The sequence below is a fragment of the Micavibrio sp. TMED2 genome, from assembly GCA_002168225.1.
Classification (GTDB): Bacteria; Pseudomonadota; Alphaproteobacteria; order TMED2; family TMED2; genus TMED2.
The window spans coordinates 1896279-2011621 of record NHBH01000001.1 but is presented as its reverse complement, the minus strand read 5'-3'; the positions used below and the strand labels follow the sequence as shown (position 1 = coordinate 2011621).

Below are 115343 nucleotides of genomic sequence, written 5' to 3'. Positions count from 1 at the left end.
AACCAGCAGCACATTGCCGGTCAGCAGTTTTGTTGGCTGTTCCGGGTTGGCCGGGGCTGCCGGGTCTGGTGTGTTGTTCTGTTCCAATTCCTTGGCCCTCACGCGGGTGATATGCGGGTCGGGGATTGTCAGCAAAGCCTGAAATCCATCCTCATGGAAGCTGATATCCGACTTGCCCTGCAGTTCAAACGGTATCGACTGTTCAATGATCGTGCTGCCGAAGCCGCTGCGGGTCGGCGGCTTTACCGTCGGGCCGTCGATTTCCTGCCAATGTATATGAAAACCGCGTTTGCGGGCATCTTTCAGGCTGATTTTGACAACCCCGCTATCATTGGACAGCGCACCATATTTGGCGGCATTGGTGACGAGCTCATGGATGACCAGCGCCATGGTGGTGAATGCCTGGGGCGAGATCAGCACCCCGGTGCCGTCAATGCTGACGCGATCAGCCTGTTGGCCGAGAAATGCTCTGGTTTCCTTCTGGATCAGTTCCTCGATCGAGCTCGGTTCCCAGTTCTTTCTGGTGATCAGGTCATGGGCCTGCGCCAGTGCCTGTATGCGTCCGCCGACAATCCGGGTGAATTGTTCCACATCATCGATGCCGTCATTGCTCTGTACGACCAGATTACGGATCAGTTGCAGGATATTGCGTACCCGGTGGTTCAGCTCGGCAATCAGTATGTCCTGCTGTTTGCGGGCCGCTTCCTGATGTTGTGCCGCCTGATCCTTCATGCGCAGGACAACTTCAAGCATGGTCAGGCGCAGGGCCTCGGCGGCGCGCAGTTCCTGTGGTTGCCATGGCAGCGCCTTGTCATGGCTGTGCTCTTCCCAAGTGGAGAATTGCCCATACGGGGTGGCGGGCTGTTCTTCCCCGGCCATAGGGTTGCTTGCCCAGACGATGCTTCTCGGTACGGCCTTGCGGCAGAACAGCAGGTAATCATGGGATTGGCGTGACAGCGGCAGAACCAGAATCCCGGCAACGCGATCCGCATGTTCCACAGCGGTAGGGAGCAGGGTGCTCAACTGGCTGGTCGCGTAAATCTTGTCTGTCTTCAGCTTCTGGATAACGTCGAGCAGCGGCAGAAATTCATTCAGTGTCAGGCTCTCGCCAATGACGCTGTATTTGTTGCCAGCCCAGCAGATGACGGAATCAAAATCCAGTGCCGTCCGCGCAATATTGGCGATTGCATCGAGACTGTTCTCGATCTGCTCGCCCTTGGCGAGTTCGACCATGATCTTGTCATGGACCCATTTGCTCTGTTCCTGCTCCACCCGATCCCGGGCACGCTCAAGCTCGTTGATGCTGAGGCCGAGAAACTGACCGATCATCTTGGCGGCGGATCTGACTTCGGGGTTCACCAGCATGGGGCTGCGGTGCTGGCAGGCCAGCAAGCCCCAGAGCTGCCCCTCAACAATGATGGCCACGGACAGTTTGGCCGAAATGCCCATGCTGCGCAGATAGGCAAGATGCGCCGGGGAAGAGGCCATCAATTCGCTGACCCCCAGATCAATAGCCGGGCAGGCATCATTTGCCAGCGGCGTAACCGGGATGCTCTCATCATCGATATCGACAATGAAATGGACGAGGTTGCGGCAATAATGGTTTCTCGCCTGTTTCGTTATCGCCGTTGCCGGGTAATGCAGACCGAGAATGGAGGGCATGCCGTCAACCGCTGTCTCGGTAATCACCGAGCCACTGCCGTCATGGGTCAGGCGGTAGACGAGGATGCGGTCATAGCCGGTAATATCCGCCAGCGCCTTAACCGCCTGCTGGCATTTCATGTCGATTGTAGCTGCTTGCCGGATACTGTCGATGGCGGGCTGCAGGCTTTCGGAGACCACGATGCGCTGCTGAGGCATGTGGTGCTCGATATCAATGACAATATTGTCGCCGGACATGCGCGCGGCCATATCGAGCAACCGGCCACCATCGCACAGCTCAATGCCATAATGCCGTTGCGGCAGCTTGCTGTTGCGCAGCTTGTGGAGTGTCCGTTGCATGGTCGCCCATCCTGCGGGGGACAGGATCGCTGACAGATGTGTCCCCGGCTTTATCGGGTTTCGGCTGTCTATGAAGTCATGCAGATTGGCGGAATAATAACCGATGATTGAATCCGGGGTCAGCGCGATAACAGCGCCAAAAGACTGTACCCATCCGGAAGTGTGACTCAAGCCTTGCCCTGTGCTTGCCACGTCAACAGTGTTCTTTGCCGATCTGCATGGTTTCTGCAGGTCAACGGTCATCTTGTAAGGTTTTTGTTATAGCGATAACTGTACCATCATAATGCACAGGTTCGGCTGTTCTCGATAGTAGAAAATTTGGCTGCTGTAAGCATTCATACAAATGAGTGTCTGTTAATTGTATGTGTTCAAAGGATAGTCAGGTCTGGTGCAGATATTTTGCCTGCACAATATAATAAGTACTTAAGCGAATATGCATATTATATTAAGTACATAATAATCCGGTTTCCGCTCTGTCTCGCGGTCTCTCCCTTCCGATCGTGTCTGTACACAACCTCTCAACTGTCTGTGACAGGGGCTGGGTCGATTATGAAAATAGCCTAAACTGCGCGCCTCTGATGGAGGTCTCATGTCGGGCAAGTCGATTTCGGATTATATCCGCGTTCTGGTGGTTGAGGATGACAGCTATCTGCGCGAGGTCATCTGCGATGCCATCAGGCTTTTGGGTATTCGCCATATTCATGAGGCATCCGAGGGTACGGAAGCTCTGTCCATGACTGTTCGGATCAGGCCGGATGTGGTGTTCTGTGACGTACAGATGGACCCCATGGGTGGCTTGGAATATCTGACCAAGCTGCGGCAGGTGCTGGATAGCGAGGTTGCCGGTACGCCCGTTGTCTTCCTCACCGCAACCACAGATGTCACGACGGTTGAACAGGCCAAGAAGCTCAACGCCAGCGGCTTTATCGCCAAACCCCCGAGAGGTGAGGCTCTCAAGGCCGCCATCAACCGCGTGCTCGGCAAGGTGGTTGCCTGAGTTCGGGTGGTATCCTGATCGCTTGTGCTGAAATTAATGGTGGGCGCGACTGGGATTGAACCAGTGACCCCTGCCGTGTGAAGGCAGTGCTCTCCCGCTGAGCTACGCGCCCGGGCCGTGTATGGGCCGGAGCGCTGACTTAGGCTGTCGCTCGCTGCTTGTCAACAAAAGCCCGTCTGTGGAGCAGATGTATGGAACATTTGCCCCGCTTGCTCGTTACCTGAACGAGAGAATAACAAGCGCTCCAGCCATAAGGTGAATACCCATGTCAAACAACGAGGAAAAGCTCTGGCACCTGATCCGGGACATCCATAACTGCATGATGGTGACCAAGGAACCGAGCGGTGCCATGCGTGCCCGTCCGATGCATGCCTTTGTCGAGCCGGAGCGCAAGGAAATCTGGTTCTATACCCGTCTGGATAACGGCAAGAGCATCGAACTGCAGGAAAACGGCGATATCTGCCTGTGTTTCAGCAGCCCATCTGATTCAGACTACATTTCAATCAGCGGCCATGCCTCGCTTGATGATGATCGCCAGATGATTGACAAGCACTGGTCGCCATTCGTCGACGCCTGGTTCCCGGAAGGCAAGGACAGTCCGGTCGTCGGCATGATCCGTGTCGCCGTGGACAAGGGGGAATACTGGGACGGCAAGTCCGGCTCGATTGTCTCGGCAATCAGGATGTTGGTCGCTGCCGAAACCGATGAGATGCCCGATCTCGGCGATCATGGCAAAGTGGCCATCAGTCGGTGATGCCCGGGTATTGCTGCTTTTCTTGACCCCCTTGCTATCACTAACCCTGACGGCTTTGTGAAGCGCGCTACCTTGTGGCCGCAATGTCGTGGTATGTTTTTGACAGGTAATGAAACCGGTTAAACGAGGTCTTGCTTGAGCATTTCAGGGGCAACAATCAATGCGCATGGTGTTTCCGGCCTTTATCATGGTGTGCGCCGGGAAACCCTGAAGCAGGCTCGCGCTGACGATCAACAGGGTAAGTATTATCAGCAGGACCGCTCCATTGCCGCCTCTGCCGGGAATATTTCCCCCGACGTGCCGGTTGGTAAACAGCTGGGTGCTATCCTCATAGAACTGGCAGAAAAGAATGCGGATGCAGAGTCTTCAGCTGCTATTGCGCTCGCTCATGTCGATGTGCGTGATACGCCGGATGGGCGGAAGTTGACCATTGATGCCGCCTGCATGGGTGATTGCGATGTTTATCTGGCGATAAGCCCGGCCGATGGATCGGCACCATCAGTACAGCGGCTGTTTGATGATGTGGACTTTTCAGAACAATTTGACGGCGTTGCGCAGGCCACCAGAAAGCTGATTGCCGGTATCGGCTCTTTGTCTGAGCCTGAAGCCATGTATCAACGGTACAGCGTCAACCTCAAGCCGGGTGAAACAGCGACGGTATTTACCGCCAGTGACGGTTATTGGGACGGCCATGCGGTATTGGCGCACCCTAAGGCCGATGGCTTGAGCGATCAGCAGGCGCATGCGCGCATGACGGGGCAAATTGGCCGGGCTGTGATGCAGGGGCTCGCACATGGCGATGATTCGGCCATGTCTGCAGTTCTGACCGAGGATTTGCTGGAGAAATCCGAGCAGGCCGATATTCCCAATACCGACAACATATCGGCCACGGCAGCGGTCATCCGGCCTGATGGCAAGGCACCGGAAGCGTTCATCATCGGCTCGATTGACGGGGCGGGTGCGATTGGTCCGACCGAAGAAATGGTTGATGGGATGGTGGCCGACATACACGCAAAGCTGGGGCCGAGCCTGCTTGTGGGCAATGACAATCGGCATGATGCCAGCCTGACTGCCGGCCTGGATGATTGGCGTGAACGTCGCCAGCGTAGCGCTGGCTCAAAGCCCGCAGCAACCAGACCGGCATTGGGCAGGCCCTAGCAATATTGCCGCATCACAGCGGTCTGTAATGCACTGCAACAGTTTTTGATTTCCGATCAACCGGGCTGCGTGGCAGTAAGCAGGTCATATCTGTTGACCTGTTTTTCTAGTTCACTGACCGTCCGACCATGACCGATCTGCACATCATCATTCTTGCCGCCGGGCAGGGAACCCGGATGCGCTCCTCGATACCTAAGGTGCTGCACCCGGTTGCCAATCGCCCGATTGTCGATCATGTGCTGGCTGCTGCCGTGCAGGCCGGGGCGGTCTCGATAACCGGTGTTGTCGGCCCGGATATGTCCGAGGTTGCCGCTGCCTTTGACGGGCATAACCTGGCGGTGCAGCAGGTGGCGCAAGGCACCGGCGATGCGGTCAAGGCGGCACTGACTGAAATACCTGTCTCAACGGCTGGAATCGCTGTCGTACTCTATGCCGACACACCGCTGGTGCGGCAGGAAACCATTGATGCCCTGACGGCACCGATCATGGATCAGTCTGCAGCCGTTACCGTCTTCGGTATGGATCTGGCCGAACCCGCCGCCTATGGCCGTCTGGTGACCAATGATGCTGGTGACCTGTTGCGCATTACCGAGGCGCGGGAAGCGGATGAGGCAACGCTCGCGATCACGCTCTGTAATGGCGGTTATATGGCCTTTGACCTCGGTCGCTGCCGGGGGCTGGTCAACAAGATCGATAATCAGAACAACAAGGGCGAGTACTACCTCACCGATCTGGTCGAGCTCGCCAATGATGTGGGACACCGCGCGGTTGTGGTGCAGACCGAGCCGGAAGATGCGCTCGGCGTCAATGACCGTGCCGATCTGGCACTGGTCGAGGCCGTGATGCAGAAACGTCTGCGTGTCGGTCACATGGCCGCTGGCATCACCCTGACAGCGCCGGAAACAGTATTCTTCACCCACGACACGGCACTGGCCGCTGACACGGTGGTTGAACCCCATGTGGTGTTCGGCCCGGGCGTCACAGTCACCGGTCCGGCCACGATCCGAGCGTTTTCCCATCTGGAGGGCTGCGAGATTGCCGAGGGTGTTACTATCGGTCCCTATGCCCGCATCCGTCCGGGCAGCCGGATCGGCAAGGGGGCCCGCATCGGCAATTTTGTCGAGACCAAGAATGTGGAGATGGGCGAGGGGGCCAAGGCCAACCATCTGACCTATCTCGGCGATGCCACGGTCGGGGCCGGGTCCAATATCGGGGCCGGGACGATTACCTGCAATTATGACGGCTATATCAAATCCCGGACAAAAATTGGCGACAATGCCTTTATAGGCTCCAACTCCGCCCTCGTGGCGCCGGTCAGTATCGGTGACGGCGCGATTGTCGGGGCGGGCAGTGTGATTACCAAGGATGTGACGGGCGATGCGATTGCCATTGCCCGCGGTGAACAGGTTGAGAAGACCGGGCGCGCCCCGGCCTTCCGCGAACAGCGCGCGGCTCAGAAAGCCAAGGCGAAGAAGGGTTAGAAACCATGTGCGGTATTATCGGTATTCTGGGGCAGGGCGATGTTGCGCCATCCGTGCTTGAGGGTCTCCGCCGTCTCGAGTATCGCGGCTATGACAGTGCCGGGATCGCGACCCTTGCCAATGGTCATATCCAGCGTTGCCGCGCCTCGGGTAAGATCGTCAATCTGGCTGGCAAGCTGGATGCCGAACCGCTCAAGGGTGATGTCGGCATCGGCCATACCCGTTGGGCGACCCATGGTGCGCCGACCGAGAACAATGCTCACCCGCACGCGACCGATCGTGTGGCCATTGTCCATAACGGCATCATCGAGAATTATCAGGAGTTGAAGGCCGAGCTGGAGCAAAAGCAGCATCGCTTCGACACCGAAACCGATACCGAGATTGTCGCCCATCTGGTCACCGACTACCTGCAGCAGGGGCTTGATCCCGTGGCGGCGGCGAAGGCCAGTTTTGCCCGGCTCGAGGGTGCCTATGCGCTCGTCCTGATCTTTGCCGGTGAGCATGAGCTGATGATTGGCGCACGTCAGGGTACGCCGATGACCATCGGTTATGGCGAGGGCGAGAACGCAGGCTCGATGTATCTGGCATCCGACGCCGTCGCACTCGCTGCCTATACCAACAAGGTCTGTTACCTTGAGGATGGCGACTGGACCGTGATCCGCCGCAGCGGTGCTGAAATCTTCCGCCGCGATGGTGCGAAGGTGGAACGGCCGGTGCGTCAGTCATCCGTAACCGGTGCCATGACCGGCAAGGGCGATTACCGTCACTTCATGCTCAAGGAAATCCACGAGCAGCCGGAGGTGATCGGCAATACCGTCAATGCCCATCTGCATCCCTCGACCGGGGCGGCGGCATTCGAGGATTTCGAGTTCGATTTTGCCAATCTGAACCGCCTGCACATCACCGCCTGTGGCACCGCCTTCTATGCCGGTCTCGTCGCACGCTACTGGTTCGAGGAAATCGCCGGACTGCCGACCGAGGTAGATATCGCCTCGGAATACCGTTACCGCAACCTGCCGGCGACCGAAGGCTCGGCGACGCTGGTGATCTCGCAATCGGGTGAGACGCTGGATACGCTGGAAGCATTGCGTTTTGCCAAGGGGCAGGGGCAAAAGACCCTCGCCGTGGTCAATGTGCCGGAAAGCACCATGGCACGGGAAGCGGACCAGACCGTCTATACCCTTGCCGGGCCGGAGATCGGCGTTGCCTCGACCAAGGCGTTCACCACCCAGCTGGCCACGCTTGCGTGTCTCGCCATGTATGCCGCACGCAAACGGGGCCGGATCACCGAGGCGCAGGAACGCTCGCTCTCTGCCGCCTTGCGCGAAATTCCGGCGCGGATTTCCGATGTGCTGCACCATGATGATGCAATCAAGGACATTGCCGCCGACCTGATCTCGGCCCATTCGGTACTCTATCTTGGCCGTGGCCGCTCCTATCCGATTGCCATGGAAGGCGCGCTCAAGCTCAAGGAAATCTCCTATATCCATGCCGAGGGCTATGCCGCTGGCGAGATGAAGCACGGACCGATTGCGCTGCTCGATGAGAGTGTGCCCGTGGTTGTCGTGGCCCCATCTGACCGCTGGCTGGAAAAGACCCTGTCAAATGTGCGTGAGGCCACCGCCCGCGGTGCCCGCCTGCTGCTGATCGGTGATGAGAAATCGGTCAAGGCACTGGAAGATGTTACCACCTGGTCAATCCCCATGCCGAGCATTCCCTCCGAGGCGGCGTCCTATATGGCGCCCATCCTCTACACCGTGCCGGTCCAGCTCCTCGCCTACCACGCCGCCGTCCTCAAGGGCACCGACGTCGACCAACCCCGCAACCTCGCCAAAGCGGTGACGGTGGAGTGATAATCGCGCTGTGCGTGGAGACCTTTTCGGTTTCTTGCTTCGTATGGCCGCACAGGCCTCTGGCGAATACGGCTTTGCATGCCATATAAGAATGACTGATCTTTTCACCGGCCACGGCGTTTATCGGCTGTGGTCGGCATTTAGCCATAAAAACAAATTCCGGGAGCACCCCCATGGACACCATCGATACCACCCATATGCGTCTGAAACTCAATGACCCGGACCTGTTCCGGTTCAAGGCCTTTGTCGGTGGTGACTGGGTTGAGGCCGATAGCGGCAAGACCTTTGAGGTGACCAACCCCGCGACCGGTGAGGTGATCGGCACCGTGCCGGATATGGGCGAGGCGGAGACCCTGCGTGCGATTGATGCCGCTGACAAGGCATGGCCTGCCTGGCGCAAGAAGACCGCCAAGGAGCGTGCAGCCATCCTGCGCAAATGGAATGATCTGATGCTGGAGAATGCGGAAGATCTGGCCCGGCTCATGACCCTCGAGCAGGGTAAACCTTTGGCCGAGGCGCGGGGCGAGGTTGGTTATGCCGCGAGCTTCATCGAATGGTTTGCCGAGGAAGGTAAGCGCGCCTATGGCGATACCATTCCGACCCATAATCCCGGTGCCCGCATTCTGGTGACCAAGGAGCCGATCGGGGTGACGGCGGCGATCACGCCGTGGAACTTCCCCGCCGCGATGATTACCCGCAAGGCCGCACCGGCCTTTGCCGCCGGGTGCCCGATGGTGGTGAAGCCCGCCGAGGCCACGCCGTTCTCGGCGCTGGCACTGGCCGTGCTTGCCGAACGTGCCGGTATCCCTGCCGGTATCTTCTCGGTCATTACTGGTGATGCGAAAGCCATCGGCAAGGCCATGACCGACAGCCCGATTGTCCGCAAGCTGAGCTTTACCGGCTCGACCGAGGTTGGCCGTATCCTGATGCGCCAATCCGCCGACACGATCAAGAAGGTGTCGTTCGAGCTCGGCGGCAATGCGCCGTTCATCGTATTTGACGATGCCGATCTCGATGCCGCGGTTCAGGGGGCGATTGCCTGTAAATACCGTAATGCCGGTCAGACCTGTGTTTGCGCCAACCGCCTCTATGTACAGGCCGGTGTCTATGACCGCTTTGCCGAGAAATATGCCGAAGCTGTCAAGAACCTGAAGGTTGGTGACGGCTTCGATGACGGTATCGATGTTGGCCCGCTGATCGAGAAGTCGGCGATTGCGAAGGTTGAGGATCATATTGCCGATGCGACCGGCAAGGGTGCCAAGGTGGTAGTTGGCGGTGCGCGGAGTGAGGCAGGTGATCTGTTCTTCCAGCCAACCGTGCTGACCGGTGTGACCAACGACATGAAGGTCGCGAAGGAAGAGACCTTCGGCCCGCTGGCACCGCTGTTCAAATTCGAGACCGAGGAAGAGGTGATCCAGCGCGCCAATGATACCGAGTTCGGTCTGGCGTCATACTTCTACACCCGCGACATGGGCCGTATCTTCCGTGTTTCCGAGGGGCTGGAATACGGCATGGTTGCCGTCAATACCGGCATCCTCTCAACCGAGGTCGCACCGTTCGGTGGGGTCAAGCAGTCCGGTATCGGGCGCGAAGGTTCCCATTACGGTCTCGATGAGTACATGGAAATCAAATACACGCTGATCGCCGGGGTTTGATAGCTCGGGCAGGGATGCCCGACAGGGGAACTGACTAATGGCTTACGATTTTGATTATTTCGTCATCGGCGGTGGTTCCGGTGGGGTTCGTTCCGCACGCATTGCCGCCAAGAACGGTGCCAAAGTGGCTGTGGCGGAGGATCACGACATGGGCGGCACCTGCGTCAATCGCGGCTGTGTGCCCAAGAAGTTCATGGTCTTCGCCGGTCAGTTCCGCCGAATGTTTCAGGATGCCGCCGATTATGGCTGGAAGCACTCTGGCAAGTCCCCCGGCTTCGACTGGCCAAGCTTGCGGGACAAGGTTGCAGCCGAAACCCAGCGCCTAAGCGGGCTGTATCAGAAGGGCCTCGACGGTGTTGAGGCAACGGTGTTCCATGCCCATGCCAAGATCACCGGCCCCCATGAGGTTGAGGTGGATGGCAAGACGGTTACCGCCAAACACATCCTGATCGCCGTTGGCGGCGAGCCGTTCATGCCGGAAATACCGGGGATCGACCATGCCATCAGCTCGGATGAGATATTCCATCTGAAGGAGTTTCCGAAACGTCTCGTGGTTAATGGTGCCGGTTATATCGGTCTTGAGTTTGCCAGCATATTCAATGCGCTGGGCAGCGAGGTTACGGTTGTCTATCGCGGATCGGAGGTGCTGCGCGGCTTCGATCACGACTTACGCCATCAACTTTGCACGGACCTTGCGGAAGCGGGCATAAGCTTCAGATTCAATGAGAATATCACCGAACTTGAGGAACAGAAAAACGGCCTCAAGGTGCATCTGACCGACGGCAAGAGTCTTGAGGCAGATCAGGTGCTGTTTGCCATCGGTCGCCGACCACGGGTTGAGGGGCTTGGCCTCGATACGGCTGGGGTTATGACCGACGACAAGGGCGCGATCATTGTCAATGAGGGCTATCAGACCAGCGTGCCGTCGATTTACGCGGTTGGTGATGTGACCAACCGGGCCAATCTGACCCCGGTGGCGATCCGTGAAGGTCACTGGCTGGCTGATCAGTTGTTCGGTGAGGGCGGCAATAACCGTCTCGACTACGCCATGGTCACCACCGCCGTTTTCACGACGCCGGAGTTGGGCACGGTTGGATTGAGCGAAGAGGACGCGATTACAGCGGCTTATGAACTGGACATCTACCGGACAAAATTCCGGTCAATGCGCTACGCTTTCTCCGATAACAAGCCGTATACAATGATGAAACTGGTGGTCGATAAAGCCAGCCGCCGGGTGCTCGGGGCTCATATGCTGGGCGAGAACGCCGGCGAGATCATTCAGACGCTGGCGGTCGCCATTACCATGGACGCTACGAAGGAGCAGGTGGATGCGACCGTTGCGTTGCATCCGACCGTTGCGGAGGAGTTTGTCACGATGCGTGAACCCGCCGCCTCAACATTGAGTGCCAAACAGGCGGCGGAATAGGTTTGTTTCCGTATCAGGTGATCAGTGAATCACGCCGGGATTATGCAGAACATTGACAATGCCGAGATAGGCAGTCTCGAGTTGTTGCAGTCGGAACTTCTCGGTGCGGTTCATGCGTTCCTTGCGTTCATCGAGGTCGACGAGCACGCGTGAAGCCTTGGTAAGATCGCCTTGAACCAGTGCCTGTTCCAGATCACTAAAATGGTTGCCGTACATGGGGTTAGCCACTCCCTGCTAATGTGTTCCACAAACTTATCCCCAAATAAGCCCGGGTTATTTTTGTGCCTTGCCTAGCCCTGGAATCACTGACTTCGCCGCAAGATTTGCGACGAAGTCAGAATGATAACAGATAACTATCTGTAAAGGCACGCGAATTTACCCGCGCCCAACTCTCCTACCCACGAAGAATGATTGGAGTATGAATCACTCGGCGAATCGTGACTAGAGTCGGCGAATCGAAACGCCAAACTTATCCACATGATCATGGCATTCCGGCAACAGAGCCGATAAGCTGGGGTGCAACAGATGGCTGTAATGCAGTGCAAGCGCTGGACTTGGCGGCGATGACGGCTAATATGCGCCGCCCGCTTTGATGATCAGCGCGCGAACAGAATTCAGATAAAAACGAGACCAACAGATGACGAACAAGACCTGGAGCCCATCAAGCTGGCGTACCCATGAGGCAAAACAGATGCCCAGCTATCCCGATGCCGCCGCATTGGAAGCTGTTGAGGGCAAGCTTGCCAAACAGCCGCCGCTGGTCTTTGCCGGGGAAACCCGCCGCCTGCGCTCACAGCTCGCCCGCGTTGCCAAGGGTGAGGCGTTCCTGCTTCAGGGCGGTGATTGCGCCGAGAGCTTTGCCGAGTTCAGCGCTAACAATATTCGCGATACCTTCCGCGTCCTGCTGCAGATGGCGGTCGTGATGACCTTTGCCGGTTCCATGCCGGTCGTGAAGGTTGGTCGTCTGGCCGGGCAGTTCGCCAAGCCGCGTTCATCGGATGACGAGACCATCGGCGATACCACGCTCCCGAGCTATCGCGGTGACATCATCAACGGTTTCGAGTTCACCGAGGAAGCCCGCATTCCCGATCCCGAGCGGATGCTGAATGCCTATCATCAGTCGGCCTCGACCCTGAACCTGCTCCGTGCCTTCGCACAGGGCGGTTATGCCGATCTGCATCAGGTGCATCAGTGGAACCTCGGATTCGTGTCTGAGAGCCCCGCCGGTGACCGCTACCGCGATCTCGCCAACCGTCTGGACGAAACCCTGCGCTTCATGGCGGCCTGTGGCATTACCTCCGAGACCACGGCACCGATCCGTGAGACCGATTTCTATACCTCGCATGAGGCGCTGCTGCTGCCTTATGAAGAGGCGCTGACCCGTGTGGATAGCACCAGCGGCCATTGGTACGACGTTTCCGCCCACTTCCTGTGGATCGGTGAGCGTACCCGCCAGCTTGACGGTGCCCATGTGGAATTCCTGCGTGGTGTGCGTAATCCGATCGGTCTGAAGGTCGGCCCGACCATGACCCCGGATGAGCTGATGCGCATGATTGATGCGCTGAACCCGCTCGACGATCCGGGCCGTCTGACCCTGATCACCCGTATGGGCCATGACACCCTTGCCGGTGAACTGCCGAAGCTGGTTGAGCGCGTGAAGGCTGAGGGCCGTTCCATCGTCTGGTCCTGTGATCCGATGCATGGCAACACGATCAAGGCGGCATCTGGCTACAAGACCCGTCCGTTCGACCGGATTATGACCGAAATCAAAGCATTCTTCGCGGTTCACCGTGATCTTGGCACCCATCCGGGCGGTATCCATATCGAACTGACCGGTCAGGACGTGACCGAATGTACCGGTGGGGCACAGGAGATTACCGATGACGGTCTCTCCATGCGTTACCACACCCATTGCGATCCGCGTCTGAACGCCAATCAGGCTCTGGAAATTGCCTTCCAGGTGGCTGAGGATCTGGCGGCCCTGCGTCAACCGGTGGCCGATCAGGTTCCCAACGTTGCTGCGCAATAAGCATTTCCGCTGAGGATTAAGGAGAGCGGCCATGGCGGATGATGGAGTTATGGCAATCGGCCCGACCACACAGCAGGCCGGTCTGGGGCACAGCACCCAGAGCGAGGTCAATCGCTGGACTGACGCCTATTTCCGCCGCACGCGGGAAATTGTCCGCCGGTTTGGTGATACGGCGGTCACCTATGCCGTCTTCATGCGTCGCCCGGTTGTCAGCGCGCCACGACTGGCGATCAATTGGCTCGAGGCGGCCATGGCCGATCGCGGTGCCGAGATCGACATCGAGCTGCGCTACGGTGAGGGGCGCTGGGTCGGTGCCGGTGATCCGATCCTCTATATCACCGGCTCGTTCGAGGCGCTGGTGGATTGCGAAACCCAGTTCCTGATGCAACTCGGCCCGCCCTGTGTGGCGGCGGCCAATGCCTTCACCATGTGTGCCGATCTGCCCAATATCGACTTCCTCGCCATGGATGCCCGCCACTGTGCCGGTACCGAGATGGCCGAGCTGATGGCCTATGCCGCCAGCGTCGGTTCCGACCGGGCACGGCGCAAGACCGGTGCCAAGGGCTTTATCGGCAATGCCTCCGATGCCACCGCGCATTATTTCGGCCAGCCCAAGGGCATGGGCACCATGCCGCATGCCCTGATCGGCTATGCCGGGTCAACCGTGCGCGCAGCCGAAATGTTCCACGAAACCCATCCCGAGCAACTGCTGACCGTGCTGGTCGATTACTTCGGTCATGAGGTGACGGACAGCCTTGCGGTCTGTGAGCGGTTCCCGGAACTGGCCCGTGCGGGCAAGCTGGCGGTGCGTCTTGATACCCTCGGCGGTCGCTTTGTCGAGGGTCTGGACCCGCCGGGCTCCTATGCCGTGCTGGAACGCAATGTGCCGGAAGCGCTGCGGGGTTATCACCCGGAGAGCGAGATCAGACACCTAATCGGCACCGGCGTTAGTGCAGCGGCGATCTGGTATCTGCGTGAGAAGCTGGATGCGGCGGGCTATGACAAGGTCAGGATCGTTGCCTCATCCGGTTTCAGCCCGGAAAAATGCCGCCTGATGAAGGATGCCCGCGCGCCGATTGATGTTATCGGTACCGGTTCCTATCTGCCGGATAAATGGTCGGAAACCTATGCCACCGCGGACATCATCTCCTATGGTGGTACGCGCCGGGTCAAGCAGGGCCGTGAGTTCCTGCTGCCGCGTGAGCATGGCATGACCGATACTGCCGAGGACAAGCCGGAAACTCCATGACAGACAGCCTCACCATTGCCCTTGCCCAGCTGAACCCGACCGTGGGTGATCTGCCGGGCAATCTGGAAAAACTGCGTCAGGCGCGCCGTGATGCGGGTGAGGTCGATCTGGTCATCACACCGGAGCTGTCGATTGCCGGATATTTTCCGGAAGACCTGATCGATCGCCCCGGTTTTACCCGTGACTGCATGATTGCGGTGCAGAAACTGGCGGCTGAAACCGCACAGGGCGGCCCGGCAATCATTGTCGGCAGCCCGTGGTTCGATGACGGTGTAATCTACAACGCTGCCCTGCTGCTTGATGGCGGTGAGGTCAAGGCCAAGCGCTACAAGCATTTCCTGCCCAATTACGGGGTCTTTGATGACCAGCGGAACTTCCGCCCCGGCCCGTTGCAGGGACCGATTGAGTTCCGTGGCGTGCCCATCGGTCTGACCATCTGTGAGGACATCTGGTTCCCTGATCTGGTGGAAACCGTGCAGGAGAGCGGGGCCGAGATCATTATCGCGATCAATGGCAGCCCCTATGAAGATGGCAAATCCATTCGCCGGATCGAACAAGTTGCGGTACCGCGGGTGGTTGAGAGCGGCCTGCCGATGATTTTCGTCAATCAGGTCGGCGGGCAGGATGAGGTGGTCTATGATGGCGCATCCTTTGTGCTCGGTCATGACCGAAGCCTGCGGCTGCAACTGCCATCCTTTGTTGAGGCATCGGCGGTAACCCGTTGGCAACGCACGGATAAGGGCTGGGTTTGCGAGCAGGGCGAGATGACCGAGCCGCCAAGCGGCATTGCCGCGACTTATCAGGCGGTGACCCTCGGTTTGCGTGACTATATCGCCAAGAATGGCTTTCCGGGCGTGGTGCTGGGGCTGTCTGGCGGCATCGACAGTGCGGTCAGTGCCGCCATTGCCGTTGATGCGCTGGGGTCGGAGCGAGTGCATGGCGTCTTGCTGCCATCGCCATATTCATCCGAGGGCAGTGTCTCCGATGCGGTGGCACTGGTTGAGGCGCTCGGCATCCGCCATGACACAATCGAGATCGGCCCCGGTATGCAGGCGGTCGACCAGATGCTCGGCAAGTTGTTTGAGGGCACCGAGCCGGGTGTTACCGAAGAGAATATCCAGTCGCGCCTGCGCGGGCTGGCCCTGATGGCAATTTCCAACAAGTTCGGTGCCATGGTGCTGACCACTGGCAACAAGTCGGAAATGGCGGTCGGTTATGCCACGCTCTATGGCGACATGTCCGGCGGCTTCAATACCCTGAAGGATATCTACAAGGTCCGGGTCTACGAAATGGCGCGCTGGCGCAATACTGCCAAACCTGCCGATGCCCTCGGCCCCGACGGTATTGTGATCCCGGTCAATACCATCGAGAAACCGCCGAGTGCCGAATTGCGCCCGGATCAGACCGATCAGGACAGCCTGCCGGAATATGATGACCTTGATGCGATCCTGACCGGCATTATCGAGGATCAGCTGTCGATCAGCGATATTGTCGCCAGGGGCTTTGACCGCGAGACGGTGATTCGGGTCTGGCGGCTGGTCGAACGCTCGGAATACAAGCGGCGGCAGTCCGCACCCGGCGTCAAGGTGTCGCCCCGTGCCTTTGGCCGTGAACGGCGTTATCCGATCACCAATGGCTATCGCGCCGATACCATCACCCGCACGGAAGCGGAGTGGGACAGTGCCCGACAGGTGGAAAAGCCCACGGCTGCAGAATAGCTGCCATTCTTTCCCTTGCGTCACCGCGCAATCGGAGTAGTCTCCGGCGCTCAGAGTTTTGCTAGCACTACATAAGCAGCACCCCGTGGTTCGCGACCACCTGTGCTGCACTTCGAGGTTTTAACGATGTCACGACCTGTTGCCGTCCGTTTTGCGCCAAGCCCGACCGGAAATATCCATGTGGGCAATGTGCGTCCGGCCCTTATCAACTGGCTGTTTGCCCGCAGCCATGATGGCGAGTTCCTGTTCCGTCTCGACGATACCGACCCGGAGCGCTCTAAACAGGAATATGCTGACAACATCGCCCGCGATCTCGAATGGCTTGGCCTCAAATGGGACCGTTTTGCCCGTCAGAGCGACCGCATGGACCGCTATGAGTTGGCCAAGCAGTTCCTGATTGAAAGCGGTCGTCTGTATCCGTGCTACGAGACCCCGGAAGAGCTGTCGCTGAAGCGGAAAAGCCTGCTGTCACGCGGCAAGCCACCGATCTATGACCGCGCTGCACTGCGTCTGAGCGACGAGGACAAGGCGAAGTATGAGGCCGAGGGACGGGTGCCGCATTGGCGTTTCAAACTCGAGGATGCGCCGATTGTCTGGAACGATCTCGGCCATGGCGAGCTGAGCTTCAAGGGCCGCGATCTGACCGATCCCGTGCTGTACCGTGAGGATGGTCGCCCGATCTATACCATCAGCTCGGTTGTCGACGATCTTGAGCTGAACATCACCCATGTGATCCGCGGCGATGATCATATCGCCAATACCGCCGTGCAAATCCAGTTGATGGAAGCACTGGTGCCCCATTGTGGTGGCGCGGTGCCTGTATTCGGCCACCTGCCACTGCTCGCGGCTGCCAATGGCGACAAGCTGTCCAAGCGTAATGGCGCGCTCAGCGTTGCCGATATGCGGGCGGATTCCGGCATTGAGCCGATGGCGGTGCTGAGCCTGCTGGCCAAGATCGGTACCTCCGATCCGATTGAGGCACGCTCAAGCCTCGATCAGCTGATTGCCGAATTCGACATGACCAAATTCTCCAAGGCCACCCCGCGCTTTGATCCCGAAGAGGTGCGCCGTCTGACGGTGAAACTGATTCAGGACATGCCGTTCGCGGCGGTGAAGGAGAAGCTGGCGGCCCGCGACGGCATGCCGGAAATCGACGAGGCATTCTGGGAAGCGGTGCGACCGAACCTCAACTCCCTCGACGACATTGCCGATTGGCACCGGGTTGCCAATGGCCCGGTCGAGCCGATAATCGAGGATGCCGACTTTATCCGTCAGGCAGCCGAGGTGGCCCCGGAAGGGCCATGGTCGGAAACCACATGGTCGGAATGGATCGGCAAGGTCAAGGATGCGACCGGTCGCAAGGGCAAGGCCTTGTTCATGCCGCTGCGTCAGGCGCTGACCGGCATGGATCACGGACCAGAACTGAAGGATCTGTTGCCACTGATCGGGCGTGAACGCGCTCTGGCACGAATGAATGGTGAAGCGCGCTGAACCCTGATGGCGCGGTCAGGCAAGTACAATGACGATTAAACTCCACAACTCCATGACCCGGGCGAAGGAAGACTTCACGCCCATCGACCCTGACCATGTCCGCATGTATGTCTGTGGTCCCACGGTCTATGACTTTGCCCATATCGGCAATGCCCGTCCGGTTGTGGTGTTCGATGTGCTGTATCGCCTGCTGCGCCTTGAGTATCCGAAGGTCACCTATGTCCGGAACATCACGGATATTGAAGACAAGATCATGGATGCGGCCAAGGTCAATGGCGAGAGCATTGAGGCACTGACCCAGCGCACTGCTGACCAGTTCCATGAAGACGTGGAAGCGCTCGGCACGATGATCCCGGATCAGGAGCCGCGGGCAACGGCGTTTGTTGGCGAGATGCTGGCGCTAATTGACCGGCTGGTTGCCGATGGCCATGCCTATGAGGCCGATGGCCATGTGCTGTTCAATGTGCCGTCGATGCCGAATTACGGTCGCCTGTCCAAGCTCGACCGCGATGCCCAGATTGCCGGTGCCCGGGTTGAGGTTGCACCGTACAAGCGCGATCCCGCCGATTTCGTGTTGTGGAAACCATCCCGAGACGACCAGCCGGGCTGGGACAGCAATTACGGTCGTGGCCGTCCGGGCTGGCATATCGAGTGCTCGGCCATGTCAGAGGCGATCCTCGGCCTGCCATTCGATATTCATGGCGGCGGTCAGGACCTGATCTTCCCGCACCATGAGAACGAAATCGCCCAGAGCTGCTGCGCCCACAAGGTCGAGACCATGGCCAATTACTGGCTGCACAATGGCTACCTGATGGTCGATGGCGAGAAGATGTCGAAATCGCTCGGCAATTTCTACACCGTACGGGAGCTGCTGGATGATTTCCGGGGTGAGGAAATCCGCTTCACGCTGCTCTCGACCCATTACCGCTCGCCGCTTGACTTCACCAAGGACGGGCTGAAACAGTCACGCAGCGCGCTGGATCGCCTCTATGGTGCCTTGCGGTCGACGCAGGACCTCAGCATTGACCGGATACCGGAACCGCCAGCCGATCTGGTTGCGGCCCTGCGGGATGATCTGAATACGCCGCTTGCGATCAGCAAGCTGCATGGCCTCGCTGCCATCATCAACAAATCCGACGATCCTGCCGAACGGGCAAAGGCGAAAGGTGAGTTGCTGGCAGCCGGTGATCTGCTCGGCCTGCTGCAACAGGATGCCGAGGCGTGGTACAAATGGCAGCCATCCGCCCGAGCCAGCCTCGATGAACAGGTCATCAATGATCTGATCGAGGAGCGGCAAACGGCGAAGCAGGATCGGGATTTTGCCCGTGCCGACGAAATCCGCGACCAGCTCAAGGATCAGGGCGTGCTGCTTGAGGATGGCCCGACCGGGACAACCTGGAGGCGCACCGGATGACCAGCGCGGCTGATGGCGATTACGTGACGCTTTACGACACCACGCTGCGCGACGGTGCGCAGACGCAGGGTGTCGATTTCAGCGTGTCCGACAAGATAGCGATCGCTGAAGCGCTGGATGCTCTAGGTATTGATTATGTCGAGGGCGGTTGGCCCGGTGCCAATCCGACTGATGATGCGTTTTTCGGTGATAAGCCTGCGTTGAAACGGGCGCGTTTGACACCGTTCGGCATGACCCGTCGGGACGGGCGTTCTGCCTCCAATGATCCGGGGCTGAACGCGGTGCTTGATGCGGCGGCTGGTTCGGTCTGTCTCGTGGGCAAGACATGGGATTTTCATGTGGATGTGGCGCTCGGCATTGCCCGTGACGATAATCTGCGGCTGATCCGCGAGAGCTTTGAGGAAGTTGCGGGCAGGGGGCTTGAGGGCATCTTTGACGCCGAGCACTTCTTCGACGGGTTCAAGGCCAATCGCGACTATGCGCTCGACTGCCTTAAGGCCGCTGCCGAAGGCGGGGCTGAATGGCTGGTGCTCTGTGATACCAATGGCGGTACGCTGCCCCATGAGATTGAGGAAATCGTCCTCGCGGTTCGGGCTACGCTGCCGGATGTGAAGCTCGGCATCCATGCCCATGACGATACCGACAACGCCGTTGCCAATTCAATTGCGGCGGTCCGTGCCGGTGCCCGGATGGTGCAAGGCACGCTGAACGGTCTCGGCGAGCGATGCGGCAATGCCAACCTGATCTCCCTGATCCCGACCCTGACCGCCAAGATGGGCTATCGTTGCGGGGTATCGCAGGACCAGATGGCGCAGCTGGTGAAAACCAGCCGGTTGCTCGATGAGCGCCTGAATGCGGTGCCAAGCCGCAATGCCGCCTATGTCGGTACCGGTGCCTTTGCCCACAAGGGCGGGCTGCACGTCTCGGCAATCGCCAAAGATCCCAGCTCCTACGAACATATCGACCCTGCTGTGGTCGGTAACAGCCGTGAGGTTGTGGTTTCCGATCAGGCAGGGCGCTCGAATATCCTGCAGCGGCTTGCGGCTCTCGGCATCGAGATTGACCGTAAGGATCCGGCGGTCACCGCATTGGTGGATGCGGTGAAGGAGCGGGAGTTTCAGGGCTATGCCTATGATACGGCGGAAGCGAGCTTCGAGTTGCTGGCGCGTCGTGCCCTCGGACAGGTGCCGGAGTTCTTCAAGCTGCATTCGTTCCGGGTGATCGATGAGCGCCGGCATAATGCTCGCGGCAAGCTGGTCACGGTGTCGGAAGCAACGATCAAGATCGATGTGGATGGTGAGCGTCGGATGACCGTCGCCGAGGGGAACGGTCCTGTAAACGCGCTCGACCATGCCCTGCGGCAGGTTCTGGTGACCCATTACCCGGTTCTGGAAGGTGTGCAGCTGGTTGATTTCCGTGTGCGGATCATCAACAGCAGCGGCACCGACGCCGTTACGAGGGTGTTAATCGAAAGCATGGATAATCAGGGGCATCGCTGGCGCACCGTGGGTGTGTCGGCAAACATCATTGATGCTTCCTACATCGCCTTGCATGATAGCCTTAACTATTATCTTGGAAGACGTGGAAGTGACGACAGAACGACGTCCGAGACAACGTCGCATGAGGCTGTATGAATGACCCTGCACCCGCGCAAGAGCTGCTGAAACCGGTAATTATTCTTGTTGGTCCCCAGATGGGGGAGAATATCGGCGCCTGTGCCCGCGCCATGCTCAACTGTGATGTCACTGAATTGCGTCTGGTCCGGCCACGGGATGGCTGGCCCAATCCTGCCGCCACGGCCATGGCCGCCGGGGCTGATCATATCCTTGAGCAGGCGATAGTATTCAACTCAACCCGTGAGGCGCTGGCTGATCTGCACCGGGTCTATGCCACCACCGTCCGCCCGCGCGATATGATCAAGCCGGTACTGACCCCGCGCGAGGCGGCGGCCAGGGCCGTCGAGGCCGGGACAGCAGGCACGCGGGTCGGGTTCCTGTTCGGGCCGGAGAATGCCGGGCTTGAAAATGCTGATGTGGCGTTGGCCGATGCGGTTGTGACTGCACCGCTGAATCCTAATTTCGGTTCACTCAATCTGGCACAGGCTGTCTTGCTCGTCACGTATGAGTGGTATCAGATTATTCATGAGCAGTGCCCGTGTAAGGCAGATGCGCCGTGTCCCAAGGACCTGCCACCGCAGCGTGAAGCGCTCGACATGCTGTTTGACAAGCTGGTGCTGCTGTTGGATGAGCGCGGGTATTTCCGATCTCCCGATATGCGCGACAAGCTGATCCTCAGCATCCGCAATATGATCCAGCGGATGGAGCCGACGGCACAGGATGTTCAGAGCCTGCACGGCCTGATTGTCGGGCTGTCGCGGCCAAAGTCGGCGCAGGGTAGCGAGACTGTTTGACTTCCCGGTCGAGATCGCTATATTCCGCCGCATTCCTGAGAAAGTTTGATGTGGAAGGGCCGCTTTGGCCTGCTGCGTCACGCCGCCGGATGACCGGGTCGGACTATCGGGACAACAAACGCAGCCGCCAACAGATGTCCGGCTGCTCAGAACGAGAGTACATGATATGAACCGTCGTCAGACGCCAAAGCATAAGATTGACCGCCGTTTGGGTGTGAACCTCTGGGGTCGCCCGAAAAGCCCGCTGAACAAGCGTGAATACGCACCAGGCCAACACGGCCAGCGTCGCAAGAAGCCATCCGATTACGGCACCCAGCTGATGGCCAAGCAGAAGCTGAAAGGCTACTACGGCAACATCGGTGAGAAACAGTTCCGCCGCTACTATCAGGACGCCACCCGTCGTAAGGGTGATACCGCTGAAAACCTCATCAGCCTGCTCGAGCGCCGTCTGGACATGGTCGTCTATCGCATGAAATTCGTGCCGACCATCTTCGCCGCTCGTCAGTTCGTCAACCACGGCCACATCCGTGTCAACGGCCAGAAGGTCAATATTCCTTCTTACATGGTCAAAGACGGCGATGTGATCGAGGTCAAGGAAAAGTCCCGCGAGCTGCCAGTCGTTCTCGACGCACAGGCGCTGCAGGAGCGTGACGTTCCCGAGTACATGGACGTTGATTTCAAAACCATGAAGGGCACCTATGTTCGCAGCCCAGCCATGGCTGACGTTCCTTACCCGGTCGTCATGGAACCAAACCTGGTTATCGAATTCTACTCACGCTAAGCGTGAGCCGAACACAGAGAAAAAGGCCGGTGGCGATTGCCCCGGCCTTTTTTCATGGCTGAATTTACGGTGTGACCGGCGGTTTCGGTTTGCGCCGGGCGTGGAAGCTGTCGGTGGTATAGATCGCCAATCCGATCCAGATCAGGCCAAAGGTGATCATGGTATCGGTGGTGAATGCCTCACCATAGAGCGCGACACCAACCAGCAGTTGCAGGCTCGGCGCGATATAGGATAGCAGCCCCATGGTCTTGAGCGGCAGGTGTCTCGCACCTTGCATGTAACAGATCAGGGGAATGGCGGTGACGATCCCGGCGAGGAACAGCAGGACATGGGTGCCGATGCCGGTATTCATGATCGCGCCCACGCCCTCTAGCTCACGATAGGCGATATAGGCGACGGCGACGGGCACCAGCAGCAGGGTTTCCACGAACAGCCCGATGAACGGGTCCAGTCCCTCACGCTTGCGGATCACGGCATAGGTCGAGAAGCTGAAGGCGAGGCAGAGGGTGACGAGCGGAATATTGCCGACCTGCCAGACACTGTATCCGACCCCGGCAATGGCAAAGACCACAGAGATTGCCTGCAATCGCCGCAGTCGTTCGCCGAGGAAGATCATGGCGAGAGCCACCACAACCAGCGGGTTGATGTAATAGCCGAGGCTGACCTGCACAATCCGCTGGTCATTGATGGCCCAGATGAAGACACCCCAGTTGGTGGCGATTAGGATAGTGGTGGCAGTATAGGCGATCAGCTTGCGTTTCGAGCCGATCTCGGCACGCACGGCTGGCCACAGTCCGCGTATCTGAAACAGTATCGCGAGCATGATAACGGTCCAGACAACCCGGTGGGCGAGTATCTCCAGCGGTGCCACATGGCCAAGCTGTTTGAAGAAGACCGGTGAGACGCCCCAGATGATGAAGGCGGTTAGGGCTGCTGCCAGTGCGCGCAGAACCGACCGGGCCTCATCCAGATCTGTCTGGTGAGGGGATTGCTGAATATCAGCCATAGGTTTGACTTTTTGCTCAGAAAAAAATCGGCCCGCATGGGGCCGATTTCAACTAGTGCTCTCGGTCGTCAGATGACGATCAGGCATCGGCCGCTTGTACATTGATGCCCTTGGTCTTGAGCATATCGATCAGTTCACCGGTCTCGAACATCTCACGGATGATATCGCAGCCGCCAATGAACTCACCCTTCACATAGAATTGCGGGATGGTTGGCCAGTCGCTGAATTCCTTGATGCCGTTGCGGATACCCGGATCGTCGAGAACATTTATGCTGTGATAGTCAACGCCGAGATGGTTGAGCACCTGAACCACGGCGGCGGAGAAACCGCACATCGGGAAGGTCGGGGTGCCCTTCATGAACAGCACCACGTCGTTGTCGGTGATCTCGCGTTTGATCTGTTCGTGGACAGGATTTTCCAAGGTCATTGAATTTTTCCAAAACTGGTTTCGAGAAACGTTACCGCTAAATTAGGACCTGACGGGTCCGTAATCAAGGATAACACTCGGATGTGATCTTTTGACGTGATCCGATGCGACGCGTCCTGCGCCACGGGCGATGGGTCAGATATCAGTCTGGCGCGCTGGTTTGCAGGGCGAGAGCATGGAGTTCATTGCCCATACGGCCCTGCAGCGCCTTATAGACGAGCTGGTGTTGCTGAACCCGGCTCTTGCCGCGGAATGCCTCGGATTTGACATGGGCGGCATAGTGATCGCCATCACCACGCAGGTCATTGATGGTGATCGTGGCGTCGGGGAAGGCTTCCTTGATCATCGCTTCGATCGTGGCGGCATCCATTGGCATGGCGGTTATTCTCTTTCGTGCAAAGCGGTATGTCTGATGAACGCAATATAAGCGTTATCACTTGCCATTCATATAGCTCGGCAACCAGTTTTCGTGGATGGATTTGAAGCTGTCGAGATCGACGCTGTCATCACCAAGCACGAGGTCGGTACCGGATACGGTTGCGAGCTTGACCAGTGGCACATCGCCAGCCGCAGCCTCGAGTGCTGCCGCATCGCTGGTGGCCAGCAGATAACGGCCCTGATCCTCACCGAACCAGAACCCGGCATCCTTGGTTGCCAGATCCGCCTCGACAGTAGCGCCGACCTTGCCAGCCATGAGCATGTCGAGCAGGGCAACTGCCAGACCACCATCGGAGAGATCATGGACAGCCGAAACCTTGCCATCACCGATCAGCTTGCGCACCAGTTCGCCATGCTTGCGCTCGGCGATCAGGTCGACCGGTGGTGGTGGACCTGCTTCCTGACCGAGGATTTCACGCAGGTAAAGCGATTGGCCGAGATGACCCTTGGTCTCACCGAGCAGATAGATGGTGTCGCCATCACCCGGCGCCATATGGGCGGTTTTTTCAATGTCGGCAATAACACCGACGCCGCCGATTGCCGGGGTCGGCAGGATCGCTTCGCCGTTGGTCTCGTTATAAAGGCTGACATTGCCGGAGACGACCGGGAATTCAAGTACGGTACAGGCCTCGGCCATGCCATCAACGGCACCGACAAACTGGCCCATGATCCGTGGCTTTTCCGGGTTGCCGAAATTCATATTGTCGGTCACCGCCAATGGCTTGCCGCCAACCGCTGAGATGTTGCGATAGGCTTCCGCCACCGCCTGTTTACCGCCCTCGACCGGATCTGCGAGGACATAGCGCGGGGTGCAGTCAGTGGTAACGGCAATCGCCTTGGTGGTGCCGGGCAGGCGGACAACGGCGGCATCACCACCGGGGCCTTGCAGGGTATCGCCACCGATGAAGCTGTCATACTGCTCCCAGATCCAGCGACGGGATGCGAGGTCGGGTGAGCCGATCAGGGTCTTGAGCGCACCGAGGACCGGTGGGCTGTTGACTGCCACATCGGCAGGCAGTGCTGGCTGTGCCGGGGTCGGCTCATGCGGGCGTTCGTATTTCGGTGAGTTCTCGACCAGTGGTGAGACCTCGATATCAGCATAGCAATCGCCATGCATGAACAGCTGCAGGCGACCGGTATCGGTCAGCTCGCCAATAACCGAGAAGTCGAGTTCCCATTTGTCGAAGATGGCCTTGGCCTGTTCCTCGGCACCGGGTTTCAGGACGATCAGCATCCGTTCCTGACTCTCGGAGAGCATGATCTCGTATGGCGTCATGCCGGTTTCGCGCAGCGGCACCTTGTCCAGATCAAGGCGCATACCGAGGCCGCCCTTGTCTGACATCTCGACGGCGGAGGAGGTGAGGCCGGCAGCCCCCATATCCTGAATGGCGATGATGGTATCGGTTGCCATCAGTTCGAGGCAGGCTTCCATCACCAGTTTTTCGGTGAAGGGGTCGCCAACCTGAACGGTTGGGCGCTTGGCTTCGCTCTCGTCGTCGAACTCGGCCGAGGACATGGTGGCACCGTGGATGCCGTCGCGACCGGTCTTGGAACCAACATAGACGACCGGATTACCGACGCCGGACGCCTTGGAATAGAAGATGCGGTCAGCGTCAGCGAGGCCAACGGTCATGGCGTTGACGAGGATATTGCCGTTATAGGCTGCGTGGAAATTGGTCTCACCGGCGACGGTCGGAATGCCGACGCAGTTACCGTATCCACCGATACCGGCAACGACACCGCCGATTAGGTGGCGGGTTTTCGGATGGTCGGGAGAACCGAAACGCAGGGCGTTCAGATTGGCAATCGGGCGGGCACCCATGGTGAAGACATCACGCATGATGCCGCCAACACCGGTTGCAGCGCCCTGATATGGCTCGATGAAGGAGGGGTGGTTGTGGCTCTCCATCTTGAAGACGATCGCCTGATTGTCACCCACATCGATAACCCCGGCATTCTCGCCCGGTCCCTGAATGACCCATGGTGCCTTGGTCGGCAGGCGTGCGAGGAAGGCGCGCGAGGATTTGTACGAGCAGTGCTCGGACCACATGGCGGAGAAGATGCCAAGCTCGGTCAGGGTCGGGTTACGACCCATAATGCCGAGCATCATGGCGTATTCCATCTGGGTCAGGCCATGTTCCTTGGCCAGTTCCAGCGTGATCTCCGGTTCACCGGGCCGCGGCTTGGCGGTTGGCTTGACGGCTGATTTTGCGGCTTCGGCTGATTGCGTACTCATGCGGCGAGTTTCTCGGCAATAGAGGTGAAGAGTGGCAGACCATCAATGCCACCATGCAGGATATCGGTTGCGTTTTCCGGGTGTGGCATCATGCCGAGCACGCGCTGGTTAGCGCTCAGGATACCAGCAATATTGCGGGCGGCACCGTTCGGGTTGCCGGCAGGGGTAGCCTCGCCATTCGGCTCGACATAGCGGAAGGCAACCCGGCCTTCGCCCTCAAGCTGGTCGAGGGTGGCGTCATCGGCGAAATAGGCGCCCTCGTTATGGGCAACCGGTACATGGATTGTCTGCCCAACCTTGAAGTGCTGGGTGAACGGGCTATCGGTTTGCTCAACCCGCAGATGTACCTTGCGGGCGATGAAGCGCAGGCTGCTGTTTTGCAGCATGACACCGGGGAGCAGGTGACTCTCGGTCAGGATCTGGAAACCGTTGCAGATGCCGATCACGGCACCGCCCTTGTCGGCATATTCCTTGACCGCGCGCATGATCGGCGACTGGGATGCCATGGCACCGCAACGCAGATAATCGCCATAGGAGAAGCCGCCGGGCAGGACGACCAGATCACATTTCGGCAGTTCCGAATCCCGATGCCACAGCATGACCGGCTTGTTGCCGCTGGCGCGTTCCAGGGCGAGGGCAACATCGCGCTCGCGGTTGGAACCGGGGAAAACCACGATGGCGGCCTTCAGGCCGGTATTAAGGGCAGCAGGCATGGGCGTCTCGCACCTGTTTTACGATGTTGGCTGAACCTGTGCGGAAACTACGGCCACACGCGCCCGAAAACAAGCCGTTAGATGGCAAAATGATCGGAAAAACTCAGGCCGGATGAAACTGCCGGTCAGCACGATGGATGGTGACTGCGGATAGTCACCGCGAAGCGTTACTTCGACTCATCCATGATCTGTTTTTCAGCGACATTCCACAGCTCTTCGATCTTCGTGCGCTGGCGGTGGTCGCTGACATCGGCGCCCTTGGCATCGAAATCGGCCTGTACCTTGCGCAGAATATCCTCATAGCCGGGCTCATCCATATCGGCGGCAACGACTTCCTTGGCATAGGCGGCTGCCTCGTCTCCCTCATAGCCGAGCTGTTCTGCAGCCCAGAGACCGAACAGTTTTGCCCGGCGGGAATTGATCTTGAACTTTACAGCCTCGTCATGGGCGTAACGGGAATCATCGTTTGGGTTGGTACGCTGATTGTCGCTCATCGGTTCCTCAAGGAAAATGGGCCTGCGCATCACGATGCTTGCGAGCCCGTTATCGATCGGTAATCTGACATGCACCTTGTAAGGGAACAGGTGGCGGGTGCCAAGCCGAACTCACATCTATTTCCGGTATTTTCTCGCTTCATGATCACGAGGTTGAAATTATAGCCCGATGTGTTCTGTCATTATCGCCCGAAACCTGCATCCGGACTGGCCAATCATGATTGCCGCCAACCGGGACGAGATGCTCGACCGTCCATGGCAACCACCGGCACGACACTGGCCGGAGCGGGCCGATGTCATTGCCGGTCTCGACGAACTCGCGGGTGGCACATGGCTCGGGATCAATGATAACGGCGTCATTGCGACCGTTCTGAACCGCAAGCACACCCTTGGCCCCGCTGCCGGTAAGCGCTCACGCGGTGAGTTGGTGCTGGAAGCGCTCGACCATGCCGATGCCGCCGATGCGGTCGAGGCATTGCGTCATCTGGAGGCTGCTGCCTATCGACCCTTTAACATGGTGATCGCAGACAACCGGACCGCTGTCGTGCTGATCGGGCGTGGCGAGGGCGAGATTGACGCCCAGCCGATTCCCGACGGTGTCTCGATGATTACCCATGCCGATCTGAATGAAGCGGGCAGCGCCAGAATAGGGCGCTATCTGCCGGCATTCCGCACGGCACCGGTGCCCGACCCGGCGGCTGAAAACTGGCAAAGCTGGATTGATATTCTGGGCGAGCGTGACGGGGATGCCCCGACTGATGCGCTGAATATTGTTACCGAGACCGGTTTTGGTACCAGCTCCAGTGCTCTGATGGCGCTCCCTTCTGTGGAACTTGTTGATACTAAACCGATATTTCTTTTTGCGCCGGGGCGTCCCGATGTCACGGAATTCCGCCCGGTTGGCGATTTGCGCAGTTTGAAAGACATTGCGACGCAGCAATTTATTGTCTGAATCCACACAGCTTGGTATAGGGACGTCAATGGCCGGGATTGCCGGGGGTGGGACTAACTGACTGCCGGCCGCGAACCCTGGCGTATAACTGCTGAAATAAGCGCGGTGTCCTGACTATGGCCCGCGACTTATCGGAAAGCATAAAGCTTATGAACCGACGTCGCGTTATTTATGAAGGTAAGGCAAAAGTTCTGTTTGAAGGACCGGAGCCAGGCCTGCTGATCCAGTATTTCAAGGACGATGCCACCGCATTCAATGCCAAGAAGCTCGAGGTATTGAACGGCAAGGGCGTCCTGAACAACCGCATTTCAGCCTATCTCATGACCCGGCTGAGTGAAATCGGTGTCCCGAACCACTTTGTCCGCCCGCTCAACATGCGTGAGCAGCTGATCCGTGAGGTTGAGATCATCCCGGTCGAGGTCGTGGTACGCAATATCGCTGCCGGCAGCTTTGCCGAGCGTTTTGCCGTGCCGGAAGGGACCGTGCTGCCACGGTCGATCATCGAGCATTTCTACAAGAGCGATCAACTCAACGACCCGATGGTGTCGGAAGAGCATATTACGGCTTTCGGCTGGGCATCGCCACAGGAACTCGACGACATGCTGGCGCTCACCCTGCGGGTGAATGACTATCTGAGCGGTCTGTTCCTCGGTGTCGGCATGAAGCTGGTCGACTTCAAGATCGAGTTCGGTCGTCTCTATGGTTCCGATGACATGCGCATTGTTCTGGCTGACGAGATCAGCCCGGATAACTGCCGCCTCTGGGATATCGAGACCGACGAGAAGATGGATAAGGACCGGTTCCGTCGCGATATGGGCGGCGTGATCGAGGCCTATCAGGAAGTCGCGCGTCGTCTCGGCATTCTGCCCGAGAATGGCATAACAGAGAGTGGTGAGCCGAAAGAGGCCACCATGGTGGAATTCCCAACACAGAAGAAGGACGGCACCCGCAATGAAGGCTAGGGTCCATGTCACGCTGAAAACCGGTGTTCTCGATCCCCAGGGCAAGGCGATTGAACAGGCGCTGCACGGTCTTGGTTTCGATGAGGTCGGTGAGGTCCGTCAGGGCAAATTCATCGAGGTCGAACTGCCGAAAGCCAGCGATGCCGCTGCGGCTGAGGAAGCTGTCAAATCCATGTGTGACAAGCTGCTCGCCAATCCGGTGATCGAAGACTACCGGATTGACCTGACGGATTGATCCGTCGGCGCTATCTGTGTCCGATACCCTTCATGATCCAGTTGCGGTTGCCCGGTCGATTGACCGGGTAATTGCTGTTGAGCCTGCGCTTGCACTCGGCCCCGATGAGCGCGATCCAAAGGCGTTCTTCAACAGCCGTGAGCCGGGTTTTGCCGGACTGATCCAGATTATCCTCGAACAACAGGTCTCGGTGAAGGCCGGGCAGGCGATGTGGCGCAAGCTCACCGTGGCCTGTCCTGACTTCAGCCATAAGGCATTTCTCGAGCTTGATGATGATGTACTGAAGAGCTGTGGCTTCAGTCGGCAGAAGATGGTCTATGCCCGCGGGGCGGCCACGGCACTCGATGATGGCTCACTGAAGCTGACGGAGCTTGAGAATGCACCCGAGGCCGAGGCCATGGCGGCGCTGATGGCGCTGAAAGGCATCGGGCGTTGGACGGCAGAGGTTTACCTGCTGTCCTGTCTCGGGCGCATGGACATCTGGCCCGCCGGTGATCTGGCCTTGGTGCTGGCGGTGCAGCATCTGGAAGGCATGGCCGAAAAGCCGACGCTTCGGGAAATGGATGTCTATGGTGAGCGCTTTGCCGGTGATCGCAGCGTCGCCAGCCTGCTCACATGGCACTACTACCGCCGCCATCTGCGACCCAATGCCTTCTGAGGCTTAAAGAAAACCCTCGGAGCGGAAGCTGATATGCCCGGTTCGTGAAATGATCACATGGTCGTGCACGACAATGCCGATCGGGCGAGCGGCATCAACGATCTGACGGGTCATTTCCCGATCGGCCTGGCTCGGTTTCGGATCGCCGGATGGGTGGTTATGAACCAGAATGATGGCCGTGGCCGCCAGTTCCAGTGCCCGTTTGACGATCTCGCGCGGATAGGCGGGGGTGTGGTCCACGGTTCCTTCCTGCTGTACCTCATCGGCAATCAGGCGGTTCTTCTTGTCCAGAAACAGGATGCGGAACTGCTCACGTGCCTCCCGTGCCATATGGGCATGGAGATAGTTGATCAGCTGGCTCCATGCCGTGATTACCGGACGGTCGATAATTTCCTCACGGGTCAGGCGCAGCCCGGCCTCACGCACGGAGCGCAGGAATATCGCTGTCGTCTCGCCCAGTCCTGGATGTTTGGCAAGCTGGCTGACCGGCGTACTCAGGACACTCGCCAGTGATCCGAACCGGTCGATCAGGCTTTTGGCCAGCGGTTTCACATCACGGCGCGGAATGGCGGTGAACAGCAGAAGTTCCAGCAGCTCATAATCCGGCAACTCATCACCGCTGGTTACAAAACGCGCGCGCAGACGGTCACGATGCCCGTGATAATGCGGTTTGGATTTACTGACCGGCTCTATCGCCTCGTCATCTGTCAGGGAATGCTTGTCCGACAGTATCCGTTCCTGCCCTATATCAAAGGCGAAACCGGGTGCTGTTTCGGAGGCTTCAGGTGGTTGTTCGGTGGACTTGCTTTTTCGCGCCACGTCCGGGCTTTCCTATCCGCTGTATGGAGGTTGGGTGTAACCTGCGGGAGAAAGAGTGAATATCTCGTAGCCAGTTTCTGTCACGGCAATGGAGTGCTCAAACTGTGCGGAAAGTGAACGGTCACGGGTCACAGCAGTCCACCCATCGGACAGGATCTTAACCCGGTAATCACCGGCATTGACCATCGGCTCGATGGTGAAGAACATGCCGGGCTCCAGCACCAGCCCTTCGCCGGGACGACCGAAATGCAGCACCGATGGCGGGGCGTGAAAAACTTGTCCCAGCCCGTGGCCACAGAAATCGCGCACGACAGAGAAGCGCTCGCTTTCAACATAGCTCTGGATGGTATGGCCGATATCGCCCAGCGTGGCGCCGGGTTTGACCACTTCAATCGCCTTCATCAGGGATTGATAGGTCACATCGACCAGCCGCTTGGCCTTCACACTGATCTTGTCGCCACAGAAATACATCCGGCTGGTATCACCGTACCAGCCATCAAGGATGACCGTGACATCGATATTCAGAATATCGCCATTCAGCAGTTTCTTGTCGCCCGGTATGCCGTGACACACCACGTGATTGACCGAGATACAGGTGGCCTTGGTAAAGCCCTTGTAATTCAGCGGGGCCGGGATCGCGCCATTGTCGAGTGTGAACTCGTGCAAAATCTTGTCGAGCTCGCCGGTGGTGACGCCGGGCTTGACGTATGGGGTGATCATGTCGAGGGCTTCGGCGGCTAACCGGCCAGCGGCGCGCATACCGGCAAACCCGGCTTCGCCGTGGCGTGGAATATCGTTGGTTCGGGCGGCGTCTGAGGCTTGTTCCATGATCAGCTATGTATGTCGTTCTTCGTAATTCAGGCGTTCTGCCGTGGGTGATAGCCCAAAAGCCTAGTCCACAACAGGCATAACAGCCAGTCTCTTTCCAAGGATTGTTCCGGTAAGATCAATGTCACACTGATAGGCCAGCATCTCAACCCCTGCGTTTCGGGCGCGGGTGAAGGCCGTGGCGTAATCGGGATCGATGTCGGCTGCCAGCCCAAACCGGTCGCAATCCATACGCTGAATGACATAGAGCATGACAGCGCGATGTCCCGCTGTGACCTGATTGGCCAGTTCGTCCAGATGTTTCGCGCCGCGTTTTGTGACAGAATCCGGAAACTCGGCAATCCTGCCATCAGCGACTTCCGGGCGGCGCAGGTGAACATTCTTGATCTCAATGAAGGTCATGGGCTTGTCACGGTCATGATCTGTCACCGGCTCAAACAACAGATCGATGCGGCTGTTCTCGCCGTACTTCACCTCCCGGCGCAGACTATAGTCCGGGCCGGGCTGCAGTTCCGGCACCAGTCCTGCACTGATGGCGGCTTCGGCGATCCTGTTCGGGCGGTTGGTGTTGATGCCGACAAGCCCACCACCGGTCTCGATCAGCTCCAGCGTATAGCGCAGCTTGCGCTTGGGATTGCCGCTGTCGAGAATCCAGACGGTTGAGCCCGGGTCCTTCAACCCGGTCATGGCACCGGGATTGGGGCAATGCACGGTGATCTCGCTGCCATCGGCCAGTGTGACATCGGCGAGAAAGCGCTTGTAGCGCTGGATCAGCGTCGCCTTGATAAGGGGCTGTTCAAAAGGGATATGTCCGGCTTGTTTCAGCATGGGAAGGCGCTAGGTTAAGGCGTGGATCAAGTAACCGCATAGCAGGGGTAGGACACATGACCAAGCGTGTCGAGGCGGCATTCATCATTATCGGCAATGAAATCCTGAGCGGTCGCACGCAGGATGCCAATCTCGCCTGGCTGGCAGCCCGGTTGAACGGGATCGGTATCGCGGTCGCCGAATGCCGGATCATTCCCGATATCGAAACCCGCATCATCGATACGGTCCGGGAGATGAGCGAGCGGTTTGACTACGTCTTCACCTCCGGCGGCATCGGCCCGACCCATGACGACATTACCGCCGCCGCAATCGCCAAGGCGTTTGATACGGTGCTTGAGCGTAATGCCGAGGCGGTCAGCCGCCTTGAGGTTCATTATGGCGATCCCGCTGAGCTGACAGCGCCAAGATTAAAAATGGCCGAGATACCGGTTGGAGCGACGCTGATAGACAATCCAGTCAGTGCCGCACCGGGATTCCGGATCGCTAATGTGCATGTGCTCGCCGGGGTACCGAAAATCTTTCAGGCCATGATCGACGGCATCCTGCCGGCCCTTACCGGTGGTGCGCCGGTGATCAGCAGAACCGTGGTCAGCGATCTACCGGAAAGCGCGATTGCCGAATTGCTGGGCCGGATCGAACGCGCCCATAACGGTGTCGAGGTTGGTTCCTATCCGTATTTCAAGCTGGGGCAGGGCGGTGTCAGTGTTGTGGTTCGCAGTACCGAACAGTCTGCGGTTGATGCTGCTGCACGCGCTGTCTTCGAGGGTATTGAAGCGCTGGGTGGCAAGCCTGCCTATCTCGATCCCGGCCTCAAGCAACCGGCCTAGATATCATCGCCATCGGCTGATGGACGCACGGGCATCCGGCTTGGCTGTTCTTCCGGTTGTCCGGTTTGCTGTTCTGGCTGCTGCGGGGCGGTTTGTGAGCCGCTGTAATGGCGCTGGCGTTCCTGCACCATGCGGTCAAACCGTGTGTCTTCCGGCGCAAAAATCTGGTAGCCCCAGCTGATCGCGGTAAAGATCAGCAGCCAGATAGCCACATATTTCAGGCGGTTGCCACGGGATGTGGCCCAGACGGCGGGACCGATCAGGAGCAGCAGCAGTACCGCGTGAATGATATGAATTAGCGTCGGGCTCATGATGATAAGATGCGCATTGCTGTGGCCGGAACAAGGGGCAATTACGCCTGATCCAGAAATTCGAGGCTGCGGTTGAAAAAGGCTTCGGGCTGTTCCGCATGAAGCCAGTGCCCGGCATCGGCAATCTCGTCATATTCGGCATTAGGGAACAGGCGCTGTGCGACCGGCATCATATCCGGGGTCATGTAGTCGGATTTTGCCCCGGCCAGAAATAGCGCCGGGCCGTCATATCGGGCACCATCCATATCCGGCCAGCCGATAATCTGGTCGATATCGGCTGCGATTGCCTCACGATTGACCAGCCACTGCCAGCCATTGCTGCCATCGCGGGTCAGATTGGTGCCGAGGAAGGCACGCACGCCCACATCGTCAATATGTGCCGCCATGATGCTGTCGGCATCCTGTCGGCTTTTCAGGTTGGCGAGGTCGATGGCATCCATCGCCGCCAGTTGACGGTCGAAATTGTGGTTGTAGGCAACTGGTGCAATATCAGCGAAAATCGCGCGCTCAAACCGTGTCGGCTGGTCGAGGCAGGCCAGCATACTGACCTTGCCGCCCATTGAGTGGCCGATGATCCGGGCCTGACCGATACCTTGCGCATCCATATAGGCGAGCACATCGCCGGCCATTTCCTGATAGCTCATGCCGTCGGTATGGGGCGATTGCCCATGATTGCGCAGATCGAGCGCATGGATAGTGAAATGCTCGCCAAACTTTCGGGCAAGCGCGGTCCAGTTCTTGGCCTGACCGAACAGGCCGTGGAGGATAATCAGGGGCGGACCGTCACCGGAAATGACGGAGCGCAGCTGTATGGTATCGGGCATGAGGCGTGTCGCCTGTTGCGGAATGCGGCCTAGTCGTTAGCGCGGACCAGTGCACGGCTCAACAGGTTGTGAGCCTCGCTGATGCTTGCAAAAGTCCGGTTGTGCCAAGACTGCAGCCGGTTATCGGTGGCATCAAACACATAACCCTGTTTTTGCGGGATCAGCAATCCCACAGCATCGTCATTGATTTCGAGGACGACCGTATCGCGTTGATCCGAACGGTTGTCGATTGTACGTGCAAAATTGCCAGTCATGGGGGGCCTGTTATGCTACGGTGTGGCTGTGGCTGCTCGAAAGCGGGATCACTCATACCCGTTAATCGTGAAGGATGTGTGAACAGCTTATGACCATATGACAACATTTTTGTTTCGGGTCGCCTGATTGCAAGGGCATTAAACCGGTAAAATGTTTTCGCGGTTTTATTGCCCATACCATGTTGTGTATTTGCCGGTAAGAACTTGCGTTGGCAAAAGAAGCTCCTAATATTAGCATTCGATACTGTTACCCCGTGTTTATTCTCTGATTGCGTAAAGGATTTCCAGTCATGGCCAATTCGCGCCAGAGGGCCGTTGTGCAGCAAGTTTCTGAACATTTTCCAGAATCAGGGCAATGCCAGCGGCTGGGTATGGCGCTGGAGGAAACATCGGGATCGGATCAGCGGTTTTCCAGGATATCGGCCGAGCATGTTCTCTGGCCGCCTTCGGTCGGGATCAATATGGGTGCGCCCGAACAGTTTTTGCTGATCATGCATTGGGGAACGAGGCGGCGCTTTACCCTGCACAGGGCTGGAAAACTGGTCGGCTATTTCGATGCCCAACCGGGGGACTGGACTCTGCTGCAACCCGGTCTCGCAGACAACGTCATGCCAAATGATAATGGTCCGGCTTTGTTGATCAGATTTACCACGTCAGACAGTGATGATCAGGATGCCGAGCCTGCACTGCCAAGTGTTCAGGGCGATGTGCATGACTTCACCAGTCTCCCCAAAGAGAGCGGCTTACGCCTGAATGGCGGGCATCACTGCCTTATTGAGGACAAGTGCCTGGCACTGGTGCGCCGCCTGCACAGCGGTAATCTTGCCGATGCCGGAGAGGTTTCTGTCGAGGTGCTGCATGAGATTATGGAGCGACGTGGTGCCGGTATTGCAGCCGGGCAAAATCCGTTGAGCGAACAGGCCATTGATCTCGGTTATACCGTATCGCCGGGCGGTCTGCCCGCCAGCAATCTGCGCGGTGGACTGGCGCCGTTCAACCTGCGTCGGGTGATGGATTTTGTCGAAGACAACCTGACGGCAAGCCTGTCGGTTGATCAACTCGCCATGCAGGCCTCACTCAGCCCGTTTCATTTTGCTCGCTCGTTCAAGCAGAGCACCGGGTTGACCCCGCACCAATATGTGACCGAACGCCGGATGCGGATGGCGAAATACCTGCTGTCCCACGCGCATCGCCGTCTGGCCGAGGTCGGGCGTCTCGCCGGGTTCAGCAGTCAGAGCCGGTTTACCACCGTGTTTCGCAAGAATGTCGGCGCGACGCCGGGCGAATACCGCCGCCTGATGCAGGCAAAGCTGATCGCCTGAGAAGTATCCCGGCGGATTACATGTCTTCCGGTGCCAGAGTGACCTTCAGACCGTCATACTCGGGATTGAAGATGATCTGGCAGGACAGGCGTGAGTTGTCCTCAACCTCAAGTGCATTGTCGAGCATGTCAATTTCCTCGTCCGTCGGCTCGGGCAAGCGCGCTTGCCATGTCTCGTCAACATAGACGTGGCAGGTGGCGCAGGCACAGGCCCCGCCGCACTCTGCCTTGATCGGCAGGCCGTGGTCCCGGATGATTTCCATCACGCGCCAGCCTTCGATTGCGTCGAGGCTGTGTTCCACGCCGTCGCGGTCGGTTACCAGTATTTTCATCGTGTTTTCTGTCTCTGGGGATTAAACGCCGAGCTTCTTCTGCAGGTCGGAGCTTGAGGTTGTGTATTGGAAGCGCAGGCGGTCATTCGGGCGCACATAGCGGAATGCCTGCTGGGCGGCGAGGGCAGCCTCGTGGAAGCCTGACAGGATCAGTTTCAGTTTGCCCGGATACCAGTTGATATCACCGATGGCGAAGATGCCCGGCTGGCTGGTCTCGAATTTCTCGGTATCGACCGGGATCAGGTTCTCATGCAGGTTCAGACCGAAATCCGCAACCGGGCCAAGCTTCATGGTCAGGCCGAAGAACGGCAGCAGGGTATCGCATGCAATATCGTACTGGCCTTTTTCCTTGCTCTCGACAGTGACGCTCTCAAGCACGCCATCGGTACCGTTGAGACGCTTCATCTTGGCGATCTCAAGGTTGATCTGACCGCTCTCGGCCAGTGCCTTCATCTTGTTCACGCTGTCCGGGTGGCCACGGAAACCGTCGCGGTGATGGATCAGAGTCAGGCTCTCGGCGAGAGGCTGCAGGTTGATGGTCCAGTCGAGGGCACTGTCGCCGCCACCGGCAATCATCAGGTTACGGCCACGGAACTTCTCCATCTGACGGACAGAGTAGAACACGCTGCTGCCTTCAAAGGCATCGATGCCTTCCAGCGGCGGTTTCTTCGGCATGAAGCTGCCACCACCGGCAGCGATCATGATGACCGGTGCCTCGATAACCGTGCCATTATCGGTTGTGGCACGCCATTTGGTGTCATCGCCGGTACGCTGCAGCTCAACCACCATCTCGTTGAGGTGGAAGGTCGGATCGAATGGCGCAATCTGCTCCATCAGGCGGTCGGTAAGTTCCTGACCGGTGACCACGGGCAGGGCCGGGATGTCATAGATCGGCTTCTCCGGATACAGCTCCGCGCATTGTCCGCCCGGCTTGTCGAGAATATCGATCAGATGTGCCTTGAGGTCGAGCAGGCCAAGCTCGAATACGGCAAACAGGCCAACCGGACCCGCGCCGATGATAATCACATCGGTCGACAGGGTTTCACCTGCGGCAATCTCGGCGGCGTTGGTCATCTTGTTCATCTCGGACAATCCTGAAGCGATCAGTGGAATGTGCTGCTTGTATATATGGGGACTATGACGGTGCTTTTGCCGAGCGTCATGCCCAATGTCAATGCGGGGCACCGGAATTGTACCGTTTTACAACAGATTTTGCCGGGATCGCGATATCTGTCATCAGGGGTGCCGGGCGGCAGTTGATTTGTTATCAATAGGCCGTGGTTAGGCTTTCGCTGAAGGATATTCTCAATGGCTAAATGGTGGATCGCAACCCGGACCGGTGTTTCCGGGCCTTTTGACACAGATGCAGTACGCGAACAGGTGCATCAGGAGCCGTATTCCTGGGTCTGGCTCGACGGCAAGACGGTCTGGCGTCCGGCCCAGAAGATTCGGGCGGTTCAGGCCGTTGACGAAAATGGTGTACCAATTCCGATCCCGAACAAGGACGTTATGGCCCCAATGCCCGACGGGCCGCCAGCGGGTGCCACCCTGCCACCGGGTTTTGATGACAGTCCGTCTCTTGGCGACCGCGATCTTGAGATCGAGGCAGCATCGGGCGGCTTCGGTTCTGCGGGGATAACTGACGGCATTGATTTCCGCATCGTCGGTAATGAGATGCAGTTTGTCGAGATCGAGCTGGACCCCGGCGAGAGCGCGATTGCCGAGGCGGGCGGTATGATGTTCAAGGCCCCGGAGATCGAGATGCAGACCATCTTCGGCGATGGCAGCAACCAGACCGAGGGCTTTATGGGCAAGGCATTCGGTGCGGCCAAGCGGGTGCTGACCGGTGAGAGCCTGTTCATGACCGTCTTTACCCATAGCGGCAGTCGGGGCAAGGCGCATGTGGCCTTTGGCGCGCCCTATCCGGGCAATATCGTGGCGGTCAATCTGGAGGAACTGGGCGCCGATCTGATTGCCCAGAAGGACAGTTTTCTGGCGGCGTCCAAGGGCGTCAGTGTCGGACTTCACTTCCAGCGCAAGGTTCTGACGGCACTGTTCGGCGGTGAAGGCTTCATCATGCAGAAACTGACCGGCGATGGCTGGGCGTTCCTGCATGCCGGCGGCTCGGTTGTGCGCAAGGACCTGAAGCCGGGCGAGGAGCTCCACGTCGATACCGGCTGTATCGTCGGCTACACCGGCGGTTGTGAGTTCGAGATCATGCAGACCGGTGGGGTCAAGACCATGCTCTTCGGCGGCGAGGGGCTGTTCTTTGCCCGGATGCGTGGCCCCGGCACGGTCTGGTTGCAGAGCCTGCCATTCTCCCGACTGGCGCGCCGCATGTTTGCTGCCGCCCCACAGGGTGGCAACCAGAAGCAGGGCGAGGGCTCATTGCTCGGCCAGCTAGGCAATATGATGGATGGTGACGGCTTCTGATCCGTTTTAAGGCAGTCCAGCGATAAGCAGACAAGCAAACAACAGCGTGCCTATTTGATTATTCGGTTAGGCGCGCTGTTTGTCTTTCTTGCGCTGCTCATAGGCATTGGGGCCGAAGACGATGGTTTCCTGCTGCTCGATATAGGTGCCGAGCTGTTCAACCTTGTTATCCCGCAGACAGGCCCGGATCGGATCGCCGGGGTTGTCCGGTTCGGTGAACAGGAAGCGCACGAATGGTCCCCATGAACGCAAGGTCTGGTGCAGTACACAGACAAGGCCATCGGCCAGAAGCTGGGTCGCGCGGTTGCCGAGTGCCAGTTCCGAAATCTGGATGATTGCGTTGAGGGTTTCCTCAATCGACCCGGCATGCATGGTAGTCAGGACAAGGTGACCGGAGGTGGCGGCCCGCAGTACCTGGTTCGCGGCATCCGGTGAGCGGATTTCGCCGACCAGCAGATAACGCGGGTGCCAACGCAGCGCCGATTTCAGACCAAGCGCCCAGTCGGCATCCTTGTCCACCTCGGTCTGGAAACAATAACCACCTTCGCCATGCTCGCCCTGTAACTGGTACTCGACCGGGTCTTCGAGCGTATAGGCCAGATGGCCATAGGTTTTCAGGAAATAGCTGAGCAATGCGGTACAGGACGTGGTTTTGCCGTGACCGGTTGCACCGGAGACGATCACCAGACCCGTACGTTTGCCCAGTCCCTGCAGATGCGGGATCAGTTGCGGGTTGAAGCGCAGCTCGGCAAGGCTCGGCACATCATCGGAAACCCGGCGCAGGGCGGTCCATGTCTGGCCGTTCGAGATACGGCGACGGGCACCACGCAGGCGCATGCCGTCATGAATAACGCTGAAATCGTCTTTCTGGATCGGCATGATCTGCTGGCGCAGCCGCTCGAGATCCTGACGATATGCCTTGGGCACGAGCAGGTTGCCCTGACGCAATCCCTTCTTGGCCATGGGGCAGAAGCGGGCCTCGCCCTCTGAATCGAGGCGGAGATACAGGTCAACAAAGGGCAGAGAACGGATGCTGCGCTGATTGGCGCCGAGATTGACCGGGCTGGCTGGAGATGTGGGCTTTTGTGCGCCAGCTTTCGCACCATCGGCAACCTTGTCGCGGTCGATCTTCAGCGTCGGGCGCTTGGTGCGTGCCTGCTCACTGTCGGCTTCAGGCTTTTTCGGGGTGCCACGAAGCAATGCGCCACGGCGGCGGTCATTGTCGGGTGAATTGATGATACGGGAGGCATTTTCACTGGCAGGACGCAAGCCCTGACGCGCTGCTGCCGGTGCGGCGTTGGCCGGTTCTTCGGTCTGTGCCGTGTCTGGCTGATCGGGTGTCGTCATAGTGTTATTGATACCATGAGCGCCGCAGGAATATGAAACGCTTAATGCTCTTAAAGGTTAATTCTGTTGGTAAAAACTGCAATTTCCCAGCGAAAGATGCACGGCATTAAATATTACCGCCGAGGCGGTGCCATTCTGTGACGGCCATCATGATGTGATAGAGGCTGCTCGCCGGGATCATCCCGGATAAGGGTGCTCCATTGTCATCGATCTGATCGCACCAGTAACCGTGTTCCCGGTCGAGATAGAAACGGAACAGCGTCGACAGTCCATCGGCGGCCAATGCGCGGGATGCCGGGTTGCCGGTGATGGCGTGATGGGCGAGGCCAGCCTTGATCATTTCGGTCTGTGGCCAGAGGCGGGCGCTGGCCGACAGGGCCGTACCACGACGGTCGACACTGTCGATTGCGACAGGCAGGCCATCCAGTTGTCGCACGCCATATTTCAGGGTGAAGTCATAGAGTGCCGTGGCGTGCTCGATAACGCTGTCATCACCGGACAGCTCGGCATGGCGCTGTAACAGCCAGACCCATTCGAAATGGTGGCCGGGCTCCCGTAAAGCACCGTCGCTGCCCGCTGCCGGTTGCCAGTCATGGGTGAAGAACTCGCCCAGTGAGCCGGTTTCCCGGTCAAGGAAACGGGTGCGGAACAGCTCAATGATCTTCGCTGCACGGTCGAGAAAGGCTTTATCCCCGGTCGCCTCATACAGCGCCAGAAATGCCTCGAGCAGATGCATGTGCGGGTTTTGGCGTCGTGGGAGCGTGGTGCCCGGCAGGAAGGCATTTTGCCCATCGAGCAACCGTTCCTCGACAAAACCGCCATGCTCGCTCTCCGCCATATAGCGGTCGAGGAAGTCGAGTGTCGCGGCGATCAGGGGCGTGGCTTCTGCATCACCGGTTGCGCGCTGATACCAGCCAAGTGCGAACAAGATGAAGGCAAGGTCATAACAGTCGCGGCGGCTGTCCAGCAGTGTGCCGCTCGGGGTTATCATATGCACCCAGCCCGGAATATCAGCCTGCAGCCCATGCACCTTCAGGAACCCAAAGCCACGATTGGCTACATCGGCAAAGTGCTGATCGCCGGAGAGGTGATAGGCATGACTGAAAACATAGAGCTGCCGCGCCTGCACCCTGATGCGGGTATAGTCATCATCGGGAACCTGTGCCCGATAATCCAGCCGCTCTATAAAGCCACCGGTCTTGTCATCCACACCGCGCTCAGCCCAGAAGGGCAGGCAGGTATCGAGCATCCAGCCGAGCGGATCGAGTGGTGCTGATTGCGGTGAAATGGTGACCAGATTGCTCATACGAAGATAGGGGCGGGTGGCAGGTGTGTGTAATCCTCTATGATGTGAGCCAGGCTCGCATCCTGCTTCTGGTATAGCCCAGCCGCCGTGCTTAAATGGATGAAATCTCGACGCAGTCTGCTAAATCACCATCAGGAGGGCGAAGATGTCACTGAAACACGATGCTACACGAACCAGGGTCGGGCTTGCCCTCGGCAGCGGTGCGGCGCGTGGTTGGGCGCTAATCGGTATTGTCCGGGCGCTAGCTGAGGCCGGCTTCGAGCCTGATGTCATTGCCGGCACTTCGATCGGGGCGATTACCGGGGCTGCAATCCTGACCGATCAACTGACGGCACTCGAGGATTATGCCCGCAACCTGAAGTTCCGCGACATTGTCGGCGCACTCGATATCACCATGTCACAAGGCGGGCTGGTCTCTACCGACCGTATTGCCAAGGACATTCAACTGCACATCGAGGATCGGTCGATTGAATCCCTGCGCAAGCCATTTGCCTGTGTCGCGACCAATCTCGCCAGCGGGCGAGAGGTATGGTGCAATCGCGGCTCGATCAAATCGGCGATATGGGCGTCTGCTGCCATGCCCGGCCTGTTTCCGCCGGTTGAGCGGGACGGGCGCTGGCTGATCGATGGCGCATTGGTCAACCCGGTGCCGGTCTCGGTCTGCCGGGCCATGGGGGCGGATATCGTGATCGCCATCAACCTGAATGCCGACCTCTCAAGCCTGCCACGTTTGGAGAAAACCGGCTCTGCGGTAGAGGAGGCAACGATACCCGAGGATGCGGGCTGGTTGCAGGGCAGCTTTACCAGCGTGTTCGGTGATCGCGGTAAGTCATGGTTCGATACCTTCACCAGCAAGAAAACCGCACGCCCCAACCCGATCGAGATACTGGTCGGGTCCACCGATATCTTTCAGGATCGAATGTCACGGGCACGGCTTGCCGCCGACCCGCCGGATGTGCTTATAGAGCCACCGCTCGGGGCATTCGGGGCGCTGGACTTCCAGAAGGCTGATGAACTGATCAAAATTGGGTATGAGCATACCAGATCAATGGTGTCGATGATCGAGAAGGATATGCGGCGCTATGAGAACCATTAACCATCACTCTCAACCCGGTCGGGATATACATGATCTGGTGTCTGCTGCTGTTATCAACCCTTGTCTGGGGCTATCTGATTATTGCTCATGGCCAGTTCTGGCGCTGTGACCAGCGGCTCGATGCTGATCACGACACGGTTTATATCGCCCCACGTACATGGCCGCGGGTGGTGGCACTGGTTCCGGCGAGGAATGAGGCCGATGTTATTGAACAATCAGTGAAATCGCTGCTTGATCAGGACTATGCCGGACGGCTCGATATTGTGGTTACCGATGATGCCAGCGAGGATGGTACGGGTGCGATTCTGGAGCGCCTGAATGGTGATGGCCGGTTTTCCGTGGTCAGTGGCACCGGTCCCGCGCCGGGCTGGTCCGGCAAGCTGTATGCGCTGGAACAGGCGCGGACCCATGCCGACAGCAACCTGCCAAAACCGGATTATTACTGGCTGACCGATGCCGATATTGCCCATGACAAGGGGGCCTGTACGCGCCTCGTCACCCAGGCGGAGAACGGCTTTCACGACATGGTCTCGGTCATGGTACGCCTGCAGGATCGCGGCTTCTGGCCCGGACTGCTGATTCCGGCCTTCGTGTTCTTTTTCCAGATGCTCTATCCGTTCCGCCTGATCAAGGATCGGGGCAGTAAAATTGCTGGTGCGGCAGGCGGTTGCGTGCTGATCCATCGACAGGCGCTTGACCGCATCGGTGGCTTTGCGAGCCTCAAAGGCGCGCTGATCGATGACTGTACGCTGGCCGCACAGGTCAAGGATGGTGGCGGACGGATATGGCTGGGTCTCAGCCGGACCCAGTATTCAATCCGTCCCTATGACGGTCTGAAAGACATCTGGCGCATGGTCTCGCGCACCGCTTACACACAGCTGAAATACAGTCCGTGGCGGCTGCTCGGTTCCTGCATCGGCATGGTTCTGGTGTTTCTGGTGGCACCGATTGCGGTAATTGTCGCCATGGCAACGGCCTCACCGGTTCTGTGTCTGGCGGCTCTGCTGCTCTGGGGACTGATGGCGCTCGCCTATTGGCCGATGATCAGGTGGTTCGACCGACCGGGCGAGGAGGCATTCTTGCTTCCCTTTGCGGCGGCTATCTATACTGTGATGACCATCGACAGCGCATATCGGCATTGGCAGGGGCAGGGTGGTGCCTGGAAGGGCCGCCATCAGGCCGGTCTTGATGGCAAGCAGGGCTGACCTCAGAGCATTTACGGAACTTGAAGCAAGCATGACCAGTCAGGAACTGCCGATAACCCAAGATGCAGTAACGGAAAAATCCGTTCTGGCACCATCGGGCAAATCCGCCGATACGGAGAATTTTCCGGTCGCCTCCTGTCTGATTGCCCGTGAGCATCGCCCGGCGGTCATGGCCTTCTATCATTTTGCCCGCGCGATCGATGACATTGCCGATAGTGCCGAGCTGTCGCCAGAGGAAAAGATCCACCGGCTCGACGGCTTCGACGCCGCGATTACGGGCGCGATAACCGATGACCCGGCCTATGAGATTGCCCATCAGTGCCGTGTCATGCTCGGTCGTACAGGCATAACCCATCAGCATTGCCGTGACCTGATTGATGCGTTCCGGCAGGATGCGGTGAAAACCCGTTATCAGTCATGGGATGATCTGATCGACTACTGCAACCGGTCCGCCGCACCGGTCGGGCGGTTTCTGCTCGACCTGCATGGTGAGGACAAGGCGCTCTATGCTGCCTCGGACCCGCTCTGCAATGCGCTGCAGGTGATCAACCACCTACAGGACATGCAGGAGGATTACCGCGATCTGAACCGGGTCTATATCGCCGAACCCGATCTGCAGGCGGCGGGGCTCGATGCCACTGTGCTCGATACGGGCGCCATGCCTAGCGGGTTGCGCCGGATCGTGGATAACATGCTAGATAAAACCGATGACCTGCTGCGAATTTCCGCTACATTGGCGCCGTCATTACAGGACCGGCGTCTGGCAATGGAAAGCGCGGCCATTCAGGCACTTGCGGTCAGGCTCTCACAGGAACTGCGCAAACGTGATCCATTGGCCGAACGGGTTAAACTGAATAAAATCAATATGCTGATGACGGCTGTTACCGGAATTGTTTTTGGTGGCGGGTTGTTCGGTCGGCATGGAAAAGCAGCCTCATGACCACAACCGATATGACCACAGAACCCGGTCTCGACGAGGAACAGCAGGAAGCCATCGAGAACTGCGTCGATGACTGGTTCACGCAAGACCGCGCCCGAGATTATGTCCGCGAAGTGGTGGCCAAATCCGGTACGTCATTCGGTCCCGGTATGGCGATCATGTCCCGGCCACAACGGGAGGCAATGTACGCGATCTATGCCTTTTGCCGCGATGTCGACGATACCGCTGATGATGTAACCATCGGCGAGGATGTACGTCTAGACAAGCTGCAGCTTTGGCGCGACGAGATCGACGCGCTCTATAATGATGATCCGAACTGGCTGACCAGCCTCGCGCTTCTGGAGCCGGTCTATGCCTTCAATCTGCCGAAGGAAGAGTTTCTGGCGATGATTGACGGCATGGCCATGGATGCGGCGGAGACCATGCGTGCGCCGAGCCGGGAGGAGCTGGCGCTCTATACCCGCCGGGTTGCGGGATCGGTCGGAATTCTGTCCATGCGTGTGTTCGGGCCGAATGACGCCATTGCCGACAAATTTGCCCTGACCCTCGGCGATGCTTTTCAGTTGACCAATATCCTGCGCGATGTCGCCGAGGATGGCGCCCGCGGTCGGGTCTATCTGCCGCGCGAGTATATGGAGCAGTTCGGTGTCCCGGTGCCGGTGACGCCAGAGGATGTACCGGCAACACTGCATCACCCGGCGCTGGGGCAGGTATGCGCCGCGCTGGCCGATGAGGCGGCGGCACTGTACCGGGAATGCGACGAACTGGCGGTACAACTCGACAGCAGGGCCATTCGCCCGGCACGTGTCATGTGGCGGGTCTATGCTGCCTATCTGCAGGAGATGCAGGCACGCGGCTGGGCCAATCCTCTGGCGACAGTCCGGTTTTCCAAATTCAAGAAGCTGCGGCTGGCTGCCAGTGGATTATTCGGATAAATGCCCGAACAGCCCTATAACGAGACGCGCCATGTCCATGTGATCGGTGCCGGGATGGCCGGTATCTCTGCCGCCATGCATGCGAGCTATCGCGGTTTTCCGGTCAGCCTCTACGAACGCAGCAACCTGATCGGTGGACGCTGTCGTTCCTATGAAGACAAGCAACTCAACTGTCTGATTGATAATGGCAATCACCTGATGATGTCAGGCAATGCCGATATTCTCCGGCTGCTCGACTGGGCCGGTGCTACGGACCGGCTGCATATGGCGGAGACGGCACGATATGCCTTTGTCGATGTGGACAGTCAGGAACGCTGGGTGCTGGAGATCGATAAAGGACGCTGGCCCGGCTGGCTGCTCGATCCCGAGCGACGGGTGCCCGGCACGCGGATATGGGATTATCGCGGGCTGCTCGGCATCCTGCTCAACCGGGATAATCAGCCGCTGGCCGCCCATCTCGACCGGGACAGCGTGCTCTATCGACGGTTCTGGGAGCCGCTGATCCTGGCGGTCATGAACCTGCCACCGGAACAGGCTGATACCGGGTTGCTGCGCCGTGTCCTGCTCGAAACCGTCATGCGCGGCGGTGAGTACAGCCGTCCGATGATCGCGCGTAGCGGACTTGGGCCTGATCTGGTCGATCCTTGTGTTGAATGGCTCGGGATGCGCGGCACGCATGTGCAGTTCCGCAAGGTGCTGACCGGCCTGACCATGGCCGATGACCGGATTAACGAACTGCAGTTCAAGGATGCCGACCCGGTCACGCTCAATCCCGATGATGCGGTTATCCTTGCGGTTCCGCCGTCCAGTGCCGCAACGCTATTGCCGGGGTTGGTGGTGCCGGAAGAGGGCGAGCCGATCCTCAACCTGCATTTTGCCGTGCCTGATCTCAATCCAGCGGTATTGGGGACGTTTCCGGTGATCGGGCTGGTTGGTACAATCGCGCAATGGGTATTTGTCCGTGAGGGGCTTGCCAGCGTGACCATCAGCTCAGCCCGCAATCTGCCTGCGGATGATGATACGGCACTGGCCGAGCGCATCTGGCGGGAAATCGCCCCGGTTCTGGAGCAATCGGGCGATACCCTACCTGCCTATCGGCTGATCCGGGAGAAGCGGGCGACATTCACCCAGACACCGGAGAATGTCCGCAAGCGTCCGGGCAGCTATGGCCCGCCGCGCAATCTCTGGCTTGCCGGTGACTGGATCGATACCGGGCTGCCGGCAACGATTGAGGGGGCTGTGCGTTCGGGTCGTATGGCGGTTGAATCACTGGTAGAGACGGCGCCCTGAACCGGGTGGATGGGGCTGGCCCGTTTCAAAGCATTGCATATCGGCAACAGTTGTGGCCTGTTCCCGGTTACGGGGACTTGAAGCTGATGTTGCGCTGCACAGTTTTGCCTCTGATGGCCATAATGGGCTAAATAATGCGCCAATGTTACAAGTGACGGCATGTGGTGCTGATAATCTGACGGATTTACTGGGTTTCTGTGATCATGGACGGCGATATGCGCACCGGTACAGCGCTCGATAACCGACAATCCGATACCGCGATATTGGAGCAGGGGGGCACTGCGCCTGCCGCTGATGTTCCGGCGATAGACCGGGACAGGCTGGCCGCGATTGTGGCCGAGGCCGGTGACAGCCTGATTGATCTCCAACGTGATGACGGGCACTGGGTTTTCGAGCTCGAGGCCGATGCCACCATTCCCTCGGAATACGTTTTTCTGCGCCATTTCCTCGGTCAGCCTGAGCCGGAAATCGAGCGCCTGATCGGCAATTATTTGCGTGATCGGCAGCAGGAGGGCGGTGGCTGGCCGCTGTTCCATGATGGCGATATGGATATCAGCGCCAGTGTGAAAGCCTATTTCGCGCTCAAGCTGATCGGCGATGATATCGACGCGCCGCATATGGAGAAGGCGCGCCGGGCGATCCGGGCTGCCGGTGGTGCCGAGCGCTGCAACGTCTTTACGCGCATTGCTCTTTGCCTGTTCGGGCAACTGCCATGGCGCGCGGTACCGGTAATGCCGGTTGAGATCATGCTGCTGCCGGAGTGGTTCCCGTTCCACATGTCCAAGGTCAGCTACTGGTCGCGCACGGTAATCGCGCCACTGTTGATCATGATGGCGCTGAAGCCACAGGCGCGTAACCCGCGCAATGTTGATATTCAGGAGCTGTTTGTCCGTGATCCGGCCAAGATACGGAACTTTAACTCTAATCCGAACGGTTCCTCGATCGGTGAGGTGTTCATCACCCTCGACAAGGTGTTGCAGAAGACCGCGCCACTCTGGCCCAAGGGCAGCCGCCGCAACGAGGCGCTGGCCAAGGCCGAACGGTTTATTCTCGAGCGGTTGAATGGCGAGGATGGCCTCGGCGGCATCTTCCCGGCCATGGCCAATACCGTGATGGCGTTCGAAGCGCTGGGTTATAAGCGCGACCATCCGGATTTCCAGATCGCTCTTGCCAGCGTTGAAAAGCTGCTGGTGATAGATGAGGCGAAGGACATGGCCTATTGCCAGCCATGTCTGTCACCGGTTTGGGATACCTGTCTCGCGGCCCATGCGATGCTGGAGGCTGATCGTCCGGAAGCCAAGCGCTCGGTTACCGACGCACTCGACTGGCTTGTGGATCGCCAGATCCTTGATGTGCGCGGCGATTGGGCGGACCGGGCCGGGAATGTGCGTCCCGGTGGCTGGGCATTCCAGTATCGCAATGACCATTACCCCGATGTGGATGATACCGCCGTGGTCATGATGGCCATGCACCGCCATGATGCCGAGCGCTATGTCATGCCGCTGCGCCGGGCGACCGAGTGGATTATCGGCATGCAGAGCAAGTCCGGGGGCTGGGGTGCCTTCGATATGGACAATACCCATGATTACCTGAACAGCATCCCGTTTGCCGATCATGGTGCCTTGCTCGACCCGCCGACGGTCGATGTCACCGCCCGCTGCCTCTCGGCGCTGGCGCAGATCGGCTATACCAGCCGCCATCCGGCGATGAGCCGTGGTCTTGCCTATCTCAAGCGGGAACAGGAAGCCGATGGCTCATGGTTCGGGCGCTGGGGCGTGAATTATGTCTACGGCACATGGTCGGCGCTCTGTGCGCTCAATGCCATGGGCGAGGACCCGCAACAGCCCTATATACGCAAGGCCGTTGACTGGCTGAAGGCACAGCAGCAGGCCGATGGTGGTTGGGGCGAGGATTGTGCGACCTATTGGGATGACAAGCGCCAACTGGTCAAGGGCAGCACGGCATCACAGACCGCTTGGGCGGTGCTCGGCCTGATGGCAGTCGGTGAAGTGGATGATCCGGCTGTCACCCGCGGCATTCGCTATCTTGAAGAGGCCGAGCGCGACGGTGCCCGCTGGTCGGAGGAACTCTATACCGGCGGCGGTTTCCCAAAGGTGTTCTATCTGAAATATCACGGTTATTCGGCTTATTTCCCGCTCTGGGCCATGTCGCGTTATCAGAACCTGAAAAATGGTAATGATCCGCAGGTTCCATGGGGCATGTAAGCGACCGCTGTTGTGACTGGCATTTCACCGATTGGCATTATTACCGGACTAGAGCGTGAGGCGCGGTGTCTGACACCGCCCGCCATGTCACTGGCTGATTGCGACGGCTCGCTGGTGCCGCCCGTGCTCTATGCCGCTGTTGGTGGCAATGCCGCACAAATCCGCCAATCCATACAGCTTATGGTTGATCTCGGCTGCCGGGGTATTCTGAGTTTCGGCATTGCTGCCGGGCTTGATCGCATCCTGAAGCCGGGTGATCTGGTGCTGGCCGGTACCGTGGAATTGCCCACCGGTGATCTCATCAGAACCAATGCCGCATGGCGACAGCAACTGCGCCAGATGGCCAAGATCGAACGGATCAAGGTGGAGCAGGGGCCGGTCATTGGCCTTGATGATGTTATCAGTTCATCATTGGAGAAGGTGCGCCTGCATGCTGCAACCGCGGCGATGGCGGCAGATATGGAAAGCCATATCGTCGCGTTCGAGGCGCGCAAACACGGACTGCCTTTCATGGTGGTGCGGGCAATCGCTGATCCGTTCGATCACGAGGTACCATGGGTTGCCTGGGATGCCCTGACCCCGACCGGCAAGCCCAAGGTAGGGCAGGTGTTGGGTCGCCTTGCCCTGCGGCCATACCAGCTACCGGCGCTGATCCGCATTGCACTCGACAGTCGCAAGGCAATGAAGGGGCTGGAAGCGCTTGGAAGCCTAGACGGCGGCCGCTTCGGTTTTATCGGCTGATTTTTCTGATTTCCCGGTCTTCTGGGCATCGGTTTCGGCCAGATCACCCTTGGCTGTCTCAACCACCTTGTCGAAGACATAATCCGCCGGGCGCTGGTTGCTGAGGTCGATTTCCGGTGCCATCTTGCCGGTGGTTTTCGGACCGCGCAGGCTGACCAGCAGTGCCTTGATCGGATTTTTGAATGCATCCTCAACCGCCGTCGCCTCATAGCCGCAATGGGCCATACAGTCGGCACATTTCTCATAGGCACCGGTACCGTAGCTGTCCCAGTTGGTCGTCTCCATCAGCTCCTTGAAGCTCTTGGTATACCCTTCATTCAGCAGATAGCAGGGACGCTGCCAGCCGAAGATATTACGGGTCGGGTTGCCCCATGGCGTGCACTGGTACTGTTGGTTGCCAGCGAGGAAGTCGAGATACAGCGATGAATGGCTGAGCGGCCATTTCTTGCCTTCGCCACGGGCAAAGACGTCGCGGAACAGTTGCTTGGTTTTCTGGCGATGCAGGAAGTGCTCCTGATCCGGTGCCCGTTCATAGGCATAGCCGGGCGAGATGGTGGCACCCTCGACACCTAGTTCGACCAGATAGTCGAGATATTCGGCAATGTCTTCTGCCTGAAAACCATCGAAGATGGTAGCGTTTACGCTGACCCGGAACCCGGCATCCAGTGCCGCCTTGATCGCCGAGACGGCGCGGTCAAAGACGCCTTGCTGGGAAACGGCGCGATCATGGTGCTCGCGCATGCCATCTAGGTGAATTGAGAAGCTGAGATAAGGACTTGGCGTGAACTGTTTGAGCTTTTTCTCAAGCAACAGCGCATTGGTGCAGAGATAGACGAACTTCTTGCGTGCGACGATGCCCTCGACGATCTCAACAATATCCTTGTGGATCAACGGCTCACCACCGGGAATTGAGACGACCGGCGCGCCGCATTCATCGACCGCGTCAAGGCACTCCTGCACACTCAGACGGCGGTTGAGGATATCGGTCGGGTAATCGATCTTGCCACAGCCGGAGCAGGCGAGATTGCAGCGGAACAGCGGCTCCAGCATCAGCACCAGCGGGTAACGTTTGTTGCCCTTCAGCTTCTGCTTGATGAGATAGGTTGCAATGGCCGCCTGCTGGCGAAACGGGATACCCATGTTGAAATCCTTGGGATAGGTCATGCCCCGGTCAGAAGCACTGTTTGAAAGTCGTTGATCGGATCAGCTTGCGGCCTCGGTCACCGCCACATTGTTTAGACTGTCCGGCAGCTTGAAGCGGACATTTTCGATGACGCCATCAAGCGTGCGCACGGTGGTATCACGGAGCTCTGCGATCCGGGTCACCAGTTCCTGCACCACGGTTTCCGGTGCCGATGCGCCAGCGGTAATGCCAATCGTTTCGATACTGTCCAGCCATGTGGCGTCGAGATCGGTTGCGTCCTGTACCAGATAGCTCGGAACACCGGAATCCCGTCCGATTTCAACGAGCCGGTTTGAGTTCGAGCTGTTATGGGCACCAACCACGAGGATCAGGTCAACCTGACGCGCCAGTTCGCGCACTGCGGTTTGTCGGTTCTGGGTCGCGTAGCAGATATCCCGGACATCGGGGCCGGTGATCTCCGGGAAGCGCTCCTTCAGCGCCTCAATGATGCCGCGGGTGTCATCAACTGAGAGCGTGGTCTGGGTGACATAGGCGAGGCGGGCAGGATCGGCGGGCTCAAGCGCGGCCACATCCGCCTCGGTCTCGACCAGATGCACGGTGCCATCAATGCGGCCCATGGTGCCCTCGACCTCCGGGTGACCGGCATGGCCGATCAGGACAACCTCGAAGCCCTTGTCGGCATAGCGCTGGCCTTCCTTGTGCACCTTGCTGACCAGCGGGCAGGTGGCGTCCAGCACATCAAGACTGCGCTTGCCGGCATTCAACTCAACGCTTTCGGCAACACCGTGGGCGGAGAAGATGGTGACCGCGCCGGGTGGAATCTCGTCCACTTCCTCGACGAAGACCGCGCCCTTGGCGCGCAGAGTCTCGACCACACGCTTGTTGTGGACAATCTCGTGTCGGACATAAACCGGCGGTCCATGCTTGACCAGCGCGCGCTCGACAATCTCGATTGCACGTTCGACACCGGCGCAAAACCCACGCGGCTGCGCCATTATGATTTCTAGCTTGGACATGGGCGGACAGTTGCTTTTCATATAATTGGCGGCCCGCCGGTGAGTGCGAAGGCCACATACAGGCTTAAGGTTAAATGTCGGCCTTAAAAATTCAAGGTTTTCTCACAATTGGGGCCACTTGTTTTCGCAACTGCGATATACGATGCAAGTTGACAGTAGGGTGATTGATACCCATACACCCCGGTACAGTTTTACACGCACAGCCGTGCCGCCATCCGCCCGATGGCCGGATCCCGCGCCAAACAGATAACAAGTGAAGAGTTCCTGAGAATGCCAAATCTCGTCTCGATTTCAGGTTTTAAGGATTTGAGCGAAGCCATGAAGGACGTGGCGGAGATGGTCGAGGAGCAACTGGTTGAGTTGCTGCCGAGCACCGATGCGCCCGAACAGCGGCTGATGGATGCGATCAATCACGGCACCCTTGATGGCGGCAAGCGGTTGCGCCCGTTTCTGGTGATGAGCGGTGCCGATCTGTTCAAGGTTGACCGCCTGTGCTCGATCCGGGTCGCCTGTGCGGTGGAGATGGTGCACTGCTACTCCCTGATCCATGACGACCTTCCTGCCATGGACGATGCGGAAACCCGCCGTGGCAAGCCATCGGTGCACAAGGAATTCGATGAGGCGACTGCCATTCTCGCCGGTGATGCGCTGCTGACCTATGCGTTTGAGATACTGGCCCACCCATCCACCCATGCCGATCCGAATGTGCGCTGCTCATTGGTGGCCGAGCTCGCCAAGGCATCCGGGGCGCAAGGCATGGTTGCCGGTCAGATGCTTGACCTGATCGCCGAGACAGAGAAATTCGACCTTGGCCAGATCACGCGTCTGCAGCGGATGAAAACCGGTGACCTGATCGCCTTCGCCTGTCAGGCCGGTGCCATTCTGGGCCGGGCATCATCGCAGGATCGCTATGCGCTCCATGCCTATGCCCATGATCTGGGACTCGCGTTCCAGATCGCCGATGATCTGCTCGATATCGAGGGCGATGCCGATCTGGTTGGCAAGCCGACCGGGCGCGATGAGGATGCCGGTAAGGCAACCTTCGTTACCATTCTGGGGCCGGAGCGTGCACGTGCGCAGGCAGGTCTGCTGAGCCAGCAGGCGATCCAGCATCTGGCGCGGTTTGAAGAGCGTGCCGATCTGCTGCGCGAAATCGCCCGCTTCGTGGTTGAGCGTCGCAACTGATCGCTGTAACCGATTGGTTATATTTTCTAATTCAGCATCCCTGCTGATCTGAACCAGTCGATGGCATCGGCCAGCGCCTGTTCCGACGTGCCCGGATTATAGCCAAGTTCGTCAATCGCTCGTTGGCTGGAGAAGAACATCTTCTTCCGCGCCATTTTCAGGCTGTCCACGGTCATCAGCGGCGTGCCCATGCCCGGCAGATAGGCGAGACGCTCCATTGCCCAAGCGAGCGGCATCAGCGGTGTGATCGGCAGGCAGATGGATGGTGCCTTGTGTCTGGTCATATTCGCAATCATGGCAAAGATATCGCCCAGTGCCAGATCGCTGCCGCCGAGCACATAGTGACGACCGATTTTGCCCTTGTCATAGGCGAGCAGGTGACCGCGCGCCACATCAGCCACATGCACGATATTCAGGCCGGTATCCACATAGGCCGGCATCTGACCGGCAGCGGCATCGCGCACCATCTGACCGGTTGGTGTCGGTCTTATGTCATTAGGGCCGATCGGCGTTGAGGGATTGACGATAACAGCCGGTAATTGCTCGGTTTTAACCAGGTCAAATACCCGTTGCTCGGCCAGATATTTCGAGCGTTTGTAGTCCCCGGTCATCTGCGTGAGGCTGACCGGTGTTTCCTCATGACCGGGCGTGCCGTCACCGGGATTGCCGAGAGTGGCGACGCTGCTGGTATAGACGATACGGCTGACCCCGGCGGCAAGCGCTGCCCGCATCAGGGCGTCGGTGCCATCTACATTGGTCCGGTACAGGATCGAGGGATCCCTAACCCAGAGTCGATAATCGGCTGCCACATGGAACAACCCGTCACAGCCCTTGAGCGCGGCTTGCAGGCTGTCCGGCTCGGTAAGGTCTGCTGTAACCCGCTCGGCATCCAGCAGGTCGAGATTGCCGGTCGGGCTTGAGGCACGGGACATGAGGCGTACGGTCTCGCCACGCTCGATCAGCGCTTTCGCCACGGCAAAACCGACAAATCCACTGGCACCGGTCACGAGTATGGTCATGGCGCCACCTGTCCGATGCTACGCTTGCGGCGCCTGAAGACGGCCATGAAGGCAGGCAGAAAGACCAGCGTTGTCAGCAGGGTAGCGCCAATCGCTATCATCAGCAGCAGACCCATGCTGGCGGTGCCCGGATGCGGCGAAATCGCAAGGGAGCCGAATGAGGCAACCGTGGTCAGGGCGCTCAGGGTAATGGCCTTGGGGGTCGCGGTCTGTTCAACCGACATGGCAGTTTCGAGGCTTTCCGGGCCGCTATGCTGCACCTGTCGCTGACGCCAGACCATGTGGATCGAACTACAGACGCCGAGGGCGAACAGCAAGGGCAGGGCAATAACATTGGCAAAATTGAACGGCTGTTCGATCAGCACCGCAACCGCAATGGTGATGGTGGCAGCCAGTATCAGCGGCAACAGGGTCAGCATGACATCCCGTGGCTTGCGCTGGATCAGGAGCAACAGGATCAGGATGCCGACAATTGTAATGCCGGTTGCCTCGATAAAGGCATTGGCGACGGCGTCAGATGCGCCGGTGATGATGATCGGGGTGCCGGTCGCGTCCGGTGCGATACGCAGCACCGCCTCGGCAAACCGGGCCATGTCTGCATTGCTGGTGATCGGTGTGGCCGGCAGAACATCGAGGCGCAGGCGGCCATCGGCAGTCCGCCAATCACGAACCAGCGCAGGCGGCAGGTCATCAATCGATGCGCCAGTACTGTTAATGCCGGTACGTAACTGATTGAGAAATTGATGCAAAAACACACCAACCAGCCTGTTGATGCGAGCTAGTGCAGCCGGGTCGTCAGCATATTGTTCCCGGAACTGCTCGATGCTGGTTTTCAACTGCAACAGTGAGGCATTCAGCGTGGGTGCACGCTCCAGCGCCTGCAGCAATACTGCCAGCGCATCGGCGCTGTCATCGGCGGCGGGTACCTGCCATTCAGGCGGTAGAGCGGACAGGGTTGGGCCGATGATAAAGCCGAGATCAAACAGCCGGTCGAGCTTGTCATCCTGCTCACGCGGTATGAAATCATTGAGGCTGATAATGCTGCCGATTTCCGGTGATTGCGCAAAGGCTTGCCGCAGGCGCCGCTCATCCCCGGCATTATCGGCGAGCAGCTGTGCACGATATGGTGTGGTCAGAGGTTGTTCGGTCAGCTGTTTGAAAACATTGACAGATGCGCTGTTCGGATCACGCAGGTTCAGCGGATTCACATCGAATTCAATCGCCACGGATGCCACAAGGCTGGCGATGAACAAGAGCAAGCCGAGCAGGCTGATCGGGCGGGCATGGCGATCCATGAAACTGCCGCGCAGCAGGTCGAGCGAGCGGCTCTGCGGCTGGCGCGGCTTCGGCAGTATCGCCAGCAGGGCCGGCAGCAGGGTGAAGGAGCACAAGCCCGCTACCACCATGCCGAGAGCGGAGATAATGCCCAGCTCGGCAAGACCGAGATAGCTGGTCGGCATGAAGGCCAGAAAGCCGACCAGTGTGCAAAGCGTACAGAGCAACAGGGGAATGCCGACACCATATTGCCCGGCGGCATGGACCAGAGCGCGTCGCTTGTCGGATATGAGGGCGAGAGCTTCCCGGTAGCGCAGGGCGAAGTGAATGCCGAAATCCACCGCCAGTCCGACAAACAGCACGGCAAAGGCAACCGAGATCAGGTTGAGCGTGCCAACGGTCAGTGCCGCAGCACCCGCGGTCAGTACCAGCCCCGAAACAAGGGTGGTCAGGATGGCAGCAATCATGGTGATGGACCGCAGGCCAAAGCCGAGGATCAGGGAGACCAGCACGAAAGAGATGATCCCGGCGCGTCCGGCACCGATAATGACGGTCTCCATCTCCTCCTGTGCCAAGACCGGGCCGCCGGTGAGGCCGATACTTGCCTGATCGATGATGGTATCATTATCAAAATCAAGGCGTTGTGCAGTTTCTCTGATGGTTTTGAGGGCACGGGCAGCGGGCAGCAGTTGCTGCCGGTCCAGTACCGGGTAGATGGTCAGAACCTCCCGATATGGCGGACCGGATACGCCGATCCCGTTTTCCATCTGAAAGACCGAAGACCATGGCAGGTAACCGGGATCGCCCGCCATTTCCGACTGCATGGTATCCGACAGAGCGGTGCTGAGCGGTGAGAGCATATCGAGGCTCTCGGGCGGTGCCATATCCTGTTCAACCGCTGTAACCAGATCATTGTAGAGCCGGGCAATGCCGGTGATGTCAGGGGCAGCGGCGAGGGCGGCCACCATCGGCTGGGCCTCGGCCAGTTGATCGGCAAGGCGGTCGAGTTGCTCGACACTCAGGAACAGCAGGCCATGTTCGGTGAAATAGGGCAGCCCCGCCGGGTATTGCACGCTCTCGATCGCGGTGACCTCATCGGCCAATGCGGCGGCGAGCTCACCCGCACGTTTGAGCGCCAGTTCCGGGGTTTCCGCCTCGACCACCGCCAGAATCGCGCCACGCAGGTCCGGGAATGCCGCGACATAGCGGTTGTAACTCTGACGGAACGGTACATCTTCATCGATCATGGCCGTTGTGTCGGTATCAACCGCCAGATGGGTGGCAGTATACCAGCCCGCGAGCACGGTCAGTCCCATAAAGGCCAGCAATACCGGGCTGGCAAAGCGTGTTGACCATCCGGTTATGGTTGCGAGGCTGTGTCCGAGAATGGAGTTGAGGGCCATTGGTACCGAGCTTTCCGGACGGCGTTCGGGAAATTGCCGCTTTTCAAGGATATGCTTGCTGAATTATGGCAGACCATGCACCACATGGATGCTGTCCTGTCCGCTTGAGGAATAGAAAGATCGCTATGACAAAGCCAATGGTAATTGCCGTCGGGATCGGATTTTGTCTCGGCTTGGGCCTGTCTGCTACGGGTCTCCCGATGACCGGCCAGTCTGCTCTGGCGGCCGACATCTATGTTCAGGACCCGGCTGATCTCGTCCCGGCCGAACGGGCGGCAGATGAAAAACTTGCAGCACAGGCCCGGATTGAACAGCTCAATGAGGCACTGCTCTCGGCCATGGCAGCAGGGGACAGTCTTGATTACGCAGCGCGCTATGACAGCCTCGCGCCGGTGGTCGAGGAAACCTATAACCTGCCCCTGATGGCGCAGCTCAGTATCGGGCGTTCTGCCTGGAACGCGCTTGATGATACCCAGCGTGAGGCGCTGGTGGATCGCTTTACCGCGATGAGCATTGCGGTCTATGCTGCCCGTTTCAACCGGCTCACGGATCAGCAATTCTCTGTGAACAGTGTCGATGAAGGGCCGCGTGAGACCCTGATCGTGAACTCGAAACTCGTTCTGCCTCAAGGGGATGACGTAAATTTCGCATATGTCATGAGAGATTCAGAGGCCGGGTGGCGAATAGTCGATGTCTTTATCAATGGGCAGTATAGTGAACTCTCACGCAGGCGGTCGGAATTCTCGTCTGTGATCCGTAACGATGGGCTGGATGCACTTCTGGCACGTATTGATGAGATTATCGCTGGTTACAGATCCAATGCTGGCTAGGGCCGCCGGAAGGCTGGCCGCACTGGCCTGTGCCCTGTTGCTGATGGTGACGGCGCTATCGCCCGATGCCGATGCCCGGATTGCGATCAATGACCAGCCATCGCGCGCATCCCTTGTGCCGGAACAGACAACCCTCGAACCGGGCAGCACCCTGTGGCTGGCGCTCGATATAGAGCTGGCACCGGGCTGGCACACCTATTGGATCAATCCGGGCGATAGCGGTTTTCCGGTCGCGATGGACTGGACACTGCCACCGGGTTTTGAAGCGGGCGCGCCGCTCTATCCGATCCCTGAAGTGCATCCCTATGGACCGCTGATCAATTATGGCTACGGCGACCGGGCCACCATTCTCTGGCCGATTCAGGTGCCGGATGATCTTGATCTGGGACGGGATTACGGGATAGCGGCTGCGGCAGAGTATCTGGTCTGCTCAGAAATCTGTATTCCGGCCAATGCCGAATTTGATCTGCAAATCCCCTATAAGGGTTCGGCACCGCTGGTCGACAGCAGCATGGCTGCATTCTTCGATGAAACACGCGCCAAACTGCCTCGAGAGTTTCCGGCGAGTGCCGAGATTGTTGCCTCGGATCAGGCCGGGCAGCTCGATCTGGCCTTGAAGATACCGCCCTTCGTTGATGGTCTGGCGCAGCTGACCGACTGGTACTTCTTCCCACGCGCCGAAACGCTGCTCGATCACGGTATGCCGCAAGCGGTGATGGATGATCCGGCGAGTGAGGGGCTGTTGCTGAACCTGCCGCTCCGTGATCGGGATGCCGCGTTGCCGACCAAGCTGAGCGGTATTCTGGTCGCGACGGACAGCTCGAGCGGTGAGCCGATCCGGCTGGGTTTCGATCTTGATGCGCCGGTGATGCAGGGCACTCTGCCTGCAGATCAACTCAATGACAGTTTTGCGGTTCAGGATGACGCTGGCAGCACAGCCTTTCTGCTGGTCATGGCCTTTCTCGGCGGGTTGTTGCTCAACCTGATGCCATGCGTGTTTCCGGTGCTGTCACTCAAGCTGTTCAGCCTGCTGCGTCATGCTGAGAGTGGTGATCTGAAACACCAGCGGCGACAGGGTTGGCTCTATGGGGCCGGTATTATCACCAGTATGCTGGTACTGGGCGGTGCCGTTCTGGCTTTCCGCCATGCCGGGATATCAATTGGCTGGGGCTTTCAGTTGCAGGAGCCGATCCTGATAGGCGCGTTGGCCTGCCTGTTTTTTACCCTCGGTTTTGTCATGCTCGGTCTGCTGCCGATCCCGCATCTGTTCATGTCGGCAGGTGGCAAATGGGCCGGGCGCCAGGATGATCTGGGCTCGTTCATGACTGGTGTCCTCGCGGTTGTCGCAGCATCACCCTGCACCGCGCCGTTCATGGCAACGGCTGTGGGGGCTGCATTGTTGCTGAATGCGCCGATAGCGCTTGCGATTTTTGCCAGCCTTGGCCTCGGCATGGCTATGCCGCTGATGCTGGTCGCAATTGTGCCGGCTCTGGCGCGACATTTGCCGAAGCCCGGTAACTGGATGGTGAAGCTGCAGCAGTTCCTCGCCTTTCCGCTGTTTGCCACGACAATCTGGCTGGTTTTTGTGCTGTCGGAGCAGCGTGGTTCGCTTGGCGTGGCGCTGATGCTCTCGATCCTGCTGCTGATCTCCCTTGCCATATGGCTGCCCCGTGGCCATGGCCTGTCACGGGCGCTTGCGGTGTTGTTGGGTATTGCCCTGCCGATAGCGGGGCTGGTGAGCCTCGACAGGCTGCCGGTCCCGGCGCAAGGGGCGGATGCTGGTGCACAGCAATTTGCCGATCAGGCCGCTTATTCGCCCGAGCGTTTGCAGGCGGCCCTTGCCGATGACCGCAATGTTTTCATCAATGCGACAGCGGCGTGGTGCATCACCTGTCTGGTCAATAAACAGGTGGCGCTCGATAACCCGGATGTCATTGCCGCCTTCAATGCCGCCGATGTGCTCTATCTCGAAGCCGACTGGACCAACCGTGATCCGGTGGTGACCGAATTGCTCGAAGGCTTCAACCGGCTCGGGCTGCCGCTCTATGTGGTTTATCAGGCCGGTTCCGATGAACCGACGCTACTGCCGCAGATTTTGCTTCCCGGCATGCTGGTTGATCTCTATGCCCCTGAGCGTAAAGTGCAGCAGGCATCACTTCCCGACTGACAAGCAATATCATGACCGACACTATCAGCCAGCGCTTGAGTTCGCTGCGGCAAATCATTGACGACTATGACTATTTCATCCTCGATCAATGGGGGGTGCTGCATGATGGCGTGGCACCCTATGCCCATGCCTTGCCAGCGCTTGCGTTGCTGGAGGAGCAGGGTAAACCCTTCGTCATCCTGTCCAATTCCGGCAAGCGCAGCGCGCCCAATCAGGCCCGGCTGGTTCGCCTCGGTTTCCCGGAATCGATCTCTCAGCACATCCTGACGTCTGGTGAACTGGCATGGCGGGCACTCTCGGAGACTGTGGACAGTCCGCTGGCGGCTATTGCTGACAAGAGCTGTTTCATCATCGCTCAGCCGGGGGAAAATGGCCTGATACAGCAAACCCAGTGGCGCGAGGCACCGGTCGATCAGGCGGGCATGATCCTTGTCGCCGGGCTGACCGCCGAGGCAAAATTTGAGGATTACAGCGAGGCGCTTGCTGTTGGGCTGGAACGTGACCTGCCAATGGCCTGTGCCAATCTCGACTTCGATGCGCTGTTTGGTACCAAGACCGCCTTCGGACCGGGGCGGCTCGCCCATTGGTATGCCGAACAGGGCGGTACCGTTCATCGCTTTGGTAAGCCGGAGCCTTCAGCCTTCAGCGGTGCGCAGGCGATGCTTGGCGTGACGCCGGACATGCGCGGCATCATGGTTGGTGACAGCCTGTATCACGATATTGCCGGTGCCATGCGGGCGGGGATCGATACCCTGTTTGTCACCAGCGGTATTCACGGAGCGGCTTTGACCGATGGAGATTTTGATCGCAATCTCAAGGCGCTATCGGACAAGATAGGCGCGATGCCGACCTATACAATTCATCAGTTCGGGGTTTAGGGCGATCAGTCACCGACCCTGATCGTGGTCTGGCGGGTTTCCTGAATAGTGCCGCTGTCCGTATCGCGCTCGATCCTGACGCGCCCGGTATAGATGCCGGGTGGCAGGGGCTGGCGTACCTTTTTGCCGCCGAACTGGTAATAGCGGATTTTGGTGGCATCCAGCGTTTTGGTGTTGTCAAAGAACGGCGCGCCCTCTGGATCGAGAATGGTCATGGTCAGGCGGTCACCCGCCCGGACCCCATAGAGCACGCCCCAGACCACAAGAGCAGGCGGGTCGGTCGGTACCTGCTCGGCATAGGCATCACCGGCAAGTGCCGTTTCGATTGTGATGGCGCCGGTATTGAAGCCGATCTGGACAATATCGAACGGATCATATGTGCCTAGTTCCGGTTCGGCCCATAAGGAACCGCTGGTCGAAATTTTTGCCGCTTCATCGGGCTGCATGGCCTTGCCGGATGTGGGGTCAACTACAACACCGTTCAGTCGCGTGGTGACGTGGAGATGCGGGAACGCGGCCAAACCGGAAGCACCGACGAGGCCCAGCTTGTCACCGGTTTTGACCATATCGCCGGGTTTCACGATGATCGAGTCCAGCTTCATGTGGCAAAGCTGGGTTTCCAGGCCGTTGCCATGATCGATTACCATACCATTGCCGCACTCACGGTCTTCAACCGCTTCCCGTTTGGCATTGTCGATTACCAGAACATCGGGCATTTCGTCACGAGCCCGGAGCACCTTGCCATCGGCCGGGGCGAGAACGGCAACCCCCTTGTTCATCGTCGGCAGGTCGGCGATGCCGATGTCCACGCCCTTATGGGTATTGTAAGTACGATCCAGCCCAGCACCGTCGATTGCCTTATCGCTCGGGTCCATGTCGGGATACTGGATCACCCAGCAGGTCTCGCCGAGGGTACAATCAACCGGCAGATGCAGTTTGGGCAGTTCTGCCGCCATTGCCGGGATGCCAAAGCCGATACCGGCGGCAAGGGCCAGTGTCATTACAGGGAGCTTCATTGAGACGCCTTGTTGATCTTGTGATGCCGGGTTTGCCCGCGTGGTCAGAACCAGCTGCGCGTTGACAAACCACCGGGTATGCCGTGAACAGCCATCACATCATCTATATCGGACAGGCAGGTTTCAACTGCTGCCTCACCAAGTTTTATCAGATCTTCCGCCCGGTCAAATTCCATCAGGCCGATATGGCCGACCTTGGGCGATATCTGGACATCAGGCGGGTCACCGGCAAGGCGTGACCGAGTAATCCGGTCCTGCACCACGTTAAGGGTGGCGACCATGGAGCCGAACAGGCTCGGTGCCTCACGATTGCTGCGGTTGAACAGGGCCTGAGCAAACGGGTTCCACAGCCGGTCGCGCAACCCGCGCAATCCGGCGCGTTTGGGCAGTTCTTCCTCAACCATCGGGATAATGTCGAACCCGGCAACCCGTGGCACCGGGCCGTTATTCGAGCGTATCTGACCTATCAGGTCAGAGCTGAGGTTTACGGCAATGACCAGTTGCGCACCGAGTGCCCGACAGGCGGATACCGGCACCGGATTGACGATGGCACCATCAACCAGCCAGCGGCCCTGATGCTCCACCGGATGAAACACGCCGGGTAGGGACATGGAGGCACGGATGCCGTGGACCAGATCACCCTGACGCAGCCATACCTCGTGACCGGTGACGAGATCGGCGGCAATCGCGGCAAACCGGATCGGCAGATCCTCGATCCGGGTATCGCCCAGCTCCTTGCGCATGGCCTCGGTCAGTTTTTCACCGCTGATCAGACCGCCGCCGCCAAAACGCAGATCGAGATGGGCGAGCATTTTCAGCCGGTTGATACTGGTCACCCAATCAGCCAGATGATCGAGCTTGCCGGCCGCATGAACGCCGCCGACCACGCCGCCGATCGAAGTGCCAGCAATCACATCCGGTTTCGCACCGTAGCGTTCCAGTGCCCGGATTACCCCGATATGCGCCCAGCCGCGGGCAACACCGGCACCGAGCGCCAGCCCAATCCGCGGGCGCTCATAGCTGTATTCGCTGCGTTCGGAGGTCTGCGAGAGGTCCGGCTCATCCGGCTTCTGGCTATTGCCATTCATGGTATTCTCCATCCTGTTTCCCGGTGGTCGTCTTTTGCGACCATTATCCCTTGGTGACTAATATAGCATGAGTTGGTAATCAGACCGATCAACACTTGCTCTTGAGGGGCTTACTGTGCTTCCTCAGGGCGGATTTGTTACGCACCGGATACGCGGTTTCGCGGCCCGTGCCAGCCCCAGATGAGTGATAGCGCCGCATGGCACATTCTGCCGATGCCATAGACACCGACAGCAAGCCGCTGGAAGACGTGCTCCAGAGCCCGACCGTTGATGCCAACGGCACCATGGCCATGGTGCGGCGACTCTATCGGATGTATATGCGCCCCTATGTGGGCACGATCTGGATTGCGTGTCTGTTCATGGTTGTGGCGGCTGCAATGACCGGGGCCATGGCCAAGCTGATGGAGCCCATCGTCGATGATGTGTTCACCGCAGGCAATCCATCCATGCTGTACCCGGTTGCCGGGGCCGTGCTGGCCGCCTTTGTCCTGCGTGGCGTTTCAACCTATCTGCACAACATTCTGATGAACCGGGTCGGGCAAGGCGTTGTTGCCGATGTTCAGCGACAGCTCTCCAGCCATCTGATCCGTGCCGATCTTGCCTATCTCCAGTCGCGTAGCTCCGGGCAGCTGATCTCCAACATGATTTCAGACGTCAATGTCATGCGCACCGCCATGGCTGAATGTCTGTTAGGCTTTGTGCGCGGGGCATTCACCCTCGCGATACTGGTCGGCGTCATGTTCTATCAGGACTGGCATCTGGCATCCGCGTGCTTTCTGGTGCTGCCGGTCGCCGCCTTCATGGTTGCCCGACTGGGCAAGCGGCTGCGGCATGTGTCGATTAAAACCCAGGATGAACTGGGCGAGTTTTCGGCCAAGCTGAACGAGACCTTTCAGGCCATCCGGCAAGTCAAGGCCTATGGCATGGAGGCGCATGAGGAAACCCGCCTGAACGAGGTGATCAAACGTCTCTATGACCTTGCCCATCGCGGTTTTCGGGTTGCTGCCTTTGCCACCCCGATCAGCGAGATACTGAGCGGTGTCGCCATTGTTACGGTCATCATCTATGGCGGCTACCGCGTGATTGACGGGGCGAGTACTGCCGGTGAGGTGTTCTCGTTCATCACCGCGTTTCTGATGGCCTATGAGCCGATGAAGAAGCTGGCCAAGCTCAACGGTACCCTGCAGATGGGCCTCGGCGCAGCCGAGCGCGTTTTGCATGTGCTGAGCATCCAGCCACGGGTTGTAGATCAGCGCGCCGATGCAGCGCCGCTGGTGGTTGATCGACCATCAATCACATTCGAGGATGTGCGCTTCTCCTATTCACCGGACAAACCGGCACTCAACGGTGTCGATCTTGATATCAAGGCCGGGCAGAAGGTTGCGCTTGTCGGGCCATCCGGGGCGGGTAAGTCGACCATTCTGAACCTGATCCCGCGCTTCTACGATGTGACCGGCGGACGGGTGCTGATCGACGGGGTTGATATCCGCGATGTCAGCATCGAGAGCCTGCGCGCCAATATCGCGCTGGTTAGTCAGGAAATCTCGATCTTTGACGAGACGATCCGCGCCAATATCGCCTATGGCAAGAAGGGCGCGAGCGAGGACGAGATCATTGAGGCCGCACGTGATGCTGCTGCCCATGACTTCATCATGGCCATGCCCGAGGGGTATGACACGCGGGTTGGTGAGCATGGTCTGAAACTCTCCGGCGGCCAGCGCCAGCGTCTGGCGATTGCCCGTGCCATGTTGCGCAATGCGCCGATCCTGCTGCTGGATGAGGCAACCTCGGCCCTCGATGCAGAATCCGAGCGTCTGGTGCAGGGCGCTCTCGACCGCTTGCAGGAGGGGCGAACCTCGGTCGTTATCGCCCACAGATTGAGCACGATTATCGAATCGGATGTGATCTATGTCGTCGATCAGGGGCGCATTGCCGAGGCGGGTACCCATGGCGAATTGCTCGATAAAATCGGCATTTATCAACGGCTCTATGGCCAACAAGGCAAGGAATAGAAACAGTTACGCCTGTTTCTTTTTGTGGCCTGCGGGTGTGGCACTCATGCCAATTTCCGAAATTACCTATTGGTTAAATTCATAAAGCGCTTATTTTTACTTTGTAGGGTGGCGTCATTGACCCCACGCTTCGGGCATAGAGGTCTCAGGCTTTTATGGCTGAGTAATCCTATGGACCAACCTATGAGAAAAGGTGCCCGCCCATGGATGTAACGACCCCCGATGATCCGACTATGGTTCATCTGCAATCGGAACCGGATGCCGGTGACAGAATTGTCATCGCGGTTCCCGAGACTGTCTGGCGCCGTACGCCGGATACCCCGGAAGCAAAAGCGCTTATGGAGCCCAGCCCGTGCTGGTCTGCCGAAGCCGAGATAACCTTCGAGAGCCTCATGGCATTCTTTGCCAGAACATGGAATACCCCCAGCCACATACCGTTGGAATTTGATCCACTGGACAGCCCCGATCTGCTCGATCCGGGGTTGAGCGATGGCGATGCGCAGGTTGTTGATGCCTTGCGCTGTCTGACCCTCGCGGTCGGTGAATATGTGGTCCGAACCCGTCAACTGAACATCGAACAAGGCATTGGCATCATTGGTAATATGCCCGGTGACTTTGCCGATCAGCTTGGCGTGACCACGACGGAAAACCCCGATCAGCTCTGGTTTGGCCGACAGGTTGTGCGACTGCTCGACTGGTTGCGCGGTGGCAGTGTGATCCGGCATCTGGAGCCGCATCTGCAGGAGCTGGGCGCTGCCTTGCTGCCGGATGTGCTCGACTTCATCTATCTCGGCGTTGCGGAAATCCTTCGTGGCAACGACATTGATGAGGTGTTCGGCGAGGAGTTCGGTGCCGATGTCGAACTGGTCGCGGTGAACGAGAACATGCCGGGACTGGTCTGGCAAAAGCCGACCGACACTCCGCCAAACTGAGCCTGCTATCCTGATTGTCCGCTTTCGGTTGTCGGTATCGACAGCCGGAGGCGGGGATAGGCAATGCCGAGGGTAATCGCCCGCATGGCCATGAACAGGGTGAAGCTGATCCACAGCCCGTGATTGCCCATAACCGGCATCAGCAGATAACCGCAGGCCAGAAACGCGGCGAGCGACACCACCATGGCATTGCGCAATGCCCGGGTTTCTGTCGCGCCGATGAAGACCCCGTCGAGCTGGAAACTGGCGACGGAGATGATCGGCAGCAGGATGACATAGGGCAGATAGAGCGCCGCATGGTCGCGCACATGCTGAAGATCGGTCAATAATCCAATGATTGCAGGGCCGAATGCCAGATAGCTCAGCGCAAATATCAGACTGAAAATACCGGCCCATAGGCTTGAGACGATAACCGCAATGTCAAACTGGCGGCGGCTTCTGGCACCCTTGGCCTGCCCGGTCAGGCTTTCGGCGGTATAGGCAAAACCGTCGAGGGCAAATGAGGTGAATGTCTGGAATTGCAGCAGAATGGCATTAGCGGCGAGGGTCAGGTCACTGATCTGGCTGCCCTGTGCGGTAAACCACAGGAAACCCACCTGCAGGCACAGGGTACGGATCATGATATCGGCATTGACCGCGAGCAGCCGCTTGAGTGCGGCTGTGTTCAGTACCGCCGCACGGCTCAACCGCCCCGTCTGTTGCTGGATCAGGCGGCGAACCAGTATCAACCCGATCCCGGCAGCGACACATTCGGCAATGACGCTGGCATAGCCGACGCCATCGGCGGTGTAGGACAGGCCAACCACGAAAATCAGATCGAACAGGATATTGGCACCGTTCAGCGTCAGCTGTAACGCCAGCACATAACGGGTTCTGTTCATGGCCAGAAACCAGCCCATAAGGCAGTAATTCAACAGGGTTGCCGGTGCCCCCCAGATACGGGCCTGAAAATACCGCATACCCTCGGTCGTAACCGCCTCACTGCTGTCGGTGAGAGTGAAGGCAATTCGGCTCAGCGGTATCTGCAGGCAGATCAGCAGCAGCCCGATGCCCATGGCGAGCAGGACGGCACGGGCTAGATGGGCGACGGTTTCATCATAATCACCGGCACCGAGCGATTGCGCCGTCATCCCGGTGGTACCCATGCGCAAAAAGCCGAAGCCCCAGAACAGCAGGGAAAAGATCATCGAGCCGACGGCAACGGCACCCAGGTAATGGGCGCTGTCGAGATGCCCGACCACGGCGGTATCGACCATGCCGAGCAGGGGCGTCGAGGCATTGGACAGCATGATCGGCAGGGACAGCTGCCAGACACGCCGGTGCCAGATGCGCATATCGGGTGCGGTGAGCATTGATATCATTGTGGTAAGTCCGGACGAGTGACCGTATCGCGCGCATAAGCCAGTGTTTGATGCCGTGAGTCAAACTCGCCTGATTAGACTGGCGCGGTTATTTGTGGTCCTGTTGACTGGATGCAGCGTTCATTTGCCAGAAGCTGTGTTATGACAAGTCAGATTATCAATCGGCATTCAGGTATTGCCAGAGTTCCAAACGTGACAATCATCAAGCGAAAAACCGTGTTTGAAATCATTGCTTTATGTGTTTTCTCTTATGTCGCCCTATTGCTGGCGCTGGTGGTTTTTCAACGCTCGGCCATGTATTTTCCGGATCGTGCGGTGCCCGAACTGCCGCCGGGTGCGAGTCTTGTGCATATCGACACCGATGACGGTCTCAGCATCCCGGCCTGGTACAAGGCACCGACAGCCGAGGGCGCGCCGGTCATCATCTGGTTTCACGGCAATGCGGGTAATCTCAGCTACTTCTGGGCCAAGGCGGTGCAGATGACCCGAAACGGTGCGGGCGTCCTGATGCCGGAGTATCGCGGCTATGGCGGTACGCCCGGCAAGCCGACCGAGGCCAATCTCGTCGCAGATGCAATAAGTGCCTATAACTATCTGAATGGCAAGGGATATGCGGGCAGCGATGTTATCGTCTACGGCCTTTCCCTGGGCTCCGGCATCGCGGTGCAACTGGCGGAGTATGCGGCTCAGGAACAGGGCACGCCGGTAAACCGGGTGATACTGGAAGCGCCCTACAGCTCGACCCTCGACGTTGCCAGATGGCGGTTTCCCGTCTTTCCGGTCAGCCTGTTCATGCTCGACCGCTATGACAGTGTCAGCCGGATCACAGCGATCAAGGCACCGCTGCTGATCGTTCATGGTGTCCTCGACGGCGTGATCCCTCAACGTTTTGGCAGCAAGCTGTTTGATGCTGCCGCTGAGCCGAAGCAGTTCATGTCGATCGAGCAGGGCGGTCACAATGATCTGTTCGCCTTCCCCGATGTTCTGCCCGGCATGCTGGCATTCATGGATGAGGGGATATCCCGGAAAACTGCTGCCGAGGCGGCGGAGTAGTGCAGGTTTCACGAAACTGTCGTGATGCAATGACGGGTTTCTGGTACGCTTGCTTGACCATATAACGGGCAAATACGGGGATTTGGGGCATGTCTATGAAATGGCTGGTTTTGATGGGGTTGGCGGTGTTTCAGGTTGCCGGTTCTGCCAGTGTCGCGCAGGCGGCGGATCAGCTTGATGTGCAAACCGTTCTGAAGGATGCGCTGGTCCGCTTCGAGCAAAGTGCCAGCAAGGACCCGATGACCCAGCAGCGCATTCTCACCTGCCTCGGTCAGGAGACGCTCGAGAGTGGTGTGCTCGGGGAATATTCCCAGTTCGATCCCAATCAGTGGCAGTCAATCAATGTCAGTGGCCTTGATCTCCGTGCCCTGACCAGCACGGTCAACCAGACCATGGAAAAGTGCCAGCGCGATGCGGACAGACCTCTGCTCAAATAACCGGTTTATGATGATATTTCAGCGGCCTGTCGGCGGCTGATAACCTGTTCGGAAAAACAGCCGAAAAAGCGATCCACATACTTCACCGCTGTGCCGGTGACCAGTTTTGCCGCCAGTTTCGCTAACAGTCCCTCAAGCTCGGTTTTCGCCGTATAGGTGAGGCGGGTGGTGTGCTCGTCAATCGCCTCAATCGCCACATCCGCCTGCGCCTTCGCCAATCCGGCGAGGCCGCCATGGCCTTGCACATTCATGGTATAGGCATCGGGCGGGTTGAGGTTGGTCAGGATCAGATCGCCATCGAAACTGGCCTTGATCGGTCCGACCTTGCCGCGAATCCTGCCGACATAGCGATCAGTCGCCACGCGCTCCACCGCCTCGCAGCCGGGGATGCAGGTTTCCAATACGGTCGGATCGACCAGCGCTTCCCAGACCAGATGCTTGGGCGCGTCGATAATATAGCTGCCGGATAATTCCACCTGAGTGCCTTCCCGTTGAAAAGTCAGGATAAATGAAAATATGCGACCGGGTACAGCTTGATCCTGGGTTTTGACGACTTAAGTTAAGCACGCCAAACAAACTGGCGTGAAAGGCTTGTCCTTGGACCTGTTCGTTGGCTATCAATTACAGGTTCCCTGCTGATCGACTGTCGGTCGATATCCCGTCATCAGATTGTCTCCAGATTGCCCAGTGTCCTGACTTCCATGCAGACTTCACAATGTCGTACTGGCCTGTCACTCGGGCTGACCCTGATCGCGGCCCTGTTGCTGGCGGTGCTGCCTTTGGACCTTGCATGGGCGGTTGAGGCTGTACACGAGGCCGCAGGACATGCGGCGGAAGCTGTTGCCGGCCATGGTGGCGCGCCGCATCTAGACGGTGCCGATCTGGGCCTGCTCTGGGCCATTCCGTTTGTCGGCATTCTGCTGTCGATTGCTATCTTCCCGCTGGTTGCGGGCAATTTCTGGCATCATCATTTCGGCAAAGTGTCGGCGTTCTGGGCGCTGTGTTTCCTTGTACCCTTTGCCATCCTGTTCGGGTTTCCGCTAGCAGCCTTTGAGCTGTTGCACACGTTCCTGCTCGAATATGTGCCGTTCATCATCCTGCTCGGTGCGCTCTATACCGTCGCGGGTGGGGTGCGGGTGGTTGGTTCGCTCCGTGGTACGCCGCTGGTCAATACCGCCATGCTGCTGATCGGCACGGTGATCGCCAGTTGGATGGGTACCACCGGTGCGGCCATGCTGCTGATCCGACCGATGATCCGGGCCAATGAATGGCGCGAGCGCAAGGCGCATATCTTTGTCTTCTTCATCTTTCTGATCGCGAATATCGGCGGTTCCCTGACCCCGCTCGGTGATCCACCGCTGTTCCTCGGCTTTCTGAAGGGCGTACATTTCTTCTGGCCGACTACCCATCTGTTCTTGCCGATGCTGGTGGTATCCGGTCTGCTGCTGGTTATCTTCTTCATCTTCGACACAATCATGGTGAAGCGCGAACCGCATCCGATGCCACCGCCGGATGAAGGCGAGGAAGGCATGAAGCTACGCATCGAGGGCAAGATCAATATCCTTCTGATCGGTGCCATTGTCGGTGCGGTGCTGCTGAGCGGTATCTGGAAACCCGGAATCAGCATCGATATCTATCATACCGAGGTAGCGCTGCAGAATGTCGTCCGTGATCTCCTGTTGATCCTGATCGCTTTCGGCTCATTGCATCTCACCAACTCCGAAACCCGGCGCGGCAATGCCTTTACCTGGTTTCCGATCCTTGAGGTTGCCAAGCTGTTTGCGGGTATCTTTGTCACCATCATTCCGGCGATTGCCATGCTGAAGGCGGGAGAGAGTGGCCCGCTCGGCGTGGTTGTCTCTGCTGTCAGCCATAATGGCGAGCCAAACAACATGGCCTATTTCTGGCTGACCGGTCTGCTCTCGGCCTTCCTTGATAATGCACCGACCTATCTGGTGTTCTTCAATACCGCTGGCGGTGATCCGAACCTGCTGATGGGTGAGGAGGCACGGACCTTGATGGCGATTTCCGCCGGTGCCGTATTCATGGGGGCCGTGTCCTATATCGGTAATGCGCCGAACTTCATGGTCCGGGCCATTGCCGAGGAACGCGGCGTGAAGATGCCCAGCTTCTTCGGCTATATCGGCTGGTCTGTGATCTTCCTGATGCCGTTGTTCGGCCTGGTCAGTCTGATCTTCTTCCTCTGAGCCATAGCGATCTGAACACAAAAAGCCGCCGGTGTTCGGCGGCTTTCTCATTTGCTGTCTGTGGCAGCAATCAGTGGGACATGATCAGCGGCACATCCGAATTGTTCAGCATGTAGTAGGTCATGCCGCCCAGTATCTGTTCACGCAGCCGCGAATGGCTGTAGGCGCCCATGACAATGCCGTCGGAGCCGATTTCCTTGGCACAGTTGATCAGTGGCGTACCATTACCGCGGGTCGAATGGGCTTCCGCCATGCGGATTTCGGCAGCAATGCCATGATTGTCGAGGAAGCGCTTGACCTGTTCGCCCTCTGCCTCGGCATTGACGCGGTTCTTTTCCTTGGCCAACAGGATGATTGATACCTGCTCGGCATCTGTCAGCAGGCCAAGGCTGTCACGCAGGGCACGGCTCGCCTCGCGCTTGTGCTTCCAGGCAATGCTCAGATGCTTGCCCGTGAAGGTCACGGCCGGTTGATGGGGCACAACGAGGGTCGGGCAGGTGGCGACAAGGGTCAGCCGATCCGGCAGGTGCAGCGATACCCGATCCTTGCGGGTGGCATGGTTGCTCTGGCCGACAATGGCGAGGTCGGCGAGAAAGCTGCGTCGGGCCATGGCATCCACATGGTCTTCTTCCAGAATCTCAAATGACCAGCTCAAGTTGCCGCACTTATTGGCTATTTCCGTGCGAATGACTTCCGCCTTCTCATGTGCGATCGCGGTTGCTTCCTGCAGATAGGTATAGGAAGCCCCGCGACCGGTCACTGCTGCCGGCATGCTCTCCGGCTGGGTGAAATAGCAGGCGTGGATATGGCCGTCATATTTATGGGCCAGATCAATCGCGATCTGCAGGCGCCTTTCATGGCTTTCGTCATTGGCCAGATGCAGCAGGATATTCTTCAACGGCATGGGATCACCCGTAAGGGAAGCTGGATTGGTATAATCGCTCGGGACGATTTTGACCCTAATGCCTGTCTCCAGCCTGCTGCAACGGTTTTTACGAGATCGCCTAACGAACCGGCACCACTGCATATTCACTGACACGCGGGACGGTGCCGATCAGACCCTTGGCCGCCATGAACGTGGCAAAGTGCTGATAGCGCTGTTCATCCAATGCGGCTGGACGCATGGCAAAGCGGGGCAGGGTATCGCGCCATGCCCGGCGGTTCAGTTCATCATCCAGTGCCGGATACTGCTTGATAAACAGGGCCCAGCATTCTTCCGGATGGTTCAGCAGGTAATGGGTTGCCCGCTCCACTGCCGCGATGAACTTGCCGAGGGCAGGATCATCGGCCCGGTCCCGGTTGGCGACGAAAATCAACTCGTCATAGATCGGCACGCCTTCCTCCTCGATGAAAAATGCGCGCCCCTGATGGCCCTCAAGCGCCAGCTGGCTCAACTCGTAATTGCGGAAGGCACCGGTGACCGCATCGACCTGACCGGAGAGCAGGGATGGGCTAAGCGAGAAGTTCACATTGACCATCTCCACATCATCAAGGGTGAGACTGGCATTCTCGAGCATGGCTTGCACCAGCGCTTCCTCAACCCCGCCAACGGAGTATCCGATCTTCTTGCCTTTCAGATCGGCGATGCTGTTGATGCCGCTATCGGCCAGCACCACCATGATATTGAGCGGTGTTGCGACCAGTGTGCCGATGCGCACTAGGGGCAAGCCCTGATCCACCTGCATATGAAGTTGTGGCTGATAGGAGATCGCCACATCCGCCCGTCCGGCGGCGACCAGCTTCGGCGGGTCGCTTGGGTCGGCGGGGGGCACGATGTCGACACTCAGCCCAACCTCGTCAAAATAGCCCTTTTGCTGGGCAATGATCAGTGGCGCATGGACCGGATTGACGAACCAGTCGAGCATGACGGTCAGATCCTCGGCCTTTGCCGTGGCAGGCAGGATCAGCAACAGGGCGATGAAGCCGGTTATCAGGCGATACATTGGTAAAATCTCCAGCAAAGTCAGGTGAGTGCGGTATCTTCCTGCCGCCAGCGCGTAAGATGGCGAACGGCAAGGTCGATAAACAGGTAGAGGCCAACCGCCATAACCGAGAGCACGGTCAGGGCAGCAAACATCAGGGAAATTTGCATCCGGCCATTGGCTTGCAGCATCAGGTGGCCAAGCCCGGCGGACGCGCCGACCCATTCGCCGATAACGGCACCGATCGGTGCTACCGCCGCCGCCACGCGCAGGCCTGAACCAAGGGCGGGCAGGGCGGCGGGCATGCGGATCATCAGGATCATGCGCCAGTGACCGGCGCCCATGATCCGTGCCAGATCAAGCCATTCCGGCGGCGTGCGGCGGATGCCGTCATAAAGGGTAGTGGCCACGGGAAAGAAAATGATCAGCGCCGCCGTGATGATCTTGGGTGCCAGACCATAGCCGAACCAGAGCACCAGCAGCGGCGCGAGGGCAAAGATAGGAATAGCCTGACTGATCACCAGTATCGGCAGCAGCCACGGGCGTATCGGCGGCATCAGCGCGAGGCTGAGCGCTGCCAGCAGACCAACCCCGACACCGAGCAGCAGGCCAAGCACGATTTCGCTGAAGGTAACCCAGGCATTGCTCGCCAGTACCGGCCAGCGGTTGATGATCTCGTCGAACACCAGAGCCGGGCCGGGCAGCATGTAACGCGGCAGATCGCCGATTGTGACGGCAGCCTGCCAGATAGCGATCAGGCCGATCACGATCAGCAATGGGCGGAGTGGTTTGACGATGTGCTTCATCATGAGGCCTGCAATGCTGTCATCAGTTGCTCATGATGCTGCCAGATGGCAGCGCTGTCGCTGCTGCGCGGTGGCGCGCCGTCAAGGGTAATTGCAGTGCCCAATCGGGCGGGATGGCCGGAGAGAATGCGGATATCGTGACTGAGGCGGATGGCCTCCAGCGGATCATGGGTGATGAGGATGACGGTACGCCCGGCCAGCAATTCCGCACCCAGCGCCTGCAACTCGCTGCGGGTGATGGCATCCAGTGCTGAAAAAGGCTCATCCATCAAGACGATGGCGCGATCTTCAAACAGCACGCGGGCGAGGGCGGTTCGCTGTTTCTCGCCACCTGAGAGGGTATTGGGCAGCCGCCCGGCCTTATCGGCGAGGCCGACTTGCCGCAGCAGAAATTCTGCGCGCTTCCGATCAGTTGCAGTTATGCGCTCGCCACGCAGCCGTTTGCCCAGCACGACATTCTGCAGCACGCTCAGCCACGGCATCAGGCAGTCGGATTGCGGCATATAGGCCAGGCGGTTGGTAAGAGGCTGCCGGTCGGTTGCCGTGACAGTCCCGCTTGCAGGCTTCAGCAACCCGGCGATGGCCCGGAGCAGGCTTGTCTTGCCGACCCCGCTGGGGCCGAGCAGGCAGGTTGTCCTGCCACCGGCTATGGTCTCATGGGCTATGAACAACAGCGGCTGACCATCATAATCCAGCCGCAGATCGCGCAGGATCAGGCCGGGCGGCGTGCTGGCCACTAATTGATTGATACTTTTGGGGCTGTCTGTGGCCCGCGCGTCAGGCGGGCCGGTATCGGTAATCGGCATTGAACTCACTGTCCCTACGCCGGTGATGCCCGCCATGCGGGTGCCGGATCAGGTTCAAGGGGTCGTGCCGGTCATCAGCACCTCTCAGCCACACCATATGGCTCCCCCCAGCGGATAACAGTGACGTAAGGCGCATAAAGTCGTTTGGCAAGTCTGTTGCTGCGCCCATGAAGCGGATAAGATGCTGGCTGACCTAGCTGATAGCTGGACCGACCGATTTTGCGGATGATGATGGAATGATGCGTTTGAACAGCAACAGAATCAGCATGCTGATAACCTGTCTTGCCCTGTTGCTGGCTTTTCCGGCATTGGCACAGGCCCAGATGTATGGCGGCAAGCCACAGACCGGACTGACGGAATCGCTGTTGGTCATCAGGACCGAGACCGGTGTAGCCCATGAGTTCACTGTCGAGATTGCCGAGACTCCGATGCAGCAGGCGGTCGGCATGATGTTCCGGCCCCATGTGCCCCGTGACCGGGGCATGCTGTTCCCGTTTCCGGCGACCAAGGAGACTTCGTTCTGGATGAAGAATACGCTGTCATCCCTTGATCTGCTGTTCATTCGGGCCGATGGCACCATTGCCCATATCTATCGCCGGGCCGAACCGTTGTCGCTTGAGCCGATCCCCTCGACCGAGCCGGTCGCGGCGGTGCTGGAGATTGCCGGGGGCGAGGCAGATCGCCGCGATATTCGGGAAGGCGATCACGTGGAACACGGGTTTTTCCAGTAATTCTGCCCTTGGTTGCGCAGGCTGCTATCGGGGTGCAAAATTTTTTTGATTAGGGTGCTTTACCAATGGCATCGGCTGGTATATCCATCTGCCTCCAGATGTCGGGGCGTAGCGCAGGCTGGTAGCGCGCAAGTTTTGGGTACTTGAGGTCCCCGGTTCGAATCCGGGCGCCCCGACCATCTTTTTTAGCAATGTCTTCAAGTTTCTGGCGCACATGCCACCGTACATTGCTATAACAAGCAGCGATAATATTTCCCGTCTCAAATGGTTTTGGTCATGCTGCCAGAAAACGCCATCTCCGCCGTTCGTATCTATCAACCAGCCCGAAACACCATGCAGTCAGGCCGCGGCAAGGCCAAGCTGTGGTATCTCGAATATGAGGTTGAAACGCCCCGTCGTCCGGAGCCGCTGATGGGCTGGACCATGTCTGGCGATACGCTCAACCAGGTCCGCCTGAAGTTCGATACGGCCGATGAGGCGGTTACCTTCGCCAAGTCGAAAGGCTGGGACTATTCCATCGATCAGACCCATGAGCGCCGGGTTACGCCAAAGAACTACGGCGATAATTTCCGCACAGACCGTCCGCAACGATAACCGGCAAGCGTCGACGATATTGAATCGCAGGCGATCTGCGGGCAGTGTTGCCGCACATCAACGACGGCCCCGTAGCTCAACTGGATAGAGCGCCGGACTTCTAATCCGACGGTTGCAGGTTCAAGTCCTGCCGGGGTCGCCATTTTCCTTTCCGCAACCGACCGGTTAGTGCGCGCCCGTGTCCATTGATGCTTTTTTCGATGCCTATACGCTGCAGTTCCTGCTGCTGGCGTCGCTGTTTGCCATGCTGGGCGGGTTCGTTAAAGGGGCGGTGGGGTTCGCTCTGCCGCTGATTGCCGTTAGTGGCATCAGTTCAATCGCCTCACCTCAGGAAGCGGTCGCGGCGATCATCATTCCGACCTTTGTCAGCAATATCTATCAGGCCAGCCGTCAGGGTCTCGGCCCGGCTCTGGCAACGGCAAAACAGTTATGGAAATTCAATCTGGTGCTGGTGCTGGTGATCGCTGTAGTTACCCAACTCGTGCCGCGCATGCCGAATACCCTGATGTTCATCATTCTGGGGACGCTGATTACGCTTGCCGCCCTGATTCAGCTTCTGGGTCTCAAACTGCCGCCACCGAAGACAAGAACCGGCAAGGCAGGGCTTGAGATCGGGGCCGGGCTGGTGGCCGGTGGCATGGGCGGCCTCGGCGGCTTCTGGGGCCCACCGACGGTGATGTATCTGATCGCGATTGAGGTGGAAAAACACGCCTTTATCCGGGCGCAGGGGCTGATCTATATGGTCGGCTCGGTGATGCTGGTTGGTGGTCACCTGACCAGCGGAGTCCTCAATTTCAATACAATACCCTTGTCTTTTTTCATGTTGCTGCCAGTGGCGATCGGCATGGGATTAGGTGTCTATGTGCATGACAAGCTGGATCAGAAAGTCTTTAAAAAACTTGTGCTTATTGTGCTTTGTGCAGTCGGGTTGAACCTGCTGCGGCGCGGGCTTTTCTAAATGACGGATTTATGAAAAATCGTGCAAGGTACTCTCTAAACGCTAAAATTTTTTGCAAATGCCGATCAACGTGCTAGCCTTCTCATAAGGGTAGTAGGAGGGTTCAATGGTTGCACCAGCAGTTGCAGCACTCGGTACAAAAGCAGTTCAGAGCGGTTTTGCCCAAAAGGCGGGCGGACAGCTCCTTCAAGGCAAGATGCGCCGTTCCGCCATGGGTGAGAAAGCGTCCAACGACCTTGTCGGCGGTATGGGCATGCATGGTGAGAAAAAGCTGAAAGCTGGCAAGGGCAAGGACGGACCAAGTACTGAAGCACAGGTTGCGGTTCAGGGGCTCAAGACGGTTGCCAATGCCCATCCCGTAGGTCGGGTCATCAATGTCGTCGATGATGCAACCGGCGGTATGATCAGCAAGCAAGTCGCTGGCAAGCTCGATGAGATCAAGAAGGGTGGCCCGATGGCCATGGTCGGCGGCCCTGGTGGTCTTGCCGGTTGGAAAGGCCAACGTGAGCAGAAACAGAGTTTTCTCAACAAGCCGGCGAAAGATTCTTTGCCATCAGCGCTGAAGCCGAAAATGCCATTTGGTATAAAATAATGAAATTTCCGCAGTGTGGGGGCTCTGCGGTTATATGGGGAGAGCGGCGACGCTCTCCCCTTTTCATTTTGGTCTGACATTTTCATTTTGATCCGGTTGAGCTTTTCCAGCCCCGTATTTCCCCGGATTTTTCAGTAAATCATCAAATCACGATATGCAGTCACTTGTTTTGCGACAGTGTTTCGTGTTACCCAACCGCGTTATTTGCGTTTGCGCATTGCTGCAATGCGACATTCGCATCGCTTGCCAGCCCGACTTGCTGGTCAGGCATTCAACAACCAAACCGATAACCATCGGGGAAGGATAAATAATATGATGCGTTACACACTTGCTGCCGCTGCCCTTGCGGCGGTTACCGTTTTTGGTACCACCGGTACTGCTGAAGCGGGTGCAACCCTTGATGCCATCCGTCAGAACGATGTTCTGCGTTGTGGCGTGAACACCGGTCTTGCCGGTTTCGGTATTGCCGATGAACAAGGCAACTGGAGCGGTCTCGACGTCGACTATTGTAAAGGTCTTGCGGCTGCCATTCTCGGTTCTGCTGACAAGGTTCAATATGTTCCGCTTTCTGCCCAGCAGCGCTTCACCGCCCTGCAATCCGGTGAAGTTGACGTTCTGTCACGTAACACCACCTGGACGCTGACCCGCGACGCATCTCTCGGTCTCGTTTTTGCCGGTACATGGTTCTATGACGGTCAGGGCTTCATGGTTCCAAAAGAGCTGGGTGTTACCAGCGCCATGGATCTCGACGGCGCGTCTGTCTGTGTTCAGCCAGGCACCACCACCGAGCTGAACCTCGCCGACTTCTTCCGTGCCAATGGCATGAGCTTCGAGCCGGTTGTTATCGAGGCACAATCTGAAGTTGTTGCCGCTTACTTCTCCGGTCGTTGCGACGTGTACACCACTGACGCTTCCGGTCTGGCTGCAACCCGTGCCAATGAGGCGCCAAATCCTGCAGATCACGTGATCCTGCCTGAACTGATCTCTAAAGAGCCACTCGGCCCATCAGTTCGCCGCGGCGATGACGATCTGTTCCAGATCTCCAAATGGGTTCTGTTCGCACTTCTGGAAGCAGAAGAAAAAGGCATCACCTCTGACAATGTTGACAGCATGAAAGCTGACAGCACTGACCCGACCGTTCAGCGCCTGCTCGGTGCTACCGGCGATATGGGTGAGAAAATCGGTCTGGATGGTGACTGGGTTGTCCGTGCCGTTAAGGCCGTTGGCAACTACGGTGAAATCTTTGACCGCAATGTCGGTCCGGACACCGCGATCGGCCTCGAGCGTGGTGTTAACGCTCTGTGGACCGACGGTGGTCTGATGTACGCACCACCAATCCGTTAATCGGTTTGGTGATGATTATAAGGGTTGCTTGTGCATAACTGCCGGTGACCTGCCGAATACACAGGGGGGATTGATGTGGCCTATGCCCAATATTCAATCCCCCTATGTGTTTTTTGCATAATTAGTTCTTGCGGTTAGCGACGAACGCTGTCCTACTACCGCGATGCCGCAAACTGAATGCGGCCCAATAATACAATCAGGCTTCATGACCGATACGACTACTCCCCAGAAGCACGACACCGTGCCTGAAGAGCGCCCATCGATGACCCAGCCGGGATCGGTGAACAGCATTATCCATGACGAGAGTTTCCGCGCTATTGCCTTTCAGGTGATCATGATCGGTGCAGTGCTGTTATTTGGCCTTTACCTGTTCAACAACACGCTGACCAACCTTGAGAGCCGGAATATCCAAACCGGTTTCGGGTTCCTGTCACAGGAATCAGGTTTTGATATCAACCAGAACCTGATCGAATATTCGCCTGCCAGCACCTATGGCCGCGCGCTCGTGGTCGGTCTGCTCAATACCTTGCTGGTGGCCGCTCTTGGCATTGTCTTCGCCACCATCATCGGCACGATTGTCGGGGTTGCCCGTCTCTCCACCAACTGGCTGATCCGCAAGCTCGCGAGCGCCTATGTAGAGACGGTGCGTAACATCCCGCTATTGCTCCAGCTTTTCGTCTGGTACGGCATTATTACCGAGACTTTTCCGGCGGTCAGGAATGCCTGGAACCCGGTCGGTTCACTGTTTATCTCCCAGCGCGGTTTCCATGTGCCTGTGGTTGAGTGGTCGACCCCGTTCAACTGGGCCGCAATCGCCGTTGTTGCCGCCGTTGCCATCTGGATCGGTCTGGTCAAGCGCGCGAATAAGGTACAGGCCCAAACCGGCAAACGCCCGCCGAGCCATCTGATTGGTTTGGCGGTTTTGATTCTGCTGCCGGTCATCGTCTGGGGTGCCGGTGGTGCGCCATGGGTTGTTGATGCTCCGGCGGCCGGGCGCTTCAACATCAATGGTGGTTTGACCATCACACCGGAGCTGGTGGCACTGCTGCTCGGTCTCACATTCTATACCGCAGGCTTTATTGCCGAGGTGGTGCGTTCCGGTATCCTCGCGGTAAGCAAGGGACAATGGGAAGCGGGTGAAGCGCTTGGCCTGCCACGCCGCCGTATCCTCAATCTGATCGTCCTGCCGCAGGCGCTGCGGGTGATTGTGCCGCCAACCACCAACCAGTATCTGAACCTGACCAAGAACAGCTCACTGGCTGTCGCGATCGGGTATCCCGATCTGGTCTCTGCGGCCAATACATCCATGAACCAGAACGGGCAGGCGATTGAAAACATTGCCCTTATCATGGCGGCTTATCTGACGGTCAGCCTGTCGATCTCGACCTTCATGAACTGGTATAACAAGCGCATCGCGCTGGTGGAGCGGTAGGAGACAACCATGAGCGACACAGCTGCGATGAAACAGTACGTTCAGGAAAAGCCGGTTGAGCAAAAGCCGCCACCGGCTTCAGAGGCCGGTATAATCGGCTGGTTCCGCACCAACCTGTTCAATACCTGGTACAATGCGATCTTCACGATCCTGATCGGGTATCTGGTCTTTGACCTTGCCTATATGATTCTGGATTGGGCGGTTTTCTCCGCGACCTTCTCGGATATACCTCCGGCGGAATGCCGAGCCAGTGTTGAAGGTGCCTGCTGGGCATTCGTTCATAACTGGTGGCGTTTTATCCTGTTTGGCCTTTACCCCTATGATCTGCAATGGCGGCCGGGCCTGTTCCTTGGCCTGTCCATCGTGATGATCGGCATCTCCTGCTATCCGGGTGCCTGGAAGAAATGGCTCGCCTGGCTCTGGCTGGCGGCGCTCTGTGTCATGGGCTGGTTGATGGCCGGTGGGCTCGGACTTGAGCCGGTACCGACCAACAAGTGGGGCGGGCTTGCCCTGACCCTGATGCTGGCCGGTGTTTCCTGCGTCTTTTCATTCCCGCTTGCCGTATTGATGGCCCTCGGTCGCCGATCCGACCTGCCGGCGATCAAGACGCTCTGTGTGACGGTCATCGAGGTGATCCGCGGGGTGCCGCTGATTACGGTTCTGTTCATGGCATCGTTCATGATCCCGCTGTTCCTGCCGGAAGGGGTGACCCTCGATGCAGTCCTGCGGGCCATGGTCGGCATGACCCTGTTTACCGCTGTTTACCTCGCCGAGGTGGTGCGTGGCGGTCTGCAGGCGATCCCTAAAGGCCAGTATGAGGCGGCGGACGCTCTCGGTCTCAGCTATTGGCAGAAGATCCGCTTCATCATCCTGCCGCAGGCGCTGCGGATTTCGATCCCGCCGATCGTCAACAGCTTCATTGCGGTATTCAAGGATACCTCGCTGGTTCTGATCATCGGTCTGTTTGACCTGATGAACGCAACCAAGAACGCAATTCAGGATGCAGAATGGCGCGCCTTCTATCTGGAAGGTTATCTGTTCGCCGCGCTGATCTATTTCGGCTTCTGTTTCTTTATGTCGAAATACAGCCAATGGCTTGAAGTCCGTCTGGCTAAAGCGACAAAACGATAATTCAATCATCAAACGGAGTATGCGCGGATATGAGTGACGCAGCAGAAACCCCAGTAACCGAGAATGCCGAACCCCGTCAGCTGGATCAGGTCAGCATTCAGTTGCAGGACGTCAACAAATGGTATGGCGATTTTCACGTCCTGCGCGATGTGAACCTAGAAGTTGCCAAGGGCGAGCGGATTGTTGTCTGCGGACCGTCCGGTTCCGGTAAGTCCACGATGATCCGCTGTATCAACCGGCTGGAGGAACACCAGCAGGGCAAGATCATCGTTGATGGCATCGAGTTGACCAGCAACGTCAAGAACATCGATGAAGTCCGCCGCGAGGTTGGCATGGTGTTCCAGCACTTCAACCTGTTCCCGCACCTTACCATCATGCAGAATCTGACCCTTGCGCCGATCTGGGTGAAAAAGGTGCCGAAGAAGGAAGCCGAGGAACGCGCGATGTATTACCTTGAGCGCGTCAAAATTCCCGAGCAGGCGCAGAAATATCCCGGTCAGCTTTCCGGCGGTCAGCAACAGCGTGTGGCAATCGCCCGCTCGCTGTGCATGAACCCGAAAATCATGCTGTTTGATGAGCCGACCTCTGCCCTCGATCCGGAAATGATCAAGGAAGTGCTCGATACCATGGTGACCCTCGCGGAAGAGGGCATGACCATGGTTTGTGTTACCCACGAGATGGGCTTTGCCCGAACCGTTGCCGACCGTGTGATTTTCATGGATGCCGGTCAGGTGGTAGAGATCAACGAACCCGAGCCGTTCTTCAACAATCCGCAGAATGAGCGGACGCAGAAGTTCCTCAGCCAGATCCTCGCACACTGATCCATTTGCAGAGATAAACAGTCAGCGCCGCATTTACCGGTTGAACGGTATGTGCGGCGCGGCGCTTTCCGGCATCTGCCCGAGCAGGCGGGGGTCGCGAACGATCTTGTTCTCCTGCCGAACGACATCGAACCCGGCGCGCTGATACATGCCGAGTGCCTTCGGGTGATCGAAGGTGCAGGTATTGACGGTCAGCTTGGTAATATCACGCTCCCAGGCGCGGCGAATGGCGTTGTCGAGCAGGAACGGACCCAGCCGGCGACCGATGAACTCCGGGATCAGGCCGAAATAGGCGAGGTCGGTCTCGTGGGTCTTGCGGCAATCAAGCTCGAAGAACCCGGCCGGAACCCCTGCGACATGCAGGACGAAAATCTCGACGAACTCGCTACCGATGGTTTCTTCCAGCACATTGGTTGCCATGCGGCGGCGGTCATACCAGAGCCATGGCTGACCAACGGTATCATAGAGATAGCGGTAGAAGCTCAGTGTCGGCTGCTCCGCCCGGATCAGCGCCAGCTTTTGGCCATAGGGCGGCGGCACCAGTGAACTGGCCGGTGCCTCGGGCATTTCCAGATAGGTAACGGTAACCTTGAGCGAGCCCTTGGGTGCGCCGTCAATCGCCGGGTGAATGCTGTTACCGGCGGCCTTGTCGCCATCCTGTTGATTGAAGGGAAGAACCGTCATTTTGGCAATGCTCCTTGATCAGCTGGCGGGATCAACTGGCCGGGCCTGTTTCGATCGCCGGGCCACCTTCCATACCCCATTCGGACCATGATCCATCATAGAGCCGCGTATCAGTTTTGCCCATGAGTGCCAGCGCAAAGCTGAGAATGGCGGCGGTGACGCCGGAACCGCAACTGGTGATCATCGGCTGGTCGATATCAAGCCCGGCCTGCTCAAAGGCGGCCCGCATGGTAGCGGTATCCTTGAACTGTCCGGTTTCCGGGTCGATCAGTGTCGAGGATGGCAGGTTGCGTGAGCCGGGGATATGGCCGCTGCGCAGGCCGGGACGTGGCTCTGCCGCTTGACCGGTAAACCGGGCGGCGGCGCGGGCATCGGCGATCTGGGTCTTGCCAATGGCGGCCTCAACAGCGCCCATATCGACAATCATATCGGTCTGAAGGTTGGCCTCGAAATAGTCCGGTGGCGGCGTTGCTGTTCCTGCTTCGGTCGGGTGGTCGCCACGGACCCAGGCGAGCAATCCACCGTCAAGGACCGAGACCTTGTCATGGCCCATGGCACGGAACATCCACCAGGCGCGTGGCGCGCTCAGAATACCGACTGTGTCATAGGCAATGACATGATGATCATTGCTGATGCCGAGCTCGCCAACCATACGGGCAAATTCCGCCGGATCCGGCATCATATGCGGCAGATCGCTTGATGTATCCTTGATCGCCTCAATGTCGAACAGGACCGCGCCGGGGATATGGGCCTCAACAAACTCCGCCCGTACGTCGCGGCCAGCAGTTGGCAGGTGAAAGCTGGCATCGATAATCCGGATATCCGGGTTATCAAGGTTGTTGGCAAGCCATTCGGCGGTAACGAGCAGGGGAACAGTGGTCATGTTTTTATGAACTTCCGGTTAGCGGGTAAGCAGGACGAGCAGGGCGGCACTGGCGACAAAGGCAAGCCCCGCCTTGATATTGCTTTTGTCATCAGCCTTGCGCCAGCGGTTGAACAGGATAATCAGAACCGTCGCACCGAGGCCAATGGCGCCGACATAGCCGGGGTTGGGCGCACCGGCCATGGCGAAGTTACGGACGATAGTGATCATGGAGATTGTTGCCGAGAAGGCAAGAGCACCATAGATCAGTCGACGGTCGAAAATATCCTCCCGCCATTCCCACTTCCGGTCAATCAGCATCCGTGTGCCCATGATCACCGCGATGGTAATGTTCTGAAGCCAGAGATAGGCCAGTGCGGCATCGAGGAGATGACCAGGCACCGCATGGCTCATGGCGTATTTGTTGAGGTTATCGATAATTGCGCCGCCAATGATGATCGGCAGGATCAGTGGCAGGGCTGATCGACTGACCGTATCCCGCCGCAGCATGGCGGTTGCCCCGACACAGAGCACCAGACAGCCGAGAACACCGAGGGTTCTGAGCGGGCTGTCGATCAGGCTGGTGCGGTAACTGCTGTCAATGGCAGTCCAGAGCGCAAAACTGACCCAGACGCTGATCGGCATCAGCCGGGAAACCGGGCCGCCGCCAATCTTGGCGGTTGCATGCAGAACCCGCATATCGGTGTAGCAGGCGACAAAGCCGACGGCGATGACGGCGATATAGAAACTTGGCGCACCGGGCAGCTCAATCAGTGGTGCAAACGGCGTCATGGCCAGCCCGACAATAATGCCGCGCCATGCAATCAGCAGGTCAGCCCGCAGCTTCAGCTGCTGGTTGATCAGGATAAAACCGGCAAAGCCGACCGTGAACAGTGAGGCGAACAGCCACCAGGGCAGGGATGAGAGCACTGTCGTTGATCCGGCTATTCGGCGAGGCGCAGGTTGATGCGGCGGTTGTTGCGGCCCTTGTTCTCGATCTTGCCGACGATGATCTCGCCAATTTCGGCAGTTCCCGCGACATGGGTGCCACCACAGGGCTGAACATCTATCGGTGCTGCCGGATTGCCAACCGTGACAATCCGTATCTTGCCGTCAAGGCTTGGTGGTGCAACCGCCATGGTGCGGACCAGCGCCGGGTTGCTGGCCAGTTCCGCTTCTGACATATAGCTTTGCGATGTGGGATGATTGGCTGCCATCATCTCATTCAACTGCGCCTGCAGGGCGTCCTTGTCCGGTGGGCCGTCGGGCAGGACCATGTCGATCCGGGATTTCTCCGCGCCGATCTGGCAACCGTTGATCTGTACCGGTATCGCGGCAAGCACGAGGTGCATCAGTGTGTGCATCCGCATATGGCGGTAGCGGCGATCCCAGTCGAGCGCAATCTCCACCGCATCGCCAACCGCCGGACGCGGTACCCCATCAGCCAGCATGTGCCGTATTTGATCGAGGCTGTCACCCTTGACCGTATCCGTGATCGCCAATGTCTGCCCGTTGACCGACAGGCTGCCGGTATCGCCGGGCTGGCCGCCACCGGTGGCGAAGAAGATGGTCCGGTCGAGTTCAACCCCGCCATCATCGCCAACCGCGGTAACCGTTGCGGTCAGAGTTTTCAGATACGGGTCTTCAAGGAATATCAGGTCGGTCATGATGGGATGTGCTCAAGGTCAGCCGCGCAGGGGCTGGGCGGTCAGGAAATCCGGGGCTGGCAGGTTCTTCGACTTCAGAAACTCGGGATTGAATATCTTGCTCTGATAGCGCTGGCCGAGATCGCAGAGAATGGTGACAATGGTATGGCCCGGACCGAGGCGTCTGGCAATGCGCATGGCCCCGGCGATATTGATGCCGCTTGATCCGCCAAGGATAAGCCCGTCGCTCTTGATCAGATCAAACAGCACGGTGAGGGCCTCGGCATCCGGTATCTGCTCGGAATCATCGATGATGGCCTGTTCGATGTTTTTGGTAATCCGGCCCTGACCGATACCCTCGGTGATGCTGTCGCCCTCGGATTTCAGCTCGCCGGTCTTGACCCAGCTGTGGATTGCCGCGCCCATGGGATCGCTGAGCACGGTGAGTACCTTGTCATTGCGCTCCTTCAGGGCGCGGCTGATACCAGCCATGGTGCCGCCGGTACCGATGGCACAGGTGAAGGCATCAACCGTGCCTTCTGTCTGATCCCAGATTTCCGGCCCGGTCGTGCGGTAATGGCCCATGAGATTGGCGATGTTGTCGAACTGGTTGGCCCAGATGGCGCCATTCGGCTCCGTTTCTGCCAGCTCGGCAGCAACCCGTTCCGATACCCGGACATAATTGCCCGGGTCCTTGTAGGGCAGGGCGGGCACCAGCCGGAGTTCGGCCCCGCACATGCGGATGGTGTCCTTTTTCTCCTGACTCTGGGTCTCCGGCATGACGATGACGGTGCGATAGCCCTTGGCATTGCCAACGAGGGCGAGGCCGATGCCGGTATTGCCTGCCGTACCCTCAACGATTGTGCCACCGGGTTTGAGCAGGCCTTTCTCCTCGGCATCCTCGATAATCGCCAGCGCTGCCCGGTCCTTGACCGAGCCGCCGGGATTCATGAACTCGGCCTTGCCAAGGATATGGCAGCCCGTGGCCTCGGATGGTCCATGTAGGCGGATCAATGGGGTATTGCCGACACTGGCAGCAAAGCCGTCACGAATTGATTGGGGGAGCTGGGACATGGGGCAGGGCCTTGAAGAGTTTGCTAGAAGAAGAGGCGGGAACGAGGCTGGTCAACGCCACGCCGCGCGCAGGCTGTCCCGGTTGAGAGCCAGCCATTGCAGGGCAATCAGGGTGACAGCATTGATTATCCGGTTTTCAGCCATCAAGGCCAGAGCCTCATCCACCGACATCACGAGGGTTTGAATATCCTCGCCCTCGGCATGATGCCCGGCAATGGCGCTGGCATTCCCGGCATCGACCTCGACACAATAGAGATCGACGAACTCTGTCGCTCCGCCGGGAGAGACAAAATACTGGCATACATGTTTTATCCGCCCGACCTCGAGTCCGGTTTCCTCCAGCGTTTCACGGCGGGCGACGGCTTCCGTGGTCTCGCCCGGCTCAACCATCCCGGCGATGGTCTCAATCAGCCATGGGTCTTTCCAATCAACGGCATAGGCACCGATCCTGAATTGCCGGATGAGCACAATCTTGTCTGAGACCGGATCATAGGCAAGTGCGCCAACCGACGGGCCACGCTCGAAAATTTCCCGTGACAGCGGCTCGCTCATGCCGCCGGCAAATTTCTCATGCTGCACCGTGTAGCGGTTGATACGGAAATAGCCGTCAAAGGCGATATCCTTGCTGATGACCTCGACTGCGGACGGTGCAGGGCTAATCTTGTTCTCGGCTGGCATGGGATAGTCCACTTGGGGCAGGCAGGACGCAATAATAATGACGCTGTCAGGCAAGCACCGATGGGCGTGGTTCGCAAGTGGCTTGGTCGTATGCCAGTTATGATGCGTTATGACGCGCGTCTGGCCGTGCTTGCCGGTGGAACCGGTTTGGCGGATGGGCCAGAGGCCGGTTTCTGGTCTCGCCAGCCGGCAATCTGCCGCTTCATATCCACGGCGGTCTCGGTTCTGGTGATCAACTGATCGGCATTCCAGCGATCGGTCTGGCTGATCAGTGCGGCCTCATGCAGGGCTTTTACGATCCGGCGCGGGTCCTGTTTGCTGCTGATATGCAGATCGGTCGTGCGGTCGCCCGGTTCGATATGCTCGATCCGCAGATCGGTCAGTTTTTGCGCAACCAGTGCGTCGATAATCGCCTGATTTTGTCCATGAGTGCCGGAAACGCTGAGCGTGGTGACCGGTGCGCTGTAGGTCTCGTCATAGCTGAAGCGGATGGATGAAACGCGTCCCTGATTGTCACCGGGCCGGGCTTTGCCACGGTCGGTATTGAGGGCGAGACTGTCCGAAAAGACAACATTCATCAGGCGTTTTCCAAAGCGTTTGTATGCAAATCGCGCTGGAGAAACTTAAAACACTAATTTTGCAATGCAACAGAAAAAGCGCGGGCATAGCCCGACTGCCGCGAAAAACAGGTGTAAACCTGTGCGGCAGGCCAAATAATTATGCTTTTTTGGGAAATTGGCTCCCCGGGCCGGACTCGAACCAGCGACAGGGTGGTTAACAGCCACCTGCTCTACCTACTGAGCTACCGGGGAATGCCGTGAGGCGGGCTTATAACAAAGCCGCTTTGACGACGCTACCCCTAATCTCACACTACGCACAAGATTTTGGGGCAAGTTGTTAGGTAAGTGGAGGCACGGGCCGGAATCGAACCGGCGTACAAGGCTTTGCAGGCCTCTGCATCACCACTCTGCCACCGCGCCACCGAAGGTATCAGGAGGACAGAACGCCCTGACACCTGAGGCCGCTGATATAGCGATACGAGGGTCCGCCGGTCAATGCCTGCTGATACCTCCGGGGTAACTTTTTGTCGCATTCTCAGAATGAAGGTGCTCAGTTGACGCAAAGACACTGTTTTTATACGCATCAGATGCTAATAGGTGTCTCACCGTCCCGGCAGTCGATCCGGGCATAACCGCCAGCAGAGTATGTAATCATGGCAGCTTTAATAGATTTTGCGCAGGCCCGTCAGAACATGATCGATGGCCAGGTTCGCCCGAACGGAATTATCGATCAGCGACTGGTTGATGCCATGGCCGAAATCCCGCGCGAAAATTTTGTCCCTAGTAATCGCCGATCCGTTGCCTATATCGACGAAGATCTGGCGCTGGGTGAGGGGCGTTATCTGCCTGAACCTGTCGTGACCGCCCGGTTGATTCAGGCGCTGGATATCAGTTCTGACGATGTGGTTCTGGAGATCGGTTCTGGCTGTGGTTACGCAACAGCGGTTCTTGCCCGTCTTGCCAATACGGTGGTTGCCCTTGAGTCTTCTGAAGAACTCAGTGCAAGGGCGCAGGAAGTGCTGGGTAAGCTCGGTATCGACAACGCCGTTAATATCAGCGGCGATCTCACCGAGGGCTATAAGGAGCAGGCGCCGTTCGATGCCATTCTCATTCATGGCGCTGTGGCGAACATTCCTGACGCCATCACGGCACAGCTTGGCGATGACGGACGACTGGCAACGGTTGTTCGCCCGGCCCGCGGCGTTGGACAGATCACACTGGTACGGCGGGTTCATGGGGTTGCCTCCAGCATGGGCCTGTTTGATGCCGGTACACCCTTCCTTCTGGGCTTTGAGCCGACACCGGCCTTCAGCTTTTAATATCGAGAGCAAATAGTGGCAGAAACCCCCGACTTTCCGCTTGAAGTAGATGTCCATTGGCTGAGTGAGAAACTCGACCGTAAAGACGACATTTTCCTGCTTGATGTGCGTGAAGGCTGGGAACGGGATATCTCGGTGATTCGGGACAGTTTTGCGGTTCCCATGTCGGAAGTGCCGGAACGAATCGACGAGCTGCCAAAAGACAAGCCGATTGTCGTTATTTGTCGTGTTGGTGGCCGAAGTGCACAGGTCACGAACTGGCTTCGTGCGCAAGGCTTTGAAAATGCTATAAATTTATCGGGTGGCATGAATGCATGGGCATCTGAAATTGACACTAAAATGAGTACATATTGATAAGTTACCCCAAGCCCTGTCCCTAGAACCGGCCTGAACGGTTTGACCTTGGCAATAGAAGAGGTCATCCCTGATAGCTGACTGCAAAATTTTTGTTGGGCGCTGCTTGGAACATCCACCGTAGCAACATCCATGGTAGAAGAATGAAATTCGTACCGACCTATTCACAGAACGTTTCACGTCGACTGACCGCCACTGCGGCTGTTGCCCTTATGGGTACTGCCATGATGCTGCCGTTGTCGGCTTACGCGCAGTCTTTTGAAGAGGCGCTGCGTCTCGCCTATGAAACCAACCCGACGATTGATGCCGCGCGGGCTGATCTGCGCAGTGTTGACGAATTGGTGCCACAGGCGCGTGGCGGTTATCTGCCGACCGTTCGTGGCAGTGCCTATGCCGGTTATTCCGATACCGACAATGATCCGGGCGGTTCCGAAACAACGACTCCGACCGGTGCGTCGATTACTGCCAATCAGTTTATCTTCCGTGGCGGACGCACTGTCGCCGAGATTGATCAGGCGGAGAACACCGTTCTCGCCCAGCGTGGCTCCCTGACCGATACCACCCAGCAGATCCTGCTGGCGGCTGCGGCGGCGTATTTCGATGTTGTGCGCGATCAGGCGGTTGTTGCCCTTAACGAAAACAATCAGGACGTACTTGATCGCCAGCTTCAGGCTTCCCGTGACCGGTTTGATGTGGGTGAGGTGACCCGTACCGATGTCAGCCAATCTGAATCACGTCTTGCCCGTGCCCAATCAGACCTGATCGAGGCGCAGGGTAATCTCGAGATCAGTCGTTCCAACTTTGCACGTATTGTCGGGCAGATGCCTGAGGTGCTGACACAGCCCGAGCTTGATATCGTGCTGCCGGAAACGCTGGAAGAGGCGATCACCATGGCGCTGGACAGTAACCCGGCGGTTGTGTCCTCCCGTTATTCCGAAGTCGCCTCCAAGAGTGCGATTGATGCCGAATTTGCTGATCTGCTGCCGGAAATCAGCCTGAATGCTTCTGCTTCACGCAATGATGAGCCGAGCAACTTCACCGATCGTACCGATGAGCTGCAGGCCCGGCTGACAATTTCCATCCCGCTCTATCAGGCTGGTGTGGCATCATCACAGGTGCGCGAAGCCAAGCAACGTGCCGCCCGTTCACGCCGCCTGGTTGATGAGGCGATCCGGTTTGCAACAGATACCACTGTTGCCGCATGGGAAGCTCTGGAGTCTGCGCGAGCCCAGATTGAATCACGTCAGGCCCAGGTCGATTCTTCAAATATCGCTCTGGAAGGCGTTCGTCAGGAAGCACTCGTCGGATCACGCACAACCCTCGATGTTCTCGATGCAGAGCAGGAACTGCTTGATGCACAAGTGAATTTGGCGACAGCAGTACGAAATGAGAGCACGGCGACATTCCAGTTGCTGTCCGCGATTGGGTCACTATCGCCACAGTTTCTGGGGCTGAATGCCGATGTTTATGATCCAACTGAAAATTATGATCGTGTCCGAGATAAATTATGGGGGATTTCGGTCGAGTAACATGTGGGGTTAATCGCCTTCTGTAGTGGCATGAAGAGGGCAGTTAGTCTGAGGAAATGGCACGGAGCTCTGGAAACAGGGGTTCATGTCTGCAAACATTACTAAATAACAACAGGACTTTGTTCGCGCGCCATGAGTAACGAAAACGCAGAATCGCAACAGGAACCCTCCATGGAGGAGATTCTTGCGTCGATCCGGCGGATCATCTCTGAGGATGATGAGCCCGGGGCAGACGCGAGCGATGGTGATACCGCGCCGATGGAAGATGCTTCCACGGAGCCGGACCCACCACCTCCACCGCCGCCACCTCCGGAGCCCGATCCAGAGCCGGCACCGGAGTTTGATACGGCTGAGGACGAGCCTGAGCCCGAACCGGCACCGCCGCCGCCGCCACCTCCACCGCCGCCACCTCCGGAGCCGAAACCTGCTGCTGTGCCGCAGGATGATGTGCTGGAGTTGACCAATGTTGTGGAAGAGGCACCGAAGCCGAAAGCTCCGGCCGGTGACCAGTATATCGACCTCAACCGTCCACCGATGCAGACACACAATATCGTGTCCGATCAGCCGGCCGTGTCGACCAGTGAGTACTTCGCCCGTCTTGCGATCATTGCGCAGGAACGTGGCCAGCTCGGCGGTAGCATTACCGTTGAGGAACTGTCTCGCGAATTGATGCGTCCAATGCTGCAGGCATGGCTGGATGAGAACCTGCCACGTATCGTTGAGCGTCAGGTCCAGAACGAAATCGAGCGTATTGTCCGCAAGGCGCACGATCTCTGATAATCGCCAGCATATGGCGCGAAAAAGACGGCACCCTTAATCAGGTGCCGTTTTTTTATGCTCCGACTTTGAGTTGGGCTTTCAAATTCCGCTGTAATCGTTACAGTCGCGTCTCCTGAAACCAGATTTCATTTTGTCCCGGCAACCCCCTTGGACCAATGCTAGAAAAGACCTTTGAACCTGCTGCCGTTGAGCAGAAGCACTATTCCGAAGATGAGGCTGCAGGCCGTTTTGCCGCCGATCCGGCTCGCAATGCAGTGCCGCACACCATTATGATGCCGCCGCCGAACGTGACGGGCTCGCTCCATATGGGCCATGCGCTCAATATGACGTTGCAGGATGTCATGACCCGGTACCGCCGGATGCAGGGGCGGGATGCGCTCTGGCAGCCCGGTACCGACCATGCCGGTATCGCGACCCAGATGGTGGTCGAGCGTCAACTCGGTGCGGAAGGCAAGTCCCGCCATGATCTCGGTCGTGACAAGTTCATCGAGCGGGTCTGGGAGTGGAAACAGGAATCCGGCAGCACCATTACCAGCCAGCTGCGCCGTCTCGGTGCATCTGCTGACTGGCCGCGTGAGCGCTTCACCATGGATGAAGGCCTGTCGGTTGCGGTTCGCAAGGTGTTTGTCCAGCTCTATAAGGAAGGCCTGATCTACAAGGACAAGCGGCTGGTCAACTGGGACCCGAAACTGCATACCGCAATTTCCGACCTTGAGGTGGAGAGCAAGGAGGTTGATGGCAATCTCTGGCACTTCAAATACCCGGTCGAGGGCGAAGAAGGGCGCTTCCTGATTGTTGCCACCACCCGTCCCGAAACCATGCTCGGTGATACCGCTGTTGCCGTGAACCCCGAGGATGAGCGCTATCAGAGCCTGATCGGCAAGCAGGTGCGCCTGCCGCTGGTCGGTCGCCTGATCCCGATTGTCGGTGATGACTATGCCGATCCTGAAACCGGTACCGGTGCGGTGAAAATCACCCCGGCCCATGATTTCAACGACTTCGAGGTTGGTCGCCGTCACGATCTGGAGATGATCAACCTGTTTGATCAGGACGCCAGATTGACCGATGAAGCCCCGGAACCGTATCGCGGTCTCGACCGCTATGAGGCCCGTAAACAGGTGGTTGCCGATCTGGATGCCCTCGGACTGCTGGAGAAGATCGAGCCGCACAAGCATACGGTGCCCCATGGCGACCGTTCCGGTGTGGTGATCGAACCGTGGCTGACCGATCAATGGTATTGCGATGCCGCGACCCTCGCCAAACCGGCGATCAAGGCGGTTGAGGATGGCAAGACCGAGTTCGTGCCGAAGAACTGGGAGAACACCTATTTCGACTGGATGCGCAATATCCAGCCATGGTGTATTTCCCGCCAGCTCTGGTGGGGCCATCAGATCCCGGCATGGTATGCCGAGGATGGCACGGTATTCGTTGAGGAAACCGAGGAAGCGGCGAAAGCCGCTGCCGAACAGCATTTCGGCAAGCCGACCGATATCAGCCGCGATCCCGATGTGCTCGATACCTGGTTTTCATCCGCGCTCTGGCCGTTCTCGACCATCGGCTGGCCGGAAAAGACGCCGGAGCTTGAGAAGTATTATCCGGGCGATGTGCTCGTCACCGGGTTTGACATCATCTTCTTCTGGGTTGCCCGGATGATGATGATGGGCCTGCACTTCATGGGCGATGTGCCATTCAAAAAGGTCTATATCCACGCACTGGTCCGGGACGAGAAGGGCCAGAAAATGTCCAAGTCCAAGGGCAATGTCATCGACCCGCTGCAACTGATCGACAGCTATGGCGCTGACGGTCTGCGCTTTACCCTGACCTCCATGGCGGCACCCGGTCGCGATATCAAACTGTCCGAGCAACGGGTGCAGGGCTATCGCAACTTTGCCACCAAGCTGTGGAATGCGACCCGTTTCTGCCTGATGAACGAGTGTAAGCAGGCTGAGAGCTTTGACCCCAATGCCCTGCAACTGCCGGTCAACCGCTGGATCGTCGGCAGTGTGGTCGAGACCGGCGAGAAGATCACCAAGGCACTTGATAACTTCCGCTTCGATGATGCGGCAGCAGCGATCTATCAGTTCCTCTGGGGTACCTTCTGTGACTGGTATCTCGAATTTACCAAGCCGGTGCTGCAGGACGGAACGGATGCCGAGAAGGCCGAGGTGCGGGCAACCGCTGCCTATGTGCTGGATCGTGCCCTGCATCTCCTGCACCCGATGATGCCGTTCCTGACCGAAGAACTGTTCGAGCAGATCCGCCTCGACGACAAGGCGCGGCTGATCGTTAGTCACTGGCCGGAATTTACCGGTCTTGATACCGATAAACAGGCGATGGCTGAGATTGAATGGGCGATCGAGCTGATCTCAGCGATCCGCAGCGCCCGTTCCGATCTGAACGTGCCGCCGGGCGCATGGCTTGAGGGGCTGGCGATCGGTGCCAGTGCTGATGAACAGGGCAAGCTGGAGCGCCAGAACACCCTGATCTGTCGCCTTGCCCGGTTGAAGTCAGTGACAGTAACTGATGGCCCGGTGCCGGACGGGGCCGCACAGGCGGTTGCCGGTGGTCTGACCATCGCCATGCCGCTCGCCGATGTCATTGACCTGTCGGCTGAACGGGACCGTTTGAACAAGGAATTGACCAAGGTGCGCGGCGAGATCGACAAAATCGCCCGCAAGCTGGGCAATGAACAGTTCATGGCGAAGGCGCCCGAGGCTGTTGTTGCTGAACAGCGCAGCCGTCTCGATGATGCCCAGGCCAACGCGGAAAAGATTGAACAGGCGCTGGCGCGGCTTTAATGCTGCCTTTAGGCGGTTGTTTTGAGAATGGATTGGCCGGGAAATGACATATCTTGAGGAAACGCTGTTCAGTGGCGAGGAACTGGTCCATGTGGGCAAGTTTCACTGGATCTATGACTTCCGGGCCTTCAGCTGGCTGATCCTGCCCGCACTGCTTGGCGGGGCCATTGCCTTCTATGCGCCGCCTTTGATCGGCCAGTACATGCCGGTCAATCTTGAGGCCAAATACGTGGCGGGCGGTACGGCGCTGGTGATGACCCTGTACGGTTTCCTGCGCTTTTTGGTCATGATGCTGCGCAAGCGGGCGACCGAGATGGTGGTGACCAACCGCCGCCTGATCTTCAAACGTGGGGTTGTGGCCCGGCGTTCCGATGAGGTGAATATCGACCGCATCGAGGGCTGTAATGTCTATCAGAGTTTCTGGGGCCGGATTTTCGGCTATGGTGTTGTTGTCGTGCGCGGCATGGGTATTGGTGAAATCATCCTGCCAACCATGGATAACCCGCTGCAGTTCCGGCGCTCCATCGACAATGCCCAGATGACCGAAGACGAATTACAACAAGCGGAAAATCAACGCTAAATCAGACTTCTACAGAGGGAAGCTCATATCATGCCATTGGATGAACCGAAAACCGTGTGGGACAAATCCAAACTGCCCAGCCGTTATGTCTCGATTGGGCCAGAGCGCGCGCCGCATCGCTCATACTACTATGCGATGGGTATGACCGATGAAGAGATCAAACAGCCCTTTATCGGCGTCGCTACCTGCTGGAACGAGGCGGCACCCTGCAATATTTCCCTGTCGCGTCAGGCACAGGCGGTCAAGCTCGGCGTCAAGGCAGCCCATGCCACGCCACGTGAGTTCTGCACCATCACCGTGACCGATGGTATCGCCATGGGCCATGCCGGGATGAAGTCCTCACTGGTGTCCCGTGAAGTGATCGCTGATTCCGTTGAGCTCACCATGCGTGGCCATTGCTATGATGCCATGGTCGGCCTTGCCGGTTGCGACAAGTCGCTGCCGGGCATGATGATGGTCATGGTGCGCCTCAATGTGCCGAGCGTCTTCCTCTATGGTGGCTCCATCCTGCCGGGTCGTCACAAGGGGCAGGATGTCACCGTCCAGAACGTGTTCGAGGCTGTGGGTCAGCATTCCGCCGGTAACATGAGCGATGAGGACCTGCACGCCCTTGAATGCGTTGCCTGCCCATCGGCCGGTTCCTGTGGTGGCCAGTTCACCGCCAATACCATGGCCTGTGTTGCCGAAGCCATTGGCCTTGCGCTACCGAACTCTTCCGGTGCCCCGGCACCATATGAGAGCCGCGACGCCTATGCCGAAGCATCCGGTCGTGCGGTTGTTGAACTGCTGAAATCCGGCATCCGTCCGCGCGATATCGTCACCCGCAAGTCGCTGGAGAATGCGGCTGCCGTGGTTGCCGCCACCGGTGGCTCCACCAATGGCGCGCTGCATCTGCCAGCGATTGCCCATGAGGCGGGCATCGACTTCGATCTGCATGAAGTGGCTGAAATCTTCAAGAAAACGCCTTACATCGCCAATCTGAAGCCGGGCGGAAAATATGTCGCCAAGGACCTTTACGAAGTAGGCGGCGTTTCCGTGGTGATCAAGGAACTGCTCGACGCCGGTTACCTCCATGGCGATTGCATGACCGTGACCGGTAAGACGCTTGCCGAGAACGTGGCCAATATCCAGTTCCCGGAAGATCAGGACGTGGTCTATCGCGTTTCCAAGCCGATCACCCCGACCGGCGGTGTTGTCGGCCTGCGCGGCAATCTCGCGCCTGAAGGTGCGATTGTGAAGGTCGCGGGTATGCAGGAACTGCAGTTCACTGGACCGGCCCGTTGCTTTGATTGCGAGGAAGATGCATTTGCTGCCGTTGAGCGCCGCGAATACAAGGAAGGCGAGGTTCTGGTTATCCGTTATGAAGGACCAAAGGGCGGTCCCGGTATGCGCGAGATGCTGGCAACCACGGCGGCTCTTTATGGTCAGGGTGCAGGGGACAAGGTCGCCCTGATCACCGATGGCCGGTTCTCTGGAGCTACCCGCGGTTTCTGTGTCGGCCATGTGGGACCGGAAGCGGCGGTCGGTGGTCCGATTGGTCTGCTGAAAGACGGCGACATCATCACCCTTGATGCCAATACCGGGGAAATCTCGGTTGATCTGAGCGATGCCGAGCTGGAAGAGCGCCGCAAGAGCTGGAAGCCACGCACGACCGATTACCAGTCAGGTGCGATCTGGAAATATGCCCAGACCGTCGGCAGTGCCGAGAAGGGGGCTGTTACCCATCCCGGCGCATCGGCTGAAACCCATGTGTTTGCAGATATCTGATACTGGCAGTTTCTAGTCAGCGATCTCGACCAGAATTGGCGTGTGATCGGAAGCCTTGGGCTCGCCCCTCGGCTTCCGGTCAATCCAGCAATTCTGCAACCGGTCGGTCATGGCCGGTGACAGCAGGAAGTGGTCAATGCGGATGCCATTGTCCCGTTGCCAGGCACCTGCCTGATAATCCCAGAAGGTATATTGCCCAGCCGCCTGATTGATGGCGCGGAAAGCATCGGTCAGCCCGAGATTGAGCAGGCTGCGGAATGCCTGCCGGGTTGGGGGCAGGTAGAGGGCGTCATTCAGCCATGCCTTGATATCGGCGGCATCTTCCTCGGCCGGAATGACATTGTAATCGCCGCCAAGAATGAACGGTACATCATCGGCGAGCAGCGTCTCGACCCGATCGCGCAAGCGCTTCATCCAGTTGAGTTTATAGCTGTATTTCTCCGAATGCTCATCGGCGCTGCCGGGCGGGTTGCCGTTCGGCAGATAGATGGTCGCAACCCGGAACCCGTTGATTTCCGCCTCGAGATAACGGGCCTGTTCATCGCTGTCATCGCCGGGCAAGCCTTCCATCACATCATGGATCGGCGCTTTCGAGAGAATGGCGACACCGTTGTACGACTTCTGGCCGAGAACCGCGAGATTATAGCCGAGAGTGTCAAACGGTTCCTGCGGGAAGCTGTCGGTCTGGACTTTGATTTCCTGCAGCAGGGCAATATCCGGCTTGGTCTCGTCGAGCCAAGCGGTGATATTATCGATCCGGGCGCGGACAGAATTGACGTTCCAGCTTGCAATGATGGTCACGGTACCAGGCTGCCTTTGGGGTGATTGGAAATGTTGGAACACATCTCTATCGGACAGGTGCCGGACACTCAAGCCGCGATCGGCTCAGTCGCTAATCAAGAGATCAGGCGATAGAGAAGGATGTACCACAACCGCAGGCGCTCGACGCATTCGGGTTGCTGACCTGAAAATACTGGCCTACCAGATCTTCCTTGAAGTCGAGCTCGGCACCGTCGAGCAGATCGAGAGACGTGTCATCAACGAGCACTGAAATCTCATTCTTTTCAAAGATATGATCATCGTCGTTGATGGTCTCATCAAAGTCGAAGACATATTGGAACCCCGAGCAGCCGCCACCGATGACGCTGACCCGCATCATCAGTTTCGGATTGCCCTCAAGCTCACGCAGTCTGGCAATGCGTTTGACGGCGCTGTCGGTCAGGCCGAATTTGCGACCGGCCGGATCAGGGGCTGTACTGCGATCAATGGTGGTGGTTTCTGACATATCAAACTTCCTGCACTTGGGCGGGCGCAGGGCCCGGTTACCGTTAATATAGTCGCTCCATGGCCGATGTTGAAGCGAATGCGTATCACCCGTGCCCCTGTCTTGAAAAATAGCGCGCTGATTGCTTGCTGATCGGGGCAGTTCTGACTAGCGTTGCGCCAACTGTTTCGCCGTTTTCCGGAATGATGGCTCACGAGATATGCCTGACAGCACGACACCCATCCACAAGCCGTTTGTCCCGGTATTCCATGCCCGCGCCGCCTATGCCTGCGATCCGTCGGTCACCCGTGGCCGTTTGCTGCCGGAGGATGAGAGTCCGACCCGCTCGCCATTCCAGCGTGATCGGGACCGGATCGTCCATGCCGGTGCGTTCCGGAAGCTGAAATACAAGACCCAGGTTTTCGTCTATCACGAGGGTGATTATTTCCGCACCCGGCTGACCCATAGCCTTGAGGTGGCGCAGATTGCCCGCTCGATCAGCCGCCAGCTCGGCCTCGACGAAGATCTGGCGGAAGCCGTGGCGCTGGCCCATGATCTCGGTCATACGCCATTTGGTCATGCGGGCGAGGACGCCATGCATGAGGTTATGGCCCCCTATGGCGGTTTTGACCACAATGACCAGACCATTCGCGTACTGACTGAGCTTGAGGCCCGCTATGCCGGGTTTGAGGGGCTCAACCTGACCTGGGAAACCCTTGAAGGCGTCGCCAAACATAATGGCCCGCTGGTGGCCGAGGGCATGCCCGATGTGCCGCCGACCATTGCCGGATTGAACAAGCGTTTTGACCTGCAGCTCGACAGCTACGCCTCACTGGAAGCGCAGGTCGCGGCGCTGGCTGATGACATTGCCTATAACAACCATGATCTGGATGACGGTTTGCGGGCGGGGTTCTTTGATCTGGATGATGTGGCCGAGCTGCCGCTGGTCGGTGACCTGATCGCCGATGTCCGGGAACAGCATCCGGGGCTGGCCGAGCCACGGCTGATCCATGAAGTTATCCGCCGAATGATCAACCGTATGGTCGAGGATGTGATCGGTAATGCCCGCACCACCCTGATGGCCATGAAACCGGCAAGTGCTGATGAAATCCGGCAGGCAGGCCGAACCATCATCCGGTTCAGCGATAATCTGAAACGCGACGAGAAAAGTCTTCGGGATTTTCTGGCCACGCGCATGTATCGCCATTACAAGGTCAACCGGGTGACGTCGAAGGCACGGCGGATTGTCCAGCAATTATTCGAGATATTCTTCAATGAGCCCGGCACGCTGCCAACCGAATGGCAGGCTGCCGCAGGGCGAAGCGCGCAGGCCTATGAATTGGCCGGGCAGGACCCCGATGCCGGGCGGGCACGGATCATCTGTGATTACATTGCCGGAATGACCGATCGCTATGCCATGAAAGAATATCAACGCCTGTTTGATCTCAGCTTTGAAAAAAATCAGTAAGTAACTGTTATGACCAATATATTCCGGAATGTTGAAGCGCAGCTGAAAGCCACGCTCGAGAGCCTGTCAGAAGAAGGGCTGTTGCCCGCCGGTCTCGATCTCGGGCGTATGACGGTCGAGCCGCCGCGCGATCCGAGCCACGGCGATGTTTCAACCAACGCTGCCATGCTGCTGGCGAAACAGGCCAAGAAGAACCCGCGCGAGATTGCAACGCTGCTGGTTGAGCGGCTTGGTGCCAGCGATGCCGTGTCCGAGGCCAGTGTTGCAGGTCCCGGTTTCGTCAACCTGCGGCTGCCCGATGACGTCTGGGCGAAACAGGTGCGGGCGATCCTCGAAAATGGTGAGGATTTTGGTAACAGCGATCTGCTGAACGGCCAGAACATCAATGTGGAATACGTCTCTGCCAACCCGACCGGACCGCTGCACGCGGCCCATGCCCGTGGTGCGGTTGTCGGTGATGCGCTCGCCACCCTGCTGGACAAGGCGGGGGCCGAGGTCACCAAGGAATATTACATCAACGATGCCGGCAATCAGGTCGAGATTCTGGGCCGTTCTACCTATCTGCGCTATCAGGAAGCGCTCGGTCACGAGATCGGCGAGATACCATCCGGCATGTATCCGGGCGAGTACCTGAAGGATGTGGGCGAGGCGCTGGCCAAACGTGATGGAGACAAGTGGCTGGGTGCTGATGAGGCCGACTGGCTGCCCGCGATGCGTGACTTCGCCATTGATTTCCTGATGGCGGAAATCCGCGAAGACCTTAAATCCCTTGGCGTCGATCAATCGGTGTTCAGTTCTGAACGGGCACTGGTGACCGAAGGTGCGGTCCAGCGGGCCTTTGATGCGCTGGTTGCTGGCGGGCATATCTATGAGGGCATTCTGGAGCCGCCGAAGGGCAAAACCCCCGATGACTGGGAGCCGCGTGAGCAGACCCTGTTCAAGGCCACCGAGTTTGGTGACGATGTGGACCGCCCGTTGAAGAAGTCGGATGGCGGCTGGACCTATTTCGCCTCCGATATCGCCTATCACTATGACAAGCTGCAACGCGGCTGCGACCAGCAGATTGATGTCTGGGGCGCCGATCATGGCGGTTACGTCAAGCGGATGCAGGCGGCGATTCAGGCGATTTCCGGCGGCAAGGTCAGCTTTGATGTCATTCTCTGCCAGATCGTCCATATGTTCGATAACGGCAAGCCGGTACGCATGTCGAAACGGGCCGGAACCTTCGTTACCCTCCGTGATCTGCTCGATGAACTCGGGCCTGATGTGGTGCGGTTTGCCATGCTGACCCGTCGCCATGACCAGCAACTCGACTTCGATTACGCAAGGGTCAAGGAGCAGTCGCGGGACAACCCGGTCTTCTATGTCCACTACGCTCATGCCCGCTGTCATTCGGTCAAGCGGATGGCGGCCGAGGCGCTGCCTGCGGCATCGCTGGCGACAGAATCGATATTGAATAGCGATTTGAGCCGGTTATCGAGTGATGCTGAAATGTCGCTTATCAAGCTGCTGGCGGCCTGGCCAAGGCTGGTTGAGCAGGCAGCCGTGGCACGTGAGCCGCACAGGGTGGCGTTTTACCTGTATGATCTGGCTTCTGCGTTCCACAGCTTGTGGACGGCAGGGAAAGACGATGCCACCCTGAGGTTTATTGTTGCTGATGATGAACCCCTGACACTGGCGCGTCTGGCGCTGGTTGAGGCTGTAGCGATCGTTATTCGATCCGGTCTTGCCGTGATGGGGGTTAAACCTGTTGAGGAGATGTGATGAACCGCTACATCTCAGACCATGATCTGGATGCGCTCGCCCATGCTGATGGGCTTGAGGCATTCGGGGACTTCAATGGTCCGGAAGATGAGTATGAGGCCCCGGCGATTGACCCGAAATGGATCATCGCAGCGGCTGTTGGCGGTCTGCTCCTCGTGGCGATCCTCTGGTACAGCTACAGCCAGATCGGCGGGCGGGGTAACGTTCCCCTGATCACGGCCAGCGGCGATCCGATCAAGATACGCCCGACCAATCCCGGCGGTCTCGAAATACCGTTTCAGGATATGGCGCTCTATGACCGGATACAGCCGGGTCAGGAACCGGTACTGCCGACCCTGACACCGCCATCGGAACTGCCGCAGATGACACTCGAGCCGGAACCCATCCCGGTGGAAACAGAACCCGATGTGGTTGTCGACCTTGTCGAGCCGGATGCAACGCAGAGTACTGATGACCAGACGGCAGCCATAACTGTAGAGGCGCTTGAGCCGGTAGCCGAACAGCTTGCAGTGCCGGAAACGCCAGAGCCGGTTGCAACCATTCCGCCAAGGACCGTTGCGTCGGGTGAGGGGGAAAGCCTGTTTGCGAGGCCAGCTGCGCCTATCCAGCAACCCTCCCAGCAAGCAGCACCCAGACAATCTGCACCCGCGCAACCGGTTCAAACCGCTTCGGTTGATGATGTCAGCCATTCCGTCTGGCCACCAATTCCGCAGCGCCATCCAGAGCGTGATTTGCTGACCCCGGTTCAGCAATCGGCCCAGCAATCGGGTGGGACATATATTCAGGCACCGAATGCAGCGGGTGAGCAGCGGCTTATCCATCGCGGCACCATTGCATCTTCTGAAGTGCCGCTGACAGCAGCGCAGGGTGGGCTTCGTCCCGGTGGCGCGCTTGGTCTGACCGATGAGAGCGGCACGCTGGTTTACCGCAACAGCCTGCGCCAGAATGCCGATCCGGTCATGCCATCAGGCCCGGTCGAGGGCGATGTGGAGCTAGTACTGCAGCGCCCGGCGGGAACCACCCCGAACGAACCGGCGCGGGCACCGATCACCACAACCCCGGTACAGGCCAACCGCTCAGCCGACGGCACCATTGAAATCCGCTCGCCGAACCGTTTGCCACCGGTCACGATCAGTTCTGATCAGCCACAGCAACCACCCGTTGAGCAAGCACCGGCGCAAAGTCCTGCCACACAACAGGATGCCCCGCGTCTGATACCGCTGCCACCGGAGCGTCCGGTCGGGCCAGCCAGCGGCGGTCAGGTTGCCAGTGTGCCGGAGCAGCAACCGGTACCACAGACAGCACATAGCTTGAATGAAATCAATAATTTGCCAGCTTCTGCTCGCGCACCGGCACCGGTGTCGACCGGTATTGTTCGCGGTTCGGTCGTAAACCAGCGGGCACCGGTTGCGGTTCCGGCAGTACCTGCCCAGCAAGCTGCTCCACAACAACAGCCACAGCAGCAGGCAACAAGTGTCAGCAGCGTGCCGCCATCGGTACAGCCAGCGCCACCGCCTGCTGGGGATGGCTGGCGGATACAGCTGGCCTCTGTGGGCAGTCAGGAAGCGGCAATCCGTGAATGGCGGCGGTTCCAGAATGCCAATCAGGATCTGCTCGGCAATCTCGATCTCAAGGTTCAGCGCGCTGATCTCGGCGCACGCGGTATCTACTATCGGGTTCAGGCCGGTGTGCTGTCGCGGGATGATGCCTCTGCGGTTTGCGGTCAGCTGAAATCTCGAGGTACCGATTGTCTTATAACGCGCGATTAGGTCTTTTTCCGGCATGGGCGATTGGCGTCGCCTCATGCCCTTCTTACAGGTAACCCATGTCCCGACCGACAGCTGTCACATTTGGCGTTGCAGGCCATGAGATCACCGATCAGGAACGTGATCTTATAAAACAGATTCAGCCATTTGGCTTTATTCTGTTCAGGCGGAATTGCGGCCAGCCGAAACAGGTGCGGGCACTCATCGCTGACCTGAAATCCTGTGTCGAGCACGACCCGCCAATCATGATTGATCAGGAAGGCGGGCGGGTGAACCGTCTGCCATCGCCACCTTGGCCACCATTTCCGGCACCGGGTGCACTCTCCATCATTGAGGAAGCGGAAATCGGCACGCTCGATGATGCGGTTTACTGGCATGCCCGCCTGACTGGTGAGGTACTCAGAAACATCAATGTCAGCGTGAATTGCGCACCAATGCTTGATATCCCCGCCGAGGGCAGTGACGATGGTGTGCTCGGTGACCGCACGATCAGCCGGGATGTGGATGTGGTAGAGACTGCCGGGCTGCATTATGTCCGCGGCCTGCGCGAAGCCGGCATCGTGCCGGTGATCAAGCATCTGCCGGGTCATGGCCGGGCAACCGTTGACAGCCATGCTGCCCTGCCGGTGATTGATGCCGATATCGAGGTGCTTGAAGCATCCGACTTCCGACCTTTCGCGGCTGCCTCGCTGCTCTATGGTGACCGGGTGCTGGGCATGACCGGGCATCTGCTTTTGCCGCAGATTGATGACAAGCCGGTGACCCTGTCGGCCAAGATTATTCAGGATGTGATTCGGGACAAAATCGGTTTTGCCGGGCATCTGATGGCCGATGATATCGAGATGGGCGCACTTTCCGGCTATTCCGGCAATGCCATCGGGGATCGGGCAAAACATGCGATTGAGGCAGGATGTGACAGCGTTCTGTTCTGTGCGCCGAAGCCTGATTTATGGATGGAAGTGGCTGATGCAGCGGGAGAAATCAGCGAAAGCGGTTGGGCAAGCTGGCAGAATGCCGCCGGATCGAGCAAGGCTGCGGCCACGCCGATGGACCATGAGAGCTTCCTCTCTCATCATCGTCGCTGGTTGACCCCGGCCTTGGTCGCCCTGTCTAATCAACGTAAGCAGCACGACCCGACCGCTGGCTGAGGCCGGTCTGTCCTGTTGCTCCCGGCAAGTGGAGAGGCCGGTAACCGTTGATGAGGGACAGGTTTTGGCATGAGTGCCAGATTTGATGCAGATGGACGCCCCGATCTGCCCGCCAATGATGGCGGGTTCGATAAGCCCGTACGTTCGGAAGATCAGCTGATCATCGATCTCGACGGGTTTGAGGGGCCGATTGACCTGATGCTCGCACTCGCGCGGGACAAGAAGCTCGACATTACCGGTATCTCGATGGTCAAGCTGGCCGATCAGTATCTGGCCTTTGTCGAACGCGCCCGCGAGCTTCGGCTCGAACTGGCCGCCGATTATCTGGTCATGGCCGCCTGGCTGGCATTTCTGAAATCCCGATTGCTGCTGCCACCGGAAGAGGAAGAGGGCGGTGACGAGCCGACCGGTGAGGAACTGGCCGCCGCGCTCGCCTTCCAACTGCAACGTCTTGAGGCCATGCAGAAGGCGGCATTGCAACTGGCCGACCGTCCACGGCTGAATTACGAGCGCCAGATCAGGGGCGCTGCGGAAGGGCTGAAAACCGTCAGCAATCCGCTCTATGATGTTACGCTGTATGATATTTTGACCGCCTATGGCGAAATCCAGCAGCGTCAAAAAACACAAATCTACCGCCCGCAAATGGCAAAGCTGTTCTCGATCGAGGAAGCGCTCACGAGATTACGCCAAAGCCTCGGCGTGTCACCCGGCTGGGTAACGCTGCAATCGCTGCTCCCGGCATCCCTCGGCACCGGTCTGACCCGCCGGTCGGCGATTGCCTCGACCTTTCTGGCATCGCTCGAACTGGCCAAGGGCGGTTCGATCGAGGTGCGGCAGGATGTGCCCTTCGCGCCGATCCAGCTGCGTTGGCTGGGTGAGGGCGATGCCCGTGCTGCTGCAGCAGCCAAAAACCAACAGCAACCCGTTTGAGTATAAGGGATTATTCAATGTCAGATGATAACGATACTGTCGTCCTTGATGCTGATGAAGCCCAGAGCGCATTGGACAATGCGGGCCTGCGTCGTCTGGTTGAGGCATTGCTGTTTGCTGCGACCGAGCCGGTACCGATGGGAATTCTGCGTGAGCGTCTGCCCGCCGGGACTGATCTGGGCGCAATCCTTGAAGACCTGCAGACCCTGTATCAGGGGCGTGGCATCAGTCTGGAGCGCCACGGTGATGCCTGGGCGTTCCGTACCGCCTCCGATCTGGCTCCGATCCTGACCCAGCAGGTCGACCAGCCGAAGAAGCTGACCCGGGCAACGCTCGAGACATTGGCGATCATTGCCTATCACCAGCCGGTGACCCGTGGCGAGATTGAAACCATTCGTGGTGTAGCTGTATCGCGCGGTGCCCTTGATACCCTGCTGGAGCAGGGCTGGGTCAAGCCTGGTCGTCGGCGGGAAAGCCCCGGCAGACCGGTGACCTGGGTGACAACACCGGCCTTTCTCGATCACTTTGATCTCAACAATATCAATGATCTACCGGGTATTGATGAACTGAAAGCCGCGGGTCTGCTCGATGCTCGACCCGCCGTTGCTGCATTGGCCGATCGCTGGCCGGATCAGATGGCGCTTGAGGAACAGGCAGACGCTGATGAGGATGAGGACGAAATAGAGCTTGATATCGGCGCCCAGCTTGACGATCTAAGTGGCGACGATGAAGCAGGATTACTGGCAGCGGATGACGAAGACGCTGTGGAAGAAGAAAACGTGTGACGACCGAGGCAGACAGCCAGCGCGGACAGATTGAGCTCACCTCGATCTGTTTCAATTACGAAACCGCTCCGACACTCGAAAATATCGATATTTCAATACCCAAGGGAGAAATCCTGAGCGTTGTTGGGCCGTCCGGCTGTGGCAAATCCACGATGCTGCGCCTGATCGCCGGGTTGTTGCGACCGAGCCGGGGCAACATCCATATTGCCGGGCGACTGGTCGCCGGTGAGCGCGCCGAGTTTGTCCCGGCGGAAAAGCGCGGCGTCGGACTGGTGTTTCAGGATTATGCCCTGTTTCCGCATCTGACAGCGCGCAAGAATGTCGGCTTCGGCCTGCAGAAACTGCCGCGTGCCGAACGGGAAAAGCGCATTGCCCATATGCTGGAGCTGGTCGGGCTGGCCGATCTGGCGGATCGCTATCCCCATGAATTGTCCGGTGGCCAGCAGCAACGGGTCGCTCTGGCCCGGGCACTGGCCCCGGAACCGGCAGTCCTGCTGCTGGATGAGCCATTTTCCGGGCTGGATGCCCAGACGCGCAATCAGGTCCGTGCTGAGGTGGTCTCGGTGATCAAGGAAACCGGCACCACTGCGCTGATGGTGACCCATGATCCCGATGAGGCGATTGCGGTCGGCGATCGGATAGCCGTGCTCGATCACGGGCGGCTGGTACAGATCGGTACGCCGGAGCAGATTTATCACCAGCCGATCAACACATTTGTTGCCGGATTATTCGGTGATATCAACTGTCTGGCGGTTATTCCCAATCAGGGTAAGGCATCGGTTCTGGAACATCTGCACCTGCCGGTTGATGTGCCTGATACCGGCCACACCATCGCGCTCGTGCGCCCGGAACGTATCCGCATTGCCCATGGCAAAGATGATGCGACCGTGGTTAAGGTGGAGACCAGCGGCGGTTACTGGACCGTGACGGTTGAAACCAGATCGGCGGCCGGGGCAACCATGGAGTTGCGGGCACGGGTTCTGAGTGATGCGGCATTACGCATCCAGCCGGGTGACCCGGTATCACTGGTCATCGCGCCGGAAGACATCCATATGGTTGTTCAGTAACCGGTGGGACAATCGGCTGCAGGCGTGATCAATTTCCCGTAAAACGCCTTGGAACTGGTGACAGTTTTCTGCCATAGTCCGCCTTCATAATCATAACGTCGCGCAGATACGCAAAACATTAGTGGAATAGGAACTCATGGGTACATTCAGCATCTGGCATTGGGCTATCGTACTGGTGGTGGTCGTGTTGCTGTTTGGCGGCGGCGGCAAAATCCCACGTATCATGGGTGATCTCGCCAAGGGTATCCGCTCGTTCAAATCCGGTCTGAAAGAAGATGACGACCAGAAACCGGCCGAGCCGAAAACCATTGATGCTACATCCGAACCCGTTGCCACCGAGGCACCGGCTGAAACCAAGCGCGAAAACGAAACCGTTAGCGGCTGATTGACTGCCTGACGGCGGTTATCGCTTCATTCTCGAACTGACAGGACGCGCCCCGTGTTCGATCTCGGCTGGTCGGAGCTTTTCATTATTGGCTTGATCACTCTTTTGGTCGTTGGTCCGAAAGAGCTGCCACGGGTGTTGCGTACAATCAGTCAGGTACTGGCCAAGCTGCGCGGTCTGGCGCGTGAATTCCAGACCAGTGTTGATGAGATGGTGCGTGAAACCGAAATTGAGGACCTCAAGAAGGAAATCAATGCCTTGCGGGATCAGGCTGATATCCGCAAGCAGGTCGGCAGCATCATGGATGAGGCCGAACGCGACCTGAACAAGCCGTCAAAACCGGAAACCGGGCAGGGCGCAGATACGGCACCTGCCACGGTCAAGGCGCAACAGGCGGCACCTGAACTCCCGGAAAAGGCTGACGAGCCGGTGGTCAACTCTGCCAGGGCGGATACGCCATGAGTGAGACACTGGATAAGGCAACAGAAGACAAGGCCAAACCCGAGACAGAAGCCGACGCAGGCGCCGACCGGGATGATGAGGATGAGTTGGACGATAAAATGTCCCTCGTCGAGCATCTGGCCGAACTCAGAACTCGCCTGTTCTACAGCGTGATTGCGCTGGTCGTCTGCTTTTTCGCCTGCTTCTATTTCGCCAGCGAGATATTCAATTTTCTGGTCGCACCCTTGGCCCATCTCTGGGAAGGGCAGGAACAGCGCCGCCTGATCTACACCGCGTTGCACGAGAAGTTCTTTACCGAGATCAAGGTGGCCTTCTTCGCCGCCGGGTGTCTGTCATTTCCGATTATTGCTAGCCAGATCTGGCTGTTCATCGCGCCGGGGCTGTACAAGAATGAAAAGCGCGCGTTTCTCCCATTCCTGCTGGCAACGCCGTTCCTGTTCATCGCCGGTGCCGCCAGCGTCTATTACGGTGTCATGCCGGTTGCCTGGAAGTTCTTTGCCGGATTTGAGCAGGCAGGTGGTGCCGAACAGCTGTCCATCGTACTCGAGCCAAAGGTGAATGAGTATCTCTCGCTGGTCATGCAACTGATCTTTGCCTTCGGTATTGCGTTCCAGTTGCCGGTTCTGCTCGTCCTGCTGGTCAAGGTCGGAATTATCGACAGCGCATGGCTGAAGGCCCGCAGACGCTATGCCATCGTAATCGCCTTCGTTGCCGCCGCCGTCATGACTCCGCCGGATCCGTTAAGCCAGATCGGCCTCGCGGTACCGATTATCCTGCTCTACGAGATATCGATCTGGCTCGGCGTGCTGGTTGAGCGCAAGCGCGAAACCCCACTGGACGCATAAGCCGCCGTTGCGCCCATGCACGGTTCTCGCCTATGTGTTTGTCCGGCGCTTGCAAACCGGTTGGTTCGTGACCGGTGCTCGCCTATAACATCCCGCATTCACTTTATCTGACCCTTGGACTCCCGGTTTTCCCATGCTTGATCTCAAACTCATTCGCGATGAGCCCGACACCGTTGATGCTGCCCTGAAACGCCGCGGACTGGATGCTGTTTCCGCGAATGTGCTGTCGTTGGACAGTGAGCGGCGCGATCTTCAGACCCGCATGCAGGACCTGCAGCAGCAGCGCAATCAGGCATCCAAGGCAATCGGTGATGCCAAGCGCAAGGGCGAGGACGCCAGCGAAGCCATGGCTGCCGTTGCCAAAATCAAGGACGACATTCAACGGCTGACCGAGAATGAAGAAGCGGTTGGCGAGCGTCTGAAAGCCATTCTCGAGACCCTGCCGAACCTGCCAGCGACAGACGTACCGGATGGTGCCGATGAGAGCGAGAACCTCGAGGTCAAGCGTATCGGCGAGCCGCGGCGTGATAATGACCTCAAGGACCATGTGGATATCGGTGAGGCGCTGGGCCAGATCGATTTCAGTGCTGCTGCCGATCTCTCCGGCTCACGCTTTGTGCTGCTGCGTGGTGATCTGGCGCGGCTGGAGCGGGCACTGGGGCAGTTCATGCTCGACCTGCACAGCACCGAGCATGGCTATCAGGAAACCGCACCGCCGTTTCTGGTGCGCAGTGACGCTCTCTATGGCACCGGCCAACTGCCGAAATTTGCCGAAGATCTGTTCCATACGACCAGTGATCACTGGCTGATTCCGACGGCGGAAGTGCCGCTGACCAATCTGGTGGCCGACAAGATTCTGGAAGAGGTGGAGCTGCCATACCGCTTCACCGCGCTGACCCCGTGTTTCCGCTCCGAGGCCGGTTCTGCCGGGCGTGACACCCGTGGCATGCTGCGTCAACACCAGTTCGCCAAGGTTGAGATGGTCAGCATTACCACGCCAGAACAGAGTGTGGATGAGCATGAGCGCATGACCCAATGCGCCGAAACCGTTCTGCAGCGTCTCGAGTTACCTTATCGGGTGGTGTCGCTCTGCACCGGTGATCTCGGCTTTGCCGCGCGCAAGACCTATGACCTTGAGGTCTGGTTGCCCGGACAGAACACCTATCGCGAGATTTCCAGCTGCTCGAATTGCGGTGACTTCCAGGCCCTGCGCATGAAGGCGCGCTATCGCCCCGAAGGCAGCAAGAGCACGCGGCCTGTACACACCCTGAACGGGTCCGGCGTTGCCGTGGGACGGGCACTGATCGCGGTGATCGAGAACCACCAGCAGGCGGATGGTCGGGTGGCGATACCGGATGTGCTGCGGCCATATATGGGCGGCAAAACCCATATCGAGCCACTGAAGTAAGCGCGAACAGCTAAAACAAGCAGGTACCACCACACGGGAAGCGAGATCATTCATGTCCATGCCAGATGCCAGCAAGCGCCGTATTCTGATTACCAATGACGATGGTATAGAGGCGGAGGGTTTGCGGGTTCTGGCGCGGATTGCCGATACTCTGTCCCGTGATGTCTGGACCTGCGCGCCGATCAACGAGGCGTCGGGTGTCGGCCATGCCATTACCCTGCATCGCCCGTTACGCATTCGCAAGCTGGGTGACCAGACCTTCACGGTGGATGGCACGCCAACCGATTGTGTCCTTTTGGCGATCAATGACCTGATCCATGACCGGAAACCCGATCTGGTATTGAGTGGCATCAATCATGGGGCCAATATTGGCGATGATGTGACCTATTCAGGCACAATCGGGGCAACCATGGAGGCAACCTTGCTCGGCATACCGGCAATAGCACTGAGCCTGGAACAGGGCGAGGCGGAAGCCCATTGGTCGAGTGTTGAGGCCCATGCGCCAGCGATCATTGAGAAACTGCTCGGTCAGGCATGGCCGAAGGAAACCCTGTTCAACCTGAATTTTCCCGATCTGCCAGCCGAACAGGTCAAGGGCATCCGCGTCCTGCGCCATGGCACCCGCAAGATCGGTGACGAGATTACCCATCACCGTGACCCGCGTGGCCGCAGCTATACCTGGATCGGTCCGGCCCGCCGCCATGCGGTACAGCCCGACGGCAATACCGATGTGACCGCGATTGCCGAGGGCTATATCACCATCACGCCGCTGCATCTGGACCTGACCAATTACGCGGCGCTTGATGAGCTCCAGCAATCCTTCGCCGGTGCCGATGTTGCCGGCAAGGCCGATATGGTGCGCCCATGATCGAAGAGGCACGCAAGATCCGCCTGATCATGGGGCTGCGCCGGGCAGGGGTAACCGAAACCCATGTGCTGTCCGCGATTGAGCGTGTGCCGCGTGAGGCCTTCCTGCCGCCGCTGTTTCATGATCAGGCCTATGATGATGTGGCACTGCCCATCGGGCTCGGCCAAACCATCAGCATGCCCAGCGTTGTCGGCTACATGACTCAGCAACTGGAACTGCATGACCGGCACAAGGTGTTGGAGATTGGCACCGGTTCCGGCTATCAGACCGCGATCCTCGCGCGCCTGTGTCGGCGTATCTATACCATCGAGATTCACAAGGAACTGCTGCGTGAGGCCGAACAGAGATTCAACCAATTGCGGCTCTATAACATCGTCACCCATTGTGCCGATGGCGGGCAGGGCTGGGCAGCGCAGGCACCATTTGATCGCATCATTATGACCTGTGCCGCGATGACAGAACCACCGCGTAACCTGTTGAACCAGTTAGCGGTTGGCGGGATCATTATCCTGCCACTCACCGATCCTGATGGTCAGCAGATCCTCTACAAGCTGCGGCGGACCGAAGACGATTATGAGGGTGAGCAGCTTTGGCCGGTGAAGTTCGTGCCACTACTGCCAAAACCGGCCACCCACAACTCCACCTCCATGCCTGTAAGTGAAGAGCGGTGCCGTGCCTGATCCAACCGGCAGAAAACTGTTTGTTCCGTTTGCGGTATTATCCGCTCTGATGATCACCACCGCCTGTGCCGAGCGTAATGGCGAACCGGCACCGGTGTTGCTGGCCGGGCTACTGGAAAATCCCGGTGCGGGCGTGGTAAATGTCGGGCCGGGCGATACGGTTTACGAGATTGCCAAACGCTACCGTCTGCCCATGGCGGATGTTATTGAATTCAACAGGTTGCAGCCGCCTTTTACACTTAAGATCGGCCAGCGCATCCAGTTGCCGCCACCACGGGAATATACGGTTCAGCCGGGCGACAGCCTCTATACCGTGTCACGGGCCTTTGCCGTTGATTCACGCCAGATCGCAACTCTGAACGGGCTGCAGCCACCTTACGAGTTGAGCCCGAACCAGAGCCTGCGCCTGCCATCGCCAACCCAGACTGCTGAACTGTCCGAGCCGACGACAGTGGTAGTTGATGAACAACCGGTTATGGTTGCCCCGGTCGATGACCGTACGATTTACCGTGACGGCGTGCGTCCGGCACCATTGCCGGAGCGCAAGCCCGGCACAGCTGTATCCACGCAAGTCATGACTACACCGGTTCCCGCACCGCGTAATACGGTTGCTGATAGTGCACCGGCAATAACACCGGGGCAACCGGGCATTCCTGTACCGGTTGAGAAGCCGCTTTCGGCACCTGTGGCTACCGCTGCCCTGACCCCACCACCGGCACCGCCGATGCCTGCCGTTACAGCACCTGCGCCGAGGGTAGCGGTCGCACCGCCGCCGCCACAACGGGTTGAGCCAGCACCGGCTCCAGCCGTACGAGCGCCGCAGAAGGCCGTCAATCAGGCACCGCCGCCACGCACCGGTTCATTCTCTTGGCCGTTGCTCGGGCGTCTGGTTTCCGGTTACGGGCCGAAATCGGGCGGGCTGCATAATGACGGCATCAATATCGCGGCACCCAAGGGCGCACCAGTACGGGCTGCCGAGCGCGGCATTGTCGCCTATGCGGGCAATGAGTTGCGCGGGTTTGGCAATCTGCTGCTGATCCGTCACTCCGATGGCTGGATGACCGCTTATGCCCATCTGGATCGGTTGCTGATCGGGCGCGGTGAGACTGTTGATGCCGGGGCGACGATCGGTACGGTCGGCAACTCCGGCAGCGTCGACAGCCCGCAACTGCATTTTGAGATCCGGCGCGGCTCACGGGCATTGGACCCGATGCTGTATCTGCCGCGCCAGACCAGCAGTGCCAACTGAACAGTTGCTGCCAACTAGCCTGTTTTAATGGTTTTTCCGTATTCCCCGGCGAGGTGCTGGATGAATTGCCAGGCAACCCGGCCAGAGCGTGCGCCACGGGTGATCGACCATTCCTGCGCTTTGGCAAACAGCTGCTCGTCATCGATGAAGATGCCAAACTCGTCGGCATAGCCCCTGACCATGCTGCGATAGGTTTCCTGATCGCAGCCGTGAAAGCCGAGCCAGAGCCCGAAGCGATCGGAGAGGGATACGCTCTCATCCACCGCTTCACCGGGATTAATGGCCGAGGATGATTCATTCTCGATCATGTCGCGCGGCATCAGATGGCGGCGGTTGGAGGTGGCATAGAACAGAACATTATCCGGGCGTCCCTCGATACCGCCTTCAAGAATCGCCTTCAGGCTTTTGTAACTGCTCTCGGATTTTTCAAAGCTGAGATCGTCACAATAGACAAGACAGCGACGTGATGCGTTGCGGATACGGTTCAGCAGCTGGGGCAGGCTTGCGAGATCCTCGCGGTTGATCTCGATCAGTGCCAGCGTGTCCTTGCCATCTTTATCCGCATTGATTTCGGCGTGGATCGCCTTCACCAGTGAGCTTTTCCCCATCCCACGGGCACCCCAAAGCAGGGCGTTATTGGCGGGCAGGCCATCGGCAAAACAGCGGGTATTCTCATGCAGTATGTTGTGCTGCCGCTCGATACCACGCAGCAAATGCGCAGAAATCCGGGATACCTGCGCCACCGGCTGCAGGCTCTGGCTTGCTGCCTGCCAGAGGAAGGCGTCGCTGTCTGACATATCGTCGATTGAGACCGATTGTGCCTGATCGGGGGCCATACGCTCGAGCGCATCGGCGATGCGGCATAATGGAGCAAGAAGGTCGGATAGGCTGTCAGTCATGGGATTTATGCTTTTGCGTGAGGGGCATAGATTGGATTTCAACCGGCGATTACTACCGGATGTATACCGCAGGGACATAAGAAATCCACTGATTTGGCGGCTTACATTTGCATCATGGGGACGGACAAGTATAGTCGCGCCGCACGTATTCATTTGCGGTTTGTCATTGCATATCCCAAATCAATGCGCGCATTCCGTTTCAAGCGAGTTCAGGAAAGTTTCGCGTCCTATGTTTTTCTCCACTGCCTATGCCGCCGGTAGCGGCGCCGCCTCAGCACCTGCCGGTGATGCCTTCATGATGCAGATGATGCTGATCGGCGTCCTGTTTCTGATTTTCTGGATGCTGGTTATCCGGCCAAACCAGAAGAAAATGGCTGACCACAAATCCATGGTCGAGGCAGTACGCCGGGGCGACAAGATCGTCACCGCTGGTGGCCTAATCGGTACCGTGACCAAAGTACTTCAGGATGATGAGGTACAGGTCGAGCTTGCCGAGAATGTCCGGGTGACCGTTGTGCAGTCCACAATCCAGCACGTTTTTGTAAAGGGCGAGCCGGCCAAGGCTGATAAAGCCGACAAGGCGGAGAAGAAGGACAAGGAAAAGGAAAAAGAGAAGGAAGAGGGCTAACTTGCCGCTTTTCCTGACCTATCCGCCCTTTGCAACCTCTTGACCGACCAAGCTGAGCGGCCACGGGGCCGCCACTCGAAAGACCTTTGATCAATGGTTCATTTCTCCACCGGTAAAATTATTGCCATCCTGCTCGCCTGCCTGTTGAGCATCGCCTATGCCGTGCCGAATATCCTTGGGCCGGACAGTTTGAAATCAGTACAGGCCAGCTTGCCATCATGGCTGCCGACCCAGACGATCAATCTGGGCCTTGATCTGCAGGGTGGGTCGTATCGTCTGTTGCGCGTCGAGTATGAAGATGTGCTGCAGCAGCGGGTCCGCGATCTGCGCACCGATGTGCGCAATGCTGCCCGTTCAGCCCGTATCCGGGTTGCCGGTCTCGCCACCGAGGGCTTGAGCGTCGTAGTTCGCCCGCGCGATCCGGCTGAGACCGATGCGCTGGTTGCGGCGGTCCGTGACCTCAACTCCGATTTTGAAACCGCTGTGGAGACACAGGAAAACAGCGATGCTCCACCGCTGATCCGCATTCAGATGCG

General features: G+C 58.4%; 106 protein-coding genes, 5 tRNA genes, 3 pseudogenes and 1 riboswitch (2 of these 115 cut by a window edge). Of the genes and pseudogenes, 71 read left to right on the top strand and 43 right to left on the bottom strand.

The window, feature by feature from the left end:
• On the bottom strand, window positions 1-2244 hold the 5' portion of the coding sequence (locus CBB62_09590) for a hypothetical protein (protein OUT42492.1). 339 nt of this gene lie to the left of the window's left edge; the window shows 2244 of its 2583 coding nt (coding positions 1-2244); it begins with the start codon at window positions 2242-2244; the stop codon falls past the left edge of the window.
• 346 nt (window positions 2245-2590) lie between these two features.
• Between CBB62_09590 and CBB62_09585 the strand changes: the two genes are divergently transcribed.
• Window positions 2591-2998 (top strand): hypothetical protein, encoded by a 408-nt coding sequence (locus CBB62_09585; GenBank protein OUT42491.1) that lies wholly within the window; start codon window positions 2591-2593, stop codon window positions 2996-2998.
• Between the two features lie 37 nt (window positions 2999-3035).
• Here the strand turns inward: CBB62_09585 and CBB62_09580 are convergent.
• Window positions 3036-3110 (bottom strand) — tRNA-Val (locus tag CBB62_09580).
• 153 nt (window positions 3111-3263) lie between these two features.
• Between CBB62_09580 and CBB62_09575 the strand changes: the two genes are divergently transcribed.
• The 6 genes from CBB62_09575 (at window position 3264) to CBB62_09550 (ending at window position 11325) form a co-directional block, all read left to right on the top strand.
• Window positions 3264-3752 (top strand): hypothetical protein, encoded by a 489-nt coding sequence (locus CBB62_09575; protein OUT42490.1) that lies wholly within the window; start codon window positions 3264-3266, stop codon window positions 3750-3752.
• Window positions 3753-3887: 135 nt separating this feature from the next.
• Entirely contained in the window at window positions 3888-4910 is a 1023-nt protein-coding gene (locus CBB62_09570) for a hypothetical protein (protein ID OUT42489.1), read from the top strand.
• A gap of 137 nt (window positions 4911-5047) precedes the next feature.
• Window positions 5048-6391, top strand: a complete 1344-nt coding sequence (locus CBB62_09565; protein OUT42737.1) for a UDP-N-acetylglucosamine diphosphorylase/glucosamine-1-phosphate N-acetyltransferase — start codon at window positions 5048-5050, stop codon at window positions 6389-6391.
• A gap of 5 nt (window positions 6392-6396) precedes the next feature.
• Window positions 6397-8244: a glutamine--fructose-6-phosphate transaminase (isomerizing) gene (locus CBB62_09560; protein OUT42488.1), complete on the top strand. Its 1848-nt coding sequence runs from the start codon at window positions 6397-6399 to the stop codon at window positions 8242-8244.
• Window positions 8245-8417: 173 nt separating this feature from the next.
• On the top strand, window positions 8418-9899 hold the full coding sequence (gene gabD, locus CBB62_09555; GenBank protein OUT42487.1) for a succinate-semialdehyde dehydrogenase (NADP(+)): 1482 nt from the start codon (window positions 8418-8420) through the stop codon (window positions 9897-9899).
• A 37-nt stretch (window positions 9900-9936) separates the two neighbouring features.
• Window positions 9937-11325, top strand: a complete 1389-nt coding sequence (locus tag CBB62_09550; protein ID OUT42486.1) for a glutathione-disulfide reductase — start codon at window positions 9937-9939, stop codon at window positions 11323-11325.
• A 21-nt stretch (window positions 11326-11346) separates the two neighbouring features.
• Here CBB62_09550 and CBB62_09545 read toward each other — a convergent pair whose 3' ends face one another.
• On the bottom strand, window positions 11347-11541 hold the full coding sequence (locus CBB62_09545) for a hypothetical protein (protein ID OUT42485.1): 195 nt from the start codon (window positions 11539-11541) through the stop codon (window positions 11347-11349).
• A gap of 421 nt (window positions 11542-11962) precedes the next feature.
• Here CBB62_09545 and CBB62_09540 point away from each other — a divergent pair, with 421 nt between their 5' ends.
• The 8 genes and pseudogenes from CBB62_09540 (at window position 11963) to CBB62_09505 (ending at window position 22417) form a co-directional block, all read left to right on the top strand.
• Window positions 11963-13354: a 3-deoxy-7-phosphoheptulonate synthase class II gene (locus CBB62_09540; protein OUT42484.1), complete on the top strand. Its 1392-nt coding sequence runs from the start codon at window positions 11963-11965 to the stop codon at window positions 13352-13354.
• A 49-nt stretch (window positions 13355-13403) separates the two neighbouring features.
• Window positions 13404-14603: a nicotinate phosphoribosyltransferase gene (locus CBB62_09535; protein OUT42736.1), complete on the top strand. Its 1200-nt coding sequence runs from the start codon at window positions 13404-13406 to the stop codon at window positions 14601-14603.
• Window positions 14600-16361 (top strand): annotated as a pseudogene (locus tag CBB62_09530) (NAD+ synthase). The gene CBB62_09535 and the pseudogene CBB62_09530 overlap by 4 nt, the downstream one beginning before the upstream one ends.
• Window positions 16362-16447: 86 nt before the next feature.
• A complete protein-coding gene (locus CBB62_09525; protein ID OUT42483.1) occupies window positions 16448-17812 on the top strand; it encodes a glutamate--tRNA ligase in 1365 nt (454 codons plus the stop codon).
• A 28-nt stretch (window positions 17813-17840) separates the two neighbouring features.
• The gene (locus CBB62_09520; protein ID OUT42482.1) at window positions 17841-19226 is read left to right on the top strand and encodes a cysteine--tRNA ligase; all 1386 of its coding nucleotides are present in this window, start codon (window positions 17841-17843) and stop codon (window positions 19224-19226) included.
• Window positions 19223-20860 carry a citramalate synthase gene (locus CBB62_09515; GenBank protein ID OUT42481.1) on the top strand — a complete coding sequence of 546 codons (1638 nt, stop codon included), beginning with the start codon at window positions 19223-19225 and terminating at the stop codon, window positions 20858-20860. Before CBB62_09520 ends, CBB62_09515 begins: the two co-directional genes overlap by 4 nt.
• A complete protein-coding gene (locus tag CBB62_09510) occupies window positions 20857-21636 on the top strand; it encodes a hypothetical protein (GenBank protein OUT42480.1) in 780 nt (259 codons plus the stop codon). Before CBB62_09515 ends, CBB62_09510 begins: the two co-directional genes overlap by 4 nt.
• A gap of 166 nt (window positions 21637-21802) precedes the next feature.
• The gene (locus CBB62_09505; GenBank protein ID OUT42479.1) at window positions 21803-22417 is read left to right on the top strand and encodes a 30S ribosomal protein S4; all 615 of its coding nucleotides are present in this window, start codon (window positions 21803-21805) and stop codon (window positions 22415-22417) included.
• A gap of 64 nt (window positions 22418-22481) precedes the next feature.
• On the opposite strand, the gene CBB62_09500 is transcribed toward CBB62_09505, so the two are convergent.
• The 6 genes from CBB62_09500 to CBB62_09475 form a co-directional block, all read right to left on the bottom strand.
• A complete protein-coding gene (locus CBB62_09500) occupies window positions 22482-23423 on the bottom strand; it encodes a protein RarD (GenBank protein OUT42478.1) in 942 nt (313 codons plus the stop codon).
• Window positions 23424-23502: 79 nt separating this feature from the next.
• Window positions 23503-23850 (bottom strand): monothiol glutaredoxin, Grx4 family, encoded by a 348-nt coding sequence (locus CBB62_09495; GenBank protein ID OUT42477.1) that lies wholly within the window; start codon window positions 23848-23850, stop codon window positions 23503-23505.
• A 142-nt stretch (window positions 23851-23992) separates the two neighbouring features.
• A complete protein-coding gene (locus tag CBB62_09490) occupies window positions 23993-24226 on the bottom strand; it encodes a BolA family transcriptional regulator (protein ID OUT42476.1) in 234 nt (77 codons plus the stop codon).
• A 57-nt stretch (window positions 24227-24283) separates the two neighbouring features.
• A complete protein-coding gene (locus CBB62_09485) occupies window positions 24284-26524 on the bottom strand; it encodes a phosphoribosylformylglycinamidine synthase II (GenBank protein OUT42475.1) in 2241 nt (746 codons plus the stop codon).
• Window positions 26521-27213 carry a phosphoribosylformylglycinamidine synthase I gene (locus CBB62_09480; protein OUT42735.1) on the bottom strand — a complete coding sequence of 231 codons (693 nt, stop codon included), beginning with the start codon at window positions 27211-27213 and terminating at the stop codon, window positions 26521-26523. Before CBB62_09480 ends, CBB62_09485 begins: the two co-directional genes overlap by 4 nt.
• Before the next feature lie 191 nt (window positions 27214-27404).
• Window positions 27405-27731, bottom strand: coding sequence for a hypothetical protein (locus CBB62_09475; protein OUT42734.1), 327 nt, complete (start codon window positions 27729-27731; stop codon window positions 27405-27407).
• A 169-nt stretch (window positions 27732-27900) separates the two neighbouring features.
• On the opposite strand from CBB62_09475, the gene CBB62_09470 reads away from it, so the two are divergent.
• From CBB62_09470 to CBB62_09455, 4 genes are all read left to right on the top strand, one after another.
• The gene (locus tag CBB62_09470; GenBank protein OUT42474.1) at window positions 27901-28683 is read left to right on the top strand and encodes a hypothetical protein; all 783 of its coding nucleotides are present in this window, start codon (window positions 27901-27903) and stop codon (window positions 28681-28683) included.
• 149 nt (window positions 28684-28832) lie between these two features.
• Entirely contained in the window at window positions 28833-29645 is an 813-nt protein-coding gene (locus tag CBB62_09465; protein OUT42473.1) for a phosphoribosylaminoimidazolesuccinocarboxamide synthase, read from the top strand.
• Window positions 29635-29880, top strand: a complete 246-nt coding sequence (locus CBB62_09460) for a phosphoribosylformylglycinamidine synthase (protein OUT42472.1) — start codon at window positions 29635-29637, stop codon at window positions 29878-29880. The genes CBB62_09465 and CBB62_09460 overlap by 11 nt, the downstream gene beginning before the upstream one ends.
• On the top strand, window positions 29876-30538 hold the full coding sequence (locus tag CBB62_09455; protein OUT42471.1) for a hypothetical protein: 663 nt from the start codon (window positions 29876-29878) through the stop codon (window positions 30536-30538). Before CBB62_09460 ends, CBB62_09455 begins: the two co-directional genes overlap by 5 nt.
• 3 nt (window positions 30539-30541) lie before the next feature.
• On the opposite strand, the gene CBB62_09450 is transcribed toward CBB62_09455, so the two are convergent.
• The 3 genes from CBB62_09450 to CBB62_09440 all read right to left on the bottom strand — a co-directional run bounded on the left by CBB62_09450 (window position 30542) and on the right by CBB62_09440 (window position 33013).
• Complete coding sequence (locus CBB62_09450; GenBank protein OUT42733.1) at window positions 30542-31249, bottom strand: hypothetical protein; 708 nt, start codon at window positions 31247-31249, stop codon at window positions 30542-30544.
• A 120-nt stretch (window positions 31250-31369) separates the two neighbouring features.
• Window positions 31370-32185 (bottom strand): type I methionyl aminopeptidase, encoded by an 816-nt coding sequence (locus CBB62_09445; GenBank protein ID OUT42470.1) that lies wholly within the window; start codon window positions 32183-32185, stop codon window positions 31370-31372.
• 63 nt (window positions 32186-32248) lie between these two features.
• A complete protein-coding gene (locus CBB62_09440) occupies window positions 32249-33013 on the bottom strand; it encodes a sugar fermentation stimulation protein SfsA (GenBank protein ID OUT42469.1) in 765 nt (254 codons plus the stop codon).
• A gap of 56 nt (window positions 33014-33069) precedes the next feature.
• Here CBB62_09440 and CBB62_09435 point away from each other — a divergent pair.
• A pseudogene (locus tag CBB62_09435) lies at window positions 33070-33860 on the top strand (competence/damage-inducible protein A).
• Here CBB62_09435 and CBB62_09430 read toward each other — a convergent pair.
• Genes CBB62_09430 through CBB62_09420 form a run of 3 tightly spaced genes read right to left on the bottom strand, consistent with a single transcriptional unit; the run spans window position 33837 to window position 35229 of the window.
• The gene (locus CBB62_09430) at window positions 33837-34151 is read right to left on the bottom strand and encodes a hypothetical protein (protein ID OUT42468.1); all 315 of its coding nucleotides are present in this window, start codon (window positions 34149-34151) and stop codon (window positions 33837-33839) included. The pseudogene CBB62_09435 and the gene CBB62_09430 overlap by 24 nt on opposite strands.
• 41 nt (window positions 34152-34192) lie before the next feature.
• Window positions 34193-34975 (bottom strand): hypothetical protein, encoded by a 783-nt coding sequence (locus tag CBB62_09425; protein ID OUT42467.1) that lies wholly within the window; start codon window positions 34973-34975, stop codon window positions 34193-34195.
• 29 nt (window positions 34976-35004) lie between these two features.
• Complete coding sequence (locus tag CBB62_09420) at window positions 35005-35229, bottom strand: hypothetical protein (protein OUT42466.1); 225 nt, start codon at window positions 35227-35229, stop codon at window positions 35005-35007.
• A gap of 290 nt (window positions 35230-35519) precedes the next feature.
• Here CBB62_09420 and CBB62_09415 point away from each other — a divergent pair, with 290 nt between their 5' ends.
• Window positions 35520-36551 (top strand): hypothetical protein, encoded by a 1032-nt coding sequence (locus CBB62_09415; GenBank protein ID OUT42465.1) that lies wholly within the window; start codon window positions 35520-35522, stop codon window positions 36549-36551.
• A 16-nt stretch (window positions 36552-36567) separates the two neighbouring features.
• Here CBB62_09415 and CBB62_09410 read toward each other — a convergent pair whose 3' ends face one another.
• Window positions 36568-36882 carry a ferredoxin gene (locus CBB62_09410; protein OUT42464.1) on the bottom strand — a complete coding sequence of 105 codons (315 nt, stop codon included), beginning with the start codon at window positions 36880-36882 and terminating at the stop codon, window positions 36568-36570.
• Window positions 36883-36903: 21 nt separating this feature from the next.
• The gene (locus CBB62_09405; protein ID OUT42732.1) at window positions 36904-37956 is read right to left on the bottom strand and encodes a ferredoxin--NADP(+) reductase; all 1053 of its coding nucleotides are present in this window, start codon (window positions 37954-37956) and stop codon (window positions 36904-36906) included.
• Between the two features lie 234 nt (window positions 37957-38190).
• On the opposite strand from CBB62_09405, the gene CBB62_09400 reads away from it, so the two are divergent.
• Window positions 38191-39315, top strand: a complete 1125-nt coding sequence (locus tag CBB62_09400) for a TIGR00266 family protein (GenBank protein ID OUT42463.1) — start codon at window positions 38191-38193, stop codon at window positions 39313-39315.
• A 66-nt stretch (window positions 39316-39381) separates the two neighbouring features.
• Here CBB62_09400 and CBB62_09395 read toward each other — a convergent pair whose 3' ends face one another.
• Together CBB62_09395 and CBB62_09390 are read right to left on the bottom strand one after the other, a co-directional pair.
• On the bottom strand, window positions 39382-40662 hold the full coding sequence (locus tag CBB62_09395; protein OUT42462.1) for a hypothetical protein: 1281 nt from the start codon (window positions 40660-40662) through the stop codon (window positions 39382-39384).
• Between the two features lie 106 nt (window positions 40663-40768).
• Window positions 40769-41968, bottom strand: a complete 1200-nt coding sequence (locus CBB62_09390; protein ID OUT42461.1) for a hypothetical protein — start codon at window positions 41966-41968, stop codon at window positions 40769-40771.
• A 145-nt stretch (window positions 41969-42113) separates the two neighbouring features.
• On the opposite strand from CBB62_09390, the gene CBB62_09385 reads away from it, so the two are divergent.
• From CBB62_09385 to CBB62_09355, 7 genes are all read left to right on the top strand, one after another.
• The gene (locus CBB62_09385) at window positions 42114-43064 is read left to right on the top strand and encodes a hypothetical protein (GenBank protein OUT42460.1); all 951 of its coding nucleotides are present in this window, start codon (window positions 42114-42116) and stop codon (window positions 43062-43064) included.
• Window positions 43065-43093: 29 nt separating this feature from the next.
• Window positions 43094-44269, top strand: coding sequence for a hypothetical protein (locus CBB62_09380; GenBank protein ID OUT42459.1), 1176 nt, complete (start codon window positions 43094-43096; stop codon window positions 44267-44269).
• A 31-nt stretch (window positions 44270-44300) separates the two neighbouring features.
• Complete coding sequence (locus CBB62_09375; protein OUT42731.1) at window positions 44301-45209, top strand: squalene synthase HpnC; 909 nt, start codon at window positions 44301-44303, stop codon at window positions 45207-45209.
• Window positions 45206-46144 carry a hypothetical protein gene (locus tag CBB62_09370; GenBank protein ID OUT42458.1) on the top strand — a complete coding sequence of 313 codons (939 nt, stop codon included), beginning with the start codon at window positions 45206-45208 and terminating at the stop codon, window positions 46142-46144. The genes CBB62_09375 and CBB62_09370 overlap by 4 nt, the downstream gene beginning before the upstream one ends.
• Window positions 46145-47434, top strand: coding sequence for a hypothetical protein (locus CBB62_09365; GenBank protein OUT42457.1), 1290 nt, complete (start codon window positions 46145-46147; stop codon window positions 47432-47434).
• Window positions 47435-47649: 215 nt separating this feature from the next.
• The gene (locus CBB62_09360; GenBank protein ID OUT42730.1) at window positions 47650-49659 is read left to right on the top strand and encodes a squalene--hopene cyclase; all 2010 of its coding nucleotides are present in this window, start codon (window positions 47650-47652) and stop codon (window positions 49657-49659) included.
• A 12-nt stretch (window positions 49660-49671) separates the two neighbouring features.
• Window positions 49672-50400, top strand: a complete 729-nt coding sequence (locus CBB62_09355; GenBank protein ID OUT42456.1) for a hypothetical protein — start codon at window positions 49672-49674, stop codon at window positions 50398-50400.
• Here the strand turns inward: CBB62_09355 and CBB62_09350 are convergent.
• The gene (locus CBB62_09350) at window positions 50368-51540 is read right to left on the bottom strand and encodes a hopanoid biosynthesis associated radical SAM protein HpnH (protein OUT42729.1); all 1173 of its coding nucleotides are present in this window, start codon (window positions 51538-51540) and stop codon (window positions 50368-50370) included. The genes CBB62_09355 and CBB62_09350 overlap by 33 nt on opposite strands.
• A gap of 63 nt (window positions 51541-51603) precedes the next feature.
• Complete coding sequence (locus tag CBB62_09345; protein OUT42455.1) at window positions 51604-52581, bottom strand: 4-hydroxy-3-methylbut-2-enyl diphosphate reductase; 978 nt, start codon at window positions 52579-52581, stop codon at window positions 51604-51606.
• A 249-nt stretch (window positions 52582-52830) separates the two neighbouring features.
• On the opposite strand from CBB62_09345, the gene CBB62_09340 reads away from it, so the two are divergent.
• A complete protein-coding gene (locus CBB62_09340; protein OUT42454.1) occupies window positions 52831-53745 on the top strand; it encodes a farnesyl-diphosphate synthase in 915 nt (304 codons plus the stop codon).
• Window positions 53746-53771: 26 nt separating this feature from the next.
• Here the strand turns inward: CBB62_09340 and CBB62_09335 are convergent, their stop codons facing one another.
• A complete protein-coding gene (locus tag CBB62_09335; protein ID OUT42453.1) occupies window positions 53772-54764 on the bottom strand; it encodes an NAD-dependent dehydratase in 993 nt (330 codons plus the stop codon).
• Complete coding sequence (locus tag CBB62_09330) at window positions 54761-57442, bottom strand: hypothetical protein (GenBank protein ID OUT42452.1); 2682 nt, start codon at window positions 57440-57442, stop codon at window positions 54761-54763. The genes CBB62_09335 and CBB62_09330 overlap by 4 nt, the downstream gene beginning before the upstream one ends.
• Before the next feature lie 65 nt (window positions 57443-57507).
• Here CBB62_09330 and CBB62_09325 point away from each other — a divergent pair, with 65 nt between their 5' ends.
• From CBB62_09325 to CBB62_09315, 3 genes are read left to right on the top strand one after another with little or no spacing between them, the layout of a single operon-like run.
• Window positions 57508-58272 carry a hypothetical protein gene (locus tag CBB62_09325; protein ID OUT42451.1) on the top strand — a complete coding sequence of 255 codons (765 nt, stop codon included), beginning with the start codon at window positions 57508-57510 and terminating at the stop codon, window positions 58270-58272.
• Window positions 58205-60439 (top strand): hypothetical protein, encoded by a 2235-nt coding sequence (locus CBB62_09320; GenBank protein OUT42450.1) that lies wholly within the window; start codon window positions 58205-58207, stop codon window positions 60437-60439. Before CBB62_09325 ends, CBB62_09320 begins: the two co-directional genes overlap by 68 nt.
• 11 nt (window positions 60440-60450) lie before the next feature.
• On the top strand, window positions 60451-61317 hold the full coding sequence (locus tag CBB62_09315) for a hypothetical protein (protein OUT42449.1): 867 nt from the start codon (window positions 60451-60453) through the stop codon (window positions 61315-61317).
• 5 nt (window positions 61318-61322) lie between these two features.
• Here CBB62_09315 and CBB62_09310 read toward each other — a convergent pair whose 3' ends face one another.
• Window positions 61323-62333 carry a hypothetical protein gene (locus CBB62_09310; GenBank protein ID OUT42448.1) on the bottom strand — a complete coding sequence of 337 codons (1011 nt, stop codon included), beginning with the start codon at window positions 62331-62333 and terminating at the stop codon, window positions 61323-61325.
• Between the two features lie 44 nt (window positions 62334-62377).
• Window positions 62378-63433, bottom strand: a complete 1056-nt coding sequence (locus CBB62_09305) for a lysophospholipase (GenBank protein ID OUT42447.1) — start codon at window positions 63431-63433, stop codon at window positions 62378-62380.
• A gap of 278 nt (window positions 63434-63711) precedes the next feature.
• Here CBB62_09305 and CBB62_09300 point away from each other — a divergent pair, with 278 nt between their 5' ends.
• Together CBB62_09300 and CBB62_09295 are read left to right on the top strand one after the other, a co-directional pair.
• A complete protein-coding gene (locus CBB62_09300) occupies window positions 63712-65433 on the top strand; it encodes an ABC transporter permease (GenBank protein OUT42728.1) in 1722 nt (573 codons plus the stop codon).
• 233 nt (window positions 65434-65666) lie between these two features.
• The gene (locus CBB62_09295) at window positions 65667-66365 is read left to right on the top strand and encodes a hypothetical protein (GenBank protein OUT42446.1); all 699 of its coding nucleotides are present in this window, start codon (window positions 65667-65669) and stop codon (window positions 66363-66365) included.
• Between the two features lie 5 nt (window positions 66366-66370).
• Here CBB62_09295 and CBB62_09290 read toward each other — a convergent pair whose 3' ends face one another.
• Window positions 66371-67699, bottom strand: coding sequence for a hypothetical protein (locus CBB62_09290; GenBank protein OUT42727.1), 1329 nt, complete (start codon window positions 67697-67699; stop codon window positions 66371-66373).
• 138 nt (window positions 67700-67837) lie between these two features.
• On the opposite strand from CBB62_09290, the gene CBB62_09285 reads away from it, so the two are divergent.
• Together CBB62_09285 and CBB62_09280 are read left to right on the top strand one after the other, a co-directional pair.
• Window positions 67838-68779 (top strand): hypothetical protein, encoded by a 942-nt coding sequence (locus CBB62_09285; GenBank protein ID OUT42445.1) that lies wholly within the window; start codon window positions 67838-67840, stop codon window positions 68777-68779.
• Window positions 68780-68874: 95 nt separating this feature from the next.
• Complete coding sequence (locus tag CBB62_09280; GenBank protein OUT42444.1) at window positions 68875-69216, top strand: hypothetical protein; 342 nt, start codon at window positions 68875-68877, stop codon at window positions 69214-69216.
• Window positions 69217-69221: 5 nt separating this feature from the next.
• Here the strand turns inward: CBB62_09280 and CBB62_09275 are convergent, their stop codons facing one another.
• Entirely contained in the window at window positions 69222-69734 is a 513-nt protein-coding gene (locus CBB62_09275) for a hypothetical protein (protein ID OUT42443.1), read from the bottom strand.
• A 183-nt stretch (window positions 69735-69917) separates the two neighbouring features.
• On the opposite strand from CBB62_09275, the gene CBB62_09270 reads away from it, so the two are divergent.
• Complete coding sequence (locus tag CBB62_09270; protein ID OUT42442.1) at window positions 69918-71423, top strand: sodium:proton antiporter; 1506 nt, start codon at window positions 69918-69920, stop codon at window positions 71421-71423.
• Between the two features lie 70 nt (window positions 71424-71493).
• Here the strand turns inward: CBB62_09270 and CBB62_09265 are convergent, their stop codons facing one another.
• The 4 genes from CBB62_09265 to CBB62_09250 form a co-directional block, all read right to left on the bottom strand.
• Window positions 71494-72450, bottom strand: a complete 957-nt coding sequence (locus CBB62_09265) for a hypothetical protein (GenBank protein OUT42441.1) — start codon at window positions 72448-72450, stop codon at window positions 71494-71496.
• Window positions 72428-73366, bottom strand: a complete 939-nt coding sequence (locus CBB62_09260) for an ABC transporter ATP-binding protein (GenBank protein OUT42440.1) — start codon at window positions 73364-73366, stop codon at window positions 72428-72430. Before CBB62_09260 ends, CBB62_09265 begins: the two co-directional genes overlap by 23 nt.
• A gap of 20 nt (window positions 73367-73386) precedes the next feature.
• A complete protein-coding gene (locus CBB62_09255; GenBank protein OUT42726.1) occupies window positions 73387-74151 on the bottom strand; it encodes an ABC transporter permease in 765 nt (254 codons plus the stop codon).
• The gene (locus tag CBB62_09250; GenBank protein ID OUT42439.1) at window positions 74151-74957 is read right to left on the bottom strand and encodes a hypothetical protein; all 807 of its coding nucleotides are present in this window, start codon (window positions 74955-74957) and stop codon (window positions 74151-74153) included. Before CBB62_09250 ends, CBB62_09255 begins: the two co-directional genes overlap by 1 nt.
• A riboswitch (TPP riboswitch) is annotated at window positions 74952-75075 on the bottom strand. It overlaps the preceding gene by 6 nt.
• 148 nt (window positions 75076-75223) lie before the next feature.
• On the opposite strand from CBB62_09250, the gene CBB62_09245 reads away from it, so the two are divergent.
• The 10 genes from CBB62_09245 to CBB62_09200 all read left to right on the top strand — a co-directional run bounded on the left by CBB62_09245 (window position 75224) and on the right by CBB62_09200 (window position 82560).
• Window positions 75224-75688, top strand: coding sequence for a hypothetical protein (locus CBB62_09245; GenBank protein OUT42725.1), 465 nt, complete (start codon window positions 75224-75226; stop codon window positions 75686-75688).
• A 102-nt stretch (window positions 75689-75790) separates the two neighbouring features.
• Window positions 75791-75867: transfer RNA gene (locus CBB62_09240), tRNA-Pro, on the top strand.
• 97 nt (window positions 75868-75964) lie between these two features.
• Complete coding sequence (locus CBB62_09235) at window positions 75965-76282, top strand: oxidoreductase (protein OUT42724.1); 318 nt, start codon at window positions 75965-75967, stop codon at window positions 76280-76282.
• Window positions 76283-76347: 65 nt separating this feature from the next.
• A tRNA-Arg gene (locus tag CBB62_09230) sits at window positions 76348-76424 on the top strand.
• A gap of 36 nt (window positions 76425-76460) precedes the next feature.
• Entirely contained in the window at window positions 76461-77240 is a 780-nt protein-coding gene (locus tag CBB62_09225; protein OUT42438.1) for a hypothetical protein, read from the top strand.
• A 106-nt stretch (window positions 77241-77346) separates the two neighbouring features.
• Entirely contained in the window at window positions 77347-77832 is a 486-nt protein-coding gene (locus CBB62_09220; GenBank protein OUT42437.1) for a hypothetical protein, read from the top strand.
• 315 nt (window positions 77833-78147) lie between these two features.
• The gene (locus tag CBB62_09215) at window positions 78148-79176 is read left to right on the top strand and encodes an amino acid ABC transporter substrate-binding protein (GenBank protein ID OUT42723.1); all 1029 of its coding nucleotides are present in this window, start codon (window positions 78148-78150) and stop codon (window positions 79174-79176) included.
• A gap of 205 nt (window positions 79177-79381) precedes the next feature.
• Window positions 79382-80608: an amino acid ABC transporter permease gene (locus CBB62_09210; GenBank protein OUT42436.1), complete on the top strand. Its 1227-nt coding sequence runs from the start codon at window positions 79382-79384 to the stop codon at window positions 80606-80608.
• Between the two features lie 27 nt (window positions 80609-80635).
• On the top strand, window positions 80636-81739 hold the full coding sequence (locus CBB62_09205) for an amino acid ABC transporter permease (GenBank protein OUT42722.1): 1104 nt from the start codon (window positions 80636-80638) through the stop codon (window positions 81737-81739).
• A gap of 29 nt (window positions 81740-81768) precedes the next feature.
• Window positions 81769-82560 (top strand): ABC transporter ATP-binding protein, encoded by a 792-nt coding sequence (locus CBB62_09200; GenBank protein ID OUT42435.1) that lies wholly within the window; start codon window positions 81769-81771, stop codon window positions 82558-82560.
• Window positions 82561-82593: 33 nt separating this feature from the next.
• On the opposite strand, the gene CBB62_09195 is transcribed toward CBB62_09200, so the two are convergent.
• From CBB62_09195 to CBB62_09155, 9 genes are all read right to left on the bottom strand, one after another.
• The gene (locus tag CBB62_09195) at window positions 82594-83244 is read right to left on the bottom strand and encodes a hypothetical protein (GenBank protein OUT42434.1); all 651 of its coding nucleotides are present in this window, start codon (window positions 83242-83244) and stop codon (window positions 82594-82596) included.
• A 31-nt stretch (window positions 83245-83275) separates the two neighbouring features.
• On the bottom strand, window positions 83276-84127 hold the full coding sequence (locus tag CBB62_09190) for a 3-mercaptopyruvate sulfurtransferase (GenBank protein ID OUT42433.1): 852 nt from the start codon (window positions 84125-84127) through the stop codon (window positions 83276-83278).
• Window positions 84128-84145: 18 nt separating this feature from the next.
• Complete coding sequence (locus CBB62_09185) at window positions 84146-85036, bottom strand: hypothetical protein (protein ID OUT42432.1); 891 nt, start codon at window positions 85034-85036, stop codon at window positions 84146-84148.
• Window positions 85037-85050: 14 nt separating this feature from the next.
• On the bottom strand, window positions 85051-85773 hold the full coding sequence (locus tag CBB62_09180) for an Ala-tRNA(Pro) hydrolase (protein OUT42431.1): 723 nt from the start codon (window positions 85771-85773) through the stop codon (window positions 85051-85053).
• An 18-nt stretch (window positions 85774-85791) separates the two neighbouring features.
• Window positions 85792-86826 (bottom strand): cysteine synthase A, encoded by a 1035-nt coding sequence (locus tag CBB62_09175; GenBank protein OUT42430.1) that lies wholly within the window; start codon window positions 86824-86826, stop codon window positions 85792-85794.
• Window positions 86827-86877: 51 nt separating this feature from the next.
• The gene (locus CBB62_09170; GenBank protein OUT42429.1) at window positions 86878-87504 is read right to left on the bottom strand and encodes a hypothetical protein; all 627 of its coding nucleotides are present in this window, start codon (window positions 87502-87504) and stop codon (window positions 86878-86880) included.
• A 107-nt stretch (window positions 87505-87611) separates the two neighbouring features.
• Window positions 87612-88082, bottom strand: a complete 471-nt coding sequence (locus CBB62_09165; protein OUT42428.1) for a hypothetical protein — start codon at window positions 88080-88082, stop codon at window positions 87612-87614.
• A 158-nt stretch (window positions 88083-88240) separates the two neighbouring features.
• A tRNA-Asn gene (locus CBB62_09160) sits at window positions 88241-88316 on the bottom strand.
• Between the two features lie 94 nt (window positions 88317-88410).
• Window positions 88411-88484: transfer RNA gene (locus CBB62_09155), tRNA-Cys, on the bottom strand.
• A 245-nt stretch (window positions 88485-88729) separates the two neighbouring features.
• Here CBB62_09155 and CBB62_09150 point away from each other — a divergent pair.
• From CBB62_09150 to CBB62_09120, 7 genes are all read left to right on the top strand, one after another.
• Window positions 88730-89383: a protein-L-isoaspartate O-methyltransferase gene (locus CBB62_09150; GenBank protein ID OUT42721.1), complete on the top strand. Its 654-nt coding sequence runs from the start codon at window positions 88730-88732 to the stop codon at window positions 89381-89383.
• A gap of 15 nt (window positions 89384-89398) precedes the next feature.
• Window positions 89399-89737, top strand: a complete 339-nt coding sequence (locus CBB62_09145; protein ID OUT42427.1) for a hypothetical protein — start codon at window positions 89399-89401, stop codon at window positions 89735-89737.
• 143 nt (window positions 89738-89880) lie between these two features.
• The gene (locus CBB62_09140; protein OUT42426.1) at window positions 89881-91266 is read left to right on the top strand and encodes a hypothetical protein; all 1386 of its coding nucleotides are present in this window, start codon (window positions 89881-89883) and stop codon (window positions 91264-91266) included.
• A 132-nt stretch (window positions 91267-91398) separates the two neighbouring features.
• A complete protein-coding gene (locus CBB62_09135; protein ID OUT42425.1) occupies window positions 91399-92043 on the top strand; it encodes a hypothetical protein in 645 nt (214 codons plus the stop codon).
• A 158-nt stretch (window positions 92044-92201) separates the two neighbouring features.
• Window positions 92202-94844, top strand: a complete 2643-nt coding sequence (locus CBB62_09130) for a valine--tRNA ligase (GenBank protein ID OUT42424.1) — start codon at window positions 92202-92204, stop codon at window positions 94842-94844.
• A 43-nt stretch (window positions 94845-94887) separates the two neighbouring features.
• Window positions 94888-95424, top strand: a complete 537-nt coding sequence (locus CBB62_09125) for a hypothetical protein (GenBank protein OUT42423.1) — start codon at window positions 94888-94890, stop codon at window positions 95422-95424.
• Between the two features lie 30 nt (window positions 95425-95454).
• Window positions 95455-97191, top strand: a complete 1737-nt coding sequence (locus tag CBB62_09120) for a dihydroxy-acid dehydratase (protein OUT42422.1) — start codon at window positions 95455-95457, stop codon at window positions 97189-97191.
• Window positions 97192-97203: 12 nt separating this feature from the next.
• On the opposite strand, the gene CBB62_09115 is transcribed toward CBB62_09120, so the two are convergent.
• Window positions 97204-97992 carry an exodeoxyribonuclease III gene (locus CBB62_09115; protein OUT42421.1) on the bottom strand — a complete coding sequence of 263 codons (789 nt, stop codon included), beginning with the start codon at window positions 97990-97992 and terminating at the stop codon, window positions 97204-97206.
• Window positions 97993-98095: 103 nt separating this feature from the next.
• Window positions 98096-98476, bottom strand: coding sequence for an iron-sulfur cluster assembly accessory protein (locus tag CBB62_09110; protein OUT42420.1), 381 nt, complete (start codon window positions 98474-98476; stop codon window positions 98096-98098).
• 199 nt (window positions 98477-98675) lie between these two features.
• Between CBB62_09110 and CBB62_09105 the strand changes: the two genes are divergently transcribed.
• The 14 genes from CBB62_09105 (at window position 98676) to CBB62_09040 (ending at window position 113280) form a co-directional block, all read left to right on the top strand.
• Window positions 98676-99923, top strand: coding sequence for a deoxyguanosinetriphosphate triphosphohydrolase (locus tag CBB62_09105; protein OUT42419.1), 1248 nt, complete (start codon window positions 98676-98678; stop codon window positions 99921-99923).
• Between the two features lie 9 nt (window positions 99924-99932).
• Entirely contained in the window at window positions 99933-101687 is a 1755-nt protein-coding gene (locus tag CBB62_09100) for an arginine--tRNA ligase (GenBank protein ID OUT42418.1), read from the top strand.
• Complete coding sequence (locus tag CBB62_09095; protein ID OUT42417.1) at window positions 101687-103456, top strand: hypothetical protein; 1770 nt, start codon at window positions 101687-101689, stop codon at window positions 103454-103456. The genes CBB62_09100 and CBB62_09095 overlap by 1 nt, the downstream gene beginning before the upstream one ends.
• Window positions 103457-103512: 56 nt before the next feature.
• A complete protein-coding gene (locus tag CBB62_09090; GenBank protein ID OUT42416.1) occupies window positions 103513-104601 on the top strand; it encodes a hypothetical protein in 1089 nt (362 codons plus the stop codon).
• 69 nt (window positions 104602-104670) lie between these two features.
• Window positions 104671-105531 carry a hypothetical protein gene (locus CBB62_09085; protein OUT42415.1) on the top strand — a complete coding sequence of 287 codons (861 nt, stop codon included), beginning with the start codon at window positions 104671-104673 and terminating at the stop codon, window positions 105529-105531.
• Between the two features lie 17 nt (window positions 105532-105548).
• Window positions 105549-106316: an SMC-Scp complex subunit ScpB gene (locus CBB62_09080; protein ID OUT42414.1), complete on the top strand. Its 768-nt coding sequence runs from the start codon at window positions 105549-105551 to the stop codon at window positions 106314-106316.
• Window positions 106313-107383 (top strand): hypothetical protein, encoded by a 1071-nt coding sequence (locus CBB62_09075; GenBank protein OUT42413.1) that lies wholly within the window; start codon window positions 106313-106315, stop codon window positions 107381-107383. Before CBB62_09080 ends, CBB62_09075 begins: the two co-directional genes overlap by 4 nt.
• 136 nt (window positions 107384-107519) lie before the next feature.
• Window positions 107520-107768 carry a twin-arginine translocase TatA/TatE family subunit gene (locus CBB62_09070; protein ID OUT42412.1) on the top strand — a complete coding sequence of 83 codons (249 nt, stop codon included), beginning with the start codon at window positions 107520-107522 and terminating at the stop codon, window positions 107766-107768.
• Window positions 107769-107822: 54 nt separating this feature from the next.
• A complete protein-coding gene (locus CBB62_09065; protein ID OUT42411.1) occupies window positions 107823-108230 on the top strand; it encodes a twin-arginine translocase subunit TatB in 408 nt (135 codons plus the stop codon).
• Window positions 108227-109075, top strand: a complete 849-nt coding sequence (locus CBB62_09060) for a twin-arginine translocase subunit TatC (GenBank protein OUT42410.1) — start codon at window positions 108227-108229, stop codon at window positions 109073-109075. The genes CBB62_09065 and CBB62_09060 overlap by 4 nt, the downstream gene beginning before the upstream one ends.
• 133 nt (window positions 109076-109208) lie before the next feature.
• Window positions 109209-110483, top strand: coding sequence for a serine--tRNA ligase (locus CBB62_09055; protein OUT42409.1), 1275 nt, complete (start codon window positions 109209-109211; stop codon window positions 110481-110483).
• A gap of 52 nt (window positions 110484-110535) precedes the next feature.
• Window positions 110536-111351 (top strand): 5'/3'-nucleotidase SurE, encoded by an 816-nt coding sequence (locus CBB62_09050; GenBank protein ID OUT42408.1) that lies wholly within the window; start codon window positions 110536-110538, stop codon window positions 111349-111351.
• A complete protein-coding gene (locus CBB62_09045) occupies window positions 111348-112031 on the top strand; it encodes a protein-L-isoaspartate O-methyltransferase (protein OUT42407.1) in 684 nt (227 codons plus the stop codon). Before CBB62_09050 ends, CBB62_09045 begins: the two co-directional genes overlap by 4 nt.
• Complete coding sequence (locus tag CBB62_09040; GenBank protein OUT42406.1) at window positions 112009-113280, top strand: hypothetical protein; 1272 nt, start codon at window positions 112009-112011, stop codon at window positions 113278-113280. The genes CBB62_09045 and CBB62_09040 overlap by 23 nt, the downstream gene beginning before the upstream one ends.
• A 14-nt stretch (window positions 113281-113294) precedes the next feature.
• Here the strand turns inward: CBB62_09040 and CBB62_09035 are convergent, their stop codons facing one another.
• Complete coding sequence (locus tag CBB62_09035; protein ID OUT42405.1) at window positions 113295-114179, bottom strand: AAA family ATPase; 885 nt, start codon at window positions 114177-114179, stop codon at window positions 113295-113297.
• A 229-nt stretch (window positions 114180-114408) separates the two neighbouring features.
• Between CBB62_09035 and CBB62_09030 the strand changes: the two genes are divergently transcribed.
• Both CBB62_09030 and CBB62_09025 read left to right on the top strand, forming a co-directional pair.
• Window positions 114409-114807, top strand: coding sequence for a preprotein translocase subunit YajC (locus CBB62_09030; protein OUT42404.1), 399 nt, complete (start codon window positions 114409-114411; stop codon window positions 114805-114807).
• 93 nt (window positions 114808-114900) lie between these two features.
• Window positions 114901-115343: pseudogene (locus tag CBB62_09025) on the top strand (hypothetical protein) (it continues 2149 nt past the right edge of the window).

What these genes read in the sequence shown, in the direction of transcription:
- gabD (OUT42487.1), top strand. Translation starts at nt 8,418, where the DNA reads ATGGACACCATCGATACCACCCATATGCGTCTGAAACTCAATGACCCG.
- CBB62_09520 (OUT42482.1), top strand. Translation starts at nt 17,841, where the DNA reads ATGACGATTAAACTCCACAACTCCATGACCCGGGCGAAGGAAGACTTC.
- CBB62_09135 (OUT42425.1), top strand. Translation starts at nt 91,399, where the DNA reads ATGAGTAACGAAAACGCAGAATCGCAACAGGAACCCTCCATGGAGGAG.
- CBB62_09335 (OUT42453.1), bottom strand. Translation starts at nt 54,764, where the DNA reads ATGACCATACTCGTGACCGGTGCCAGTGGATTTGTCGGTTTTGCCGTG.
- CBB62_09305 (OUT42447.1), bottom strand. Translation starts at nt 63,433, where the DNA reads ATGGAGAATACCATGAATGGCAATAGCCAGAAGCCGGATGAGCCGGAC.
- CBB62_09475 (OUT42734.1), bottom strand. Translation starts at nt 27,731, where the DNA reads ATGAGCGACAATCAGCGTACCAACCCAAACGATGATTCCCGTTACGCC.
- CBB62_09050 (OUT42408.1), top strand. Translation starts at nt 110,536, where the DNA reads ATGTCCATGCCAGATGCCAGCAAGCGCCGTATTCTGATTACCAATGAC.
- CBB62_09445 (OUT42470.1), bottom strand. Translation starts at nt 32,185, where the DNA reads ATGGAACAAGCCTCAGACGCCGCCCGAACCAACGATATTCCACGCCAC.
- CBB62_09110 (OUT42420.1), bottom strand. Translation starts at nt 98,476, where the DNA reads ATGTCAGAAACCACCACCATTGATCGCAGTACAGCCCCTGATCCGGCC.
- CBB62_09320 (OUT42450.1), top strand. Translation starts at nt 58,205, where the DNA reads ATGGGCTGGATGCACTTCTGGCACGTATTGATGAGATTATCGCTGGTT.
- CBB62_09270 (OUT42442.1), top strand. Translation starts at nt 69,918, where the DNA reads ATGCAGACTTCACAATGTCGTACTGGCCTGTCACTCGGGCTGACCCTG.
- CBB62_09095 (OUT42417.1), top strand. Translation starts at nt 101,687, where the DNA reads ATGAACCGCTACATCTCAGACCATGATCTGGATGCGCTCGCCCATGCT.
- CBB62_09380 (OUT42459.1), top strand. Translation starts at nt 43,094, where the DNA reads ATGATCTGGTGTCTGCTGCTGTTATCAACCCTTGTCTGGGGCTATCTG.
- CBB62_09390 (OUT42461.1), bottom strand. Translation starts at nt 41,968, where the DNA reads ATGAGCAATCTGGTCACCATTTCACCGCAATCAGCACCACTCGATCCG.
- CBB62_09235 (OUT42724.1), top strand. Translation starts at nt 75,965, where the DNA reads ATGCTGCCAGAAAACGCCATCTCCGCCGTTCGTATCTATCAACCAGCC.
- CBB62_09070 (OUT42412.1), top strand. Translation starts at nt 107,520, where the DNA reads ATGGGTACATTCAGCATCTGGCATTGGGCTATCGTACTGGTGGTGGTC.
- CBB62_09090 (OUT42416.1), top strand. Translation starts at nt 103,513, where the DNA reads ATGTCCCGACCGACAGCTGTCACATTTGGCGTTGCAGGCCATGAGATC.
- CBB62_09245 (OUT42725.1), top strand. Translation starts at nt 75,224, where the DNA reads ATGCTGATAACCTGTCTTGCCCTGTTGCTGGCTTTTCCGGCATTGGCA.
- CBB62_09365 (OUT42457.1), top strand. Translation starts at nt 46,145, where the DNA reads ATGCCCGAACAGCCCTATAACGAGACGCGCCATGTCCATGTGATCGGT.
- CBB62_09430 (OUT42468.1), bottom strand. Translation starts at nt 34,151, where the DNA reads ATGAGCCCGACGCTAATTCATATCATTCACGCGGTACTGCTGCTGCTC.
- CBB62_09350 (OUT42729.1), bottom strand. Translation starts at nt 51,540, where the DNA reads ATGGGTATCCCGTTTCGCCAGCAGGCGGCCATTGCAACCTATCTCATC.
- CBB62_09470 (OUT42474.1), top strand. Translation starts at nt 27,901, where the DNA reads ATGTGTTCTGTCATTATCGCCCGAAACCTGCATCCGGACTGGCCAATC.
- CBB62_09085 (OUT42415.1), top strand. Translation starts at nt 104,671, where the DNA reads ATGAGTGCCAGATTTGATGCAGATGGACGCCCCGATCTGCCCGCCAAT.
- CBB62_09205 (OUT42722.1), top strand. Translation starts at nt 80,636, where the DNA reads ATGAAACAGTACGTTCAGGAAAAGCCGGTTGAGCAAAAGCCGCCACCG.
- CBB62_09035 (OUT42405.1), bottom strand. Translation starts at nt 114,179, where the DNA reads ATGACTGACAGCCTATCCGACCTTCTTGCTCCATTATGCCGCATCGCC.
- CBB62_09180 (OUT42431.1), bottom strand. Translation starts at nt 85,773, where the DNA reads ATGACCGACCTGATATTCCTTGAAGACCCGTATCTGAAAACTCTGACC.
- CBB62_09080 (OUT42414.1), top strand. Translation starts at nt 105,549, where the DNA reads ATGTCAGATGATAACGATACTGTCGTCCTTGATGCTGATGAAGCCCAG.
- CBB62_09105 (OUT42419.1), top strand. Translation starts at nt 98,676, where the DNA reads ATGCCTGACAGCACGACACCCATCCACAAGCCGTTTGTCCCGGTATTC.
- CBB62_09425 (OUT42467.1), bottom strand. Translation starts at nt 34,975, where the DNA reads ATGCCCGATACCATACAGCTGCGCTCCGTCATTTCCGGTGACGGTCCG.
- CBB62_09045 (OUT42407.1), top strand. Translation starts at nt 111,348, where the DNA reads ATGATCGAAGAGGCACGCAAGATCCGCCTGATCATGGGGCTGCGCCGG.
- CBB62_09140 (OUT42426.1), top strand. Translation starts at nt 89,881, where the DNA reads ATGAAATTCGTACCGACCTATTCACAGAACGTTTCACGTCGACTGACC.
- CBB62_09170 (OUT42429.1), bottom strand. Translation starts at nt 87,504, where the DNA reads ATGCCAGCCGAGAACAAGATTAGCCCTGCACCGTCCGCAGTCGAGGTC.
- CBB62_09515 (OUT42481.1), top strand. Translation starts at nt 19,223, where the DNA reads ATGACCAGCGCGGCTGATGGCGATTACGTGACGCTTTACGACACCACG.
- CBB62_09220 (OUT42437.1), top strand. Translation starts at nt 77,347, where the DNA reads ATGGTTGCACCAGCAGTTGCAGCACTCGGTACAAAAGCAGTTCAGAGC.
- CBB62_09495 (OUT42477.1), bottom strand. Translation starts at nt 23,850, where the DNA reads ATGACCTTGGAAAATCCTGTCCACGAACAGATCAAACGCGAGATCACC.
- CBB62_09405 (OUT42732.1), bottom strand. Translation starts at nt 37,956, where the DNA reads ATGACCAACGCCGCCGAGATTGCCGCAGGTGAAACCCTGTCGACCGAT.
- CBB62_09485 (OUT42475.1), bottom strand. Translation starts at nt 26,524, where the DNA reads ATGAGTACGCAATCAGCCGAAGCCGCAAAATCAGCCGTCAAGCCAACC.
- CBB62_09375 (OUT42731.1), top strand. Translation starts at nt 44,301, where the DNA reads ATGACCAGTCAGGAACTGCCGATAACCCAAGATGCAGTAACGGAAAAA.
- CBB62_09410 (OUT42464.1), bottom strand. Translation starts at nt 36,882, where the DNA reads ATGAAAATACTGGTAACCGACCGCGACGGCGTGGAACACAGCCTCGAC.
- CBB62_09260 (OUT42440.1), bottom strand. Translation starts at nt 73,366, where the DNA reads ATGTATCGCCTGATAACCGGCTTCATCGCCCTGTTGCTGATCCTGCCT.
- CBB62_09505 (OUT42479.1), top strand. Translation starts at nt 21,803, where the DNA reads ATGAACCGTCGTCAGACGCCAAAGCATAAGATTGACCGCCGTTTGGGT.
- CBB62_09290 (OUT42727.1), bottom strand. Translation starts at nt 67,699, where the DNA reads ATGCGCATCTGGCACCGGCGTGTCTGGCAGCTGTCCCTGCCGATCATG.
- CBB62_09490 (OUT42476.1), bottom strand. Translation starts at nt 24,226, where the DNA reads ATGCCAATGGATGCCGCCACGATCGAAGCGATGATCAAGGAAGCCTTC.
- CBB62_09360 (OUT42730.1), top strand. Translation starts at nt 47,650, where the DNA reads ATGCGCACCGGTACAGCGCTCGATAACCGACAATCCGATACCGCGATA.
- CBB62_09345 (OUT42455.1), bottom strand. Translation starts at nt 52,581, where the DNA reads ATGAAAAGCAACTGTCCGCCCATGTCCAAGCTAGAAATCATAATGGCG.
- CBB62_09130 (OUT42424.1), top strand. Translation starts at nt 92,202, where the DNA reads ATGCTAGAAAAGACCTTTGAACCTGCTGCCGTTGAGCAGAAGCACTAT.
- CBB62_09420 (OUT42466.1), bottom strand. Translation starts at nt 35,229, where the DNA reads ATGACTGGCAATTTTGCACGTACAATCGACAACCGTTCGGATCAACGC.
- CBB62_09165 (OUT42428.1), bottom strand. Translation starts at nt 88,082, where the DNA reads ATGAATGTTGTCTTTTCGGACAGTCTCGCCCTCAATACCGACCGTGGC.
- CBB62_09300 (OUT42728.1), top strand. Translation starts at nt 63,712, where the DNA reads ATGGTGCGGCGACTCTATCGGATGTATATGCGCCCCTATGTGGGCACG.
- CBB62_09280 (OUT42444.1), top strand. Translation starts at nt 68,875, where the DNA reads ATGAAATGGCTGGTTTTGATGGGGTTGGCGGTGTTTCAGGTTGCCGGT.
- CBB62_09255 (OUT42726.1), bottom strand. Translation starts at nt 74,151, where the DNA reads ATGAAGCACATCGTCAAACCACTCCGCCCATTGCTGATCGTGATCGGC.
- CBB62_09315 (OUT42449.1), top strand. Translation starts at nt 60,451, where the DNA reads ATGACCGACACTATCAGCCAGCGCTTGAGTTCGCTGCGGCAAATCATT.
- CBB62_09285 (OUT42445.1), top strand. Translation starts at nt 67,838, where the DNA reads ATGCAGCGTTCATTTGCCAGAAGCTGTGTTATGACAAGTCAGATTATC.
- CBB62_09295 (OUT42446.1), top strand. Translation starts at nt 65,667, where the DNA reads ATGGTTCATCTGCAATCGGAACCGGATGCCGGTGACAGAATTGTCATC.
- CBB62_09200 (OUT42435.1), top strand. Translation starts at nt 81,769, where the DNA reads ATGAGTGACGCAGCAGAAACCCCAGTAACCGAGAATGCCGAACCCCGT.
- CBB62_09030 (OUT42404.1), top strand. Translation starts at nt 114,409, where the DNA reads ATGTTTTTCTCCACTGCCTATGCCGCCGGTAGCGGCGCCGCCTCAGCA.
- CBB62_09060 (OUT42410.1), top strand. Translation starts at nt 108,227, where the DNA reads ATGAGTGAGACACTGGATAAGGCAACAGAAGACAAGGCCAAACCCGAG.
- CBB62_09500 (OUT42478.1), bottom strand. Translation starts at nt 23,423, where the DNA reads ATGGCTGATATTCAGCAATCCCCTCACCAGACAGATCTGGATGAGGCC.
- CBB62_09585 (OUT42491.1), top strand. Translation starts at nt 2,591, where the DNA reads ATGTCGGGCAAGTCGATTTCGGATTATATCCGCGTTCTGGTGGTTGAG.
- CBB62_09250 (OUT42439.1), bottom strand. Translation starts at nt 74,957, where the DNA reads ATGCCGATTACCGATACCGGCCCGCCTGACGCGCGGGCCACAGACAGC.
- CBB62_09400 (OUT42463.1), top strand. Translation starts at nt 38,191, where the DNA reads ATGGCTAAATGGTGGATCGCAACCCGGACCGGTGTTTCCGGGCCTTTT.
- CBB62_09385 (OUT42460.1), top strand. Translation starts at nt 42,114, where the DNA reads ATGTCACTGAAACACGATGCTACACGAACCAGGGTCGGGCTTGCCCTC.
- CBB62_09465 (OUT42473.1), top strand. Translation starts at nt 28,833, where the DNA reads ATGAACCGACGTCGCGTTATTTATGAAGGTAAGGCAAAAGTTCTGTTT.
- CBB62_09460 (OUT42472.1), top strand. Translation starts at nt 29,635, where the DNA reads ATGAAGGCTAGGGTCCATGTCACGCTGAAAACCGGTGTTCTCGATCCC.
- CBB62_09540 (OUT42484.1), top strand. Translation starts at nt 11,963, where the DNA reads ATGACGAACAAGACCTGGAGCCCATCAAGCTGGCGTACCCATGAGGCA.
- CBB62_09525 (OUT42483.1), top strand. Translation starts at nt 16,448, where the DNA reads ATGTCACGACCTGTTGCCGTCCGTTTTGCGCCAAGCCCGACCGGAAAT.
- CBB62_09395 (OUT42462.1), bottom strand. Translation starts at nt 40,662, where the DNA reads ATGACGACACCCGATCAGCCAGACACGGCACAGACCGAAGAACCGGCC.
- CBB62_09215 (OUT42723.1), top strand. Translation starts at nt 78,148, where the DNA reads ATGCGTTACACACTTGCTGCCGCTGCCCTTGCGGCGGTTACCGTTTTT.
- CBB62_09195 (OUT42434.1), bottom strand. Translation starts at nt 83,244, where the DNA reads ATGACGGTTCTTCCCTTCAATCAACAGGATGGCGACAAGGCCGCCGGT.
- CBB62_09265 (OUT42441.1), bottom strand. Translation starts at nt 72,450, where the DNA reads ATGCAGTGGTGCCGGTTCGTTAGGCGATCTCGTAAAAACCGTTGCAGC.
- CBB62_09560 (OUT42488.1), top strand. Translation starts at nt 6,397, where the DNA reads ATGTGCGGTATTATCGGTATTCTGGGGCAGGGCGATGTTGCGCCATCC.
- CBB62_09370 (OUT42458.1), top strand. Translation starts at nt 45,206, where the DNA reads ATGACCACAACCGATATGACCACAGAACCCGGTCTCGACGAGGAACAG.
- CBB62_09055 (OUT42409.1), top strand. Translation starts at nt 109,209, where the DNA reads ATGCTTGATCTCAAACTCATTCGCGATGAGCCCGACACCGTTGATGCT.
- CBB62_09120 (OUT42422.1), top strand. Translation starts at nt 95,455, where the DNA reads ATGCCATTGGATGAACCGAAAACCGTGTGGGACAAATCCAAACTGCCC.
- CBB62_09125 (OUT42423.1), top strand. Translation starts at nt 94,888, where the DNA reads ATGACATATCTTGAGGAAACGCTGTTCAGTGGCGAGGAACTGGTCCAT.
- CBB62_09325 (OUT42451.1), top strand. Translation starts at nt 57,508, where the DNA reads ATGGCAGACCATGCACCACATGGATGCTGTCCTGTCCGCTTGAGGAAT.
- CBB62_09550 (OUT42486.1), top strand. Translation starts at nt 9,937, where the DNA reads ATGGCTTACGATTTTGATTATTTCGTCATCGGCGGTGGTTCCGGTGGG.
- CBB62_09510 (OUT42480.1), top strand. Translation starts at nt 20,857, where the DNA reads ATGAATGACCCTGCACCCGCGCAAGAGCTGCTGAAACCGGTAATTATT.
- CBB62_09545 (OUT42485.1), bottom strand. Translation starts at nt 11,541, where the DNA reads ATGTACGGCAACCATTTTAGTGATCTGGAACAGGCACTGGTTCAAGGC.
- CBB62_09210 (OUT42436.1), top strand. Translation starts at nt 79,382, where the DNA reads ATGACCGATACGACTACTCCCCAGAAGCACGACACCGTGCCTGAAGAG.
- CBB62_09310 (OUT42448.1), bottom strand. Translation starts at nt 62,333, where the DNA reads ATGAAGCTCCCTGTAATGACACTGGCCCTTGCCGCCGGTATCGGCTTT.
- CBB62_09330 (OUT42452.1), bottom strand. Translation starts at nt 57,442, where the DNA reads ATGGCCCTCAACTCCATTCTCGGACACAGCCTCGCAACCATAACCGGA.
- CBB62_09190 (OUT42433.1), bottom strand. Translation starts at nt 84,127, where the DNA reads ATGACCACTGTTCCCCTGCTCGTTACCGCCGAATGGCTTGCCAACAAC.
- CBB62_09535 (OUT42736.1), top strand. Translation starts at nt 13,404, where the DNA reads ATGGCAATCGGCCCGACCACACAGCAGGCCGGTCTGGGGCACAGCACC.
- CBB62_09340 (OUT42454.1), top strand. Translation starts at nt 52,831, where the DNA reads ATGCCAAATCTCGTCTCGATTTCAGGTTTTAAGGATTTGAGCGAAGCC.
- CBB62_09440 (OUT42469.1), bottom strand. Translation starts at nt 33,013, where the DNA reads ATGCTGAAACAAGCCGGACATATCCCTTTTGAACAGCCCCTTATCAAG.
- CBB62_09175 (OUT42430.1), bottom strand. Translation starts at nt 86,826, where the DNA reads ATGTCCCAGCTCCCCCAATCAATTCGTGACGGCTTTGCTGCCAGTGTC.
- CBB62_09415 (OUT42465.1), top strand. Translation starts at nt 35,520, where the DNA reads ATGGCCAATTCGCGCCAGAGGGCCGTTGTGCAGCAAGTTTCTGAACAT.
- CBB62_09100 (OUT42418.1), top strand. Translation starts at nt 99,933, where the DNA reads ATGACCAATATATTCCGGAATGTTGAAGCGCAGCTGAAAGCCACGCTC.
- CBB62_09575 (OUT42490.1), top strand. Translation starts at nt 3,264, where the DNA reads ATGTCAAACAACGAGGAAAAGCTCTGGCACCTGATCCGGGACATCCAT.